The sequence below is a fragment of the Streptomyces sp. 7R007 genome, from assembly GCF_054850255.1.
The window spans coordinates 1-103,999 of sequence record NZ_JBTWMV010000027.1 but is presented as its reverse complement, the minus strand read 5'-3'; the positions used below and the strand labels follow the sequence as shown (position 1 = coordinate 103,999).

94 protein-coding genes and 7 pseudogenes are annotated in these 103,999 nt (G+C 71.3%); 58 read left to right on the top strand and 43 right to left on the bottom strand.

From position 1 onward, the window contains the following. Positions 1–250 precede the first annotated feature (250 nt). Positions 251–1,282 carry a medium chain dehydrogenase/reductase family protein gene (locus ACYF6T_RS29975; protein WP_461700353.1) on the top strand — a complete coding sequence of 344 codons (1,032 nt, stop codon included), beginning with the start codon at positions 251–253 and terminating at the stop codon, positions 1,280–1,282. A gap of 37 nt (positions 1,283–1,319) precedes the next feature. Next, positions 1,320–1,784, top strand: coding sequence for an alpha-L-rhamnosidase C-terminal domain-containing protein (locus ACYF6T_RS29970; protein WP_461700352.1), 465 nt, complete (start codon positions 1,320–1,322; stop codon positions 1,782–1,784). Here ACYF6T_RS29970 and ACYF6T_RS29965 read toward each other — a convergent pair. Further along, entirely contained in the window at positions 1,756–2,682 is a 927-nt protein-coding gene (locus ACYF6T_RS29965) for an NADP-dependent oxidoreductase (RefSeq protein ID WP_461700350.1), read from the bottom strand. The two genes, ACYF6T_RS29970 and ACYF6T_RS29965, sit on opposite strands and share 29 nt — an antisense overlap. A 47-nt stretch (positions 2,683–2,729) precedes the next feature. Then, positions 2,730–3,368 carry an HD domain-containing protein gene (locus tag ACYF6T_RS29960; RefSeq protein ID WP_461700348.1) on the bottom strand — a complete coding sequence of 213 codons (639 nt, stop codon included), beginning with the start codon at positions 3,366–3,368 and terminating at the stop codon, positions 2,730–2,732. Positions 3,369–3,503: 135 nt separating this feature from the next. Here ACYF6T_RS29960 and ACYF6T_RS29955 point away from each other — a divergent pair, with 135 nt between their 5' ends. Continuing rightward, positions 3,504–4,481 carry a GlxA family transcriptional regulator gene (locus tag ACYF6T_RS29955; RefSeq protein ID WP_461700346.1) on the top strand — a complete coding sequence of 326 codons (978 nt, stop codon included), beginning with the start codon at positions 3,504–3,506 and terminating at the stop codon, positions 4,479–4,481. Positions 4,482–4,563: 82 nt separating this feature from the next. Here ACYF6T_RS29955 and ACYF6T_RS29950 read toward each other — a convergent pair whose 3' ends face one another. The 4 genes from ACYF6T_RS29950 to ACYF6T_RS29935 form a co-directional block, all read right to left on the bottom strand. Then, a complete protein-coding gene (locus ACYF6T_RS29950; RefSeq protein ID WP_461700345.1) occupies positions 4,564–4,908 on the bottom strand; it encodes a DUF3140 domain-containing protein in 345 nt (114 codons plus the stop codon). Positions 4,909–4,922: 14 nt separating this feature from the next. Continuing rightward, positions 4,923–5,168 (bottom strand): hypervirulence associated TUDOR domain-containing protein, encoded by a 246-nt coding sequence (locus tag ACYF6T_RS29945; RefSeq protein ID WP_461700344.1) that lies wholly within the window; start codon positions 5,166–5,168, stop codon positions 4,923–4,925. 87 nt (positions 5,169–5,255) lie between these two features. Continuing rightward, positions 5,256–6,548 (bottom strand): MFS transporter, encoded by a 1,293-nt coding sequence (locus tag ACYF6T_RS29940; protein WP_461700343.1) that lies wholly within the window; start codon positions 6,546–6,548, stop codon positions 5,256–5,258. A 112-nt stretch (positions 6,549–6,660) separates the two neighbouring features. Continuing rightward, positions 6,661–7,524 carry a LysR family transcriptional regulator gene (locus ACYF6T_RS29935; RefSeq protein ID WP_461700341.1) on the bottom strand — a complete coding sequence of 288 codons (864 nt, stop codon included), beginning with the start codon at positions 7,522–7,524 and terminating at the stop codon, positions 6,661–6,663. Positions 7,525–7,657: 133 nt separating this feature from the next. Between ACYF6T_RS29935 and ACYF6T_RS29930 the strand changes: the two genes are divergently transcribed. After that, the gene (locus tag ACYF6T_RS29930; RefSeq protein WP_461700339.1) at positions 7,658–8,530 is read left to right on the top strand and encodes an aldo/keto reductase family oxidoreductase; all 873 of its coding nucleotides are present in this window, start codon (positions 7,658–7,660) and stop codon (positions 8,528–8,530) included. On the opposite strand, the gene ACYF6T_RS29925 is transcribed toward ACYF6T_RS29930, so the two are convergent. Further along, the gene (locus tag ACYF6T_RS29925; protein ID WP_461700338.1) at positions 8,527–8,724 is read right to left on the bottom strand and encodes a helix-turn-helix domain-containing protein; all 198 of its coding nucleotides are present in this window, start codon (positions 8,722–8,724) and stop codon (positions 8,527–8,529) included. The genes ACYF6T_RS29930 and ACYF6T_RS29925 overlap by 4 nt on opposite strands. A 169-nt stretch (positions 8,725–8,893) precedes the next feature. Between ACYF6T_RS29925 and ACYF6T_RS29920 the strand changes: the two genes are divergently transcribed. Beyond that, positions 8,894–9,226: a putative quinol monooxygenase gene (locus ACYF6T_RS29920; RefSeq protein ID WP_461700337.1), complete on the top strand. Its 333-nt coding sequence runs from the start codon at positions 8,894–8,896 to the stop codon at positions 9,224–9,226. A gap of 14 nt (positions 9,227–9,240) precedes the next feature. Here the strand turns inward: ACYF6T_RS29920 and ACYF6T_RS29915 are convergent, their stop codons facing one another. Beyond that, positions 9,241–10,428, bottom strand: coding sequence for a spore photoproduct lyase family protein (locus ACYF6T_RS29915; protein ID WP_461700335.1), 1,188 nt, complete (start codon positions 10,426–10,428; stop codon positions 9,241–9,243). A gap of 134 nt (positions 10,429–10,562) precedes the next feature. After that, positions 10,563–11,312, bottom strand: a pseudogene (locus tag ACYF6T_RS29910) (zinc-binding dehydrogenase); the annotation flags it as partial. 93 nt (positions 11,313–11,405) lie between these two features. Here ACYF6T_RS29910 and ACYF6T_RS29905 point away from each other — a divergent pair. Beyond that, the gene (locus ACYF6T_RS29905; RefSeq protein ID WP_461700333.1) at positions 11,406–13,052 is read left to right on the top strand and encodes a serine/threonine-protein kinase; all 1,647 of its coding nucleotides are present in this window, start codon (positions 11,406–11,408) and stop codon (positions 13,050–13,052) included. A gap of 29 nt (positions 13,053–13,081) precedes the next feature. Here ACYF6T_RS29905 and ACYF6T_RS29900 read toward each other — a convergent pair whose 3' ends face one another. Next, positions 13,082–13,486: a winged helix-turn-helix transcriptional regulator gene (locus tag ACYF6T_RS29900; RefSeq protein WP_461700331.1), complete on the bottom strand. Its 405-nt coding sequence runs from the start codon at positions 13,484–13,486 to the stop codon at positions 13,082–13,084. A 182-nt stretch (positions 13,487–13,668) separates the two neighbouring features. Here ACYF6T_RS29900 and ACYF6T_RS29895 point away from each other — a divergent pair, with 182 nt between their 5' ends. Then, positions 13,669–14,421, top strand: a complete 753-nt coding sequence (locus ACYF6T_RS29895) for an alpha/beta fold hydrolase (protein ID WP_461700330.1) — start codon at positions 13,669–13,671, stop codon at positions 14,419–14,421. A 221-nt stretch (positions 14,422–14,642) separates the two neighbouring features. On the opposite strand, the gene ACYF6T_RS29890 is transcribed toward ACYF6T_RS29895, so the two are convergent. Then, positions 14,643–15,059, bottom strand: a complete 417-nt coding sequence (locus ACYF6T_RS29890; RefSeq protein WP_461700360.1) for a hypothetical protein — start codon at positions 15,057–15,059, stop codon at positions 14,643–14,645. On the opposite strand from ACYF6T_RS29890, the gene ACYF6T_RS29885 reads away from it, so the two are divergent. Then, positions 14,946–15,332 (top strand): TetR/AcrR family transcriptional regulator, encoded by a 387-nt coding sequence (locus ACYF6T_RS29885; RefSeq protein ID WP_461700328.1) that lies wholly within the window; start codon positions 14,946–14,948, stop codon positions 15,330–15,332. The two genes, ACYF6T_RS29890 and ACYF6T_RS29885, sit on opposite strands and share 114 nt — an antisense overlap. 48 nt (positions 15,333–15,380) lie before the next feature. Further along, positions 15,381–15,968, top strand: coding sequence for an alpha/beta fold hydrolase (locus tag ACYF6T_RS29880; protein ID WP_461700326.1), 588 nt, complete (start codon positions 15,381–15,383; stop codon positions 15,966–15,968). Here the strand turns inward: ACYF6T_RS29880 and ACYF6T_RS29875 are convergent. After that, entirely contained in the window at positions 15,943–16,806 is an 864-nt protein-coding gene (locus tag ACYF6T_RS29875) for a YwqG family protein (protein WP_461700325.1), read from the bottom strand. The genes ACYF6T_RS29880 and ACYF6T_RS29875 overlap by 26 nt on opposite strands. A gap of 98 nt (positions 16,807–16,904) precedes the next feature. Then, a complete protein-coding gene (locus tag ACYF6T_RS29870; protein ID WP_461700324.1) occupies positions 16,905–17,831 on the bottom strand; it encodes a LysR family transcriptional regulator in 927 nt (308 codons plus the stop codon). Between the two features lie 136 nt (positions 17,832–17,967). Here ACYF6T_RS29870 and ACYF6T_RS29865 point away from each other — a divergent pair, with 136 nt between their 5' ends. From ACYF6T_RS29865 to ACYF6T_RS29845, 5 genes are all read left to right on the top strand, one after another. After that, positions 17,968–18,048 (top strand): putative leader peptide, encoded by an 81-nt coding sequence (locus ACYF6T_RS29865; protein ID WP_461700358.1) that lies wholly within the window; start codon positions 17,968–17,970, stop codon positions 18,046–18,048. Between the two features lie 207 nt (positions 18,049–18,255). Next, complete coding sequence (sfnG, locus tag ACYF6T_RS29860) at positions 18,256–19,392, top strand: dimethylsulfone monooxygenase SfnG (protein WP_461700322.1); 1,137 nt, start codon at positions 18,256–18,258, stop codon at positions 19,390–19,392. A 42-nt stretch (positions 19,393–19,434) separates the two neighbouring features. Beyond that, entirely contained in the window at positions 19,435–19,992 is a 558-nt protein-coding gene (ssuE, locus tag ACYF6T_RS29855; RefSeq protein WP_461700321.1) for an NADPH-dependent FMN reductase, read from the top strand. Next, positions 19,989–21,176: an SfnB family sulfur acquisition oxidoreductase gene (locus tag ACYF6T_RS29850; RefSeq protein WP_461700319.1), complete on the top strand. Its 1,188-nt coding sequence runs from the start codon at positions 19,989–19,991 to the stop codon at positions 21,174–21,176. Before ssuE ends, ACYF6T_RS29850 begins: the two co-directional genes overlap by 4 nt. A gap of 65 nt (positions 21,177–21,241) precedes the next feature. Next, positions 21,242–22,402 carry an LLM class flavin-dependent oxidoreductase gene (locus tag ACYF6T_RS29845; protein WP_461700317.1) on the top strand — a complete coding sequence of 387 codons (1,161 nt, stop codon included), beginning with the start codon at positions 21,242–21,244 and terminating at the stop codon, positions 22,400–22,402. A 112-nt stretch (positions 22,403–22,514) separates the two neighbouring features. On the opposite strand, the gene ACYF6T_RS29840 is transcribed toward ACYF6T_RS29845, so the two are convergent. Then, positions 22,515–24,245 carry a glycoside hydrolase family 6 protein gene (locus ACYF6T_RS29840; RefSeq protein ID WP_461700316.1) on the bottom strand — a complete coding sequence of 577 codons (1,731 nt, stop codon included), beginning with the start codon at positions 24,243–24,245 and terminating at the stop codon, positions 22,515–22,517. A gap of 563 nt (positions 24,246–24,808) precedes the next feature. Between ACYF6T_RS29840 and ACYF6T_RS29835 the strand changes: the two genes are divergently transcribed. The 3 genes from ACYF6T_RS29835 to ACYF6T_RS29825 all read left to right on the top strand — a co-directional run bounded on the left by ACYF6T_RS29835 (position 24,809) and on the right by ACYF6T_RS29825 (position 27,984). After that, the gene (locus tag ACYF6T_RS29835; protein ID WP_461700315.1) at positions 24,809–25,930 is read left to right on the top strand and encodes a GH12 family glycosyl hydrolase domain-containing protein; all 1,122 of its coding nucleotides are present in this window, start codon (positions 24,809–24,811) and stop codon (positions 25,928–25,930) included. Between the two features lie 225 nt (positions 25,931–26,155). Next, complete coding sequence (locus ACYF6T_RS29830; RefSeq protein WP_461700314.1) at positions 26,156–27,178, top strand: LacI family DNA-binding transcriptional regulator; 1,023 nt, start codon at positions 26,156–26,158, stop codon at positions 27,176–27,178. 113 nt (positions 27,179–27,291) lie between these two features. Beyond that, positions 27,292–27,984 (top strand): hypothetical protein, encoded by a 693-nt coding sequence (locus ACYF6T_RS29825; protein WP_461700312.1) that lies wholly within the window; start codon positions 27,292–27,294, stop codon positions 27,982–27,984. Positions 27,985–28,003: 19 nt separating this feature from the next. Here the strand turns inward: ACYF6T_RS29825 and ACYF6T_RS29820 are convergent, their stop codons facing one another. Then, the gene (locus tag ACYF6T_RS29820) at positions 28,004–28,822 is read right to left on the bottom strand and encodes an SAM-dependent methyltransferase (RefSeq protein WP_461700311.1); all 819 of its coding nucleotides are present in this window, start codon (positions 28,820–28,822) and stop codon (positions 28,004–28,006) included. Between the two features lie 512 nt (positions 28,823–29,334). Between ACYF6T_RS29820 and ACYF6T_RS29815 the strand changes: the two genes are divergently transcribed. From ACYF6T_RS29815 to ACYF6T_RS29795, 5 genes are all read left to right on the top strand, one after another. Next, the gene (locus ACYF6T_RS29815; RefSeq protein ID WP_461700310.1) at positions 29,335–31,101 is read left to right on the top strand and encodes an ATP-binding protein; all 1,767 of its coding nucleotides are present in this window, start codon (positions 29,335–29,337) and stop codon (positions 31,099–31,101) included. Positions 31,102–31,219: 118 nt separating this feature from the next. Next, entirely contained in the window at positions 31,220–31,639 is a 420-nt protein-coding gene (locus ACYF6T_RS29810; protein ID WP_461700308.1) for a roadblock/LC7 domain-containing protein, read from the top strand. Continuing rightward, positions 31,636–31,992: a DUF742 domain-containing protein gene (locus tag ACYF6T_RS29805; RefSeq protein WP_461700307.1), complete on the top strand. Its 357-nt coding sequence runs from the start codon at positions 31,636–31,638 to the stop codon at positions 31,990–31,992. The genes ACYF6T_RS29810 and ACYF6T_RS29805 overlap by 4 nt, the downstream gene beginning before the upstream one ends. Continuing rightward, the gene (locus ACYF6T_RS29800; protein ID WP_461700305.1) at positions 31,973–32,590 is read left to right on the top strand and encodes a GTP-binding protein; all 618 of its coding nucleotides are present in this window, start codon (positions 31,973–31,975) and stop codon (positions 32,588–32,590) included. Before ACYF6T_RS29805 ends, ACYF6T_RS29800 begins: the two co-directional genes overlap by 20 nt. Beyond that, entirely contained in the window at positions 32,587–33,849 is a 1,263-nt protein-coding gene (locus ACYF6T_RS29795; protein ID WP_461700304.1) for a cytochrome P450, read from the top strand. Before ACYF6T_RS29800 ends, ACYF6T_RS29795 begins: the two co-directional genes overlap by 4 nt. 70 nt (positions 33,850–33,919) lie before the next feature. On the opposite strand, the gene ACYF6T_RS29790 is transcribed toward ACYF6T_RS29795, so the two are convergent. Then, positions 33,920–35,146: a cytochrome P450 gene (locus ACYF6T_RS29790; protein WP_461700303.1), complete on the bottom strand. Its 1,227-nt coding sequence runs from the start codon at positions 35,144–35,146 to the stop codon at positions 33,920–33,922. A 98-nt stretch (positions 35,147–35,244) separates the two neighbouring features. Between ACYF6T_RS29790 and ACYF6T_RS29785 the strand changes: the two are divergent. Then, a pseudogene (locus tag ACYF6T_RS29785) lies at positions 35,245–36,164 on the top strand (fumarylacetoacetate hydrolase family protein). On the opposite strand, the gene ACYF6T_RS29780 reads toward ACYF6T_RS29785, so the two are convergent. Then, positions 36,101–36,862, bottom strand: a complete 762-nt coding sequence (locus ACYF6T_RS29780; protein WP_461700302.1) for an SDR family oxidoreductase — start codon at positions 36,860–36,862, stop codon at positions 36,101–36,103. The pseudogene ACYF6T_RS29785 and the gene ACYF6T_RS29780 sit on opposite strands and share 64 nt — an antisense overlap. Positions 36,863–37,052: 190 nt before the next feature. On the opposite strand from ACYF6T_RS29780, the gene ACYF6T_RS29775 reads away from it, so the two are divergent. Beyond that, the gene (locus tag ACYF6T_RS29775) at positions 37,053–37,886 is read left to right on the top strand and encodes a helix-turn-helix transcriptional regulator (protein ID WP_461700301.1); all 834 of its coding nucleotides are present in this window, start codon (positions 37,053–37,055) and stop codon (positions 37,884–37,886) included. Here the strand turns inward: ACYF6T_RS29775 and ACYF6T_RS29770 are convergent. Together ACYF6T_RS29770 and ACYF6T_RS29765 are read right to left on the bottom strand one after the other, a co-directional pair. After that, positions 37,880–38,296 carry a VOC family protein gene (locus ACYF6T_RS29770; RefSeq protein WP_461700299.1) on the bottom strand — a complete coding sequence of 139 codons (417 nt, stop codon included), beginning with the start codon at positions 38,294–38,296 and terminating at the stop codon, positions 37,880–37,882. The two genes, ACYF6T_RS29775 and ACYF6T_RS29770, sit on opposite strands and share 7 nt — an antisense overlap. A 74-nt stretch (positions 38,297–38,370) precedes the next feature. Then, complete coding sequence (locus ACYF6T_RS29765; protein WP_461700297.1) at positions 38,371–39,618, bottom strand: lectin; 1,248 nt, start codon at positions 39,616–39,618, stop codon at positions 38,371–38,373. Between the two features lie 171 nt (positions 39,619–39,789). Here ACYF6T_RS29765 and ACYF6T_RS29760 point away from each other — a divergent pair, with 171 nt between their 5' ends. From ACYF6T_RS29760 to ACYF6T_RS29750, 3 genes are all read left to right on the top strand, one after another. Beyond that, on the top strand, positions 39,790–40,338 hold the full coding sequence (locus ACYF6T_RS29760; RefSeq protein ID WP_461700296.1) for a phosphatase PAP2 family protein: 549 nt from the start codon (positions 39,790–39,792) through the stop codon (positions 40,336–40,338). A gap of 168 nt (positions 40,339–40,506) precedes the next feature. Then, the gene (locus tag ACYF6T_RS29755; protein ID WP_461700357.1) at positions 40,507–40,878 is read left to right on the top strand and encodes a phage holin family protein; all 372 of its coding nucleotides are present in this window, start codon (positions 40,507–40,509) and stop codon (positions 40,876–40,878) included. Then, a complete protein-coding gene (locus tag ACYF6T_RS29750; RefSeq protein WP_461700294.1) occupies positions 40,875–41,321 on the top strand; it encodes a DUF3618 domain-containing protein in 447 nt (148 codons plus the stop codon). The genes ACYF6T_RS29755 and ACYF6T_RS29750 overlap by 4 nt, the downstream gene beginning before the upstream one ends. A 167-nt stretch (positions 41,322–41,488) precedes the next feature. Here ACYF6T_RS29750 and ACYF6T_RS29745 read toward each other — a convergent pair whose 3' ends face one another. Next, on the bottom strand, positions 41,489–43,369 hold the full coding sequence (locus ACYF6T_RS29745; RefSeq protein ID WP_461700292.1) for an arabinofuranosidase catalytic domain-containing protein: 1,881 nt from the start codon (positions 43,367–43,369) through the stop codon (positions 41,489–41,491). Positions 43,370–43,581: 212 nt separating this feature from the next. After that, positions 43,582–44,328, bottom strand: a complete 747-nt coding sequence (locus tag ACYF6T_RS29740) for an SDR family oxidoreductase (RefSeq protein WP_461700291.1) — start codon at positions 44,326–44,328, stop codon at positions 43,582–43,584. Positions 44,329–44,663: 335 nt separating this feature from the next. Here ACYF6T_RS29740 and ACYF6T_RS29735 point away from each other — a divergent pair, with 335 nt between their 5' ends. Continuing rightward, positions 44,664–45,530 carry a calcium-binding protein gene (locus ACYF6T_RS29735; RefSeq protein ID WP_461700290.1) on the top strand — a complete coding sequence of 289 codons (867 nt, stop codon included), beginning with the start codon at positions 44,664–44,666 and terminating at the stop codon, positions 45,528–45,530. 73 nt (positions 45,531–45,603) lie between these two features. On the opposite strand, the gene ACYF6T_RS29730 is transcribed toward ACYF6T_RS29735, so the two are convergent. Then, a complete protein-coding gene (locus ACYF6T_RS29730) occupies positions 45,604–48,144 on the bottom strand; it encodes a discoidin domain-containing protein (protein ID WP_461700288.1) in 2,541 nt (846 codons plus the stop codon). Positions 48,145–48,425: 281 nt separating this feature from the next. Between ACYF6T_RS29730 and ACYF6T_RS29725 the strand changes: the two genes are divergently transcribed. From ACYF6T_RS29725 to ACYF6T_RS29705, 5 genes are all read left to right on the top strand, one after another. Next, positions 48,426–49,520, top strand: a complete 1,095-nt coding sequence (locus tag ACYF6T_RS29725) for a DUF1996 domain-containing protein (protein ID WP_461700286.1) — start codon at positions 48,426–48,428, stop codon at positions 49,518–49,520. Positions 49,521–49,532: 12 nt separating this feature from the next. After that, positions 49,533–51,305: a discoidin domain-containing protein gene (locus tag ACYF6T_RS29720; RefSeq protein ID WP_461700284.1), complete on the top strand. Its 1,773-nt coding sequence runs from the start codon at positions 49,533–49,535 to the stop codon at positions 51,303–51,305. A 120-nt stretch (positions 51,306–51,425) separates the two neighbouring features. Beyond that, positions 51,426–52,466, top strand: a complete 1,041-nt coding sequence (locus ACYF6T_RS29715; protein ID WP_461700282.1) for a LacI family DNA-binding transcriptional regulator — start codon at positions 51,426–51,428, stop codon at positions 52,464–52,466. 271 nt (positions 52,467–52,737) lie between these two features. Further along, positions 52,738–54,096 (top strand): beta-1,3-glucanase family protein, encoded by a 1,359-nt coding sequence (locus ACYF6T_RS29710; protein WP_461700281.1) that lies wholly within the window; start codon positions 52,738–52,740, stop codon positions 54,094–54,096. A gap of 126 nt (positions 54,097–54,222) precedes the next feature. Next, positions 54,223–55,212, top strand: coding sequence for a hypothetical protein (locus ACYF6T_RS29705; RefSeq protein ID WP_461700279.1), 990 nt, complete (start codon positions 54,223–54,225; stop codon positions 55,210–55,212). 51 nt (positions 55,213–55,263) lie between these two features. Here the strand turns inward: ACYF6T_RS29705 and ACYF6T_RS29700 are convergent. Next, positions 55,264–55,973 (bottom strand): annotated as a pseudogene (locus tag ACYF6T_RS29700) (LysR substrate-binding domain-containing protein); the annotation flags it as partial. Positions 55,974–55,981: 8 nt separating this feature from the next. Here ACYF6T_RS29700 and ACYF6T_RS29695 point away from each other — a divergent pair. Together ACYF6T_RS29695 and ACYF6T_RS29690 are read left to right on the top strand one after the other, a co-directional pair. Beyond that, positions 55,982–56,290: a hypothetical protein gene (locus ACYF6T_RS29695; protein WP_461700278.1), complete on the top strand. Its 309-nt coding sequence runs from the start codon at positions 55,982–55,984 to the stop codon at positions 56,288–56,290. Further along, positions 56,280–56,641, top strand: a pseudogene (locus ACYF6T_RS29690) (darcynin family protein). The gene ACYF6T_RS29695 and the pseudogene ACYF6T_RS29690 overlap by 11 nt, the downstream one beginning before the upstream one ends. A 26-nt stretch (positions 56,642–56,667) precedes the next feature. Here the strand turns inward: ACYF6T_RS29690 and ACYF6T_RS29685 are convergent. After that, the gene (locus tag ACYF6T_RS29685) at positions 56,668–57,516 is read right to left on the bottom strand and encodes a helix-turn-helix transcriptional regulator (RefSeq protein WP_461700277.1); all 849 of its coding nucleotides are present in this window, start codon (positions 57,514–57,516) and stop codon (positions 56,668–56,670) included. A gap of 139 nt (positions 57,517–57,655) precedes the next feature. Here ACYF6T_RS29685 and ACYF6T_RS29680 point away from each other — a divergent pair, with 139 nt between their 5' ends. The 3 genes from ACYF6T_RS29680 (at position 57,656) to ACYF6T_RS29670 (ending at position 63,381) form a co-directional block, all read left to right on the top strand. After that, positions 57,656–58,435, top strand: a complete 780-nt coding sequence (locus ACYF6T_RS29680) for an NAD(P)H-dependent oxidoreductase (protein ID WP_461700275.1) — start codon at positions 57,656–57,658, stop codon at positions 58,433–58,435. A gap of 421 nt (positions 58,436–58,856) precedes the next feature. After that, the gene (locus ACYF6T_RS29675; RefSeq protein WP_461700274.1) at positions 58,857–62,117 is read left to right on the top strand and encodes a GH92 family glycosyl hydrolase; all 3,261 of its coding nucleotides are present in this window, start codon (positions 58,857–58,859) and stop codon (positions 62,115–62,117) included. A 223-nt stretch (positions 62,118–62,340) separates the two neighbouring features. Continuing rightward, a complete protein-coding gene (locus tag ACYF6T_RS29670) occupies positions 62,341–63,381 on the top strand; it encodes a winged helix-turn-helix domain-containing protein (RefSeq protein WP_461700273.1) in 1,041 nt (346 codons plus the stop codon). On the opposite strand, the gene ACYF6T_RS29665 is transcribed toward ACYF6T_RS29670, so the two are convergent. From ACYF6T_RS29665 to ACYF6T_RS29655, 3 genes are all read right to left on the bottom strand, one after another. Next, positions 63,335–64,078 (bottom strand): hypothetical protein, encoded by a 744-nt coding sequence (locus ACYF6T_RS29665; protein WP_461700272.1) that lies wholly within the window; start codon positions 64,076–64,078, stop codon positions 63,335–63,337. The two genes, ACYF6T_RS29670 and ACYF6T_RS29665, sit on opposite strands and share 47 nt — an antisense overlap. A 501-nt stretch (positions 64,079–64,579) precedes the next feature. Further along, positions 64,580–65,509, bottom strand: coding sequence for an alpha/beta fold hydrolase (locus ACYF6T_RS29660; RefSeq protein WP_461700271.1), 930 nt, complete (start codon positions 65,507–65,509; stop codon positions 64,580–64,582). Next, positions 65,502–66,782, bottom strand: a complete 1,281-nt coding sequence (locus tag ACYF6T_RS29655; protein WP_461700269.1) for an MFS transporter — start codon at positions 66,780–66,782, stop codon at positions 65,502–65,504. Before ACYF6T_RS29655 ends, ACYF6T_RS29660 begins: the two co-directional genes overlap by 8 nt. 87 nt (positions 66,783–66,869) lie before the next feature. Between ACYF6T_RS29655 and ACYF6T_RS29650 the strand changes: the two genes are divergently transcribed. Further along, the gene (locus tag ACYF6T_RS29650; protein ID WP_461700268.1) at positions 66,870–67,460 is read left to right on the top strand and encodes a TetR/AcrR family transcriptional regulator; all 591 of its coding nucleotides are present in this window, start codon (positions 66,870–66,872) and stop codon (positions 67,458–67,460) included. A gap of 237 nt (positions 67,461–67,697) precedes the next feature. On the opposite strand, the gene ACYF6T_RS29645 is transcribed toward ACYF6T_RS29650, so the two are convergent. Then, complete coding sequence (locus ACYF6T_RS29645; RefSeq protein ID WP_461700267.1) at positions 67,698–68,591, bottom strand: alpha/beta fold hydrolase; 894 nt, start codon at positions 68,589–68,591, stop codon at positions 67,698–67,700. Between the two features lie 160 nt (positions 68,592–68,751). Here ACYF6T_RS29645 and ACYF6T_RS29640 point away from each other — a divergent pair, with 160 nt between their 5' ends. Together ACYF6T_RS29640 and ACYF6T_RS29635 are read left to right on the top strand one after the other, a co-directional pair. Continuing rightward, positions 68,752–69,111, top strand: coding sequence for a winged helix-turn-helix transcriptional regulator (locus tag ACYF6T_RS29640; protein ID WP_461700356.1), 360 nt, complete (start codon positions 68,752–68,754; stop codon positions 69,109–69,111). Between the two features lie 161 nt (positions 69,112–69,272). Continuing rightward, positions 69,273–70,109 carry a prephenate dehydratase gene (locus ACYF6T_RS29635; RefSeq protein ID WP_461700266.1) on the top strand — a complete coding sequence of 279 codons (837 nt, stop codon included), beginning with the start codon at positions 69,273–69,275 and terminating at the stop codon, positions 70,107–70,109. A gap of 7 nt (positions 70,110–70,116) precedes the next feature. Here ACYF6T_RS29635 and ACYF6T_RS29630 read toward each other — a convergent pair whose 3' ends face one another. Next, complete coding sequence (locus ACYF6T_RS29630) at positions 70,117–70,605, bottom strand: TetR/AcrR family transcriptional regulator (RefSeq protein WP_461700354.1); 489 nt, start codon at positions 70,603–70,605, stop codon at positions 70,117–70,119. A 197-nt stretch (positions 70,606–70,802) separates the two neighbouring features. Here ACYF6T_RS29630 and ACYF6T_RS29625 point away from each other — a divergent pair, with 197 nt between their 5' ends. Continuing rightward, positions 70,803–72,347, top strand: coding sequence for an MDR family MFS transporter (locus ACYF6T_RS29625; RefSeq protein WP_461700265.1), 1,545 nt, complete (start codon positions 70,803–70,805; stop codon positions 72,345–72,347). 80 nt (positions 72,348–72,427) lie between these two features. Here ACYF6T_RS29625 and ACYF6T_RS29620 read toward each other — a convergent pair whose 3' ends face one another. The 4 genes from ACYF6T_RS29620 to ACYF6T_RS29605 all read right to left on the bottom strand — a co-directional run bounded on the left by ACYF6T_RS29620 (position 72,428) and on the right by ACYF6T_RS29605 (position 76,145). Beyond that, complete coding sequence (locus ACYF6T_RS29620) at positions 72,428–73,255, bottom strand: helix-turn-helix transcriptional regulator (RefSeq protein WP_461700264.1); 828 nt, start codon at positions 73,253–73,255, stop codon at positions 72,428–72,430. Positions 73,256–73,370: 115 nt separating this feature from the next. Further along, entirely contained in the window at positions 73,371–73,796 is a 426-nt protein-coding gene (locus tag ACYF6T_RS29615; RefSeq protein ID WP_461700263.1) for a hypothetical protein, read from the bottom strand. Positions 73,797–73,845: 49 nt separating this feature from the next. After that, positions 73,846–74,910 carry an alpha/beta fold hydrolase gene (locus tag ACYF6T_RS29610; protein WP_461700262.1) on the bottom strand — a complete coding sequence of 355 codons (1,065 nt, stop codon included), beginning with the start codon at positions 74,908–74,910 and terminating at the stop codon, positions 73,846–73,848. A gap of 149 nt (positions 74,911–75,059) precedes the next feature. Beyond that, positions 75,060–76,145, bottom strand: a complete 1,086-nt coding sequence (locus ACYF6T_RS29605; protein WP_461700261.1) for a DUF5937 family protein — start codon at positions 76,143–76,145, stop codon at positions 75,060–75,062. Between the two features lie 101 nt (positions 76,146–76,246). Here ACYF6T_RS29605 and ACYF6T_RS29600 point away from each other — a divergent pair, with 101 nt between their 5' ends. The 5 genes from ACYF6T_RS29600 to ACYF6T_RS29580 all read left to right on the top strand — a co-directional run bounded on the left by ACYF6T_RS29600 (position 76,247) and on the right by ACYF6T_RS29580 (position 80,074). Continuing rightward, positions 76,247–77,494: an MFS transporter gene (locus tag ACYF6T_RS29600; protein WP_461700260.1), complete on the top strand. Its 1,248-nt coding sequence runs from the start codon at positions 76,247–76,249 to the stop codon at positions 77,492–77,494. An 85-nt stretch (positions 77,495–77,579) separates the two neighbouring features. Next, entirely contained in the window at positions 77,580–79,022 is a 1,443-nt protein-coding gene (locus ACYF6T_RS29595; protein WP_461700259.1) for an aldehyde dehydrogenase, read from the top strand. Between the two features lie 110 nt (positions 79,023–79,132). After that, positions 79,133–79,330, top strand: a complete 198-nt coding sequence (locus ACYF6T_RS29590; RefSeq protein WP_461700258.1) for a hypothetical protein — start codon at positions 79,133–79,135, stop codon at positions 79,328–79,330. A gap of 70 nt (positions 79,331–79,400) precedes the next feature. Next, positions 79,401–79,601 (top strand): hypothetical protein, encoded by a 201-nt coding sequence (locus ACYF6T_RS29585; protein WP_461700257.1) that lies wholly within the window; start codon positions 79,401–79,403, stop codon positions 79,599–79,601. A gap of 26 nt (positions 79,602–79,627) precedes the next feature. After that, the gene (locus ACYF6T_RS29580; RefSeq protein WP_461700256.1) at positions 79,628–80,074 is read left to right on the top strand and encodes a VOC family protein; all 447 of its coding nucleotides are present in this window, start codon (positions 79,628–79,630) and stop codon (positions 80,072–80,074) included. 12 nt (positions 80,075–80,086) lie between these two features. Here the strand turns inward: ACYF6T_RS29580 and ACYF6T_RS29575 are convergent, their stop codons facing one another. After that, a complete protein-coding gene (locus tag ACYF6T_RS29575) occupies positions 80,087–80,725 on the bottom strand; it encodes a hypothetical protein (protein WP_461700255.1) in 639 nt (212 codons plus the stop codon). Positions 80,726–80,836: 111 nt separating this feature from the next. Further along, positions 80,837–84,937, bottom strand: a complete 4,101-nt coding sequence (locus ACYF6T_RS29570; protein WP_461700254.1) for a discoidin domain-containing protein — start codon at positions 84,935–84,937, stop codon at positions 80,837–80,839. A gap of 182 nt (positions 84,938–85,119) precedes the next feature. On the opposite strand from ACYF6T_RS29570, the gene ACYF6T_RS29565 reads away from it, so the two are divergent. Next, the gene (locus tag ACYF6T_RS29565) at positions 85,120–85,623 is read left to right on the top strand and encodes an MEKHLA domain-containing protein (RefSeq protein ID WP_461700253.1); all 504 of its coding nucleotides are present in this window, start codon (positions 85,120–85,122) and stop codon (positions 85,621–85,623) included. Between the two features lie 35 nt (positions 85,624–85,658). On the opposite strand, the gene ACYF6T_RS29560 is transcribed toward ACYF6T_RS29565, so the two are convergent. The 3 genes from ACYF6T_RS29560 to abc-f form a co-directional block, all read right to left on the bottom strand. Next, positions 85,659–86,219 (bottom strand): CGNR zinc finger domain-containing protein, encoded by a 561-nt coding sequence (locus ACYF6T_RS29560; RefSeq protein WP_461700252.1) that lies wholly within the window; start codon positions 86,217–86,219, stop codon positions 85,659–85,661. Between the two features lie 113 nt (positions 86,220–86,332). Beyond that, positions 86,333–88,060: an ABC-F family ATP-binding cassette domain-containing protein gene (locus ACYF6T_RS29555; RefSeq protein WP_461700251.1), complete on the bottom strand. Its 1,728-nt coding sequence runs from the start codon at positions 88,058–88,060 to the stop codon at positions 86,333–86,335. 16 nt (positions 88,061–88,076) lie between these two features. After that, entirely contained in the window at positions 88,077–89,711 is a 1,635-nt protein-coding gene (gene abc-f / locus ACYF6T_RS29550; RefSeq protein ID WP_461700249.1) for a ribosomal protection-like ABC-F family protein, read from the bottom strand. Positions 89,712–90,259: 548 nt separating this feature from the next. On the opposite strand from abc-f, the gene ACYF6T_RS29545 reads away from it, so the two are divergent. After that, positions 90,260–91,180: an alpha/beta hydrolase gene (locus ACYF6T_RS29545; RefSeq protein WP_461700248.1), complete on the top strand. Its 921-nt coding sequence runs from the start codon at positions 90,260–90,262 to the stop codon at positions 91,178–91,180. A gap of 78 nt (positions 91,181–91,258) precedes the next feature. Here ACYF6T_RS29545 and ACYF6T_RS29540 read toward each other — a convergent pair whose 3' ends face one another. Together ACYF6T_RS29540 and ACYF6T_RS29535 are read right to left on the bottom strand one after the other, a co-directional pair. Further along, entirely contained in the window at positions 91,259–91,687 is a 429-nt protein-coding gene (locus ACYF6T_RS29540; RefSeq protein WP_461700247.1) for an SRPBCC family protein, read from the bottom strand. Positions 91,688–91,808: 121 nt separating this feature from the next. Next, on the bottom strand, positions 91,809–93,269 hold the full coding sequence (locus ACYF6T_RS29535; RefSeq protein ID WP_461700246.1) for a glycoside hydrolase family 76 protein: 1,461 nt from the start codon (positions 93,267–93,269) through the stop codon (positions 91,809–91,811). A gap of 370 nt (positions 93,270–93,639) precedes the next feature. Here ACYF6T_RS29535 and ACYF6T_RS29530 point away from each other — a divergent pair, with 370 nt between their 5' ends. After that, positions 93,640–94,179 carry an ArsR/SmtB family transcription factor gene (locus ACYF6T_RS29530; RefSeq protein WP_461700244.1) on the top strand — a complete coding sequence of 180 codons (540 nt, stop codon included), beginning with the start codon at positions 93,640–93,642 and terminating at the stop codon, positions 94,177–94,179. Further along, positions 94,176–95,477 carry an MFS transporter gene (locus tag ACYF6T_RS29525; protein WP_461700243.1) on the top strand — a complete coding sequence of 434 codons (1,302 nt, stop codon included), beginning with the start codon at positions 94,176–94,178 and terminating at the stop codon, positions 95,475–95,477. Before ACYF6T_RS29530 ends, ACYF6T_RS29525 begins: the two co-directional genes overlap by 4 nt. A 99-nt stretch (positions 95,478–95,576) precedes the next feature. Here ACYF6T_RS29525 and ACYF6T_RS29520 read toward each other — a convergent pair. Continuing rightward, positions 95,577–95,708 (bottom strand): annotated as a pseudogene (locus ACYF6T_RS29520) (TetR/AcrR family transcriptional regulator); the annotation flags it as partial. A 52-nt stretch (positions 95,709–95,760) separates the two neighbouring features. Continuing rightward, positions 95,761–96,621, bottom strand: a complete 861-nt coding sequence (locus ACYF6T_RS29515; protein WP_461700242.1) for a helix-turn-helix domain-containing protein — start codon at positions 96,619–96,621, stop codon at positions 95,761–95,763. A gap of 171 nt (positions 96,622–96,792) precedes the next feature. Here ACYF6T_RS29515 and ACYF6T_RS29510 point away from each other — a divergent pair, with 171 nt between their 5' ends. The 5 genes from ACYF6T_RS29510 (at position 96,793) to ACYF6T_RS29490 (ending at position 101,831) form a co-directional block, all read left to right on the top strand. Continuing rightward, positions 96,793–97,812, top strand: a complete 1,020-nt coding sequence (locus tag ACYF6T_RS29510; protein WP_461700241.1) for an ArsR/SmtB family transcription factor — start codon at positions 96,793–96,795, stop codon at positions 97,810–97,812. A gap of 106 nt (positions 97,813–97,918) precedes the next feature. Next, positions 97,919–98,362, top strand: coding sequence for a hypothetical protein (locus ACYF6T_RS29505; RefSeq protein WP_461700240.1), 444 nt, complete (start codon positions 97,919–97,921; stop codon positions 98,360–98,362). An 18-nt stretch (positions 98,363–98,380) separates the two neighbouring features. Next, positions 98,381–98,752, top strand: coding sequence for a hypothetical protein (locus tag ACYF6T_RS29500; protein ID WP_461700239.1), 372 nt, complete (start codon positions 98,381–98,383; stop codon positions 98,750–98,752). Between the two features lie 87 nt (positions 98,753–98,839). Then, the gene (locus tag ACYF6T_RS29495) at positions 98,840–100,315 is read left to right on the top strand and encodes a PI-PLC domain-containing protein (protein ID WP_461700238.1); all 1,476 of its coding nucleotides are present in this window, start codon (positions 98,840–98,842) and stop codon (positions 100,313–100,315) included. 250 nt (positions 100,316–100,565) lie between these two features. Then, on the top strand, positions 100,566–101,831 hold the full coding sequence (locus ACYF6T_RS29490; protein WP_461700237.1) for an MFS transporter: 1,266 nt from the start codon (positions 100,566–100,568) through the stop codon (positions 101,829–101,831). Positions 101,832–101,943: 112 nt separating this feature from the next. Here the strand turns inward: ACYF6T_RS29490 and ACYF6T_RS29485 are convergent. Further along, a pseudogene (locus ACYF6T_RS29485) lies at positions 101,944–102,785 on the bottom strand (LysR substrate-binding domain-containing protein). Positions 102,786–102,905: 120 nt separating this feature from the next. On the opposite strand from ACYF6T_RS29485, the gene ACYF6T_RS29480 reads away from it, so the two are divergent. Next, the gene (locus ACYF6T_RS29480; protein ID WP_461700236.1) at positions 102,906–103,892 is read left to right on the top strand and encodes a fumarylacetoacetate hydrolase family protein; all 987 of its coding nucleotides are present in this window, start codon (positions 102,906–102,908) and stop codon (positions 103,890–103,892) included. Continuing rightward, positions 103,892–103,999, top strand: a pseudogene (locus tag ACYF6T_RS29475) (cyclase family protein); the annotation flags it as partial. The gene ACYF6T_RS29480 and the pseudogene ACYF6T_RS29475, both read left to right, overlap by 1 nt.

The following is a 103,999-nucleotide window of genomic DNA, read 5'->3' as shown; positions in this document are numbered from 1 at the left end:
CCCAGGCGCGCTCCTTGATCTCGGCCCGCACCTGGGCTCGGTAGCGCTCGCGCGGTGACTCCTTGCCCGCAACCGTCACGTACTCATCCCTTCTCTCGCGCTCACCGGTTCCGGTGAACCCGCCGGCAGCCGCACCGCACCCGCTCAGTTAGAGCCTATTACGGAAGTTCTTGACTGTCACACATCGGTCTGGTTATAACTTCTAACGAACGCGTCAGTCAGTAACTGACCGCAGATCGAGGAGGTCGTCATGAACGCCGGAGAAATGACGGAGATCGTGCTGCCGGGCAAGGTCGAGCCCGAGGGCCTGCAGGTCCGGCAGAGGACCGTCCCCGCTCCCGGGCCTGGACAGGTCCTCGTCCGCATGGAGGCGACCGGTGTCTCGTTCGCCGAGCAGCAGATGCGCCGCGGCCGCTACTACGACCAGCCGCCCTTCCCCTTCGTCCCTGGTTACGACCTGGTCGGCACCGTCGTCGCGAACGGGGACGGCGTCGGCGCCGACCTCGCCGGCACCCGGGTGGCCGCGCTGCTGAAGGTCGGCGGCTGGGCCAGCCACGTGGTCGTCGACGCCGCCGACGTGGTGCCGGTCCCGGACGGCGTCGGCGCGGCGGAGGCCGAGACCCTGGTGATCAACGGCGTCACCGCCTGGCAGATGCTGCACCGCAAGGCCCGCGTCCGTGCCGGGCAGACCGTCCTGGTCCACGGCGCCAACGGGGGAGTCGGCTCGGTCCTGGTCCAACTCGCCCAGGCCGCGGGCGCGACGGTGATCGGTACGGCGTCCGCACGCCACCACGCCGCTCTGCGGGAGCGCGGGGTGGCGCCGATCGACTACCGCACCGAGAACATTCCCGCCCGCGTCCGTGAACTCGCCCCGGACGGCGTGGACGCCGTCTTCGACCACGTAGGCGGCCGCAGCGTCGTCGACTCCTGGCGCCTTCTCGCGCCCGGCGGCACGCTCGTCTCCTACGGCACCGCCTCCACCCGCGACGACGAGGGCTCCAAGCAGTGGCCCGTGCTCAAGCTGCTCGGCCGGGTGTGGCTGTGGAACGCCCTGCCCAACCGCCGCCGCGCCTACTTCTTCAACGTCTGGGCCGGCCGCTCCCTCAGCCGCGGCCGCTTCCAGGCAAGGCTCGGCGCCGACCTCGGGGAGGTCTTCGCGGCCCTGCGGCGCGGCGAGATCACCGCCCAGATCGCCGCCGAGCTGCCCCTCACCCGGGTCGCCGAGGCGATGCGGCTGGCCGAGTCGGGCACGGTCGCCGGAAAGGTCGTACTGCGCGCATAGCGAGTCGCCTTGGCGCTACGCGTGTTGAACGTTCCATGTGCGTCGCAGGAAGCGCCTTCCCCAGACCGTCCCGCAGACAGACCCTCCTCACCGCCTCGGCCGCCACACCCGGGACCGCCACGGAATCACCCTCCGCCCGCCCCGCCGGACAACCGGTCCCGACCCGTTTCCGCTCTCCGACGTCCGGCTGCTGGAGAGCGCCTGCCGCCCGCGCCGACGCGTTGACGGCCGCTTCGGGCTCGTACCGCACCCCTGCGGTCTCGCCCGCACCGACTGGGAGCGCGGCGCGGACGGCTCCCGGCTGACCGTGGACGTGCCCGCGGGCAGCACCGCCGAGGTCCACGTCCCCTTCTCGGCGGGCGCACCCGCTGCGGACCACGGACACCGAGGCGGTCTACCGGGTCGGCAGCGGGCACTGGACCTTCCGCTCCACCGGCGTCGAGGCGCAGGCACAGGGGTGACGCGCGGCCTGCTCACTCCGGGGCGTCGGCGACCTGGATGATCGTCCTGCCGGCGACGCGCTGGGCGGGGTCGAAAGCGGCGGCCGCCTCGGCGAGCGGCCGCACCGCGCCGACCCGCACCCGCAGCCGCCCGTCCCGGACGCGCTGGGCGAGGTCGGCGAGGCGGGTGCGGTCGGGTTCGACGACGAAGAAGACCGCCCGCCCGTCCTCGGGCCGGACCGTGGGCGGGTGGGCGATGGTCAGGAGGGTGCCGCCGGGGCGTACCAGAGCCGCCGAGCGCCGGAGGACGTCACCGCCGATCACGTCGAACACCACGTCTACCTCGCCGGCGTCCTCCAACTGATCCTGGGCGAGGTCGAGGAACGCGTGCGCGCCCAGGGCCAGGACGGTCTCACGGTCGGCGGACCGGCCGGTGCCGATCACATGTGCTCCCGCCTCGCGGGCGAGCTGCACGGCGATCGAGCCGACGGCCCCCGCGGCGCCGTGGATCACGATGGTCTGGCCGGTGGCGATCCGCGCGTGGTCGAACAGGCCCTGCCACGCCGTGAGCCCCGAAATCGGCAGCGCGGCGGCCACCGTGTGGGCGACGTCGGCGGGCAGCGGGGCCAGGTTGCGGGCCTCCACGGCGACGTACTCGGCCAGCGAGCCGTTGCGGGCCCAGTCGGTCGGCCCGAAGACGCGCTGGCCGACGGTGAGGCCGGTCGTGCCGTAGCCGAGCTCCGCCACGACGCCCGAGACCTCGTGCCCCGGCACGCTCGGGGTGCGGTCGCGGCCGGCGCGATCGGTCCAGGTCGCCGGCCAGTCGAGCTCGCCGCGGGTGAATCCCGCGGCGTGCACACGTACGATCACGTCGTTTTCCGCGGCGTGGGGATGGGGCAGGTCCTCCAGGGACAGACCGGTGAGCCCGGCGGCACGGTCCCGGACGGTGATGGCTCGCATTCCTCTTCCTCTTTCCGACGGCTGGTTTCGTCTTTCCGGTGTTCGGTTCAGCTCGGCCACGCCGCTTCCAACACGCGGTCGACCATGCTCGTGCGGCGGTAGCCGGGAACGAAACGCTCCAGCACGTCCGCGTTGACGGTTCCGTACGCGGTGTCCGGCCGGTCTTTGAGCCCCTCGACGAACAAGTGCAGGAATTCCTTCTTGAACTCGCCGCGGGGATGTGCGGCGACGATCTCGTCCAGTGCCCGGGCGTCGACCGTGTCCAGCCCCCAGCCGACCGCGTCCGTCAGCACGCCGTAGTGGACGGCGGCCGTCTCCGGGCCCATCCGGCCGGGAATGCCGGGCGTCGTGTGCAGCGCGACCGCCGTCCAGACCACGTCGGCGGCGCTTCGCGAGAAGCCGTGGTCGAGCAGGAAGGCGCGCGCGTGGTCGGCCCCGTCCAGTTCGAATCGCTGCGCGGCGGGGGAGTAGGGGGACAGCAGGCCCGCGTCGTGGAACATCGCGGAGAGGTAGAGCAGCTCCGGATCGGGCGAGAGGCCGAGTTCGCTCGCGTGGAGGGAAGCGAACAGGAAAACGCGCCGGGAGTGGTGGAAGATCAGCTCGGGGACCGTCCGGCGGAGCTGGTCCGTGGCCTCGGCCACTGCCGTGGTCCGGGGGATCTCCACCCCTGCGATGATGTCGGCCATGACGTTCACGCTCTCGTTGGTGTAGGTGCCGAATGGGTCGGTGGGTCTGCCCTCTACGCTGCCGATCGCGCGGCGAACGCGCACCCGTGGTCCGGCCATGAACCACCCGAATCGAGACGTCCGAGGAAGGCAACCGTGAGTTCCAAGGCGCACCGGGTCGCGATCCTGGTCTACGACGGGGTGAAGCTGCTGGACGTGGCGGGCCCCGCGGAGGCCTTCGCGGAGGCGAACCGGCTGGGCGGCGACTACCGCATCGCCCTGGTCTCCGCGACGGGCGCCGACGTCACCTCGTCGATCGGCATCCGGATCGCCGTCGACACCGCTTACGCCTCCGAGCCGGGCCCCGACACGTTCGTCGTGCCGGGCGGCGACATCTTCCCCAGGACCGCGGTCGGGCGCGATCTGGTCGAGGCCACGCGGGAGCTGGCGGTCCGCTCCGGCCGGGTCGCGTCCATCTGCTCCGGAGCGTTCGTCCTGGGGGCCACCGGACTGCTGGACGGCAAGCGGGCCACCACCCACTGGAAGATCGCGCGTGAGCTGGCCGACCGGTATCCGAGGGCCCGCGTGGAACCGGACGCCATCTATGTGCGCGACGGCACCACGTACACGTCGGCGGGAGTCACCGCCGGCATCGACCTCGCGCTGGCCCTGATCGAGGAGGACCACGGCCCCGACGTCAGCCGGGACGTCGCCCGCGCCCTGGTGGTCTACCTGCAGCGCGCGGGCGGTCAGTCCCAGTTCTCGGCACCGTTGCAGGGCCCGCCGCCCCGTACGCCCGCCCTGCGCCAGATCGTCGACCTGGTCACGGCCGAGCCCGCGGGGAACCACTCCCTGAGCGAACTCGCCCGGCACCTCAACCTCAGCCCCCGGCATCTCACCCGGCTGTTCCGGGAGGAGCTGTCCACCACACCGGCCCGTTACGTGGAGTCCATCCGGTTCGACATCGCCAAGGCCCTCCTCGACCAGGGGCACACCGCGACCCAGGCCGCGTCCCTGGCCGGCTTCCCCAGCTACGAGAGCCTGCGCCGGGTCTTCGCCCGCGAGCTGTCCATCAGCCCCGCGGCCTACCGGCGCCGCTTCGCCACGGCGCGCCACGCCCGGGCGGAAGGGTGACGTCCGGACCGTGAGGGGCCGACGCCGTTGACGGAGGCGGCCGTTGCCCGATGCGGGGCTGTCCGGCGCCGGGGCGTCGCTCTCAGCCGGCGTGGTCGTCCAGCGGGTCGTGGCCCCAGTTCATCAGCGAGTGACGCCAGCGCGTGTCGCGGATGTCTCCCTTCGGGCGCTGCGCGAGGTGGCGGTGGATGTAGCCGTTGACCTTGCGCATGTGCGCGTAGTCCGCGTCGGTCAGGTCGCTCTTCTTCTTGCGCAGGATGTCCACGATCGCCCGGCCGGAGGCGTGCCCGGTCGACTCGCCGCCGTCCCTGTGCTGCCCCGCCTGCCGGGAGTCGTCGGTCGCGAGCCACTTCTCCAGGGAGGTGGGCGTCATGTTCACCAGATCGCGGAAGGTGTCCCAGGTCTCGCGCTGCTCGTCGTCGGTCATGCCGGCTCCGCCGCCTACTTCTTCTTCTTGAGGGCGGAGGGCTTGTGCACGGCCGTACGGCCGGACTTGTCGCTGCGGACCTCGTACTGCGGCTCCTCGGGTGAGGCGTCCACGGTGCGCCCGGCCGCCTTGGTCCGCTTGGTGATCTTCTTCTCGACGGTGCCGGAGGTCTCGCTGCCGTGACTGCTCCAGGCGACCTTGTCGCCCTTGGCCGGTTCCTTCCTTCGCGCGTTGCCCGAGGTGCCCTTGTCCTTCGCCATGGCGCGGTCTCCTTGTGCGTGGGGCTCGTACACGGTCATCCACCACCTTGACGGCGCCCGCAGGGGCCCGCATCTTCGCGGCCGCCGTCACGGCAGAGCGGCCTCCGAGGCGACGGGGCCGCCGCCCGGGTCGCTCGCGGCGTTCGCAGACGGTCGCCGTGCCGGGAGCCGCCGCACGGACGGGACGCACAGCAGCATCAGGGCAGCCGGGACGGCGATGACCGTCATCGCGTACAGGGTGGGCCGCACACCGAGCGACGCGGAGACCGGGCCGGCGAGCGCAAGGCCGAGCGGCATGAGCCCGGACGAGAGCAGGTAGTCGTAGGAACTCACCCGGGACAGCGCCTCTTGCGGCACGTGGGTCTGCAGCGCCGTCTCCCAGGTCACGAAGAACAGGGAGACGGCGACACCGGTGACCGCTTCGAGGAGCGCGATCCAGGCGACCGGTGCGCCGGAGCCGATGATGACCGCCTGGCAGGAGGCCACGGCGAGTGCCGCGGCGGCGAGCACCAGGGGACGCCTGGCCGTCAGCCGGTAGGCGCAGACGTCCCCGACGACGGAGCCGATCCCGAAGCCCGCGGTGACCACCGACCAGCTCGCGGCACCGTCCCACTCCTTCTCGGCCAGGACGGGCCCCAGCACGAACACCGACGGCAGGACGACGACGTGGTAGACCGCTATGGCCGCCATGCCGGACCACACCCAGCCGCGACTGCGCACCTGAACCCAGCCGGCACGCAGCTCACCGAGGAACGCCGTGCCGGTGTGGGGCCCGGCTGCCGTGGCGACGGTGTCGCGGGGCCGCAACCGGGCCAGGAACGCGGCACTGAGTGCGAACGTCACGGCGTCCAGGGCCAGGGCGCCGCCGGGACCGGCCAGCACCACGAGGCCCCCGGCGAGGGCCGGACCCACGACCAGCCCGGCCGACTGCACGAATCCCCGCAGGGCGTTGGCCTCGCGCAGCCGGTCGGGCCCGACGACCAGAGGCAGCAGCCCCGTGGAGGCCGGCATGAAGAAGGCGTCCGCGGTGCCGAACACGGCCATCAGCAGCACCAGATGCGGTACGGCCGCGACGCCGAGCAGCAGCAGGATCGCCGTCAGTCCCTGCGCGGCGCACCGCACCAGGTCCGAGACGAGCATGATGCGGTGGCGCCGGAAACGGTCCGCCCACACGCCGCCCACCAGCGTGAACAGCAGCGTGGGTACCAGCGCCGCGGCCGTCACGAGGCCGACGTCGGCGGCGGAGCCGCCCACCGAGAGCACCGCGAAGGGCACGGCCACGAACGACACGCGATCCCCCAGGACCGACAGGGACTGCCCGATGAACAGGCGGGCGAACTGCGGCTCTTCGCGCAGCACGGCGGGAAGCAGGGATCTCACGAGCGGCCGATCAAGGGCAGGAGGACGGGACGGGCAGCGCCCGATCCTAGGCAGGCGGTTCGGCGCCGGTCACCTGGATTTCCCGGCCGAGGGGGGCGCCTCGCGGTCGCGGTCAGAGCCGTGTGGCCGTGTGGATCAGCCGGGCGAGGGCGCGGGATCGGCTGTGCGCGGGCCAGGCGATGTGCGTGACGACGGGCGGCGCGTCGGTCAGCGGGACGGCGGTGTGCTCGGCCCACAGCCAGGCGCGGGCGGATTCGGGGAAGACGGCCATGGTGCGGCCCAGGGCGATCAGCTGGGCGAGCTGCGTCTGGTCGTGGATCTCGGGGCCCGGGCCGGGCGGGAAGGCGCCGTCGCGGGACCAGCGGGCGAGCGGCAGACCGGGCACGTCGCGGATGTCGGCCAGGGACAGCGTGCGGTGCGCGGCGAGGGGATGACCGGCGGGCAGGATGGCGATCTGCCCCTCGGTCATCAGCTCCTCACTGTCGAATCCGGTCAGGGAGTTGAACGGCGTGTGCATGAGCGCCACGTCGGCGCGGCCGTCGCGCAGCATCGCCCCCTGCTCGCACGTGCCGCTCGGCAGCACCTCGATCTCGGCGGCGTCGGGCTCGGCCGCGTAGGCGTCGAGGAGTTTGTGCAGCAGCTCGTGCGACGCGCCGGCCTTCACCGCGAGCACCAGGCGGTCACGGGAGCCGCCGGGCCCGTCGGCGCCGCCCGCCCGGCGGGTGCGGCGAGCGGCGGCGATGGTCGCGTCGAGGGCGGCGCGGCCCTCCTGCAGCAGCATGTGACCGGCGCCGGTCAGCGCCACGCCGTGCCGGTCGCGCTCCAACAGGCGGACGCCCAGGCGCCGTTCCAGCTGCTGGATCGCGCGGGACAGCGGTGGCTGGGCCATGTTCAAACGCTCGGCCGCGCGGCCGAAGTGCAGTTCCTCGGCGACGGCGATGAAGTAGCGCAGCTCTCGGGTCTCCAAGGTGTCCACGGCCACAGCCTACTGCGGTGATACCGGCCGGGTATCACGGTGCACCCGGTCGGTATTGGAGGAGCCGGCCGCCGGCGGGCGAGCATCGAACTGCTTTCGGCACCCCATCGGTTTCAGCAGACAAGGCACCGGCATGAACACCCCGTCCACGTCCCTGCCCGGCGGCACCCGGCCCCTGGGCGATCTGACCGTCACCCGCTTCGGCTACGGCGCCATGCAGCTCGCCGGCCCCGGTGTCATGGGCCCGCCCGACGACCACGACGGTGCGCTCGCCGTCCTGCGCGAAGCCGTCGCCCTCGGTATCACCCACCTCGACACCGCCGGCGCGTACGGACCACGCGTCACCAACCGGCTGATCCGTGAAGCCCTGCACCCCTATCCGGCGTCGCTGCACATCGTCACCAAGGTCGGCGCGGTCCGTGACGAACAGGGCGGCTGGCCCGTCGCCCGGCAGCCCGACGACGTGCTCCGCGCCGTGCACGAGAACCTCGAGGACCTCGGCCTGGACGTGCTCGACGTGGTCAACCTCCGGCTCGGCGACGCACAGGGCCCCCGGCCCGGCTCGCTCGCCGAACCCTTCGAGACCCTCGTCGAACTCCAGCAGCAGGGCCTGATCCGGCACCTTGGAGTGAGCAACGCGACGGCGCGACAGGTGGCCGAGGCGCGGACGATCGCGCCGATCGTGTGCGTGCAGAACATGTACAACCTCGCCCACCGCCAGGACGACGCACTGATCGACGAGCTCGCCGAGCAGGGCATCGCCTACGTGCCCTTCTTCCCGCTCGGCGGCTTCACCCCGCTGCAGTCGACGGCGCTCTCCGCGGTCGCCGCCCGGCTGGAGGCGACGCCGATGGCGGTCGCCCTGGCCTGGCTGCTGCGGCGCTCGCCGAACATCCTGCTCATCCCCGGCACCTCGTCGGTGGCGCACCTGCGCGAGAACGTCGCCGGCGCGGGCCTCGCGCTGTCCGACGAGGATCTCGCCGAGCTGGACAAGATCGGCCGTTAGCCGGACGAGGGGCACGGGCCGGGCATCCGGATGCCGTAGCGGGCCAGCGTGCGGTACACGCTGGCGCGGCTCATGCCGAGTCGCTCCGCGGCCTGGGCGCCGGTCGTGCCGGGCCCGGCCAGGCCGCGCACGACCTCGTCGCGTTCGCGTTCCCGCACCCGGCCCAGGCGATGGGCGATGCTGTGAGGAGTCATCGGCTTCGTCGGCAAGGGCGGTGCCCTCCTGAACGGGGTGCGCATGCTGCGCCGCGCGGGGCGAGCTGACGGTGCCGGCCGCGCGGGAGCGGGTCCGCGGACGCCCCGTCCTCGTTCCCTGATCCACTATGGAGACCGGCACACGCATCACGGCCCGAGGAGCCTTCAGATGATCTTCATCACCGCCAAGTTCCGGATCCTGCCCGAGCACGCGGACAAGTGGCCCGAGATCAGCGCGGAGTTCACCCAGGCCACCCGCGCCGAACCGGGCTGCCTGTGGTTCGACTGGTCCCGGAGCATCGCGGACCCGACCGAGTACGTCCTGGTGGAGGCCTTCCGCGACGACGAGGCCGGTGCCGCGCACGTCGGCTCCGAGCACTTCCGCACCGCGCAGCGCAACCTGCCGCCGTACCTTGCCGAGACCCCGCGCATCGTCAACGCGACGATCCCGCAGGACGACTGGTCCGAGCTCGGCGAGATGGCGGTACCGCGACGCGACTGACCGGTCCGCAGGGGTCAGAAGGCGTAGCGGACACGCAGCCAGGGAGTGTGGGTGGCGATGAGGTGGCGCAGGGTGTGCACGGCGTCCGCTTTGACGTGGTCGCGGTAGCGGACGTTGAGCGCGCCGTTCTGTGAGCGTTTGCCTTGTTGCAGGTCGGGCCGCCACAGCAGGTCCTCGGCACGGGGGTGCCAGCCGAGGTTGACCTGGTGCAGTTCCTGGTTGTGGGTGAGCATGATCACTTCCGCGGCGGCCTGTCGCTTCACCCGGTGCGGCAGGACGTCGTCGAGCCGGCGCAGCAGCTCCGTCCAGTCGTCCTGCCAGCCCGGCCGCAGGACGACGGGGGAGAGGTTGAAGTGCACCTCGTAACCGGCGTCCAGGAAGTCGGCCGCGGCGGCGATGCGGTCGGGCACCGGCGAGGTCCGCAGGTCCAGCAGCCGGGAGTCGGCCGCGGGCATGAGCGAGAAGCGGACGCGGGTGCGGCCGCGCGGATCGAGTGCGAGCAGATCGGGGTTGACGAACTTGGTCGCGAAGGATGCCTTCGCAGTGGGCCACTGGCGGAAGACGGTGATCAGATCGGCGGTGTTGTCGCAGATCAGCGCGTCCACCGAGCAGTCGCCGTTCTCCCCGATGTCGTAGACCCAGGCCGTCTCGTCGCACTGGCTGGGTTCCGTCTTGCGGCCCTGGCGCGCGATGTGCCGTCCCAGGTGGGCGATGATCCGGTCGATGTTGGTGAAGACGGTGATCGGGTTGGCGTATCCCTTGCGGCGCGGCACGTAGCAGTAGGCGCAGGCCATCGCGCACCCGTTGGAGGGGCCGGGGGCGATGAAGTCGGCCGAGCGTCCGTTGGGCCGCGTGGTGAGGGTCTTTCGCTCGCCCAGGACCAGCGTCTCGCCCTTGACGCGGATCCAGCGCTCGACGTTGTCCTCGTTTCCGTGCAGCCCCGGGATGCGCCAGTGGGAGTCCACCTCGATCACCTGCGCCTCGGGGAAACGGGTGAGGATCTCGCGGCCGCGGGGTGACGCGGCGGCCGCGGGCTCGGCGTAGACGGTGCGGACCGGGAGCAGGCGCGTGGCGGTCGGAGAGTCGTGGAAACGGGAGGCGGGCGAGTCGTCAGCACCCGCGTCGGGCCCTTCCGTCCCGTTGAGGGCGTCCAGACCGAACAGGGCGTCGGCGTCGGAGGGCTCGGCGAAGGGGGAGGTCATGGGTGCTTGCCCTCGTCTGCAAAGTGGCATTCCGTACCTATCGTACGTATGCGTACCGCCTGATTCGACGGGAGAGGTGCCGGCCGCCGCCCCGCTGCACACGGCGGGGCGGCGGGTCGGACATGCGATGACGCTCAGCCGTTGGGCAGGATGACCGCCCGGCCGTTGACCCTGCCGGCGTGCAGGCGCTCGTAGGCGAGCGGGGCCTCGTCCAGGGAGTACGTCTCGGTGTGCACCGACACCGCGCCCGAGCGGGCCAGGCCCAGCACCTCGATCAGCTCGCTCCGGCTGCCCCAGTAGGGCGCGGACACCGACACCTCGAACGGCAGGAAGCCGAAGCCGACGGGCAGGGCGGCGCCGCCGATGCCGACGATCGTGACATCGGCCTCCACCGCGGCGACGGCACCCGCGGTCCGCACGGTGGGCTCGGCCCCGACGAAGTCGAAGACGGCCTCGGCACCCGCACCGCCGGTCAGGGCGCGCACCGCGGCGGCCGCGCCGGCGTCGGAGAGCACCGCCTCATGGGCGCCGACCTCCTTCGCCAGCCGCAGCTTGTCCTCGCTGACGTCGAGGGCGATCACCCGGGCCGGTGTGAGGGCGCGCAGCACCTGGATGGCGACGTGTCCGAGGCCGCCGGTGCCGATGACCACGGCCGTCGAACCGGGCACCAGCTTCGGCAGCGACCGCTTGATCGCGTGGTACGGGGTCAGGCCCGCGTCGGTCAGCGGGACCGCGGCGACCGGGTCCAGACCGTCCAGCGGTACGAGGTGACGCGGGTCGTCGACGAGCAGGTACTCGGCGATGGCGCCGGGCGAGCCGAGCCCCGGCGGCCGGAGCGTACGCCTTGATGTCCCATTGGGACACATGTCGCACTGAGACATATGTCGCCATGGGGCATCGCGAGGCGCCGTGGTGGGCGTCGGCTGCTGTCCGTTCCGGCCGCAGGTCACCGCCGGACGGGCGATAGGCTCCCGCGCATGAGTGAGGCTGACAGACGCGCCGAACAGCGGGTCGTCGACGGGCGGTTCGCGTTGGAGGCGCGCCTCGGCGGGGGCGGGATGGGCACGGTCTGGCGGGCCCGGGACCTGATGCTGCACCGGCAGGTGGCGGTCAAGGAGGTGCGTCCGCCCGACCCGGACCTGGCGGAATACGATCCCGAGGGTGCGCGGATGCTGCGGGAACGCGTGCTGCGCGAGGCCCGGGCCCTGGCCCGGATCGATCACCCCAACGTCGTCACCATCCACCACATCGTCGACGGCGGCGAGGGCACCTACCCGTGGATCGTGATGGAACTGGTCGTCGGCGGCTCCCTCGCCGACCGCCTGGCACAAGGGCCGCTGCCGCCCGCGGAGGCCGCCCGGATCGGCCGGGGCGTGCTCGCCGCACTGACCGCCGCACACCACGCCGGCGTCGAGCACCGCGACGTCAAACCCGCCAACGTCCTGCTGCGCCCCGACGGCCGCCCCGTACTGACCGACTTCGGCATCGCCGCGATCCGCGAGCTGACGAACCTCACGGCCACCGGGGCCATCATCGGCACTCCGGACTTCATGGCGCCGGAACGCGTCGCCGGGCAGGAGGGCGGGGCCGCCTCCGACCTGTGGTCGCTGGCGATGATGCTGTACGCCGCGGTGGAGGGACACCATCCGCTGCGCCGCGGAACCACCCTGGCCACGCTCGCCGCGATCCTCCAGGAGGACGTGCCACCGCCGGTGAGGGCGGGTGCGCTGAGCGAGGCACTGGTGAGGGTGCTCGTACGGGACCCGTCGGCGCGGCCGACCGCGGCCGAGTTGGACCGGATGCTGGGCGAGGCGGCGGAGGAGGCCGAGGCGGAGGCGGGCGGTCACCTGAGTGACGTCGCCCGGTCATCGCCGCGCGACACGCCCACCTCCTATCCGCTGGCCCCGCCCTCCGGGGCACCCCGGCCGGGCCCGCCGACGGTCTCCTCCCCGTCCGCGGCCACCCGGCGAACTCCCGCTCGCGCCGCCCTGGTGACCGCCACGACGGTCTGTCTCCTGGGCGCCGCGGTCCTGGCCTGGTGGCTGATCCCCCTCGGCGGCGACGCGGCGGGCGCGAAGGGCGGCGCCTCGGCCGGCACGTCCGCCCATGCGTCCGTCACGGCCTCGACCCGGCGGACGACCGACTCGTCCACACCGCCCGCCGACCAGAGCGGCGGTCTGCTCACACCCGACGGTGTCCGCGCGGCCGTCGCCGCGTTCAAGAAGGCGACCGGCCGGGACAGGTTCGGCGATTTCACCGTCTTCGCGGACTACGCCTCCGCCCGCATGATGGTCAAGGGCAGCGACAGCGCCTACGACTCCTACACCTACCGCCCCGGAGAGGGCGTGAAGAAGGGCCTCATCTCCGGCACGTTGTCCGGGGGAGTACAGCCCGTCAGCCTGGACGGCTTCGACTGGGACCGGGTTCCGGCGCTGTTCGCGGAGGCGGACAAGAAGCTGAACGTGAAGAATCCGGAGTCCCGCTACCTGACGGTGCGACAGCCCAACACCGCCTTCCACACCCCGGCCGGCATGGCCGTCTATCTGGCAGGCAAGTACGGCGCCGGATACGTGGAGGCCGACACCAAGGGCAAGGTGACGGAGGTGTCGCCCGCGGACGGCTGATCGCCGGGCGGGAAGCGGTCCGCAGGGGCTCAGCTCGTGCTCGTGCCCTCCGCGCGGGCGTCGTAGGCGGCCCGCGCCGCGTCGATCCGCGCGAGATGGGCGACGCTCCACTCGTGCAGCGGTGCGGTGGCCTCGCGCAGGGTGAGGCCCATCTCGGTGAGCTCGTAACTGACGTGCGGCGGCATCACGTTGTGGACGGTACGGGTCAGGATCCCGTCCCGCTCCAGGCTGCGCAGGGTCACGGTGAGCATGCGCTGGCTGATGCCGTCGATGGCCTTCTTGAGCTCGGTGAAACGGCGCGGTCCGTGTCTGAGGTGGCGCACCACGAGCAGCGACCACTTGTCCCCGACGATGTCGAGCACCACCCGGGTGCGGCACGCGTCGCTGGGCGGCGTCGCCGGCTGCGGATCGCCCTTGCCCTGTGTCGCGTCCATGGTTACCTCCAGAGAACCCGGTCACCGAAAAGTGCCGTATTGCCCGCGGCGCGTCACCTGCACCAGCATGATCCCGGTACCCGAACGGTACCGAGGCACGAATAGTAACCGCGAGGCCGGCGAACCGGCGGCCAACGCGTGTCCGTGCCCTTCCTCCTCCGCGAAAGAAGATCGACTTGCTCATGTCCACATTTCTGCTGGTACACGGCGCTTGGCACAGCGGGCAGTGCTGGGAGCGGGTGGTGCCGCTGCTGGAGTCGGCCGGGCACCGCGTGTTCGCGCCGTCCCTGACGGGCTTCGGCGACAAGGCGCACCTGCTCGGTCCCGAAGTGGGCCTCGACACGCACGTAGACGACGTGGTCGGGCTGATCGCCGAGGAGGACCTGCGTGACGTGGTGCTCGTCGGCCACAGCTACGCGGGCCTGGTGATCTCCGCCGCGGCCCACCGGGTTCCGGAGCGTGTCGGGCACCTGGTCTATCTCGACGCGATGGTGCCGCGGGACGGCGAGTCCGCGGTCGACGTCCACCCCATGACCCGGCAACTGATCGAGCTCGCCGAGCAGTCCGAGAGCGGCTGGCGTGTGCCACCGATGCCCGAACGGCCCGCGCCCCTCGGCCTGTTCGGGGTCACCGACCCCGCGGACGTCGCCTGGCTGCGGGGCATGCTCTCCGACCAGCCGGTGCGGTGCCTCACGCAGCCGGTGCGGCTGGACAATCCGGCCGCCGACGCGATCCCCCGCACGCACATCCACAACGTCGGCGCCATGCCGGCGGGCATCACCCGCCGCCCCGTCCCCCCGATCCAGCCCAACGGCACCCCCGCGCAGGTGTGGGAACTCCCGACCGGCCACGACTGCATGATCACCATGCCCGCGGAACTCACCGACCTGCTCCTGAAGGTCGATGCGGGGCCGACGGGGAGTTCACGTCGGTGACGCCTGAACCACGGCCGGAGACAGCCACTTTCGGTCCTGGGCGTATTCACAGGTTGCCCGGATTGTTTTCGGGGCCATCCGCGTCCTGACCGTGGACATCGCCGTCCGCCCGGCCATGCTGGCGAGCTGGAGATCGATCCGGTGGCGTTTCCTGAACGCTCGCTCGTCGGTGACGGCCTGAACGGCGCGCAGGTCGCCGCGGCGATCCGGGCATCCCGGGATCAGGGCCGTGCCGAGGCCGGGTGCCGGCAGATCAGCCGGTGGCCAAGCTGCGCCGCCTCGATCAGGTCCTCGCGCGGCGTGCCGAGGTTGGAGCGGACGGACAGGCCGTGCCAGTCGGACTGGACGAGGCCGGTCACGGCCGCCGCGTTGGTCTGGGCGGTCAGTTCCCCGTCCCGGACCGCTCGCTCGACGCGGGCGAGGAGCGTCTGCTCGTTCCAGCCGTGCAGTTCGGCGAAGCAGGCGGTGGTGCCGAGGGTGTCGGTGCTGTCGGTCATCGCGGCGCTGCTGATGAGGCATCCGGGATGTGTGTCGCCGGGCTGGGTGAACTCCTCGACCGAGTCGGTGAGGACGCGTTCGACGACCGTACCGATGTCCTTGTCCTGGACGCCGCTCGCCTCTTGTGGCGACGGGGCCACTCCGGCACCTCGACCCGCGCCCTGACCGCGGCCCTCGGCCTGTCCACCTCCAGCCTCTACGCCGCCTTCGGCAGCAAGGCGGGCCTGTTCGAGGAGTCGGTGCGCACCTACGCCGAGCGGTACCGCGACATCTACCGACGGGCAGTGGCGGAGACGTGTACGGGGAGCCGGGCGCTCCGGGCCTCGTCGTCGTCCCGGGCGCGATCAGCGACGCGCACACCTGGCGCCATGTCGCGGGCGCCCTCGGCGCCTGGCCGTCGGTGGCGGTCGTGAACCGCCGGGGGCGCGCCCCCTCGGGACCGCAGACCGACTCGTACTCGCTTGCGCGCAGAGGTCGAGGACCTCGGCGCGATCCTCGACGTGTTCGACGGTACGCGGGCGCTCTTCGGCTGGAGCTACGGCGGGCTGATCGCCCTGCTGTCCGCCCAAGAGCGCCCGATGGACCACGTCGCCTACGAGCCGGTGCTTCGGCCCTTCGGCCGGCACGCACTGCAGGACCTCAGGTCCGCGCACGAGAGCGCGGACTGGGACCGCGGCGTCGAGATCGTCAACCGGCGGATCTCCGGCCCCTCCGCGGCGCACGTCGAGGCACTCCGCGCCGACCACCACGGTTGGGCGGCGCTGCGCCGCCTGAGCCGGCCGCTGTACGCCGAGCTCGACGCGCTGAACACGGTGCCGCCACCGCGGGCGATGGCGGGGCGGGCCGACCGCGTCGGCCTGATCATCGGCCAGCACAATCGCGGTACCGCCCCCTACGGAACCTCCTTCGACGACATCCGGCAGCGCGTCGCCCACGCCGAAGTCCACGAACTGGCCGGTCAGGGCCACCTGGCCCATGTCCAGGCACCGGCCGAGCCCGCCCGACTCCTCGACCAGCCGGCCGTCAGGGATTCCAGTACACGTCGGTGAACGTCCGCTCGAACCGCCCGGCCTCCAGGTCCTTGCGCTGGAGCGCCCAGTGGACGCTGGAGCCGGCCTCCACGTCACCGAGGGCGGGGCTCCAACTCGCCAGCAGCACCCAGTCCCCAACGTTCGCAGACACCGGTTCGCCGCCGCCCCACTCGCCGCGCGACGCCTGGTCGACCGCGCAGCGCACCAGGTTCTCCAGCGGGTCGAGGTGGACCATCTCCTCGTCGGCGTACCCGCCTATGTGCAACGGGCCCCGGAGGTCGAGGTAGCGGCACGCCATCTCCCACTCCTCGGCCAGTTCCTCCGCGTGAGGGAAGCCGGGCAGCGGCACCATGTCGCCGTCGGGCAGTTCCACCTCGTAGTGGTACGGCAGCGACGGCTCCGTCCGCACCCGCAGCTCGCCCTGCGGGAAGGCGTCGGCTGTCTCCCGCGCCTCCGGGATGCCGTACGGGTCCCACGCGTACCGGTCGTGTTCCTGCGTGGGCGACCCGGCGGGGACGTGCACGACCGCCCCGTGGTTGGAGAGGTCACCCGTGTCGCGCGGCCAGGCGAAGAGGAGCAGGTGGCCGTCGGACGGCAGGGGCAGGTCGGTCGAGGACGGCGGCAGCGCCGCGAGGTCGACGGAGGCGACGTACGGAAACGGCGGATGCGGCACGCCGGGCGGCAGCAGCGCCGGGCCGCCGAACCTGGCGGCCACCGGGCCGTCCTCGCGCGTCGACAGCACGGCGCAGGGCCGCACCAGGTCCATCCACCGGTCGACCTCGTCGGCCGGAATCCCCTGCTCGAGCGCAGCTTCTCGGAAACGGGCCAGTCGCCCGCGTAGCGTTTCGGAAGTCACGCGACCACCGTAGGCCCCGGCACTGACATCGACGGCACCCGCACCCCGCGCGGTCGTGCCGGCGCCCGGCAGCCGAACCCGTCGCGAGGAGCGCGCGGTCATCCTGCCGGCAGGTGCCGCGAAGTGGCCCGGTACGCACGGGCGTTGCGCACGAACAGTGCGTGCAGGTCGCGGACCGCGCGGGGGACGGAGCCGGAAGGGCGGCGCTGCAGGACGAGCAGGACGTCCGTGGCATCCCCCGCGAGAGGCCGCACCGTGATCGCGCCCCGTCGCTCCAGCGGGTCGCCGACGACGCTGAAGTCCGGCAGCACCGTGGCCCCCAGGCCCTCGGCGACCATCAGCTTGCCCATCTCCGCGCCGTCGGTGGAGTACGAGAAGGACGGTGTCCGGCCGCGCAGCAGCCGGTGCAGGAACCGGTGCATGACGTAGCCGGAGCGCATCACCACCAGCGGCTCGGTCAGCAGGCTGTCCGCGTCGACCGCGTCGAGGGCCGCCAGCGGACTGTCCGGGCGCACGCACACCACGGGCCGGCCGCGCAGCAGTTCGGTCGTCTCGAAACCGGGCGGCATGTCGTCGCCGTGGAGGTAGTTGACCAGCCCCAGGTCGAAGGCGCCCTCCAGCAGCCCGCGGTGGATGTCGGCCTGCTGCGCGCCGACCAGCTCCACCTGGGTCAGCGGATGGGTGGCCCGGAACTCGCGCACGGTCGGGATGACCAGCGGCACCGTGGCCGTGTTCACCGTGCCGAGCCGGACCATGCGGCTGATGCGGTGCTGGTCCCCGGCCGCGCCGCGCAGCCGGTCGACCGCGTCCAGCACGCTCATGATGTGCGGCAGCAGCTCCCGCCCCTCGTCGCTGATCTTGGCCCCGGACCGCTTGCGCTCCAGCAGGTCCACGCCCAGCTCGCGCTCCAGATTGCGCACGGTCTCGCTGAGCGCCGGCTGGGACAGGTGCAGTTCCTCGGCGGCGCGGCGCAGCGAACCGAGCCGGGTGACGGCGGCGATGTATTCGAGCTGTTCGATACGCACGGACCGAGACTGCGTGCGCCCGGGAAGGGGTTCAAGGGAATCCCTGTCACAACCTCGTGAATACCGACTCTCAGCATGTGGAATCACCTCCGGCCGTTCTTGACCGGCCGGAGGTCCTCCTGGTTCGATCAATGGCATGAAGCGACAGGACCTCACGCGACGACGCCACGTCGACCTCGCGCGTGTCTCCAGCGCCGCCTGTCGCTGTCGGGTCTGAGCGCACCCGAGGGAAACCCTCCCACCCGCTCCCTCGGTTGTCCGCCGGCTTCCGTGACTTCCCCCCGCGGATTCACTTCCCGCTTCCCTTCCGTCGTGACGACGGCTTCTTGACGACGGATCTCGCGTAAACCCCGCTCCAGCGCGCCCGAAGTGCGCGGAGCCCATTCGTCCTGCCCGCGCAGCACCCTCCTGCCAGGAGCTCCCCATGCCCGCATCCCCCCTGTCCGGCGGATCCGACCCCGTCCGCTTCGCCTACTGGGTCCCCAACGTCAGCGGCGGACTGGTCACCAGCACCATCGAGCAGCGCACCGACTGGGGCTACGACTACAACCGCGAACTCGCCGTCCTCGCCGAGAACAACGGCTTCGACTACGCCCTCAGCCAGGTCCGGTACATGGCCAGCTACGGCGCCGAGTACCAGCACGAGTCCACGAGTTTCAGCCTCGCGCTGCTGCTCGCCACGCAGCGGCTGAAGGTCATCGCCGCCGTGCATCCCGGCCTGTGGCACCCGGGTGTGCTCGCCAAACTCGGCGCCACCGCCGACCACTTGTCACACGGCCGCTTCGCCGTCAACGTCGTCAGCGGCTGGTTCAAGGGCGAGTTCACCGCCCTGGGCGAGCCCTGGCTGGAGCACGACGAACGCTACCGGCGCTCCGAGGAGTTCATCCGCGCCCTGCGCGCGATCTGGACCGAGGACCACGCCGAACTGGCCGGCGACTTCTACCGGTTGCGCGACTTCTCCCTCAAGCCCAAGCCGCTGAACACTCCCGAGCGTCCGCACCCGGAGATCTTCCAGGGCGGCAACTCCACCGCCGCCCGCGCCATGGCGGGCCGTGTCTCCGACTGGTACTTCAGCAACGGCAAGGACTTCGACGGCGTCCGCGAGCAGATCGCCGACGTCCGCGCCTCCGCCGCCCAAGTGGGCCGCACACCGCCGAAGTTCGGCCTCAACGGCTTCCTCATCGCCCGCGACACCGAGGCCGAGGCCCGCGAGACCCTCCGCGAGATCGTCGCCAAGGCCGACACCCCGGCCGTGCACGGCTTCCGCGACGCCGTGCAGCAGGCCGGTCCCTCCACCGCCGACGGCAAGGGCATGTGGCAGGACTCCACCTTCGAGGACCTCGTCCAGTACAACGACGGCTTCCGTACGGGGCTGATCGGCACCCCCGAGCAGATCGCCGAGCGGATCGTCGCCTACAAGCGGCTCGGCGTCGACCTCTTCCTCCTCGGCTTCCTGCACTACCTGGAGGAGGTCGAGTACTTCGGCAGGCGGGTGCTGCCCCTGGTGCGCGAACTGGAGGCACAGCACGCCGAGTCCGATCCCGTCGCCGCCCACGCCTGACCCCCGACCGCACCACCTCACGACGAACCGAAAGGTCCTCGCATGGCCACCGTCCTGTCCGTCTCCGCAAGCCCCTCCGTCACCTCCCGCACCGCTCGGCTGGTGCGCCACCTCGACGAGCGGCTCGTCTCGCAGGGGCACGAGGTGATCCCGCTGGACGTCCGCACCCTGCCCGCCGAGGCGCTGCTGGGAGCCGACTTCGCGCACCCGGCGATCGTCCGGGCCACCGCCCTGTTCGAGCAGGCGGACGGGGTGGTGATCGCAACCCCCGTCTACAAGGCCGCCTACTCGGGGCTGCTGAAGTCCCTGCTCGACCTGCTGCCGCAGTACGCCCTGGCGGGCAAGACGGTCCTCCCGCTGGCCACCGGCGGCACCACCGCCCACGTCCTGGCCATCGACTACGCCCTGCGCCCCGTCCTGTCCTCCATGGGCCCCGCGCACATCACGCCGGGCTGGTTCACCCTCGACAAGGACATCACGCTGGCGGAGGACGGCACGCTGACCGTCGCGCCGACCGCGGCCGAGGCGCTGGCGCAGGTCACGGACCAGTTCTCGGCCGCGCTGGGCGGCCGTACGACGCTGCTGGCGGCCGCCGGATGAGCGTCGCGCACGTCATCGCGGACGACACCGAAGCCCTCGCCGTGGCCGCGGAACTGGCCGCCGACTTCCGCAAGGGCGCCGCCGAGCGGGACGCGCGGCGCCGGCTCCCGCACGCGGAGGTGGAGCGGCTGTCCGCCTCCGGGCTGCTCGCCGTGACCGTGCCGGCCGCGTTCGGCGGCGCGGACGTCCGTGCGGACACGCTCGCCGAGATCTTCCGGCTGCTCGCCGCCGCCGACGCCAGCCTCGCCCAGATCCCGCAGAGCCACTTCGTGTACGTCAACGTGCTGCGCGGGCAAGGCAGCGGCGAACAGCAGGAGTTCTTCTTCGGCGAGGTCCTGGCGGGCAGGCGGTTCGGCAACGCCCAGTCGGAGGCGGGCACCCGGCACGTGCAGGACATCCGCACCCGGCTCACCCGGCTCCCGGACGGCTCCCACGTCCTCGACGGCGTCAAGCACTACTCCACCGGCGCGCTGTTCGCCCACTGGATCCCCGTCCTCGCCCGCGCCGCCGACGACACCCTGCACGTGGCGTACGTCCCCCGCGACGCGCCCGGCCTCACGGTGGTGGACGACTGGGACGGCATGGGGCAGCGCACCACCGCCAGCGGAACCGTGCGCCTGGAGTCGGTGCCGGTGCCCGCCGGCCGGGTCGTGCCGCACCACCTCACCTTCCAGGGGCCCCAACTCCATGGCGCGGTGGCGCAGTTGCTGCACGCCGCCATCGACGCCGGGATCGCCTCCGGGGCGCTGGCCGAGGCGGTGGAGTTCGTCCGCACCAAGAGCCGGCCCTGGTTCGAGAGCGGGCTGGAGAGCGCGGCCGAGGACCCGCTGCTGATCCAGCGGTTCGGCGAACTGGCGATCCGGGTACGGGCCGCCGACGCGCTGCTCGCCGCCGCGGCCCGCTCCGTGGAGGCCGCCCGCGCCGACCTCACCGACGACTCCGCCGCCGAGGCGTCGATCGCGGTGGCCACGGCCAAGGTGACGGCCGGCGAGGCCGCCGTGGAGGTCGCCAGTGCCCTCTTCGAGGTCGCCGGCACGCGCTCCGCGCTCGACTCCCTGGGCCTGCACCGCCACTGGCGCGACGCGCGCACCCACACCCTGCACGATCCGGCCCGCTGGAAGGTCCAGCACATCGGCCGCCACGTCCTCAACGGCACCAGACCGCCCCGCCACGGCCTGCTCTGACCGACACCACCCGCCATCGACGCACGCCGCCGAACGTTCACGCCCCCACCTGATCGGAGTTCCGCGTGTCCCTCACCTTCCACTGGTTCCTGCCGACCAACGGCGACAGCCGCCACGTCGTCGGCGGCGGCCACGGCACCCCCGCCACCGCGTCGGGGCGTGACCGGCCGCCGACGGTCGCCTACCTGAGCCAGATCGCCCGCGCCGCCGAGGACCTGGGCTTCGTCGGCGCGCTCACGCCGACGGGCGCCTGGTGCGAGGACGCGTGGCTGACCACCGCGATGGTCAGCCGGCACACCGAGCGCCTGAAGTTCCTCGTCGCCTTCCGCCCGGGCTTCGTCTCGCCCACGCTCGCCGCGCAGATGGCGTCCACCTTCCAGCGGCAGAGCGGTGGCCGGCTGCTGCTGAACGTGGTCACCGGCGGCGAGAGCCACGAGCAGCGCGCCTACGGCGACTTCCTCGACAAGGACGCCCGCTACCGCCGTACCGGCGAATTCCTGGAAGTCGTACGGGCGTTGTGGGAGGGCAAGACCGTCGACCTGCGCGGCGAGCACCTCCGGGTCGAGGATGCCAGGCTCGCCCGGGTGCCCGATCCGATCCCGGAGGTGTACTTCGGCGGCTCCTCGCCGGTCGCCGGAGAGGTCGCCGCCAAGCACGTCGACGTCTATCTGACCTGGGGTGAGCCGCCGGCCGCCGTCGCGCGGAAGATCGCCTGGATCCGGTCGCTGGCCGCGCGGGAGGGGCGCAGCGTCCGCTTCGGCATCCGGCTGCACGTCATCACCCGCGACACTTCCGAGCAGGCCTGGGCCGAGGCGAACCGGCTCCTCGACGGCTTCGACCCGGAGACCGTGAAGACCATCCAGGCCGGGCTCGCCCGCAGTGAGTCCGAGGGGCAGCAGCGCATGCTCGCCCTGCACGGCGGCGGCAGCCGCGACCGGTTGGAGATCCACCCCAACCTGTGGGCCGGCATCGGCCTGGTGCGCGGCGGCGCGGGCACCGCGCTGGTCGGCAGCCACGCGGAGGTCGCCGAGCGCATCAAGGAGTACGCCGGCCTGGGCATAGAGGAGTTCGTCCTCTCCGGCTACCCGCATCTGGAGGAGGCGTACTGGTTCGGCGAGGGCGTCCTGCCCCGGCTCCAGACGCAGGGCCTGTGGCAGCACCCCGACGGACAGCGGGCCGCACCCTCGGCCCAGGTGCCCTTCGCCGGCGCGGGGAGTGCGCGGTGACACTCGGGCACCCCGTGCGATCAGGGCGGCCACCGGGCTGGTGCCGGACGTCTCCGCCGGGGCCGGTCCTGAAAGCAGGGCGGCCCCGGCGGGTGTTCACCGTCTCAGCGGGCTACGGCAGTGGCGGGTAGGCGTTCTGCATGAGCTGCTGGAACTGGGCGGAGAACCAGTGCCCGGCCAGCGGCGCGTTCGGCAGGGCGCCGGTGGGGTTGTTGCCGTTGAGGACGTTGCCCCCGTAGGTGGGGTCGCACATGCGGTCGAAGCCCTTGCCCTCGTCGTTGGAGACGGCGGAGCTGGAGCCGTCGGACTCGCCCGGGGGCTTGACCCACACGTAGGCGTCGATCCCGGCGGCCGGGGCCGCGGTCGGCCGCTCGCCGAGTCCGGCGCCGCTCTGGTTGCACCAGTTGCCGGCGTGGATACGGCGGTCGATGCGGCTGCCGTTGACGTAGTCGTCGACGGAGGTCAGCGGACCGGGCCCGGTGGGCCGGGCAGAGCCGCCCCAGCCGTTGCGGGAGGTGTCGATCAGCATGCCGAGACCGGAGTCGAAGCCCGCGGCGACCAGCTTGTCCCGCAGCGCGAGCGCGTACGTCTGCTCGTCCACGTACTGGTTCCAGTCCACCCACTTCGACTGGCGAACGGTCTGGCCGTTGACCGTGTCGGTGATCTTGAAGTTCGGTTCCTTGACGGGGCTGTAGTTGGCGGTGTTGACGATGAAACCGGCCACGTCGCTGACGCTGGCGCCGTTGGTGGTGGCGACCTTGGCGAACTCCTGCACGGCCGGGCCGAGGTTGCTGTCCCAGCCGAGCCAGCCGTGGTGGCCGGCGTCGATGTAGTTGTAGACGTTGGGGATGGCGCCGAGCTTGTCCAGGGCGTAGGAGACGCCCTTTTCGTAGTTGCCGTTGGACTTCATGGTCACGCAGGCGGCGGTGGTGCTGTTGGTGCCGCCGGCGTTGGTGACCAGGTTGGGCAGCGAGTCGGGTTCGATGACGGTGGCGATCCGCAGGCCCGCGTACTTGGGGTCGGAGAGGATCGAGGCGATGGGGTCGATGTACTGGGACTTGTACTTGTCGATGTCGTTCGGGCCGAGTTCGCCGTTGGAGGCGAGGGCGGCGCAGTCACGGCCGGGCAGGTCGTAGATGACCAGCTGGACGACCAGTTCGCCGGAGCCCTTCTGCTTCAGCGCCTCGTCGAGGTGGGCACGCAGACCCATGCCGCCGTTGACGCCGTTGATGGTGGCGATCCGGTCCAGCCACACGGCGGTGGGCTGGTTGGCGATGCGGCTGCCGCCCGGTTCGGCGGCGGCCTTGGCCGACCACTCGGGGTTCACGTACCCCTTGGCCCCGACGTAGGGGTTGTCGATACGGCTGCCGGTGCCGCCGCCTCCGCCCCCTCCACCGCCCGTGCCGCCACCGGAGCCGCCGCCGTCGTCGACGTTGCAGGCGACACCGTCCAGGCTGAAGGCGGTGGGCAGGGCGTTGGTGCCGCTGTAGGAGGCGTTGAAGCCGAAGCTGACCGAACCGCCGCTCGCCAGCGAGCCGTTGTAGCTCTCGTTGGTCGCCGTGACAACGGCTCCGCTCTGGACGACCTTCGCGCTCCAGCCGTTGGTGATGCGCTGGTTGCCGGCGTACGACCAGGTCAGTGACCAGGCGGACTTGGCGGCGGCGTTGTTGGTGATCGTGACGGCGGCGGTGAATCCGGTGTCCCACTGGTTTTGCACCTTGTAGTCCACCGTGCAGGGGACGGAGGCGGTGGCGGCACCGGCCGGTGACGTCAGGAGTGCCGTCCCCGAGGTTCCGGCGACCAGCGCCAGGGCGGCCACAAGTGACATTCTGGTACGACTCATGAGTGCGGGTTCCTTCTCCTTCGGAGGGTGATCACCGGCCGAAAGCGCGGACCGCAAGGGTGTCGCTTGAGCGACTCCCTGCGGCTGGGCGCACTGTGACGGCCGCGTCGATTGATGGAACCGCTCCCACTGGTGTCAGCGAAGCTAGCGTCAACGGGGTTGGTTGCCCAGGGGTGTTGCTGAACTTTTCTCGGCAGGTTCAGGTCAAAACGATTCAACTTCTCAACGTCTTGACGGGACTTGTCCTCGTCCTCAAGATGGGAGCGCTCCCACTGGTTCAGGCCTTGACCCCCACCGAGCCGCACTTCGCAAGGAGGACCAGAAACAATGGATCCCGGACGTCAGCGCAGAGCCGCCGAGAAGCCCCTCGCGCGGGCTCGCTAGCTCCACGGCGAAGCTCCACCCCGAGCATCTCGTCGCAGTCGGGCGAGGTCACCCGGCATTTGTCAGGAGCATGACCGCACGTGAACGAGGTCTCCCTCCCCGTCGAATACCGGTTTGGGAGCGCTCCCAAGTGGTGGGCGCTCCCGCTGTTCCCCACACATCCCCCGCGGAGGATCCGCATGCAACAGTTGAACCTGAGGGGCCGGGCGCACGCTCTGCTCGGCGCGCTGCTCACGACGCTCGTCGCGCTGGCCGCCCTGCTCACCGCCGCTCCGGCCTCACACGCCGACACGACCATCTGCGAGCAGTTCGGCTCGACGACGATCCAGGGACGTTACGTCGTCCAGAACAACCGCTGGGGCACCAACGACACCCAGTGCATCACGGTCAACGACTCCGGCTTCAGAATCGCCCAGGCCGACGGCTCGGTCCCGACCAACGGCGCCCCCAAGTCCTACCCGTCGGTGTTCAACGGCTGCCACTACACCAACTGCTCACCCGGAACGAACCTCCCGGCCCGGCTGAGTTCCATCGCGAGCGCGCCCACGAGCATCTCCTACAGCTACGTGAGCGGTGCGGTCTACGACGCCGCGTACGACATCTGGCTGGACCCGACGCCCCGCACCGACGGCGTCAACCGCACCGAGATCATGGTCTGGTTCAACCATGTGGGGTCCGTGCAGCCGGTCGGCTCGCAGGTCGGCACCGCCACCGTGGCCGGGCGTTCCTGGCAGGTGTGGTCCGGCAACAACGGCTCCAACGACGTCCTGTCCTTCGTCGCGCCGTCGGCGATCGCCGGCTGGAACTTCGACGTGATGGACTTCGTCCGCCAGGCCGTCTCCCGGGGACTGGCGCAGGACACCTGGTACCTGACGAGTGTTCAGGCAGGCTTCGAGCCCTGGCAGAACGGTGCGGGACTGGCGGTGACGTCGTTCTCCTCCGCCGTCAACATCGGCGGCAGCTCCGGGGGTTCGGGTGGCTCGGCGGCGTGCAAGGTCACCTACGGCACGAATGTGTGGCAGGGCGGCTTCACGGCCGACGTCACCGTGGCCAACGCCGGTTCGTCCCCCGTCGACGGCTGGAAACTCGCGTTCACACTGCCCGCCGGGCAGAAGGTCACGAGCGCCTGGAGCGCCGAGCTGACTCCCTCCTCGGGAGCGGTGACGGCGAGCGGTCTGGCGTACAACGCGTCCATCGCTCCGGGCGGCCAGGTCTCCTTCGGGTTCCAGGGCACCTATGACGGCACCTTCACCAAACCGGGCGGCTTCAGCCTGAACGGCACGTCCTGCAGCGTCGCGTGACGGCCTCGGCGCGAAGGGCCTGACCCCAAGCGCTCCCACCGGCCGGCCCGGCGGAGGGGCGCCTCGACCCGGCGCGCCCCTGCGTCCCCGCCGGGCCCATCCGGCTGACGGTCGAACTCGGCCGGGTGGGCCCGGCTGCCTGTGAAGGTCGATCACGTGCGGAAGGCGTGTGCCCGCTTGCTCGGGCCCGTAAGATCGGTGATCTCGCGGGTGGGGGAGGTGGTCATGGCCAGGCGACGCCCTGGAGCGCCGACGCTGGAGGAGGTGGCCGTCCACGCCGGGGTGGGGCGGGGCACGGTCTCCCGGGTCATCAACAACGCTGCCGGTGTCAAGGAGTCGACGCGCCGGGCCGTGCAGCGAGCCATCGACGAACTCGGGTACGTGCCCAATCTCGCGGCCCGGACCCTGGCCGGGCGGCGGGCCGATGCCGTGGCCCTGGTCCTGACGGAGCCGGACTGGAGGCAGTTCGCGGAACCGTTCTTCTCGGAGATCGTCCGCTCGCTGGGCGACGCCCTGGCGGACACCGGGATGCAGCTGCTGCTGACCCTGGTCCGCTCGCAGGACGAGCGGCAGCGTTTCCTGGAGTACGCACGGGGCGGGCGGGTCGACGGGGTGCTGCTGATGTCCGTCCACGCGGGCGATCCGCTGCCGGACATGCTGGCCGAGGCGCGTCTGCCGACCGTGCTGCTGGGGCGCCGCTCAAGCGACGAGAACGTGAGCTACGTGGACGCGGACAACGTGGGCGGTGCCCGTACCGCCGTCTCCCACCTGGTGAAAGGGGGCCGCAGGGCGATCGCCACGATCACGGGGCCGCTGGACATGTACGTCGCACAGTGCCGACTGCGCGGATTCCAGGACGCTTTGGCGCTGGCCGGGCTCGAACGGACGCGGTCGTGGGTCGCCGAAAGCGACTTCACGGAGGAGAGCGGACGCCGCGCCATGGCGCAGCTCCTGCGCCGACACCCTGAGATCGACGCCGTCCTCGCCGCGTCGGACACCACGGCGGCGGGAGCCCTGCACACGCTGCGCGACGCGGGACGGCGGGTGCCGGAGGACGTCGCGGTGATCGGTTTCGACGACTTTCCGCTGGCCCAGCGCACCGAACCGCGCCTGACCACGGTGCGTCAGCCGCTGGAGGAGATGGGGCGGGCCATGATCAGACTGCTGCTGGAGGAGATGGAGGAACCGTCCGTGGCCTGGCGGCACGTCATCCTGCGCACCGAACTGATCGTCCGCGAGTCCTCCTGACAGCCGTCTTCCGCGTGCGTGCGGTGGCCCGCACCGAGCGAAAGGGGCAGCCCGGCTGCTGCCCTGTGGGAGCATCGGGACGCAGCACCGCGTGCGCGCGTTGGGGGGCCGGCATGGCAGCGAGCGGACTCACCGGATGGGACGTGACGGGACGGCGGCTGCTCGTGGCTGTGGACGTGGGCCTGGTCGGCGTGTTCGCCGTCACCGCCGCCCTCGATCCGGAGCACGTCCTGCGCATGCACGGCATCGACATCGAGAGCGTCCAGGGGCTGTTGCCCTCGGTCGTCGTGCTCGTGCTGCGGACGGCCGTCTGGATGACCGAACGCCGTCTGCTCGCCGTGCGCCGCACCCGCACCGTTCTGTTCGCGGGCCGTCTGGCGTCACTGATCGGCTTCTACTACATGGGTCGTTGGCTGTACGAGGACGCCTACCGGCGCTGGCAGGACGCGTTCCTGGGCGGCACTCTCGGCTACGCCCTCGTGGGCGTCGCCGCCGCCGGGCTGGCGGCGGCGGTCCACGGCCTGGCCGGTCTTCGCGCCATCGGGCGGACGGTTCCACCTCCGTCCGGAGGCACCGCCGGGTCGGCGACCACGTCGGCGGACGGCCCGGCACCTTCGCCCGTGCCGGCCGCGACGCGGCGGCGGGAACTCACCCGAGAGTCGCTGTTCGGTCTCGTCGGGGTGTTCCTGGGCGTCGCCGGTCTGGTCATGAGCGTCAACAGCGTCGCCCAGGTCGGCGCGTCCGTGGCCGTCGCCGCGGCCGCCGTCGCCGTTATCGCCTATCTCCTGCGCAGCCGCTCCGACTGAGGCGGGAACCGGCCGACGGCTAGGGTTTGCGGGCCAGGCCGGCGGCGATGAGGTGCTCCCAGACCGTCAGTTCGCGTGATGCGCCGGAGTTCCACGGGCCGTCGGTCTCGTCGGGACGCCACAGGGGCGCGGGGACGATGCCGGGGTCGAGGATCTCCAGGCCGTCCAGCAGGGCGGCGATCTCCGCGTCGGTGCGCCAGCGGCCACGGCCGAACGTCTCCTGCAGCACCTTCTCGGCCTCCTCCGTCTCCGGGTTGTTGCCGGAGCGGAAGTGGCTGATGAAGAAGTGGCTGCCGGAGGGCACGTGGTCGCGCCAGTAGCGGACGATGCCGGCCGGGTCCTCCTCGTCGTTGACGTGGTGGAGGATGGCGCTGAACATGACGGCCACGGGACGGCTGAAGTCGATGATGCTCTGGGTGTCGGGGTGGGTGCGGATGGCCTCGGGGTCGCGTACGTCGACCGCGACGACCCGGGTCCGCTCGTCCTTCTCCAGCAGCGCCCGCCCGTGGACCAGCACCTGGGGGTCGATGTCGACGTAGACGACCCGGGAGTCGGGATCGTGCCGTTGCGCGACCTGGTGGACGTTGTCGGCGGTCGGCAGACCACTGCCGAGGTCGACGAACTGCCGGATGCCGGTGGTCTTGACGATCTCCGCGACCGCCCGGGTCAGGGCCGCGCGGTTGGCGAAGGCGATGGCCACCGAGCCGGGCAGATCCCGTTTGAACACATCGCCGATCTCACGGTCCACGGCGTAGTTGTCCTTGCCGCCGAGGAGGTAGTCGTAGACGCGGGCGATACTCGGCTTGTTCGGGTCGATGGAGGAGCCTTCGTAGGTCATGACGACCATTCTTGCTGCAAAGTCCCCTGTTGACACGGGTTTTGTACCGGGCGACACCCTCGTGATCCATACTGCGCTCCGACACCTGTGGGGGAGTCGCCATGCGGTGTCCTACTGCGACAGCTCGGGCTTCGAGATCCTGGTCGACTCGAGATGATGACGTCGAGGAACCGTTTTCCGTGCAGAGTTGGCCGGAAATCGTCGCCCCTGTCGTGAACGGAGCGTTCAACTGCTCGAACGAAAGCGCTTGTTGACGGCGTGGGTGCGCCGCGTCGACCGGGCATCGCGGTCATCTCAGACCACGGCGGCACAAGGTCGCCTTTAGCACGGGGTGTTCCTCGGGCGGTGTGTTCGCGACGAAGTCGCCTCTTGGGCGGCGTATGCAGCCTGGCTGATCATCAGATCCGGTGGAGTGACTAGCATGAGCCGACATCCGGTCTCCACGGCCGGAACCGCCGCGTGTCGGTCAGCCCCTTCTTCCGACTGCCGCTCCCAGGACCGAGGACCGCTGAATGTCAGTCCCCCCACCGCCCGCTCAGCACGGGTCGGGCAAGACGCCCCGTGCCCTACCGGTCGCACCTCTGGCCGTTCTGGTGGTGAGCGCCGCGGCCGCCGGCGCCGCTGCGGCGACGGCGCCTGCAACCGCCCGCACCTGGACGGTGGCCACCGCGGTGGTGGCCTGGCTGTGCATGGCGGTCGTCGTGCTCACCAGCGTCCTCGTGGTCCGGCGCTCCGGCCGGTCCACCGCGGCGCTGACAACGGAGGTCGGCAACCTCAGAGCGCAGTTGTCGCAGCAGGTCGCGGAGGCCGCGCAACTGGGGAACGTGACCCTGCCCGCGGTCGCCAAGCGGCTGCGCGACGGGGTGAGCGCCGGCGACGCGCTGGCGAGCATGCCGATGCCCTCGGAGCCGCAACTGCGCCTCATCGTCAACACGTTCGCCACCCTGCTGGAGATCGACGTACGCCAGGCCGCGGCCCTGGACGCCGAACGTCAGCAGACCCGGCGTGAACTGGCCGAAGGCGCCGCCGAACTGGAGCGGTTGACGAAGGAGATCCTGCCCGCCGCGGTCGCCAGGCTGCGGGAGGGCGGCTCGGCCGAGACGGTGCTCGCCGAGTTGGAGTGGCCGCGGCTTCCCCTGCTGCGCGTGCCGGCCGAGACGTTCATACGGGAACTGGCGCGGAGCGAACGGCGAGCCGCAGCCGCGCAGGCGGCGTCGGCGAAGGCGCTCAGCCGGGTACAGGCCAAGGCCGTCAGCATGCTCGCCGACCTGCGGCAGATGCAGGAGCGGCACGGCGAGGAGGTCTTCGGCGACCTGCTGAAGCTGGACCACAGCACTTCGCAGCTGGGTCTGATGACCGACCGGCTGGCCCTGCTCATGGGCGGCCGCGCCAGCCGCGCGTGGAACAAGCCGATCGTGATGGAGAGCATCCTGCGGGGCGCCGTCGGCCGTATCGCCGCCTACCAGCGCGTCCGGCTGCACTGCCCGACCAAGGCCGCGATCTCCGGCTTCGCCGCCGAAGGCGTCATGCATCTGCTCGCCGAACTGATGGACAACGCCGCCAACTTCTCGCCGCCGATCGACGAGGTCCACGTCTACGTCGAGGAGCGCAGTGCCGGCATCGTCGTCACCATCGAGGACAGCGGCCTGAAGATGGCCGACGCGGCCATGCGGCGCGCCGAGGAGGCGGTGGCGGGGCGGATGACGGACCTCGCCGCACTGCAGGGCACGCGACTCGGCCTGGCCGTGGTCGGACGACTCGCCGTCAAGTACGGCATCAGCGTCAACTACCGTCCCTCCTCGCGCGGCGGCACCGGCGTCGTCGTCCTGCTGCCCGTGCAACTGCTCGCCCAGCAGCGCGAGCCCGCGCCGCAGGAGACCACACGCCCGGCCGTGGCGCCCGGACCGGCCGCGCCCGTGACGCCCGGACCGGCGACCCCTGAGCCGTCCGCGACCGTGCCGCGGCCCGCCGCCCCCGAGCGGACCCCTGTGCGGGCGGAGCTTCCTGAGCCGGACGTACACCAGCGTGCCGCGGGCTCCACCCCCAACGGCCTGCCCGTGCGCGCCCCCGGCCGCACCATGGCCGAAGCGGAACAGGAGCGGCAGCAGCGCAGGGCCCGGGCCGACGCCCCCGCGGGGGACGAGGACCGGCCGGCCGGACGCCCGGTGACGCGTGACGCGGGCGCGAGCTTCGGCGCCTTCCACCGTGGCCGCCAGGCTGGCAGCGAGGCCGCCGGCGCCGGGGCACGCTCCGAGGACGAGCCGCCGCCCACCGCGTAGCCCCGCTGCTTCCCTTACGGCGCCGGGGAATCCGGCGCCATCCCCCCGCTCGACTCCGTGAGATTGGAGGAACGGGTCGGTGACCGCTCTGCCGGGCCCTACCGCCCCATCACCCACCATGCAGACCACCGATAACAGCCTCGTCTGGCTCCTGCAGAACCTTCTGCAGCGCACGCCCGGCACGCGGCACGCCCTCGTCCTGTCCCGGGACGGCCTCAAGCTCTGCTGGACCGAACACCTGACGCTCGACCAAGCGGACCAGCTGGCGGCGATCTGCTCCGGCATCCAGGCACTGGCCCAGGGCGCCTCCGTCGAGTTCGGCGACGGAACCGGAGGTGTGCGCCATTCCATGACCGAGTTCCACGGCGGCCTGCTGTTCATCGTGGAGGCCGGCGAAGGCGCCCACCTCGCGGTGCTGGCCGAGGAGAACGCCGATCCGGGAGTGGTCGGGCACCAGATGTCCGAGCTCGTGGAGCAGATCGGCGAGCATCTGCGGGCCGAGCCACGCCAGCGTCTTCAGGGGAGCGCCTCGTCGTGATGCGCAAGCCCGTGGACACCGGGGATCCCGACCGGCTCTACACGGTCACGGGCGGACGCAGCCGTGCCGACGACACGTTCGACCTGGTCACCCTGGTGGTGAGCGAATGCCAGCCGACCAGCGGCATGCAGTCGGAGCACGCCCGCATCCTCGAACTGTGCCGGCACCCCACGGCCGTGGTCGAGATCGCCGCGGAGCTCGCACTGCCGGTCACCGTGGTGCGCATCCTGCTCGGCGACCTGCTCGCCATGGGCCGCATCAGCGCCCGTCACCCCCGCGCGGCGCAGTCCGTCGCCTCGCTCCCGGAATCCGCTCTCCTCAAGGAGGTGCTCCATGGGCTCCGCAACCTCTGAGCTGCCTTCCCGGCGAACGCCCCTGGCCGACGCTGCCGAGACCGGCCTGAAGATCGTCGTCGTGGGCGGATTCGGCGTCGGCAAGACGACCCTGGTCCGCTCCGTCAGCGAGATCCGGCCGCTGAACACCGAAGAGGTGATGACCCAGGCCGGCGTCGGCGTCGACGAGACGCACGGCGTGGCGGCGAAGACCACCACCACGGTGGCCTTCGACTTCGGGCGGATCAGCCTCAACGAGCACATGGTGCTCTACCTGTTCGGTGCCCCGGGCCAGGAACGCTTCTGGTTCCTGTGGGACCGCCTCTTCTCCGGCACGCTCGGCGCGGTCGTCCTGGTCGACACGCGCCGGATGGACGACTCCTGGTACGCCATCGACCGGCTGGAGCACCACAAGACGCCGTTCGTCGTGGCCGTCAACCGGTTCGACGACGACCCCTTCAGGTACTCCCTGGACGAGGTCCGCCAGGCACTCGCCCTGCCGGAGCGCGTGCCGCTGATCGACTGTGACGCGCGCGTGCGGACGTCCGGCAAGGACGTCCTGATCACCCTCGTACAGCACCTCTACGACCTGGCCATGACCCGGGAGACGACACCGTGACCGACGCCGGATCCCCCTCCCCGTCCGGGCCTCCCGCGGGCTGCCCCGCTCACGCCGGAGCAGTGCGGCTGTCCGGTCTGGAGTACCAGCAGACGCCGTCGCAGCTCTACCGCGAGCTGCGCAGGAAGCACGGCGCGGTGGCGCCCGTGCTGCTGGACGCCGACATTCCCGCCTGGCTGGTCCTCGGCTACTCCGAGGTCAGCTATGTGACCAGCCACGACGAGTTGTTCGCCCGGGACTCGCGCCGCTGGAACCAGTGGGAGCACATTCCGGCCGACTGGCCGCTGCTGCCGTTCGTCGGCTACCAGCCCTCGGTGCTGTTCACCGAGGGCGAGGAGCACCGGCGGCGGGCGGGAGTGATCACGGAGGCGCTGGAGGGCGTCGACCAGTTCGAACTCGCCCGGGACTGCCAGCAGATCGCCGACCGGCTGATCTCCGCCTTCGCCGGCAGCGGCCAGGCGGAGCTGATGAGCGCGTACGCACACGCCCTGGCGATGCGTGCCGCGGTGCAGATGTGCGGGATGCCGCACACCGGCAGGGACACCATGGAACTGGTGGAGGACCTGCGGATCTCCCTCGACGCGGCGGAGGGCGACGACCCGGTGGCCGCCTACGGGCGGGTGGGCGCGCGGATCCAGCAGCTGGTGAAGGACAAGCGGGAGCGGCCGGGAGCGGACGTCACCTCGCGCATGCTGCTGCATCCGGCGGGGCTGACCGACGAGGAGATCGTCCAGGACCTGATCTCCGTCATCGCCGCCGCCCAGCAGCCGACGGCCAACTGGATCTGCAACACCCTCAGGCTGCTGCTGACCGACGAGCGCTTCGCCCTGAACGTCTCGGGCGGCCGGCTCAGCGTGGGCGAGGCGCTGAACGAGGTGCTGTGGCTGGACACGCCGACGCAGAACTTCATCGGCCGCTGGGCGGTGCGTGACACCCAGCTCGGCGGCCGGCAGATCCGGGCCGGTGACTGCCTCGTGCTGGGCCTCGCCGCGGCCAACACCGACCCGCAGATCTGGCCCGACTCCCACGTGGGCGCCGAGAACGCGGCGCACCTCTCCTTCAGCAACGGCGAGCACCGCTGTCCCTACCCGGCACCGCTGCTGGCCGACGTCATCGCCCGTACGGCGGTCGAGACGCTGCTGGAGCGGCTGCCGGACCTGGTGCTGGCGGTCGAGCCGGAGGAGCTGGCCTGGCGGCCCTCCATCTGGATGCGCGGGCTGACCTCGCTGCCGGTGCGCTTCACCCCGGTGGTGCAGTAGCGCACGGGCCGGCGCCGGGCCTGGGTGGGCTTCGTGGGGAGAGCCCACCCGCTGCCGGTGCCGACGCGGCTCAGTCCGCCACGGGCGTGAAGCGTACCGGCAGGGACTGCGGACCCCGGGTGAACACGCCCTGCTCCACGGGTGTGAAGCCGTCGGCGAGTCGTACGTCGGGCATGGCGTCCAGGAGCTGGCCGACGCCGATCTCCACCTCGGCCTTGGCGAGCAGCGCGCCCACGCAGAAGTGCCGGCCGAGCGCGAAGGCGAGGTGGTCGGCGGCGGCCGAGAAGGCGGTCGCGGACGTGAGGTCCTCGCGGAAGATGTCGAAGCGGTCCGGGTCGCGGTAGCGGTTGTCGTCCCGGTTGGCCGCGCCGATCAGGCAGGTGACGGTGGCGCCGGGCGGGATCGTGCCGCCGCTGAGCCGGACCTCGGTCGCCGACTGCCGCATGATCATGTGCACGGGGGGTGTGTAGCGCAGCGTCTCGGCGAACGCGCGGGCGATCAGACCGCGGTCCTCGCGCACGGCCGCCAACTGGTCGGGATGGAGCAGCAGGTTGGCGAAGATGCTGGCGATGGCCTTGTCGGTGGTCTCGCCGCCGGCGGCGAGCAGCAGGCTGCAGAAGGCCTTGATGTCCTCGTCGCTCATCTTCACGCCGTCCACCTCGGCGGCGCACAGCGCGGACAGCAGGTCGTCGCCGGGGTGCTCGCGGCGCTCGCGGATGATGGGGAACAGGTACTCGGCGAACTCGACCCGGGTGCGCTCGCCGGCGGCGGTCACCTCGGGGTCGCCCGAGAGGTTGCCGAGGAAGGCGATGACCGAGGTGTACCAGCGGTGGAAGCGGGGGTGGTCGGCCTTGTCCAGACCGAGCATGTCGGCGATGACGTTGACGGGGAAGCGGGTGGCGTAGTCCGCGACCAGGTCGGCGGAGCCGGTGTGGCGGAAGGCGTCTATCAGGGCACGGGAGTTGTGCTCGATGACGGGCAGGAACTTCTCCTGCAGGTCGCTGCCGCGGAAGGCCGGGGCGACGAGTGCGCGCCGGACCGCGTGCTCGCGTCCGCTGAGCTGGAGGATGGTCTTGCCGTGGACGGGTTCGAGCTGCCAGTCGTAGTTGTCGGTGGTGAACTCGCCGTTCTTGTCCTTGAAGACGCGCTCCACGTCGTCGTAGCGCGAGATGATGTAGCTCTGGGTGGCCTCGTGCCAGATGAGGGGTGCCGTCTCGCGCATCGTGCGATAGGCCTCGTAGGGATGGGCGGCGAACTCCGGCGAGAGGATGTCGGGGACCTGCTGCGCGGTGGACATGAAGCTCCCTGAGGTCGGTGACGAACCTGTCGCCGAAGACTAATGATCATTCTTCGGCCGGGACAGCCCTGTCCTGGCCGACAGTTGAGCGATGGACGATGCTGGCCGGAAATCGCCCTGGCCGTGCGGGGAGGACAGGAAGCGGGCCAGACCCGACTGCATGCCGGGATGGTCGGCGCTCGGGCCGCTGCCGGCGGCGGCGACGTGGTCGCGCGCCGGTTGCAGCAGTGAGGTGGTCCGGGCCGACGCATATCACCCGCGCGTCCGGCAGCCGGCACGTGGCGGAGGGCTCCTTCCGGGACCGGGAGCTGCCCGGGTACCCGACCCTCATCGCCCGCTGGACCCGCTCGCTCACCGTGGACGGTGCCGAGGTGCCCGTTCCGGCCGGCGAGGACGGGCTGGACTGGGAGGGCGAGGCCGTCGCATGGGTCGGCGCGACCCTGGTGGACCCACCCCGGAACCGGCCCTGGCCGCGGTCGTCGGGTACTCCGCCTTCAGCGACCTCACCGCGCGGCGGGCCCAGAAGCTCACCTCCCAGTGCAACCTGGGCAGGAACGGTGACGACTGCGGCCCGCTCGGCCCGCTGGTCCCGGCCGCCGACGTGGGCGACCTGCGCGGCGGGCTGCGCGTGCTGACGCGGGTCAACGGCGAGATCGTGCGGGACGGCAGCACCGACGAGATGGTCTCCCTCGTCGGCGACACGCCCGCCCGCCTCTCCCGTACGTTCACACCGCGTCCGGGCGACCTGCTCGCCCCCGGCACCCCGTCCGGCGTCGAGTACGCCCGGACGCCGCCGTGGCTGCTGCGGCCCGGCGACGTCGTGGAGGTGGTGGTGGAGCGGCTCGGCCGGCCGCGCAACACCGTGGTCTCGAACGCGGCGCGTTCGTGGTCACCGCTCTGGCACCGCCGGGTTCGGGCGCCGGAAACGGGCGGTCCCGGCGGGCCGCCACGGCGTCAGCCCGCGCGGCCGGGGAGCATGGCCAGGGCTCGGGAACGCTGCGCGACCAGGTCGTCGTAGGTGCCGTCGCGTTCGGCCCAGCGGTGCATGAGGACGCCCTTGACGAGGATCTCGCGCGGAGTGGGGTCCTGCGCGAGCAGGTCCATGACCTCGGTGGCGAAGTCGTCGAGCGGCAGCCCGTGCGGGTTCACCTGCTCCCGGCCGGGCATGGCCACCGCCGGCGGAACGAGCTCGACGACGTCGACGCCGGTGCCGTCGAGCTGGGCGCGCAGTGCCTCGGAGTAGGCGTGCACGGCGGCCTTGGAGGCGGCGTAGCTCGGCATGGGCGGGAACGGCAGGAAGGCGATGCCGGAGGTGACGGTGACGAAGGCGCCGGCGCCGCGCCGCACGAGGTGGGAGGCGAAGGCGTCGACGACGCGGACGGTGCCGAGCAGGTTGGTGTCGATCGTCGTCCGCGTCGCCTCGAAGTGTGCGGGATCGCGCAGGTCCTCCATGAGCATGACACCGGCCATCGTCACCACGGTGTCGAGGCCGGGGTACCGGGCGAGTACGGCGTCACGGGCGGACGCGACGGAGGAGTCGTCCGTGACGTCGACGCCGAACGTGCCGAAACCCTCCCCGGCGAGCTGCGCGAGCGCCTCCTTGTCACGGCCGCCGACGGCCACGGTGCTGCCCGCCGCGGCGAACCGGCGGGCCAGCTCCCGCCCGATGCCCGAGGTCCCGCCGACGATGAGAACCGTGCGGTTGGAGAGATCCATGAGATCGTCCCTTCATGTCAGGCCGCCGGCGGCGCCACGGTCTCGCTGCGCCGCCCGTGGTTCGGCCCTGTCTCGTCCGAGCCAGTGCTCAGCAGTCTCGACGGCGCCCGCGGCCTGCGGCAGAGCCCTCCTCTTCCCTGGTCCTGCCAGGGCCCCCGCTCCGCTCCACCGGCCGCATTACGGTGTCCGTATGAAGGACGAGGAATCCGGCAACCGGCTCGGCAGCTACCTGCGCGCCCGGCGTGAGCTGGTCACCCCGGCACAGGCGGGCCTGCCGCCCGGGGGCAACCGTCGCGTGCCCGGCCTGCGCCGCGAGGAAGTCGCCCTGCTCGCCGGAATCAGCCCCGACTACTACCTGCGCCTGGAACGGGGACGGGACAAGAACCCCTCCGTTCAGGTGCTCGACTCCCTCGCGCGGGTGCTGCGGCTCGACGACGTCGAGCGGACGTACCTGCTCGGCCTGGCGGCGGCGCGGCCCAGAGCCCCGCGCCGCAAGCGACCCGAACACGTCCCGGCGCGGGTGCACGAACTGCTCGCCCACCTTCAGATCCCGGCGTTCGTCGAGGGACGCGCCTTCGACGTGCTGGCCTCCAACCCGATGGCCGTGGCGTTCTCCCCGCGCCTGCGGCCCGGTGAGAACCGTCTGCGCTCCCTGCTGCTCGATCCCGAGGAACGGGCCTTCCAGCAGGACTGGGACAAGGCCAGCGCCGATTTCGTCGCCGCCCTGCGGAGCACCATCGGCGACGACACCGACAACCCGCGGTTCGTGGAGCTCGTCGGCGAACTCGCCCTGTCCAGTCAGCGGTTTCGCACCCTGTGGGCCCGGCACGACGTCCGCAGCCTGGACGGGGGCACGACCACGGTCCACCACCCCGTGGTCGGCGAACTGCGCCTGCACCGCGACAAGCTCCCCGTCGACGACGTCCTGCTCGTCGTCTACTACCCCGACAAGGACAGCGACAGCGACGAGAAGCTACGGTTGCTCGCCGCCCTCGCGCACGCCGAGCCCGGCTCGGGTCAGTGAGCCGGGCGCGCGAAGCGGGCGAACTTCTCCCTGGCGGCCGGCGTGACCGGGGTGAAGAAGTTGACCAGGTTGCCGTCGGGGTCACGGAACAGCAGTGAACGGTTGCCCCACGGCATCGTGGTGGGCGCGGCGACGAGGTCGGTGACGAACCCGGTGAGGTTCTCGTACACGCGGTCCACGTCGTCGACGAGGAACTCGGTGATCACGTTGTGGTTGTCCGCGGCTCGGGCCGAGTCCGGGGCGAACAGCGGGACCGTGCGGGTACTGGCGATCGCGAGGGTGGCGGTGGGGGTGCCGATCTCGGCGAAGTCCTCGGTGGCCGAGACGGCCTCGAGGCCGGTGGCCCGCTCGTAGAAGGCGACGAGACGGGCCACGTCACTGGTGATGATGCGCATCGAGACGAAGTTCATCGGATCTCCTGGTCGTGCGTGAGGTGTGCGCTGCGCACGCTAGGAGGCATGTAGGACGGATTTCGTCCTCTACGTCAGCCGATCGTCCACTTCTGGTTGGCGCCGCCCGTGCAGGTCCAGATCTGCAGCCGGGTGCCGTTGGCGGAGTTGTTGCCGGTCACGTCCAGGCACTTGTCGGCCTGCGGGTTGACGATGTCGTTCGCCGAGCTGACGGCCCACTTCTGGTTGGGGCCGCCGGTGCAGTCCCACAGCTGGACGGTCGAGCCGTCGGCGGTGCCGTTGTCCGTGACGTCCAGGCACTTGCCGAGCGCGCGGATCGTGCCGTCGGAGCCCACCGTCCACTGCTGGGCGGCGGTGCCGTTGCAGTCGTAGAGCTGTACGGGGGTGCCGTTGGCGGAGTTCGCCCCGGCGACGTCCACGCACTTGCCGGCCAGGCCCCTGATCGGCGCGCCGGTGGAGGTGCTGCCGGTGGTGACCGACACGGAGTCCACCACCAGTTGCTGCGGGAAGGAGGTGGAGGCGTCCGGGTCACCGGGCCAGTAGCCGCCCACGGCCAGGTTCAGGATCAGGAAGAACGGCTTGTTGAACACCCAGGTCTTGCCGCCGAGGTCGGCCGGGGTGCGCCGCTGGTAGACGGTGCCGTCGACGGACCAGGTGATCGAGTCGGGCGCCCAGTCGACGGCGAAGGTGTGGAAGGCGTCCGCGAACGCCTGGCCGTTGGGCAGCGAGTAGGCCGCGCCTATGCCGCCCGAGCCCGAGTAGCCGGGGCCGTGGATGGTGCCGTGCACGGTGGAGGGCTCGAAGCCGACGTTCTCCATGACGTCGATCTCGCCGGAGTCGGGCCAGTTGACGGGTGTGCCCAGCATCCAGAACGCCGGCCACATGCCCTGGCCGCGCGGGATCTTCATCCGGGCCTCGACGTGCCCGTACTGCGCGGTGAACTTGCCGGAGGTGTTCAGCCGCGCCGAGGTGTACTGGCATGTGCCGTACCAGCACTGGTAGTTGGCGGGGTTCTCCTTCCGCGCGGTGATGACCAGGTGCCCCTGGCCGTCCAGGGCGGCGTTCTTGGTGCCGGACGTGTAGTACTGCCGCTCGTGGTTGTTGACGTTGTCGCCGGTCTCGATCTGCCACTTCGAGGAGTCGACCGCGGCGCCGGCGGGCCCGTCGAAGGTGTCGGAGAACGCCACCGCCGCGGCAGCGGGCGCGGTGACCGGGGAGGCGTGCGGCCGGTCCGCGTGGGCGGCGCCGATCGCGACGGGCGCGACCAGCACGGCGGACAGGGCGGCGAACAGGCATCTGCGGATCAGGCGGGGGGAGGTCACGGCTCGTCCTTCCCGGAGTGGGGGGTGAAGGCGTCGCCTCTTGATTTAAGGAGTGAAGTAAGTGGCCGTCAATACCTTGGTACGGACCACTGCGCCGTCGGGAGCCGCTCCGAGTCGATCAGTGTCCACGCATGACCGTTACTTTGGGGCGCGTGGGGATAACCGCAGTTCATGAGGTTGTTGACGGGGTTGCACGACATTGACCGGCTTCTGACGCAGCGGGCGGCTTCCCGTATCCCTCCGGGTGCCGGCCGGATGCTCTCCTGTGTGGAGGAGTCGGCGGAAAGCACCAAGTTGTGGTGTGCTGCCGCCGCCGCGATGACGTGGTGGGGCGGGTGGCGGGGCCGCAGGGCGGCGGCCGCGGGGCTGGGGGCCCTGGTGGTGGCGCAGCTGGTGTCGAACGGCCTGTGCAAGCAGCTCGCCGATCGTCCCAGGCCCCCCGCCGAGTGGATCCCCCACGACGAGGTCGCCGACCGCCCCGATTCCTCGTCCTTCCCTTCCGGGCACACCTCCGCCGCGGTCGCCTTCACCGCGGCCGTCGCCCCCACCTGGCCGGTCGCCGGCGCCCTGTGCGCGGTTCCGGCCGCCATGGTCGCCGTCGAGCGGATGCAGTCGGGCGCCCACTATCCCAGCGACGTCGCCGCCGGTGCCGTCATCGGTCTGGCCAGTGCCTGGGCCATCCGTCGTGCCCCGGCGCTGTTCGTGCGCCACTGGAGGTAGGAAGAGCACTCGCTGCTGTCGAGGGCTGTGAGCCGGGTCGGGCGGGGTACTCGCGCCCGCGTGGAAGGGTCGGACCGCCCGGCCCGCAGGAACGAGAGCGGGAGGTGACCGATCGTGTCGAGCACGCAGCCGTCCACGTCCGGGCCACGCCCTGCCGGCCAGGAACCGGTGGGCGAACTGGTGCAGCGGGCCTCGCAGCAGCTGACGGAGCTGGTGCGCGGCGAGATGCGCCTGGCGCAGGCGGAGATGAAGGAGAAGGGCAAACGGTACGGCAAGGGCGGCGGGCTGTTCGGCGGCGCCGGAGTGGTCGGCTTCCTGATGCTGGAGGCGCTGGTGGCCACCGTCATCGCGGCGCTCGCCGTGCCGCTGCCCGTGTGGGCCGCGGCACTGATCGTGACCGCCGCCTTGGGAGTGGTCGCCGCGGTGCTGGCCCTCGGCGGAAAGAAGCAGGTCAGCGAGGCATCACCGGCCACTCCCGAGCAGACCATCGAGAACGTCAAGGCCGACGTGGCCGAGATCAAGGAGAGCGCACACCGATGACCCAGCCACCCCACGACGAGCCCACCGCGGCCGGCCCCGAGGAGCTGCGCGAGCAGGTCGCTCAGACCCGCGCCGAACTCGGCGAGACCGTCGAGGCGCTCGCCGCCAAGACCGACGTCAAGACACGTGCCCAGGAAAAGGCCGCGGTGGTCCGGGAGCAGGCCACCGCCAAGGCCGGTGAACTGAAGACCAAGGCCGCCGACCTCGCCCACCAGGCGCAGGACAAGCTGCCGGACCCGCTCAAGGACAAGGCCGCCCACACCGCCGAGCAGGCCCGGGAGAAGGCCGCGCAGGCCGGTCGGCTGTGGCACGACAAGGCACCCGAACCCGTCCAGCACACGACGGCCCAGGGCGCGCGGATGGCGCGCGACAACCGCACCCTGCTGCTGGCCGGCGCGGGCGTGGCCGTGCTGGTGTGGATGGCCTTCCGGCACAAGGCCTGACCTTGCGGAAGGCGCCGTGGACCGCCTGCGAGCGGGGCACCCGCGAATGGGCCGGGTATGAACCGCAGCGGGCGGGGTAGACGGGTGCGGTCGGCCGGGAGAGAGCCCTGACCTGGGGAGGTCGAAGGGGCTCTCCCCCGGCCCGTTCGCGTTCCGGCCCGTGTCGGTCAGCTCAGGCTGAACTTCTGGGCGGTGGCGCCGTTGCAGTCCCAGATCTGCAGGCGGGTGCCGTTGGCGGTGGCGCCGCTGGGGGAGTCCAGGCAGCGGCCGGACTGGGGATTGAGGAGGGAGCCGTCGGCCTGCTGGACCCACTTCTGGCCGCCGACGCCGTTGCAGTCCCACAGTTCCACTGTGGTGCCGTTGGCCGTGCCGTTGCCCACGATGTCCAGGCACCGGCCCAGGGTGGACAGGGAGTTGTCCGCCCCGTGGTACCAGTGCTGGTCCACGGCGTAGGTCTGGCAGTCCCACAACTGCACCGCGGCGCCGTTGGTGCCGGTGTCGTCGGCGGCGACGTCGACGCACTTGCCGCCCGGTCCGGTGATGGTGCCTCCGCCGTGGACCGAGAACTTCTGGGCGGTGGCGCCGTTGCAGTCCCAGATCTGCAGGCGGGTGCCGTTGGCGGTGGCGCCGCTGGGGGAGTCCAGGCAGCGGCCGGACTGGGGATTGAGGAGGGAGCCGTCGGCCTGCTGGACCCACTTCTGGCCCCCGACGCCGTTGCAGTCCCACAGTTCGAGCTTGGCTCCGCCGGCCGTGCCGTTGTTCTCGATGTCCAGGCACCGCCCGAGCGTGGAGAGTGAGCCGTCGGGGTTGTGGGTCCAGTGCTGGTCCTCGGCGTAGGTCTGGCAGTCCCACAGCTGGACGGCGGCGCCGTTGGTGCCGGTGTCGTCGGCGGCGACGTCGACGCACTTGCCGCCCGGTCCGGTGATGGTTCCCTGGGGCCCGTTGGGTACGTCGGTCTCGCCGCTGTAGCCGACGGAGGTGATGTTGGCCTGTACGGCGTTCTCGGCGGCGTCGGTGGGATAGCCGGAGACCATGACGCCCTCGAAGAAGGTGCCCCGGTTCCAGTTGCTGTTGTCGCCGCCGATGCCCAGGATGATCCCGCCCTCCTGGTGCATGGGCTGGTAGCCGCCGCGCGTGGGCAGCGCCCCGTCCCACCAGGTGCTCAGGCCGCCGGACTGGGAGTTGCCGCCCTTGAGCGCGTATCTGGTCTGGCCGTTGTTCTTCAGCACGGCGGTGACGAAGGCCGACTTGTTGCCCAGGTTGGCGGTGTTGGAGCCGTTGTCGCCCTGGAACATGCCGTTCTCCAGGTCCGCCTCGACCCAGGGGCCGGTCCCGGTGCACGGGGCGAAATAGCAGGTGGTGGCGATCGACACGGCGTCCATGTGCCCGTTGCCGGTGTCGGCCGGGGTGCTCTCGGCGTTGCCGTAGTCGAAGCAGCAGGCGGAGCCCACGTGGGTGCCGCTGGCCACCATGTAGGCGCCCTCCGGCTGGCCGTTCACGGCCACGCCCGAGGCGACGCCGGTGTAGCGGTAGCCGACGCCGGGCGAGATCCACAGGCCGTAGACCTTGTGGCCGCCGGCCGTGACGGCGATCTCCGAGGCGTCGGCACCCCGGTCGGCGCCCGTGCCGGCGGTGCCGGCGGGGGCGGGGGTGAGGTCGTTGTGACGGCCGCTCTGGTCGTAGATCTTCGTGATGCGGCAGCCGCCGCTGCGGGCGCAGAAGGCGTCCTGCGCCGCCGCGTTGGCGTAACCGCCCTGGGCCAGCAGGCCGATGTCGGTGGTGGCCCCGTCCGCGACGCGGGTGACCTGGTAGAGCGGTCCGTTGTACGAGGACAGCAGGGCGCGGGTGACGCTGTGCGCGGCCACGCACGGGGTGCCGGCCGCCGCGTAGATGTCGCACGGCAGTGAACCGGCCGCCTGGGAGGCGGTGGGGAACCCGAGCAGGACGCCGAGGGCGAGGACGAACGCGCTCAGCACGGACGCGGCGTACCGCCACGGTGTGAGCGCCCGGTTCGGCAGGAGTCGCAGGACTGGTCTTGGCGAGCGCATGACATCCCGGTCCGTGGGACGGGAACCGTGCATGGCAAGTCCCTTCGATGCTCGACGAGTGGGGGAGGGCGCGCCGGCGTCATGCCGGCGCGGCTCTCGATCGGCTCGCCCGGAACCTACGCATCCTGTTCGAACGCGTCAATATTTGTTGCCTTTTTTGGTGCAGACCAAGGGGAAGGCGAAGTGGACGACGCCCACTCGGCCACGGTGTGTCATGCGGCTGTTGCCGCGGTCTGCTCCTTGAGCCAGTCGGTGAAGGTCTGGGTGCCGCGGGGGCCGGTGGTGGTCGGCAGCAGGCCGCCGCTGCTCATGCCGCCGGGGAAGTACACGGGCAGGACGGGGCGCCGGCGGGCGCCGCCGGCGGCGATCAGGCGCCGGGCCATGTCGACGAGCGATTCGACCTGCGGCCCGGCGAGTTCGGGGGCCATCTCCTGGGGCGTCGCGACGGCGAGGTCGGCGAGGGCCTCGGCCACCTCGCGCACGGCGACGGGCTGGATGCGCGCCTTCGGCACCAGCGCGACCGGGCCGGGCATGCCGCCGAGCAACTGGCCCGCGAACTCGTGGAACTGGGTCGCCCGCAGAATGGTCCACGGCACCGACCCGCCCCGGACGATCTCCTCCTGCCGCAGCTTGCCCGCGTAGTACGGGTTCTTCACCCGGTCGACGCCCACGATCGACAACGTCACCAGGTGCCGTACGCCTGCCCGTTCGGCCGCCGCGACGAGGTGCCGTCCCGCCGTGCCGAAGAAGTCCACCGCCACCTTCTTGCGCGTCGTGATCACATTGCTGACGTCGACCACCGCGTCGGCTCCGGCCAGCGCCGCGTCGAGGCCGGCGCCGCTCGTCAGGTCGACGCCCTGGCCGCGGGAGAGCGCAACGGGCGTGTGCCCGCGAGCCTCCAGTGCCTGCACCACGAGCCGCCCGGTCAGTCCGGTACCGCCGGCCACCGCGATCTTCATGACTACTCCCGTCCTGTCGGTGTCGTACGAAGCACAGACCACGCGGCCATGGGCAACGTGACAGGACGGTGTGTGATGTGCGTCACATCGGCGGCCGGCGGGGGTCACAGGCCCGGTTCACGGCCGACGGTGATCCAGTAGCGCCTGGCATCCCGAACCCTCCTCGCCGTGCCGGCTGTCTGAACGCGAGGAATCCTGACGGTGTCGCCGAGGGCAACGGTCGGGTCGGTTCGGTGGTCGTAAGGGGTGAACACGCATTCGTCTGCTGCTCCCCCTGCCAGATGCCTGTCGGCGCGGGGCGGTGGAGGACCGAGCTCGTCGCGCCGGGAGGAATCATGAGCCGCATCGCCGTACCACGGGACGACAGACAGGGAGGCGGGCCCGAGAACACCCCGCCGGCCGCCGCGGAAACCCCGCGGCGCCGACCGGGCGGTGGCGCGCGGCGGCGCGCCGTCGTCGTGGGCGTCGCCGCCGGTGTGATGGTGGGCGTCGGTGCCTCGGCCGACGCCACGCCCGCCGCCGCGACCGGCGACCCGGTCGTCAGCGGAGCCACCGTCAACAACGGGCACGACGTCATCGTGGGAACCACACGCGACGTGTCGTTCCCGGTCACCGTGAAAGGATCGGACGACTCCGGCCTGCAGTTCGCGGACGTGGACCTGAAGGGTCCGCACGGCGGCTTCTACACCACCGACGCGTTCTGCGAGACCGACACGGCCTGCACGATGGTCTTCACCGTCAACGCCCACCCCGCCCCGGGAAGCGACGACCCGGTGGACCTGGCCAACGCCAACGCCGGCACCTGGTCCGTGGACGCCCTCGTCGACGCCAACGACGGCGGCTCCGTCTTCGCCCCCGGCATAGCGGCCTTCCACCTCAAGCGCGCGGCACGGCTCACCGTCAACGCCGCCCCCGAGCCGGTGGCCAAGGGCGCGAAGATCACCGTCACCGGCAAGCTCGTACGGGCCAACTGGGACACCTACCGGTACGCGGGATACGCGGGCAGGGCCGTGCAGTTGCAGTTCCGCCCGAAGGGAAGCGACACCTACACCACCGTGGCCACGGTGACGACCAGCAGCACCGGGACCCTGCGCACCAAGGTCAAGGCGGTCAAGGACGGCTACTGGCGCTGGAACTTCGCCGGGTCCGCCACCACCGGGCCGGCCAAGGCCACGGGCGACTACGTGGACGTACGTCCCTGACCCCACCCCAGGATGCCGGTCCACCGGCGCGGCCCCACCCGAGCAGGCCACGCCGCTGGACCGGCGACCGACGTCACGGGAACGACGTCAGTTTCGACGGCACGGTGTCCGTCCCCGAGGTCGGCGCCCCGGTGTTGTTGACGACATGGGCGTACTGGCCCTTGCCGCCCAGGGAGATCACCAGCACGTCGTGCAGCTTCACCCCGGCGGTGACCGGGACCTGGAAGCCGTGTGCCTGGACGATCGTCGGATCGGCGGTGTAGTTGCAGTAGCTGCCGAGCCCCCACGCCTCGTGCTGGGTCACGGTGTCGGCGACCTTGTAGGCCGCGTAGCCGACGATGCCGTCATGGGTGATGGCGGCGGCGTTCGGGGCGTCGTAGGCCTTCTCGTTCTGGAAGAAGATCGTGCGGCCGCGTTCGCCGCTCCACAGGACGTCGTACTTGTTGAAGTGCTCCACGAACAACCCCGTGGCCAGGACGTCGTCGCCGTTGACGCGCAGGCCGTAGTCGGCGCGGTTGGTGTCCCAGCCGACGCCGCTGCCGTGGTCGGCGCGCCACAGCCAGGTGTGGTCGATGACGACGTCGTCGCTGTTGACGACGACGGAGTTGGTGGCGAGGCCGGGTCCGGCGCCGCCGATGCGCACGAACACGTCCTGCATGGTGGTCGGGTCGGCCGAGTGGTCGGCGCTCGCGCCGGGCTGCCCGATCTGCAGCAGGGTGTCGGAGTTGACGGGGCCCGCGTCGATGAGGAAGCCGGCGAGGCGGACGCCGTCGACGTCGGCCACGTGCAGGGCGTCGACGCCGTTGTCCGGCACGAGCGTGGCCAGGCCCAGCCCGAGCACGACGGTGTCGGCGCGGGTGACGTTGATGGTCTGGTCGAGGTGGTAGATGCCGGGCGTGAACAGGAGGTTGAGGCCCTGGGCGAGCGCCTGGTTGATTGTGGCGGCGGTGGCGCCGGGCTTGACGACGTAGAACTGGTCCAGCGGGAGGGAGGTGCCGGCGTTCGCCGGCCAGGACACTCCGCGCGCATTCGTGCGCTTGGCGGGCACGAACACCTTGTAGGTGCTGCCGTCGAGGTAGAGGAAGGGCTTTTCGCGGGAGACGGGTGTCGTGTCGAGGGTGGTGTACGGGCCGGAGTCGAAGTTGGTCGCGGGCGCGCCCTGGACCCCGGTGAAGGTCATGTTCCACACGCCGTTGGTCCAGCCGCCGACGGAGCTGTCACGGGTGTACCACTGCTGCTGGGAGTACGGCCCGACGGTGCCGTCGATCTTGGAGTCGGCGATGTAGCCGCCGGAGGCCCAACCGTAGCCGTTGGGGGCGAGGTTGAGGCCGCCCTTGACATGGATGCGGCGGAAGGGCGCGGCCTGGGCGACGGCCCAGCGGTCGGTCCCGTTGGACGGCGTGAGGGCGAGGTTCTCGGCCGAGCGCCAGAAGTTCTGCGTGGCGTTGCCGTTGAACCAGCCCGCGTCGACGGTGATGTCACCGTTGATCTGGGTGTCGTCGGGGTTGAGGCCGAGCCCCGAGATCGAGGTGTAGAAGCCGATCTGGGCGTTGATGCCGTTGTAGGTGCCGGGCTTGAGCAGGAACTGGTAGCGGCCGGTGCCGAACTGGGCCGACTCCTGCTTGGCGAAGACGTCGTCGAACTTCTGCTGGAGATTGGGGGTGTTGGGGTCGACGACGATGACGTTGGGGCCGAGGTCGCCGCCGCCCTGGACCGGGGGAGTGGTGCCGCCGGTTCCGGTGTGGACGGCCACCTCCCACAGGGAGTAGCCGTAGCCGGTGGCGCGGACGGTTCCGTAGACACGGAGGTAGCGGCCGGAGCCGGTGACGTCGTAGGACGCCGTGCCGCCGCTCGCGCCGGTGACGCTCTTGAGCGTGGTCCAGCTCTGGCCGTCGGCGGAGGCCTGGATCTGGAACTCCTTGGCGTAGGCGGCCTCCCAGGTCAGGTCGACCTTGCAGAGGTTCCTGACCGAGCCGAGGTCGACCCGTACCCACTGCGGGTCGGATGCCTGGCTGGACCAGCGGGTGCCGGGGTCGCCGTCGAAGGCCGCGGAGGCGGGGGTGCCGGCGTTCTCCGTGGAGGAGGCCGAGGCGGGCTGCCCCTTCGCGGCGTTCGCCGTGTCGCAGGAGGACGTGCCGGTGCCGGAGGTGCCGAAGACCTGGAACTCCCAGAGGGAGTAGCCCCATTGGGTGGCCCGGTGGATGCCGTACATCCTGACGTAGCGGCCCTGGCCGGAGACGTCGAGGCTGTCGGTGCCGCCGTCGCCGCCCGTGACGGAGGTCAGGTCGGACCAGGTGCTGCCGTCGGCGGAGGTCTGGATCTTGTAGTCCTTGCCGTAGGCGGTCTCCCAGGTGAGGACGACCTTCGAGATCGAGGCGGTGGCGCCCAGGTCGACCTGGAGCCACTGCGCGTCGGTCGCGGCCGACGACCAGCGGGTGCCGGTGTCGCCGTCGACGGCCGCGGCGGCGGGTGTGCCGGCGCTCTCGTCGGAGGAGGACGTCGCCGTTCTGCCCTGGGACAGGGGGAGTTCGGCCGCGGTGGCCGGGTGGGAAACGGGGAGGGCGAGCAGCGCCGCCATGGCGGCGAGTGCGACGCCCAGGGATCTGAGTCTCATGAGGGTTCCTGCGGGTGTGATGGGAGGAAAGGAACACGAGGCCGCCGACGGCAGGCGGGCCGACACGCCAAGGTCACTGCCCGGACGCTTAGTTCACGTCTTGATTTAACTGATGAGGTCCAAGTCTCGGCAAGCCTTCGGAAGTTGAAATATTTCCGGCTCCACTTCCGTCGCATCCCTTGACACCTTGATGACACGCCCTCAACACTCCTCGGCGGGAGAGCGCTCTCCCATCCACGACCCAGCGCTCCCTGACCCCCACAGCACAGGAGGAGGTCTCCATGTCACGGAGATCGAAAGGCCTGTCAGCCACGCTGATCACCGGCGCGCTCCTGCTGACCTCGCTCGGGCTGGGCGGCGTCGCCGTCAGCGCCGGCCCGCCCGCACCGCACAGCCCGGCCGCGCAGGCGTTCGCGGCCACCCACTCCGGGCACGCGATGGCGGCATCCGTCGCCACCTCACCGGAGGACCCCGACGGCGACGGCTACATCCTCGCGAACCCGCCGGTCACGGGCGTGACACCGTCCACCCAGGACCCGCCCCACCGCTACTTCCACGAGTTCCAGGCCAACTGCTCGGTCACCCACACCCGGCCGGACGACCCCATCGTCTACCCCCAGCAGCCCGGCGCGTCCCACGACCACACGTTCATGGGCAACACCACAACCGACGCCTACAGCACCACCGCCTCGCTGGAGGCCGGCGGCACCACCTGCAAGGCCCCCGGCGACCTGTCCGGCTACTGGATGCCCACGCTCTACAACGGCGACCAGCCGGTCCTCCCCGTGGGCCCGCAGGTCATCTACTACAAGGCGGGCGTCACCGACTACACCAGCGTGCGGCCCTTCCCCAAGGGCCTGCGGTTCGTCGTCGGCAGCCCGATGCAGAGCGCCGACGACTTCCGCCACCACCCCGGCTTCGTCGAGGGCTGGGAGTGCGGCGACAGCTACTTCAACACCGAGTTCCCCGCGACCTGCCCCAGCCGCGCCGAGGTCCAGCTCAACATCCGCTTCCAGGCGCCCAGTTGCTGGGACGGCAGGTACCTCGACACCCCCGACCACAAGAGCCACATGGCCTACCCCGTGGTCAAACCCGGCACGAACGACAACATCTGCCCGGCCGACCACCCGGTCGCCCTGCCGATGATCGAGTTCAAGATGGCCTTCCCCGTCAACGGCGACATGTCCAGGGTCCGCCTGGCCAGCGGAGCGGGCCACACCTTCCACTACGACTTCTTCAACGCCTGGGACGCCCCCACGCTCAAGGCCCTGGTCGACCACTGCATTGTCGGCGGGCTCCAGTGCGATGCCCGCGGCTACGACGAGACCCACCCGGAGGCGGGCGCGGCACTGAACGAGCACTACGAACTGCCCTGAGGAGCACCAGCGATGACCCCACCACCCCGCACCCGCTCCCGCACCCGCTCCCGCGCCCGCCGCGCCGCGGCACCCCTCACCGCCGGCGTCCTGGCCGCCGGCGCCCTCGTCGCCCTGCCCGCCGCCCAGGCCCACGCCGCCGGCAGCGTCGTCAAGGTCACCGGCAGCCAGGGCGCCTGGCAGCTGACGGTCGACGGACGGCCGTACCAGATCAAGGGCCTGACCTGGGGCCCGAGCGTCGCCGACGCCGAGAAGTACCTGCCCGACCTGCAGTCCATGGGCGTCAACACGATCCGCACCTGGGGCACCGACGCCACCAGCAAGCCGCTGTTCGACTCCGCCGCCGCGCACGGCATCAAGGTCGTCGCCGGATTCTGGCTCCAGCCCGGCGGTGGTCCCGGCAGCGGCGGCTGCGTCGACTACGTGACCGACACCGCGTACAAGAACCAGGTGCTCGACGAGTTCCCCCGGTGGGTCCAGACCTACAAGGACAATCCCGGCGTGCTCATGTGGGACGTCGGCAACGAGTCCGTCCTCGGTCTGCAGAACTGCTACAGCGGCGCCGAGTTGGAGAGACAGCGCGACGCCTACACCACCCTCGTCAACGACATCGCCAGGAAGATCCACGCCGTCGACCCCGACCACCCGGTCACCTCCACCGACGCCTGGGTGGGGGCGTGGCCGTACTACAAGAAGAACGCGCCGGATCTCGACCTGTACGCCGTCAACTCCTACAACGCGGTCTGCGACATCAAGTCCGCCTGGGAGCAAGGGGGTTACACCAAGCCCTACATCGTCACCGAGACCGGACCGGCCGGCGAGTGGGAGGTCCCCGACGACGCCAACGGCGTCCCCCTCGAACCCTCCGACCGGGCCAAGGCCGACGGCTACACCCGCGCCTGGGGCTGCGTCACCGGGCACAGGGGGGTCGCGCTCGGCGCCACGATGTTCCACTACGGCACCGAGTACGACTTCGGCGGCATCTGGTTCAACCTGCTGCCCGCGGGCCAGAAGCGCCTGTCGTACTACGCCGTGAAGCGGGCCTACGGCGGTGACACCACGCACGACAACACCCCGCCCGTCATCTCCGACCTGACCGTGGAGGGCGACGCGGGCCAGGTGCAGGCCGGGCGCGACCTCGTCCTGGACGTCAAGGCCACCGACCCCGACGGCGACCCGGTCGCCTACGAGGTCCTCGACAACAGCATGTACGTCGACCAGAGCAAGAACCTCACCTCGCTGCCCTTCACCGACCTCGGCGGCGGCCGGCTGAAGGTCACCGCGCCCGACCGCCCCGGCGTGTGGAAGATGTACGTCAAGGCGACCGACGGCCGGGGCAACGTCGGCGTCGAGACCCGCTCGGTCCGCGTCGTCCCACCCGTGCCCTCCGGCAGCAACCTGGCGCAGGGGAAACCCGCCACCGCCTCGTCCTACCAGGCGAGTTACGGCGACTGCCCGTGCACCGCCGCCAACGCGGTCGACGGAAACCCGGCCACCCGGTGGGCCAGCGACTGGAGCGACCCCCAGTGGCTCCAGGTCGACCTGGGCACCCGCACCACGTTCCGGCACGTCCAGCTGTACTGGGAGACGTCGTACGCGAAGGCGTACACCATCCAGACCTCCGACGACGGCCAGAACTGGCAGACGGTGCGCACCGTGTCCGACGGCAACGGCGGCATCGACGACTTCGACGTCACCGGGACGGGCCGGTACGTGCGGGTCAACGGCACGGTGCGCGGCACCGGTTGGGGATACTCGCTCTACGAGTTCGGCGTGTACTCCTGACGGCCGGGCAGGCCGGGCGGGGCTGAGCAGGCCGAACGAATCGAGCAGAGCGGTCCGGCCGATCACCCGCCTTCGGAGAGCGCTCTACTGCGTGATCCGCACCTCCGTTAGGGTGCCTGCATGCGCAGACAGGCCCCGACGCTGGAGGACGTCGCCCGGGAGGCCGGTGTCTCCCGGGCGACCGTGTCCCGGGTCGTCAACGGTGTTCGCAACGTCGATCCCGAGATACAGGACCTGGTGCGCCGGGCCATCGAGCGGACGGGGTACGCGCCCAACCGGGCCGCCCGTTCCCTGGTGACGCGGCGGGCCGAGACCGTCGCCCTGGTGGTGTCCGGCGCGGGGGACACCTCGGACGCCGCCCAGAACGCCTTCGCCGCGCGGGTGTTCGCCGACCCCTTCTTCGGGCGGGTGGTCGGGGGTGTCGTCGGCTATCTGCGCCCCCGTTCCCTGCACCCGGTGCTGATGTTCGCCGAGTCCGCCGAGGCCCGTCAGGAGGTGCTGACCTACCTGCGGCAGGGGCGGGCCGACGGCGCCCTCGTGGTCTCCAGCCACGCCGACGATCCGCTGCCCGCCCTCCTGGCCGACGCCCGGCTGCCCGCGGTGCTCTTCGCCCGGCCCTCGCGTCCGGTCCCGCTCAGTTACGTCGACCTGGCGCACCGGGACGGAGCGCGCCTCGCCGCCGAGCACCTGCTCGCGCGCGGCTGCCGCCGACTCGCCACGATCAGCGGCCCGTTGGGCGTCGCGGCGAGCCAGGAGCGGCTGGCCGGGTTCCGCGACGCCCTCGCCCGGCACGGCCACCCCTACGTCCCGGTCGCCGAGGGCGGCTTCACCCTCGACAGCGGCATCGCGGCCATGTCCGACCTGCTGGAGCGCCACCCCGACACCGACGGGGTGTTCGCTGCCAACGACCTCATGGCCCAGGGCGCGTGCCAGGTGCTGCGCGAGCGCGGCCGGCGGATTCCGCAGGACGTGGCGGTCGTCGGCTTCGACGACTCCGGCATCGCCGTCACCTGCCGCCCGCGACTGACCACCGTGCGCCAGCCCGTGGAGGAGATGGCCGCGGAGATGGCCCGTCTGCTCGACGAACACGTCCGCGGCACGCGTACCGAGGCGACCTCGGTCGTCTTCGAACCCGCACTCGTGGTGCGCGAATCGGCCTGACGGCGGGAATAGGTCCGTACCGGACGCGTCACGGCATGGAGGGAGGGACCTGCCTGGGCGGCTCGTGCGATCGGAAGGCGAAGACACCCGGCGTGCCGGACGCCGTCCGAGGGCCCGGAGCTGCGCCGTCTCGCCGGTGATCGTCGACCCGGGTTATTTCGGCTTCAGTTGTTGACGACGAGCACGAGCGGGACTACAACGCCAGAGAGCGCTCTCACGTCTGCTGTTGCTCCACCCCCACGCACGCCGAACCGGCTTGAGGAGACCCCGCATGCAGAGATCCGTCAGCGCACCCGCGCACAGACCACCGACCGGCGTCGCACGCTCCCGCGTCGCCCTCGGCCTGGTCGTCGCCCTGATCGCCGCCTTCTTCGCGGTCCTGGCACCCTCACCCGCCCACGCCGCCGAGCAGTTGCTGTCCCAGGGCAGGCCCGCCACCGCGTCCTCGACCGAGAACGCCACCTTCCCCGCCAGCGCCGCCGTCGACGGCAACACCGGCACCCGCTGGTCCTCCGCCTTCTCCGATCCGCAGTGGATACAGGTCGACCTCGGCTCCGTCCAGCAGCTCAGCCGCGTCGGCCTCAACTGGGAGGCCGCCTACGCGACCGCCTTCCAGATCCAGACCTCCACCGACGCGGCCAGCTGGACCACCGTCTACTCCACCACCACCTCCACCGGCGGTACCCAGGACATCACCGTCTCCGGCAGCGGCCGCTACGTCCGCCTCTACGGCACCGCGCGGGGCACCCCGTACGGCTACTCGCTGTGGGAGTTCCAGGTCTACGGCCCCGGCGGCACCACCACACCGCCGGACGACTTCTGGGGCAGCACCGGCGACATCCCCCCGGCGAGCAACGCCGTCGAGGTGAAGATCCTCAACCGCACCAACGGCAAGTACCCCGACAGCCAGGTGTACTGGAGCTTCAACGGCCAGACGCACTCCATCGCCGAACAGCCCTACCTCGACATGCCGGCCAACTCCGCGGGCCGCATGTACTTCTACCTCGGCTCGCCCAACAGCCCGTACTACGACTTCATCGAGTTCACGGTCGGCAACAACGTCTTCAACGGCAACACCACCCGCGTCGACGCCTTCGGCCTGAAACTGGCCATGCGCCTGCACACCAAGGACGGTTACGACGTCGAGGTCGGCGAGAACCGGCAGACCTTCGCCGAGGACCGCGCCACCACCTTCCAGCGCTTCACCGACGCGGTGCCGAACGAGTTCAAGGTGCTGGCCCAGACCCAGGCCCCGTACCGGATCATCGCGCCCGGCAGCGACCCGAGCTTCCGCGCGGGCGGCGCCAACGCCAACTACTTCACCTCCTACGCCCAGTCCGTGGGCGTGAACGCGGCCACCTCCGACATCTTCGGCTGCGCCGCCTCCCTGGCGGGCAACCCCGACATGTGCGCCGCCCTCAACCGCCACGTCGCCACGCTGCCGTCCTCCCAGCAGTCGGACCCGGCGCAGTTCTACAAGGCGGCACCGGCGAACTACTACGCCAAGTTCTGGCACGACAACGCCATCAACCACCTCGCCTACGGCTTCCCCTACGACGACGTGGCGGGCCAGTCCTCCTTCGTCTCCCACGCAAACCCGCAGTGGCTCCTGGTCGCGGTCGGCTGGTAGCGGCTGCGGCAGCTCCGGCCGGGTCCCACCGACCCGGCCGGACGCGCGGCGACTGCCCTGCCCTCGGCGCCGTAGATTGTGCGCGAGAGCCTGCCGAGGCTTGTTCCGGGGGAGAGGGTGTCATCGGTGGCCGTGGAGTCGATAGCGGTGCGGGTGGCGCCGAAGTCGCTGGTGTGGCAGGGCGATGACCTGGTCTGTGCGGTGGGCGGCGGGCGGCGCTGGGGCCGCGACGGGGTGGAGCGTGCGGCGCGCTTCGCGTGGGGCTTCCCCTTCGACGCGGGAACCACGTCGCTCACGGGACCGTACTCCGCGGTCTACCAGGAGCGCGGCACCAAGGGCGTGTTGCTGGCGGGCGAACGGGTCGTGCGAGAGCTGAACCGCAGCTACCACCACGCGCAGGACTACGACTACCCCCTCGCCCTCGGCGCGTTGGGCGACGGGCGCGAGGTCGTCGTGCACTGCCCCGAGGCATGCAACGTCCTCCAGATCGAGGACGCGGCGAGCGGCGAGCGGCTGACCGGCGGCGGACGGCGCCCGGAGGACGTCTTCCACTCCAGGCTGAGCCTGAGCCCGGACGGCCGTCACCTGCTGTCGGTCGGTTGGTTCTGGCAGCCCTTCGGGATCGCCATGGTCTACGACACCGCGCTCGCGCTCGCCGACGCGAGCACCCTCGACGGCGACGGCCTGTTGCCGACCACGGCGGTCATGGGCGGAGAGGTGACGGCCGGGTGCTGGCTCGACGGCGACCGGCTGGTCCTGGCGACGGGGGCGGAGGAGTGGTACGACGACGAGGAACTCGCGCTCCCGCCCCGCCACCTCGGCGTGTGGTCGATGGCCGCGGGCCACTGGCTGCACCGCAGCCCCGTTCCCGACGCCGACCCCGGAGTGCTCCTGCTGGCCCGCGGCGATCAGGTCGTGTCCCTGCACGGCCACCCGCGCCTGCTCGACACGGCGACCGGACGCGTCGTCGCGCAGTGGCCTGAGATCCGCCTGCCGGCCAAGCCCACCTGCTTCGGCCGTCGCCGCGTCCCCACGCCGGTCGCCGCCCTGCATCCCGACGGCACGCGCCTGGCCGTCGCGCAGGAAGCCGGCATCGCTGTCATCAGCCTGCCGTGAACCGGCCGGCCGCACGCGTGCCGGCCGCGGCCCGGGGAGTGTGGACGTCGGTCATCCCTCTCCGTCCGGACGCAGCACCCGGCGCACCGCGCTGCGCAGCCACTGGTGGGCTCCGTCGGCGCTGTGGCGCGGGTGCCAGGCCATGCCGATCTTCAGGGGTGGCAACGGCAGGGGGATGTCCAGCAGCCGCAGTCCCAGCGCGTGCGCGGTGTCGCTGAGGGGGGGAAGGGGGCCGGCCCGGCAGCGCGGCCTGCACCAGGCAGACCACGTCACCGGCCGCGGCCAGCCCCATCGCCGCGAGATGCCCGGGCAGCACGGCGCCGACCCGGCGGCTGAGTCCCTGTTCGGCCAGGGCCGCATCCAGCGGGTCGGTGAGGCGGCCGTGGCGGCTGACGGCCACGTGCTCGGCCGCGGCGAGCCTCGCGGGGGTCAGGGTGCCCTCGGCGAGCGGGTGCCCGCCTCGCACGCCGGCCGTGATGCGCAGCGTGAGCAGTTCCTCCACCCGGGTCTCTGGGTCGACGTGGTCGATGGCGCCGATCTCCAGGTCGGTCCGGCCCTCGCGCAGCGCCGGTCCCGCCTCCCACTCCTCGGCCAGCACCCGCAGCGAGACGCCCGGTGCCCGGCGCCGGGCCAGTTCGAGCAGCCCCCGGCGCCAGCGCCGCGCCGACCAGGTCCGAGGTCTGGACGGTGAAGGTGCGCCGCAGTGCGGCCGGGTCGATCTCGCCGCTCGGGGTGAGCAGTGCCCCCAGCCGGCGCACCACCGCCCAGTGTGCCGGTCCTCGGCCCGCAGGAACTGTCGCCCAACGACCTGGCCCGCACCATGACCGAGGAACTGGGCCGCCCGGTGCGCTACGAGCGTCAGCCGCTGGGCGAACTGCGCTCGACACCGCTCGGCTACGGCCTCGACGAGGCGTTCGTCGAGGGCGTCGTCGACATGAAGCGCGCCAAGGACCAGGGCCTGGACGACGGCGTCGCCCCCGCACCGCAGGCACCCGCGGGCACCGAGTTCCGCCAGTGGTGCGCGCGGACGCTCAAGCCCGCCGTCCTCGCCGTACCGGAGGCGGCCGGTGCCCGCTGACCGGACCGAGTCGCAGGTCACCGCGTTCACGCTGGTCAAGGCCACGCCCGAGTGGCTGGCGATGACGGTGCCCGAACGCGTCCGGGCCTTCACCACCGAGGTCGTCGTGATCGAGGCCTGCACCCGCGGCGTCCGTTCCCGCTTCTACGACACGAGTTCTACTCGGCCCGGGTCACGGACGTCTGGGTCTGGGAGGCGGACGACCACGACGCCTACCGGCTGCTGATCGACGCACTGCGCGAAACGCCTTTCTGGGACCGCTGCTTCGAGGTCGTGGACCTCCTGGTGGGCACCGAGAACGGCTACGCCCGCAGCTACGGCCTGGAACCGCTGGCCACCCTCGCCACCTGACGCGCCCAGCCGACCGGCCGGCAGTCCTACCGGCGGGCCCGGACGTCGCGTGCGGGGGACGCGCCGGCGTCGTCCGCGCCCAGGCCCGCCAGCAGGCGCAGTCCGTCTTCGGCCGGGCTGCCGGGGGGCGCGGACAACACCAGCAGTTCCCTGCCCGACGCGTCGGGCAGGGCGAAGTTCTCCTGGTGCAGCTCCAGCAGCCCGACCAGCGGGTGCCGGTAGGCCTTGCGCCCGTGGGTGCGGGCGCGCACGTCGGCGCGGGCCCACAGGCGGCGGAAGCGTTCGCTGCCCATCGACAGTTCGCCGATGAGAGAGGCCAGGCGGGGGTCGTCGGGGTACTGGCCGGCGGCCAGGCGCAGGTGCCCGACGACGTCGAGGGTGCAGCTCTCCCAGTCCGCGTACAGGCCGCGCTCGGCCTCTTCGAGGAAGACGTGCCGGGCGGTGTTCAGCCCGGGCAGCGGCCGGCCGAACAGCAGCCGGGCGAGACGGTTGCCGGCGAGCACATCCAGCCGGTGGTTCATGATCAGCGCCGGGGCGCCGGCGACCAGGTCCAGGACCCGCAGCAGCTCCGGCCGGACCCGCTCGCCCGGGACCTTCGCGCGGCGCCGCCGCTGCCGGGCGAGCCGGTAGAGGTGGCCGCGCTCGGTCTCGTCCAGGCCGAGAACGCCGGCGAGCGCGTCCAGGACCTGCTCGGAGGGCTGCGTCGCGCGGCCCTGCTCCAGGCGTACGTAGTAGTCGACGCTGACTCCGGACAGGTGCGCGACCTCTTCGCGGCGCAGCCCCGCCACCCTGCGCCGGCTGTCGACGGGGATGCCGACGGCCGCCGGATCGACCCGGGAACGCCGGGTCCGCAGAAAGCCCGCGAGATCGTCCATGCCTCCAGTATGGCCTCGGCGGCGGGCGCGAAGGTGGTCCTGCCGTTACCAGGAAGTCCTGTCCGACGGAAGCGGCGCCCCTGAACGAGGGCCCTGGCGGTGCCCCAGGATCGACGGCATCCGATCCGAAGGAGTTGCCGTGAAAACGCTGATCGTCTACGCCCACCCCGAGCCGAAGTCCCTCAACGGCTCGCTGAAGGACCTCGCGGTGTCCACCCTGGAGAACGCCGGCCACGAGGTACGGGTGAGCGATCTGTACGCGATGAACTGGAAGGCGGTCGTGGACGCCGCGGACTACGGCCCGCACGCCTCAAGCCCGTTGCAGGTCGCCCTGGACTCGGGGCGCGCGTTCGACGCCCGGGCGCTCACCCCGGACGTCCTGGCCGAGCAGGAGAAACTGCTGTGGGCCGACACGGTCGTCTTCCAGTTCCCGCTGTGGTGGTACACGATGCCCGCGATCCTCAAGGGCTGGGTGGACCGGGTGTTCACCTACCACTTCGCCTACGGAGTCGGCGAGCACAGCGACACCCGGTACGGCGAGCGCTTCGGTGAAGGCACCCTCGCGGGCAGGAGGGCCCTGCTGTCGGTGACCACCGGCGGCCCCCGGTCGCACTACGCCGCTCGCGGGATCAACGGCCCCATCGACGACCTGCTGTTCCCCATCCAGCACGGCATCCTCTTCTACCCGGGCATCGAGGTGCTGCCGCCGTTCGTCGTCCACGGCGCCGACCGGATGACCGACGCGGACTACCCGGAGGTGGCCAAGGCGTGGAGGCAGCGCCTGCTCACCCTGGAGTCGACCGAGCCGATCCCGTACCGGCGGCAGAACTTCGGTGACTACGAGATCCCCTCGCTGCACCTGAAGGAGGGTCTGGAGCCTGCGGGCCGCACGGGTTTCGGGCTGCACGTGCGCGGTTGAGGCCGAGGAGGAGAGTCTCCGCGGGGGCGCGAGCGCCGGGCGATCGCCCCGCCGGTGCGTCGGGCCCCCGCGTCGCCTCCCTGTGAACTTCTTACCCGGAAAGTCGTGTTGGCCTCGTTGACACGCCATCAGCGCACGCGTTTCACTCGACACGCGTGGATGGCAACGTTGTCAGCCCTGAACTCTGACAACGTTGCCCACCGCCGGCCCGCCGTGGTGCGCGGCGCGTCGGCACCCGATGTGCGAAGCGAAGCACGAACTGCTGCGGAGGCAACCGATGGTCAGACCCCGACGTCCAGCCGCGCGTGACCGCAAGAGACTTCGCCAACGCCTGGCTGTCGCCTGCGTCTTGGGCATGGCCGCCCTCCCGCTCACGTCAGTGGGAAGCGCCCATGCCGCGAGCGCCGCGACGCCGGCCCTGGTGAAGGACCCCGCATCCCTCGTCAACCCCCTCATCGGCACGTCCGGTGCCGTCGACACCTTCCCCGGCCCCGACATGCCCGCCGGCATGGTGCAGTGGGGCCCCGACACGACACCCCACCGTCCCGACGGCGGCGGCTACGAGTACCAGGACAGCAAGATCTCCGGCTTCAGCCTCACCCACGTCTCGGGACCGGGCTGCCCCGTCGCCGGTGACCTGCCCATCCTGCCGGTGACCGGCGCGCTGTCCGGCAACCTCGGCGACACGTCCGTCGGCTTCGGCCACGACGACGAGCAGGCGGGCATCGGCTACTACGGGGTCACCGACGCCAACGGCGTGAAAACGGAGCTGACCGACACCACCCGCGCCGGCCTGGGCCGCTTCACCTTCCCGGCCGGCCGGCAGGCGAACCTCCTGTTCAAGCTGAGCGGTGGCGCCACCCAGGTGGACGGAACCCGCGTGCAGGTGGTGAACGACCACGAGATCAGTGGTGCGATCGACAGCGGCCACTTCTGCGGCGCGGGCAACCGGTACACGCTGCACTTCGACGTCAAGTTCGACCAGCCCTTCACCGCGAGCGGCACCTGGGTCGGCAGCACCATCACCCCTGACGCGACGTCCTTGAAAGCCGGCAAGGTCGGACAGCCCGCCCGGACCTCCAAGTCGGCACCGCTGAAGGAGAAGCACTTCACCGTCCCCGCGCGGCCGTCCCCGACGATCCACGGCAGCGCCGCCACCTCCTCGGGCACCCCCTCCGCGGCCCCGCGCGCCGACAGCACGGCCCGCTCCTCCACCGCGGCCGCCCAGCCGCCCACCACGGGCGCGAACGGCATGTACCTGACCTTCGACACCTCCTCCCACCGCACGGTGAGCGCGAAGGTCGGCATCTCCTACACGAGCGACGCGAACGCGGCGGACAACCTCGCCACCGAGATCAAGAAGTGGGACTTCGACGCCGTCGAGCAGGCCAACCACCAAGCCTGGAACGACGTGCTGAACAAGGTCCGGATCGGCGGCGGAACCTCCGACCAGCAGGTGCAGTTCTACACCGCCCTCTACCACGCGCTGCTGCACCCGAACGTCTTCTCCGACGCCAACGGCCAGTACATGGGCATGGACAACCAGGTCCACCACCTGGCCAAGGGACAGAGCGCCCAGTACGCCAACTACTCGGGCTGGGACACCTACCGCTCCCAGACCCAGCTGATGGCGATGGTCGAACCCAAGGTCGCCAGTGACGTCGTCACCTCCATGCTCAACGGCTACGACCAGACCGGCCTGCTGCCCAAGTGGGCCTCCAACAACGGCGAGAGCTACGTGATGGTCGGCGACCCGGCCGCCGGCATCATCGCCGGCGCGTACGCCTTCGGCGCGACGGGCTTCGACACGGCCAAGGCGCTCGCCGCCCTGCAGCACGAGGCCACCGTCCCCAACAACGACCGCCCCGGCGAGTCGGTGCGGGACGCCAAGGGCTATCTGCCGCTGGACGAGGACGACTACGGCTGCTGCAACTTCTACGGCCCGGTCTCCACACAGCTGGAGTACGACTCCGCCGACTACGCCCTCGCCGCCTTCGCCAAGTCCCTGGGCAAGACGGACGTCTACCGGAAGTTCGCCACCCGCGCCCAGGACTGGATGAACGTCTTCAACCCCCAGACCGGCTACCTGCAGGCCAAGAACAAGGACGGCCAGTTCGCGGGCGGCTTCACCCCCGGCACCTCCAACGGCTTCGTCGAGGGCACCTCCGCCCAGTACACGCCCATGGTCCCGTTCAACCTCCGGCAGCTGATCCAGGCACGCGGCGGAAACCAGGCGTACTCCTCCTACCTGGACAGCCTCCTCGACAACATCACCCACCCCGGCAACACCGACGCCGACCTCAGCAACGAGCCCAGCGTGGAGATCCCCTGGGAGTACGACTACACGGGCCAGCCCTGGAAGACGCAGGCGGCCGTCCGCGAGGCCCAGCAGGACCTGTACTTCAACGCCCCGGTCGGCTCGTTCGGCAACGACGACCTCGGCGCGATGAGCTCCTGGTACGTCTGGTCGGAGCTGGGCATGTATCCCGAGACCCCGGGCACGGACACCCTGGTGCTGGGCAGCCCGGTGTTCCCGGTCGCGCAGCTCACCCTCGCCGGCGGCAAGACGGTGCGGATCAACGCGCCGCAGGCCGCACCCGACGCGCCGTACGTGCAGTCGCTGAACGTCAAGGGCAAGGCGTGGAACACCTCCTGGCTGACCTACCGGCAGTTCGCGGGCGCGGGCACGCTGGACTTCACCCTCGGCACCCAGCCCGACACCTCCTGGGCGTCCGGTGCGTCGGCGGTGCCGCCGTCGGACACCACGGGCGGCGGCCGGGTCCTGGCGGCGACCGGTCCCTCCAGCGACGGCCTGGTCCTGCAGCCCGGCGCGTCCGGTGACGCCACCCTCCGGCTGACCAACCTCGCCGACAAGGCCGTCACCGTCGACTGGAAGGCGACGGCACCCGACGGCGTCACGCTGGACACCTCCTCCGGTTCGCTGACGGTGCCCGCCTCGGGCAGCGCCGAAGCGAAGCTCCATGTGACGGCGGGCACGAGCGAGGGAACCTACCTGGTCACCTTCGCGCTGACCGACCACGACACCGGCGCGGCGCTGAACGGGGCGGCCCTGCGGGTGGCCGTGGCCAAGGCCGGCGCGCTGTGGCCGTACGCCACCAACGAGGGGATCTATCCCGACGGCGCCACCTTCTCGGGCGGCTTCGACGACGGTGGCTGGGCGTACTCGCAGAACGCGCTGTCGGCCGCGGGCGTCACGAGCGGCTCGACCCTGACCGTCGACGGCGTCAGCTACACCTGGCCGACGGTGTCGTCCGGCCGGCTGGACAACCTGGAGATGGCCGGCCAGACCATCCCGATGCCGGCCGGCACGTCCGGCAGCTCGCTGGGCCTGCTCGGCGCGGCGGCCAACGCGCCGACCGACGGCAGCGGGGTCTCGGGCACGCTGACCGTCACTTACACCGACGGCACCACCTCGAAGGCGACGGTCGCCTTCTCGGACTGGACGCTCAACGGCGGCTCCAGCAAGCCGCTCGCGGGAGACACCACGGCCGTCACGACCAACTACCGCAACACCGGAAGCGGAGGCAAGGACGGCGTCAAGACCTACGTCTTCGCCACGAAGGTCCCGCTGGACGCGTCCAAGCAGGTCGCGTCGATCACCCTGCCGGTGACGGGCCAGACGGGCACCGACCACCTCTTCGCCTACGGCTTCGCGCAGTAGAAGCATCACCGGCATGACGACGCCGGGCCGGTTCCCGGGCACCCGCCCGCGAACCGGCCCGGCGTGGTGCGGAGGTGAGAACTCACGCCGGTTTTGCGCCCCTTTTCGTGAAGACCCGCACGCCGCCCTGCGCGATGCCCCGCCACGCTCGACCATGAAGCAAGGCACTGGCACGGTTTCGCGGAGCATGAGGATGCCGCCGTGCCGAACGGGGATGGTTCACATGGCGATACGCATTCACTTCACCGACGCCGACCTGGCCCACACGAGGCTGGCCCAGGCACCCGATCCGTTATGGGAGGCGATGTTGAGCATGCACATGGTGCAGACGACCGACGGTGCCCCCCAGTTCGGCCACTGGCGCCGTACGGTTCGCCGGCGCCTGTCCGACCCGGTCCGGGAGCTTCTCCGGCTCGCCCCGCCATCCGGTTACTCGGCCGACTTCCTCACCCCGGCGGGCGGCGAGGGCGGCCTGGAGGCGGGGATCGGGGCCGTGCTGTCCACACCGCGCCGCCGGTTCCGGCACGACCTCGCCGAACTGGCGGCCCAGGGAGGGCCGTTGCCCCGGTGGGCGGGAGCGCTCGCGGACGGCGAGAAGGAGGCCGTCACCCATCTCGCGGGCGTCCTGCGCAGCTATGTCCGGGTCGCCGTCAGCCCCTGGTGGGACCGCATCCAGGCACGGGTGCACGCCGAGCGCGCCCTGCTCAACCGGTCACTGGCCGGCGGAGACCTCCAGGGCCTGCTGAACAGACTGCATCCCCAACTGGCGTGGCGGCCGCCCGTCCTGGAGGTCGCCGGCCCGACCGCCGACCGCGACCTCCACCTCGACGGGCGCGGACTGCTCGTCCTGCCCTCCTACTTCTGCTGGCGCCGGCCCACGCTGCTGAGGAACCCCGCCCTGCCCTGCGTCGTGGTCTACCCCATGACGCACGACGTCGCTCTGGACGCGCCCTTCGCGCACGGCGAGGGCGGCCGGGACCGCCTGCGCTCCCTGGCGGCGCTGCTGGGCCACACGCGCGGCGAGATCCTCACGTCGGTCGCGGCGCGCAGCAGGACGACGACGGAACTGGCGAGCGGCGTGGGCATCTCACCCGCCACCGCCAGCCATCACGCCGGCGTCCTGCGGCAGGCGGGGCTCCTGGACAGCCGCCGAGCGGGCAAGGCGGTGCTGCACTCCCTCACCCCGCTCGGTCTGGCGGTGCTCAACGGAAACGGTGCTACGGCTCCACCGGCTGGCCGTTGGGGTACTTGCACGGGACCGTGACGTAGCACTGGAAGTAGGGCCCGGGGATGTCCTGGCCGATCTCGAACGTGTCGTTGCGGCCGAGGTCCTTCACGACCATGTTGGTGAGGTTGTAGTAGAAGATCTGCTGGTCGGAGTGCACGGTGTACAGCAGGTTGTTGCTGTGGTAGCTCGTCGAGTAGACCGACGACGTGTAGGGCACGCTGTCGACCACCTCGTCCGTGCCGGGCCAGCGGATGTAGCGCTTCATCTCCGCCTTGATCGACAGGGTGACGAGGCGGTTGTCGTTCTGGCTCCAGAAGATGTCGAGCCACTGGTACTGGAAGTGTCCGAGACCGATGATGGCGCGGACGAAGATGCTGCTCTCGAAGACGACCTCGCCGTTCTCGGTGGTGCCGTACTCCAAGGTGTCCTCGGTGCGGCCGCGGTACTCGCCGTCGACGTAGCCGACCGTGGGGTGGACGTCGTCGGGGACGTAGTGCCGGGTCACGCTCTGCTTCGACTGCTTGCCGGGCCCCTTGGGCGTGATGGTGGCGATTCCCTTGAAGCAGGTGAAGTTCGCCCGGCCGTGCGGAGCGGCCGTCTTCACCGCGTCGGCGCAGGCGTTGCCGGAGGCGGATGCGGCACTCGCGGGGGAGAGGCCGACGAGTGGCGTCATGAAGGCGGTGGCGAGGGTGGTCGCGATCAGGGTGCGTAAACGAACCTTCGAGGTGGGCAAGGCAGCCTCCCGAAACGGGCGATGACGGTGGTCACTTCCGCGTTCAAGACTTCGGTGTCGCCGCGTTCACCTCAACTCCTTTCGAGGAGGCTCGAACAGACACGGCAGATCGGTGCCGAGGATCATGCGGCCGCCGTAGCCGGCATGGTGCGCGCTGGTGCGCAGGAGGCGACGCCAGGTCGGGTCCGGGACGACCGCGGGATCGCCGGGACCCGGGTGCCGGCCAGACCGTCGGGTGGACGGCCTCGTGCACCAGGACGTCGTCGTTGTCCAAGACGGTGAACGGCCGCATGGCGGGCGCGGTGTCGGCCGCGGGGCGCCGACCGCGTCCGGCGGGAGCACGTCGTGGACGTCGGCAGGGCCGTACAGGACACCGTGTCCGGAGCCCCTGATTCCCGGCCGCACCCCCGGCAGCGACAGACCCGCGCGCAGGTCCTGCGTCACCGCTCCACGGCCGCAGTCGACGACGTACCTCCTGCGGCGCCGTCACCGGCGTCACCGCTACGTGCGGAGGATGAAGTCGGTCAGCGCGGCAGCGACGGCGTCGGGCTGTTCGTCGGGGATGAAGTGTCCTGCCTCCGGCACGACGATCCCGGTGACGTGGTCGGCCCACGGTTGGATGGAGGCCGCCATGTCGGGGATGGAGCCGTGGCTGCTGGAGACCCCGAGAACCGGGACGGTCAGGCGCTGTCGTTCCAGCGCTTCGTGGTTCTTCCGTGCCGACTCGGCGGCGTCCCGGTAGTAGGCCAGGGAGGCGCGGAGACCGCCGTCGGCGGCCACGGATGCGGCGTACTGCTCGATTTCGCCGTCGTCGAAGGTGTCGGAGGAGAGGGTCTTGGCCTTGAGGAACCAGCCGATGTACTCGCGTTCGCGACCGGTGAGCAGTGTCTCGGGCAGCTCGGGCACGAGGTGGAAGGCGAAGTGCCAGGTCTTCCAGGCCTTTTCGGGGTCGGTGGGAATGGCGTCGGGGAGTGTGATACCCGGGATGCCGGCGTCGAGCAGTGCCAGGCCGTGCAGCCGGCTCGGGTACGTCAGGGCGAGGGAGAAGGCGACCCACGCACCGATGTCGTGGGCGACCAGCCAGTATGCCGAGACCCCCAGTGCCTCGACCGCGGCGTGGACGTGCGCGGCGGCCGTGTGCGTGTCGTAGCTGATGTCCGGGCGCTCGGAGTGGCCCTGGCCGGGCAGGTCGATCGCGATGACGTGGCATCGGTCGGCCAGGTTCGGCATCACCTTGCGCCACGCCCACCAGGTCTGCGGGAACCCCGCGAGCAGCACGACGGCCGGACCGTCCTGCCGGCCGCCTTCGACCGCGTGAAGCAGGACGCCGTCCGCGTCGACCCAGCGGTGGGTGAAACCGGGGAGCTCGGGCAGCGGCAGGTCGCGGACCGGGTTGGCGTAGGCGAGGGGGGTGTTTGCGGGGTCATTCATGGTTCTCCTCCATGGGGGTGAGGTGCGGTGACGGGCTGCTGAGGATGTCCTGTGCGCCGGTTGGTCCGGTGTGTCGGCCGAGGGCCAGGCCCACGAGTGCGGTGGACACGACGAGAGTGGCGAGCATGGTGCTGGAGGCCCGCGTCCCGACGGCCTGATCGGCGACACCGAGCAGGAGGGCCGGCAGGACGAGCCCGGAGTAGAGGAACAGGAAGTAGGTCGCGTTGAGTTCGGCACGGTTGCCGGGCTCGCACAGTGCGTCGGTGACGCCCAGACCGTGGCGGAACAGCGTTCCCACCGCCGCGCCGGCGACGACGGTACCGACGATGAAGAGCGGCGCGGAGCGGGTCCACAGCGCGGCCTCGATGACGATCATTCCCACGGCCAGGAGGGCGGTCCCGACGCCGCGGCGCAGCAGGGTCGCCGGCATGACGGTCTGCGCCAGCAGTGCGCTGAGGAACAGCGCGCCGACGCCCACGCCGATGACGGCGAGGTTCGACACGCCCAGATCGTCGCGCAGGAACGCGGGAGCCAGCGAGGAGAAGAACCCGTTGACGCCCGAGGAGGCCGCGACGAGGACGCCGCTGGCGACGAACGACCGTGTCCGGCCTGCGCCGTTGGGAAGGACCGGCCGTCGGATACGAGGCCGCCGCCACGCCGTTCGGTCTGCGCTCTCGGCCGCGGTCTCGGGTATGACCGGCCAGGAGGCGCCGGCGACGGCGCATGCCGCCAGGTAGCACCAGAACACGGTGCGAGTCGGTGCGGGGACGCTTTGTGCCAGGACGCCGGCGGCGATGACGCCGAGACTCAGGCCGCCGACGTTGGCCGCGGTGCTCAGCACGGCGGCAGTCCTGCGCCCACGCACGAGTTCCGCGATCGCGGACGTCGCCGTCGCGGTGACGAGCCCGGTCGCGATGCCGCTCAGCACGCGCGAGATCAGCAGGACCGTAAGACCGTCCGCCAGCGCGAAGCCCACAGTGCTCAGTGCCGTGAGGGCGAGCGACAGCGCGAGAACGGGACGGCGGCCGACCGCGTCGGACAGGGAACCGGCCACCAGCAGGGTGCCGACGACTCCGACGACGTAGGCGATGAACACGACGACGGTGGTGAGCGGTCCGAAGCCGAATCGCGCCGCCCACAGCACGTACAGCGGGATCGTCAGTGTTCCGCCCGCCATGACGACGGTGTAGACGAACGCGACGGCGCCGACCGCGAGCATGCCGTGCGTGTGTCGCCGTGCTGTGAGGTGTGCGGGGTGTCCGGCCGTGATCATGCCTCCACCCTAACTCATCTTGAACTGATTAGTTCAAGATGAGAGGATGGTCTCCGTCGGGAAGGCGCAGCAAGAGGGAGGTGCGGCATGGCAGGCAAGAAGCAGTTCGACATGGACACGGCGCTCGATGCCGCGATGATCCAGTTCTGGCGGGCCGGCTACGCGGACACGTCGGTGGACGACCTGTCCCGCGCGACCGGACTCAACCGCAGCTCCATCTACTCCTCCCTCGGAGACAAGGACACGCTCTTCCTGCGCTGCCTGGAGCGCTACAGCACGCGCTACGGAGACAAGTACGACGCCGCGTTGTCCTGTGCCGCCGAACGGCCCCTGGCCGCCGCGCGGGCGTTCTTCGACATCACCCTGGAACGCATCGCGGACCCGGGTCTGCCCGACGGGTGCCTGGTGGCGCAAACGGTCATGGCGTCGCCAGTGCTGAGCGCGAGCGTCGCGGCGTGTGCACGGGAGGCGATCGGCCTCCAGCACAAGCGGCTTCACGCCGCGCTGAAGGCAGGCCGGGTGCACGACGAGGCGGCCGAGTCCTTGGCGACCCACCTCGCGGCCGTGAACCAGTCCCTCGCCGTCATGAGCAGAGCCGGAACGAGCATGGAGCAGCTGCGCGCCGTCGTCGACGTGACCCTCGGCGCGCTGGAGCGGACTCTCGCCACGAGCGACTGAGCTCTGTCCGGCACAGCGGACCGCGCCCCTGCCCCGCCGCCGGGGCCGGCACGGACCGGGCTGAGCCGTCGAACGTCGCAAGCACCCATGAGCGGGAGGAGCCTTCGGTCCCGCGGCGGCAGCCCAGGACGCCGGCCACCCCGGGTTCGCACAGACTCCGCTGCCCCTGGAAACACCAACTGGGGGGAGGGGAGTCCGGACGCCGAGGCCGAGGACGTGTACAGCGCCGCGTTCTTGTCACGCCTTCTGGGATGACGTTCGCCGGTCAGGGCTGCCGGCCGCGGGTGTCTGTTCAGGACGGCGGCCGGTCAGGAAGGGGCGCAGCAGGGTGAGCAGCGCCTGGGGGCGGTGCAGGGGGATGATGTGGCCGCAGCCTTCGATGACGTGCCCGGTGAGATCGTCGGCGATCGGCTGCAACTGTCGCTCCAGTGCCCTGCCGACCGGGTGCGCGCCGATGGCGAGCGTCGGCACGGTCAGCCGCGCCGAGGCGACCGCCTGCTCGATCTGGGCCGCACTCTGGGGCAGGGCCCGGTAATAGGAGAACGCGCAGCGCAGTGACTCCCTCCCGGTGTAGGCGTCGACGAAGGCCTGACGTATGGGCGCGGGCACGCCGTCTCCAAGCGTGCCGGCGGTGAGGAACCAGTCGACGTACTCCGCCTCGTTGCCCTCCAACACCCGTTCCGCCAGGCCCTCCACCGCGTGGAAGCCGAACCACCAGGGGGGACCGCCGGCCAGGAACTCCTCGGCACCGGGCAGACGGCCGATCAGCGACTCCATGACCACGAGCCGTTCCACCAGGCCGGGACGGCGCATCGCCAGCAGGAACGCCGACGGAGTGCCCGCGTCGATGCCCACCACCGCTGCCGATGACACGCCCAGTGCCTCCAGCAGCGCCTCGGCGTCCCGGGCCAGGCCGACCACGTCGTACCCGCTCTCGGCACGGGTGCTCGCACCGAACCCGCGCAGATCCGGCGCGATGACCCGATGGCGCTTTGACAGGTCCGCCATCACCTCGCTCCACACCTGCCAGGTGTGGGGGAACCCGTGCAGGAGCAGGACGGCGGGCCCGGACCCGGCCGAAGCGACGTTCATCTCGATGCCGTTGACGCGGACACGGCTCAGTTCGGGCATTGCGGGGCTCCCGGGCGTTGGCGGTAACGAATGGTGACCAGGAAACGGTAGGGAACTAGCCTGGGGGTTCCAAGACGGCACTTTCCCCACAGGTGGTGAGCTTCAGGTGACCAGGTCCCGGAAGGGCGACCTCTTCGATCCGCTGTGCCCGACCCGGGAGATGCTCGACCGGATCGGCAGCAAGTGGACCACCATGACCGTCAAGGTCCTCGCCGAGGCCGCTCCGGAGGAGGTCCGCTTCGGCGAGCTGCGCCGCCGCATACCGGGCATCTCGCAGAAGATGCTCTCCGCCACGCTGCAGAGCCTCGTCCGCGACGGACTGGTGGCCCGGCGCGTGGAACCCACGGTGCCGCCCCGCGTCCACTACCGGCTCACCGAGCTGGGCCTCTCCCTGGAGGAACCCTTGGCGGCCCTGCGGGAGTGGGCCGAGACGCACATGCCCGCCATCGCACGCAACAACCGTCTCGCCGACCAGCTGGCTCAGCAGTCGCAGGGAGAGGAGAGCCCGGTCCGGCACTGAGGCGGGCGTAACCCGTGCTGCCCGGTGCCCACACGGGGGTGTGAGGCACCCCTGGTGCACAGGGCCGGGACCTCTTCGTCGATACTTCAGCAGGTGCGGTATGCGAGGGAGTCTCTGCTGCCTCACGCCGGAACCACCTGCCGCAGGAAGGCTGAACCACGGTGACGACCGCCGCATACCAGGGAGAACCCGGATCCAACTCGGCGACCGCCGCGCGCGCCCTCTATCCCGGGGCCGCTGAGGTGCCCTGCACGAGCTTCGAGCAGGCCCTGGACGCGGTGACGCTGGGCACGGCCGACGTCGCGGTGATCCCGGTCGACAACTCCGCGGCCGGCCGCGTGGCCGACGTACACCATCTGCTGCCGGAATCGGGCCTGTTCATCGTCGCCGAGTACTTCCTCGCCATCCGCTTCGACCTGATGGCCGTGCCCGGCACGACGCTCGACCAGGTGGAGTGCGTACGCAGTCACGTGCACGCGCTGGGGCAGTGCCGCAAGATCCTGCGGGAGGGCGGCTGGCGCACCCTCGTCAGCGACGACACGGCCGGGGCGGCTCGGGAGGTCGCCGAGCTCGGCGACCCGCGGCACGCGGCGCTCGCCCCGCCCGCCGCGGCCGAGCTGTACGGGCTGGAGGTGCTGCGGGCCGAGGTCGAGGACGACCCGGAGAACACCACGCGGTTCGTCGTCCTGTCCCGGGACGCCGTCTTCGCCCCGTACACCGGCGAGCCGACGATGACGAGCCTGTTCTTCAGCGTCCGCAACATCCCCAGTGCCTTGTACAAGGCGCTCGGCGGGTTCTCCAGCAGCGGCGTCAACCTCACGAAGATCGAGAGCTACCAGATGGGCGCCGGCCTCAACGCCAGCCGCTTCTACGTCGAGATCGAGGGGCACCCCGACGACGAGCGGGTCGCCCTCGCCCTGCACGAGCTGCGCTTCTTCTCCACCGAGGTGCGCGTCCTCGGTGTGTACCCGGCACACCCGCACCGGCTGAGGGACTGAGCCCGTGTCAGGGCGCGCCGAGGCCGTTGAGGAAGGTGTCGACGACGACGTCCGCCGCCTGCCCCGCGCTCAGTTCGGGCAGTTGCCGGGTGACCAGGTGCATCAGCTGGGGCAGTAGCGCGCTCGCCCAGCCGGTCGGGAGACCGCGACGCAGGAGACCTTCGTCGGCGGCACGCTCCAAAAAGGCGTCGACCTCCTGGATGGCCGCGTCGCGGCGGGCGTGGACGCTGTCGTCGGCGAGCATGCGGGTGAGGTCGACGGGCCAGGTGCGGTTGACGGTGATGATGTTCTCGACGTACCGGTGCAGGGCGACGGCGACGGGTGCCTCGCGCAGCCGGGCGTCGGTGATGGCGTGCTCGATGGCGGTGAGGCGGGCTTCGTAGATGGCCGCGAGGAGGTCCTCGCGGGAGGCGAAGCGGCGGTAGACGGTGCGCCGGTCGACGCCTGCTTCGGCGGCGATGCTCGCGATGCTGGCGCCGGGGTCGGCGGCGAGCATGCGTGCGCCGGTGGTCAGGACGGCTTCCAGATTACGCGCTGCGTCGGCTCTCACCGCACCGAGTGTAGTGGCGGAGTGTGATGCCTGAGACATCTAACGCACCTCGGGAGTAGAAGACTGCCTTAGAAGCGCTACAGTCAAGTGACAGATAAGGCTGGTAGCGCCAGTCTTGTGAGCACTTTTGAAAGGTGTGTCCCATGCCGAAGGCGGACAAGGCCCGCTCACCCCGCGGAGGTGGTGTCGCCGCCGCGATGAGCGCGCTGGTTCTGGCGGTGCTCCTCGCGGCTCTGGACCAGACGATCGTCTCGACGGCGTTGCCCCGCATCGCCGAGGACCTGAACGGCTTCGACGACATCGCGTGGGTCAGCGCCGCCTACCTCCTCGCGTCGACCGCGGTCACCCCGCTGTGGGGCAAGCTCGGCGACATGTTCGGCCGCAAGCGCCTCTACCTGGCGTCGACCTCGATCTTCCTGATCGCCTCGGTGGCCTGCGGCCTGGCGCGGAACCTGCCCGAACTGATCGGCGCCCGCGTGCTTCAGGGTGTGGGCGGCGGCGGCATGATCGTGCTGACCTTCGCGCTCGTCGGTGACATCGTCGCCCCCACCGAACGCGGCCGCTACCAGGGCATGTTCGGCTCGGTCTACGGTGTCGCCAGCATCGTCGGCCCCCTGCTCGGCGGCGTCTTCACCGACCAGCTGTCCTGGCGCTGGGCGTTCCTGATCAACCTGCCGGTCGGCGTCGTCGCCCTGGCCATCGCCGCCCGTGCGCTGCCCGCCGCCGCCCGCGGCGCCAACGCCCGCATCGACTACCCGGGCGCGACCATCCTGGCCGCCCTCGCCACGGGTCTGGTTTTGATCACCTCATTCGGTGAGCGCTGGGGCTGGGGCTCCCCGGCCATCGTCGGACTGATCGTCGTGACCGTGCTGCTCGCGGTGCTGCTCGTACCCGTCGAGCGCCGTGCCGCCGCCCCGGTCCTGCCGCCGGCCATGCTGGGGTCCCGGACCGTGGTGTTCTCCTCGCTCATCGGGTTCTTCGCCAACGCCGCGATGTTCGCCGTGCTGGTGTACCTGCCGACCTACCTCCAGATCGTCCACGGCGTCTCGGCCACCCTGTCGGGCGTCCACATGCTGCCGTTGGTCGTCGGGCTGGTCGTCAGCCAGTCCCTGGCCGGACGCTGGGCCGCACACGTCGGCCGGCTGCGGGCGATCCTCCTGGCGGGGCTGCTCGCCAACCTGGCCGGGCTGCTCCTGCTGGGCACCATCGGCGCGGCCACCGACACCCTCGTGCTGAGCCTGTACTTCCTGATCACCGGTGTCGGCATCGGCATGGTTCCCATGGTCGTGCTGACCACCGTCCAGAACAGCGTGCCCGCCGCCGACCTCGGTGCCGCCAGCGCCGTCGTCACCTTCGCCCGCTCCATCGGCGCCGCCTTCGGAGTCGCCGTCTTCGGCACTCTGCTCAACACCGGCTTCGCCGACCGCACCCGCGGTCTGCCGACCGCCGGCGGCTTCGACGCCGCCCGCCCCGACACCATCGCCCGGTTGCCGGTGTCGTTGCGTGACACCGCGCTGGAGGCCTTCGCTCACGCCACGGCCATGGGCTACCTGTGGATCGCGCCCACCCTCGCCGCCGGCGTCCTTCTCGCCCTGTGTCTGAAGCCGGCGCGCCAGACCACGGAGACGGCAGCCGCCCTTGGTCCCACCGACCCCGCGACCGCCGAGGAACACCTCCCGGCCGCCTGACCCATCGAACTGCACGCCTGAGAACGGCCGACGCCCCCACGGGTGCCGGCCTGCGGCGTTCGATGCGGAGCCTGCTGCCGCTACTTGAGCAGGCGCAGGGCTTCGTGGGAGGGGCTGCCGGGCTGGGCGGTGAGGATCATCAGGCGTTGTCCGGAGTGGTCGGGGCTGGTCCAGGTGTCGCAGTCCAGGGTGAGGTCGCCGACCAGGGGGTGGTGGTAGTGCTTGGTGCCGTACGCGGCGCTGTTGACGTGGTGTTGAGCCCACCAGGTGCGGAAGTCGGCGTCGCGGTGGGACAGGTCGTCGACCAGACGGGCGAGTTCGGGGTCGGCGGGATTGGCGGCGGCTTCCAGGCGTAGGGCGGCCACCGCGTCGCGGGCGTCGTGGGCCCACCGTCGGTGCAGGTTGCGGATCGCGGGATGGGTGAAGAGGAGACGCAGGTAGTTGCGGTCGTGGACGGGGAGCGCGGCGAAGTCGGTGTAGAGGGCTGCCGCGGCGGGGTTCCAGGCGAGGATGTCGAGGCGTCTGCCGAGGGCGAGGGCGGGTGTGTGGGGGAGTTGGTCCAGGAGGCGGTGTATGGCGGGGCGGAGGGGTTGCGGGGTGCGGTGGTGTCGTGGGAGGTGGTCGGCGTGGCCGGCCAGTTGGTAGAGGTATCGCCGCTGGTCGTCGTCGAGGCGCAGGGCCTGTGACAGGGTGGCCAGGACGGGGGCGGAGGCGCGGACGCGACCCTGTTCGAGGCGGGTGTAGTAGTCGACGCTGATGGCGGCGAGGGCGGCTGCTTCCTCGCGACGCAGTCCCGCGACCCGTCGTGGTGAGTTCGTCGGGGGCAGACCGCACTCCCGCGGATCCAGCTGCGCCCGCCGGGCTCGCAGAAAGGCTCCGAGGGCGTGCGGGTCGGAGTGTGAGCTCATGACGTCGATTCTCCCGCGGAGCGCGTCCGCGGGTGGTGTGCCTGCCGGTGGTGGAGCGCATGCTGTCGCCCGAGGGGCGGCCGGGATGTGATCCCGGCCGCCCCTCGAAGAGACGTCAGCGGACGGTGGCGCGGGCCGCGCGCTCGATCACATCGGCCGTCAGGTGTGAGTGCGAGACGGCGACCGAGTGTGAGGCGGCGACCTCGGTGGTGTGCGGATGCTGCCGAGCGGGGACGCCGGCGGTGGCCTCGCCGATGACGTTGTCGCCGTGGGAGTGGCCGACGAGGATCTTCGGCCCGTTGACGTGGTCGAGGACCGCGCGCAGGGCAGCGGCGTCGGAAGCTGGGCCCGGCAGGGGGTTGGCGGCGGCGATGACCGGATGGCCGTCGGCGCGCGGGCAGGAGATGACGCCGTGCCGGCTGGAGGTGCCCGCGAAGGCGCCGTGTTCCGGGATGACGGTGGGCTGGGCGGCGCCGGTCGCCTCGGCCGTCGCGACCGCGCCCGCCACCAACCGCGTGCGCCCAGTCCTGATGCCGGCCACGACAAACCCCTCTCAGGAACGCTTCTCCGTACGGACGGTGATCCGGCGCTCAGAGGCGGTCGGCGTCGATCACGGCCTGGGCGAAGGAGGTTGGCGCCTCCTGGGGCAGGTTGTGGCCGATGTCCGGGATGGTCCGGTGCAGGTAGGGGCCGGTGAAGTGGCTGCGGTAGGCGGAGCCGTCGCCGGGTGCGGTGAAGGGGTCCAGGGCCGGGTCGAGGGTGATGGTGGGGACGCCGATCGAGGGCTGGGCTGCCAGCGCGCGCTCGTAGCGGTCGTAGCGCCGGTCGCCCTCGATCAGACTGATGCGCCAGCGGTAGTTGTAGAGGACGATCGCGGCGTAGTCGGGGTTCTTGAAGGCCTCGGCGGTGCGCGCGAAGGTGGCGTCGGAGAAGGTCCAGTCGGGGGAGACGAGCGTCCACGTGTAGCGGCACAGCGCGATGCGGTCGTCGAGGTTCTCCAGGTTCTTCGCGCCGCGGTCGGTGGCGAAGTACCACTGGTACCACCAGTTGTGCTCGACGGCCGGCGGGGCGGGCTCCAGCTGTGCCTTGCGGTCGGTGATGAGGTAACCGCCGGTCGACACCAGCGCCTTGACGCGCTCGGGCCACAGGGCGGCGATGATGTCGGCGGTCCGCGAACCCCAGTCGAAACCGGCCAGGACGGCCTTCTCGATCTTCAGGGCGTCCATGAACGCGATGATGTCCAGCGCGATGGCGGACTGTTCGGCGGTCCGGGGGGTGTGCCGGGACAGGAAGCGGGTGCTGCCGTGGCCGCGCAGATACGGGACCAGGACGCGGTAGCCCAGGTCGGCGAGGAGCGGGGCGACGTCGACGAAGCTGTGGATGTCGTACGGCCAGCCGTGCAGGAGGACGACGACCGGGCCGTGCGCGGGACCGGCCTCGGCGTAACCGATGTCCAGGACGCCTGCCTTGACGTGCTTGAGCGTGTCGAACTCGGTGTGCGTGCCGGGGGCGAGGGTTGGCACCGTGGGAGAGGCGCCACTCGGCTGCTGTGCGGCGGTCGCGGCGGATGCGTGGGTCTGGAGGCCGGACAGCGAGACCGCGGCCGCGCCGGTGCCCAGGCCCACGGCCTTGCTGAAGGTGCGCCTGTTGATCATGTGAACCCCTCCGTCGTGCGATTCCGATGACAGGCCCGGGCTCGGGAGCTCGTGGCGCGATGACCCTCGCACAGGGCGCGTCACCTGTCAAACCGGTGACGGACGGAAGGCGGCTTGACCCGTGCAGTGCCCTCCGTGTCGCACCCGTCTCAGCGCAGTACGGCCGACAGCAGATCGGTGCCCAGTGCCGCCAGGTCGGGCAGATTGAGGGTGTAGCGCACGTAGCGACCGCGCCGCCGAGCCGTCAGCAGGCCGGCGCGGCGCAGGACGGCGAGGTGGCGCGAGACCTCGGGGGGCGACAGTTCCCAGAAGTGGGCCAGTTCGCCGGTGGTGTGCGGGCCGCGGGCCAGGGTGCGCAGCAGCCGTAGCCGTACCGGATGCGCGAGCGCTTCCAGCCGGAGGGTGATCGTCTCCAGGGAGACCGACTCGGCCGGACTCGGTTCGGCCACGGGGTACTGCACCACCGGATGCCACCCGGGCGCGTGCACAGCCACCAGGTGCGGGCGGCCGAAGACGCTGGGGATGAAGGTGACCCCGGTGCCACGGGCGGCGGTCGCCTTGTCCTGCACCTTGTCCACGATGATGCAGTCGCCGTCTGGTGCCAGGGTGACCGCGCCGGAGACGGAGGCGAGCGCCGCCGCGACGCCGTGGCGCCTGAGCAGTTCGTTCTTCAGCCGCACATCGGTGGCGAGTTGGACGGCGACGCCCGCCCAGGCGTCGTCGAAGAAGGCTTCGGCGCACTCTTCGAGGGTGTGGCGCACCCGTGCCCGCACCGCGGCCGGGTCCGCGAGCAGCCGCTCGGCGAAGGCCTCCTGCAACGCGCCGCGGGCCTGGGCCACGTCCAGGGCCCGCTCGCGCGCCGCCGGGTCGGTGAGCGGCGACGCCCCGCGGAAATGCACCCGGTTGCTGCCGCACGTGGTGACGAGCGCGGCGGTCACATACGTCTCGTCGTCGATCCGGTCCACGTCGTCCAGCTCCTCGGCGAGGGTCGGCCGGGGGCGCGCGGGGATCAGGAAGTCGGCCTGCGAGGAACGCCAGAGGAACTCCGCCTCCCGCAGTCGCTCGGCCGGCTCCGGCCGCAGCCCGGCCCAGACATCCGCGGCCCAGCCGGCGAACTGCGGATGGTGACCGGGTTCGGCCAGCACGTGCAGCATCGCGGTCAGCTCGGCGAGCGGGGAGGCGGCGAACCGCACCGGCTCGGTCGGCAGACCGCTGATGGCGATCCTCAGCGTCATCCGCCCATCATCACCGCCCAACCGACCTGGTGAGGGCGCCGATTGACGATGTGCGTCAACCCACGTGCCCGGCCCAGCGCCCGAACGCACCGTCTGACGCCATGGCAACCAACACCGGAACCCACCCCCGCGCCCTCGTCCGCGCGTCGGGCGGCCCCCGCTATGTGATCGCCCTGACCGTGGACGCGCTCGGCACCGGCCTGCTGCGGCCCTTTCTCCTGCTCTACGGCGTGACGGTCCTGAGACTGTCCGCTCCGGTCACCGGCACCGCCATGACGGCCGGCATCGTCGCCGGCCTGGCGTGCATGCCCGCCGTGGGCCGATGGCTGGATCACGGCGCGCGCAGCACGGTCGTGGCGGCGTCGATGCTGGTACGGGTGCTGGGCGTGGCGCTGCTGCCGGCCGCCCCGGCCGGGCACGTCGGGCTCTTCGCCGCGGCGGCGCTCTTCCTCGGCATCGGCAACCAGGCATGGCCGGCCGCGCACGCCGCGCTCGTGGCCACGGTCGCCCATGGCCGGGAACGCGACACCGCCCTCGCGGGGGCCCGAGCCCTGCGCAACGCCGCCCTGGGCGTCGGCGCACTGCTGGCCACCGTATGCCTGACGGGCGGCACCACCGCGCTTCGGGCGCTGGCAACCGTCACCGCGCTCGCCTACCTCGCCGCAGCCGCTTTGGCGTGGTCGGTCCACGTACACGCGCAGCCGGCGAAGGCGGCCCCGGCCAAGAAGCGGGACGACGAGCCCGCACCCCGCATGCGCGCGCTGCTCGCCGCCAACGTGATCTACGTCTTCTGCCTCAACGTCCCCGAGATCGCGCTCCCGTTGGTCCTGGTGGCACGGCTCCACGCGTCTCCGGTGTGGCCGGCAGCCGTGTTCGTGACCAACACGGCGCTGGTCGTCACCCTTCAGGTCCCGGTCACGGCGCTGATGTCCCGTTTCTCCCGGCGGACCGTGCTGGCGCTGTCCGGCGTGGTGCTGGCCGCGTCCTACCTCGGCTTCCTCGCAGCCACCTCCCTGGGACACGCCTGGGGTGTCCCGGCGATCGCGGCGGTGTCCGCGCTCTGCACGATCGGCGAGATCGTCTACGCCGGCAGCTCCACCGCGCTCGTCACCGCTCTCGCCCCGGCCCATGTCCTGGGACGCGCCCTCGCACGCTTCCAGCTCTCCACGGGCTTCGGCCTCGCCGTGTCCCCGGCCGTGATGACCGCGCTCGCCCCTCACGGACCGGCCGCCCTCTGGGGCAGCCTCGCCGCCGCGACGCTCGTTTCCGCCACCGCCGTCGCCACCGAGAAGGACCGACGGTGCGGCGGCTCGGCGGCGAGCGCTCGCGCATCTCGCATGTGTCGCTAATCGAAGTAAGTGCTACAGTGAAGTGTCATTTATAGAGCAGGCGGCCAGCGAACCGCACTGCACGCGCGCCTGAAGGAGCGAACGCATGATCACCTACGACCGGCTTTTCATCGGAGGCACCTGGGTCGAGCCGAGCAGCGCGGAGCTGCTTGAGATCCTCTCGCCGCACGACCAGTCGGTGGTCGGGCGCGTCGCGCAGGCGCAGCCGGCGGACATCGACCGCGCGGTCGCCGGGGCGCGGGCCTCGTTCGAGGCGGGCGCGTGGCGGCTGACCCCGCCGGCGGAGCGGATCGCCGTGCTGCGCAGGTTCAACGCGCTGCGCGAGGAGAACGCCGAGGAGATCGCCCGTCTGATCTCGTTGGAGAACGGTTCGGCGGGATGGTTCACCCGTGCCGGACAGCCCGGTCTGACCCGGCAGGCGAACGCCTATTTGAAGGCGGCCGAGGAGTTCGCCTGGGAGGAGACGCTCACTCCCTCCGACCCGGCCTCCCCGGTGCGCAGCGTGGTGCGCCGCGAGGCGGTCGGTGTCGTGGCCGCCGTCATCCCGTGGAACTCGCCGTTCTCCTCGGCCACGTCGAAGATCATTCCGGCGCTGGTGGCCGGCAACTCCGTGGTCTTGAAGGTCTCCCCGGAAAACTCCCTCAGCATGGGCTTCCTGGCCGAGTTGCTGGAGCGGGTGGGCCTGCCCGAGGGCGTGATCAGCGTGCTGCCCGCGGACCGGGAGACCAGCGAACACCTGATCTCGCACCCGGAGGTCGACAAGATCGCCTTCACCGGCTCCACCCGGGCCGGCCGCCGCATCGCCGCGATCGCCGGCGAGCAGCTCAAGCGGGTCAGCCTGGAGCTGGGCGGCAAGTCCGCCGCGATCATCCTGCCCGACGCCGACATCGACAAGGCCGTCGCGGGACTGAAGTTCGCCTCGCTGCTCAACAACGGCGAGTCCTGCATCGCACAGACCCGCATCCTCGCCCCGCGGGAGCGGTACGAGGAGGTCGTGGCGGCGCTGAAGGAGCTGGTGGAGTCGCTGAAGGTCGGCGACCCCCACGACCCCGACACCTTCATCGGCCCGATGATCCGCCCCGACCAGCAGGAGCGGGTGCGCCACTACATCCGGCTCGGCATCGAGGAGGGCGCGCGCCTGGTCACCGGCGGCCCGCAGATCCCCGAGGGCCTGGAGAAGGGCAACTACGTCACCCCCACCGTCTTCGCCGACGTCGACAACTCCATGCGCATCGCGCAGGAGGAGATCTTCGGCCCGGTCCTGGTGGTCATCGCCTACGACGACGAGGACGACGCCGTGCGCATCGCCAACGACTCCGAATACGGCCTGTCCGGCGGCGTCTGGTCCGCCGACGAGGCCCACGCCCTGGAGGTGGCCCGCCGGGTCCGCACCGGCACCATCACGATCAACGGGGCCTCCGTCGCCTTCGACGGCCCCTTCGGCGGCTTCAAGGCCAGCGGCATCGGCCGCGAGTACGGCGCGGTCGGCCTCGGCACCTACACCGAGTACAAGACCATCACCGTCTGATCCGGACGTCTGCGTCACCGCCTTGACAGGTGACGCGCGGCGGCGCATGCTGAAGGCCGTTCCGGCAGCGAGCCGGACGCCATCCACGATCGACGAAGTGGAGCACGGTCATGAACGAGGGGCTCACCACGGAAGCCGCCGAGGCGGCGGTACGGCACGCACGGTTCGGCAAGCTCCCCGAGCGCATCCGCTTCGAGGACATGACCGAACAGGTTGAGGCCACGCCGTCCGGTGCCATGAACACGTCGTACGACCCTGAGGGCTCGTGGAAGTTCTTCTCGTGCCTCGCCCTCGACCTGGGGCTGTAGAGCCGTACACACACGTGTGACTCCGCGCGCCGACGCACCCGCACAGCCGACCGAAGAGTGAGGACAGGACATGGCCTTCATGGCGCACACCCACGCAGGGATCGCCGCGCGGCCGCGCTCGGCGCGCGAGCGCGTCGCCGGCGCGCGGCCGTCACGAAAGGTGGCGAGCCCGGAGGAGCAAGACCGGCCCACCGACACACAGATGTGGAACTGGGCGGAGAGCGCGGCTCTTTCGGGTTACGGCCCGTCCGCCTTCAGCTTCCTCCGCTGACGAACCGCCGAAAGTGAGATCACACCATGGACATGAAGCTCGAAGTCGTCATTCTGCCCGTCTCCGACGTGGACCGCGCCAAGGGCTTCTACGCCGACCAGCTCGGCTGGCGCCTCGACGCCGACTTCCCGATCGACGACGGTTACCGGATCGTGCAGGTGACCCCGCCCGGCTCCGAATGCTCCGTCATCTTCGGGCAGGGCGTGACCCATCAGCAGCCGGGCACGCTCCACGGTCTCCAGCTGACCGTCACGGACATCCTCAAGGCCCAGGAGGAACTGACGTCGCGGGGGATCGATGTCTCCGGTCCCTTCCGCGACGCGACGGGTGCCTTCCACCACGCCGGCAGCACCCACCGCGTGCCCGGCACACACCCTGAGCGGGCCAGCTACGGCACCTTCGCCGCCTTCAAGGACCCCGACGGCAACGAGTGGTTCCTGCAGGAGGTCACCGAGCGCGCTCCCGGCCGCTGAGACCGGACGCCTTCAGTCGGTTCCCTCCTCCTTCTCGCTCTTCTCGCCCTTCTCGGCCTCGTCCTGCTCGACCAGGGTGTACATGACGGAACGCTGCTGCTTGTGGCGTCGGATGCGGCCCTTGGCGACCAGGGACTCAAGGGTGTTGCGCACCACCTGCGGGGTGGGGTTGCGGTCCGGGTGCTTCTGAAGGAGTTCGTCCCGCAGCTCCTTCGCCAGACGCGGCTCCTCGTACCGACCAAGCAACTCCGCCAACAGGTCACCGAGCAGCGGCTGGCTCGCCTTCTCCTTCTCACGGGCCTTGGCGGTCCTGGCCGTCTTGGCGGTCTTGGCTGTCTTGGCCGTCTTCGCGGTCTTCGTGGGCTTCGCGGGCTTGGCCGGCCCGGAGCGTCGTGCGGCGGCTTCCGCCGGAGCCGGCTCGGCCTTCGCGACGTCAGGCTCGTCCTGCGCCTGCTCAGGCAGACGGGACTCGTCCTCGACACCCTCGTGCCGCTGGGCGAGGTGCAGGATGTCCGAGAGGAGGGCCTCCTCCTGCTTCAACGCGTTGATTGTCTCCGCCAGCTCCTGCTGTCGCCGGCGGTTCTCTTCCAGGTCCGACGCGGCTTGTGCAACGTACCGCGATCGGAGCGACTCGGCTGATTGGCTTGGCACAACCGTTCACTCCCTCGATATGAATGATGTTGCGCATGGTACCCACGGCCGAGGGTGCCGTGTGAATAAGTGTCAACATCATGGGTTCGCCGAGTATGGGTCGGCCGTCACTCACGGGGCGCTTCGCGCGGTGACCGGAGGAGTGTTGTACCCCTCGGCCCGCAGCCTCGGCCGGTCCGAGGGGAGGGCGGACGCCGGCCAGGACAGGGTGACCGTACGTGTTTCGCCGGGCAGCAGCCACAGGTAGTTGTCGTCGTACAGGGTCGGCAGGACCCGGTCGCCGTCCTCGTCCAGCACAGAGAGCCGGACCATGGCGACGATGACGGACCCGCGGTTGCGGATCGTGGCGGTGGCCGTACGCCGGTCCTCGTCGCGTGACACGTGTGTGAGCGAGGCCGACAGCCGCGCCTGCGGGAGCTCGTTGAGGGCGCGCAGTGACTCCGGGGTGCGGCAGCGCCAGTAGGTGTTGCGCGACCGGACCTCGCCGTCTGCGTCCGTCAGGGTCAACCGCAGCAGGTGCAGGTCGGGCAGGTCCTCCGTGGGCGCCGCGCTGAACGCCGTGGCCGAGGCGGCGGCGTCGACGTCCACCCGTGCGGTCCGCGTGTCGGCGATCCGGCGGCCGGACAGGTCGTACGTCTCCGCCCTGACCGTCGCCCGCTTCAGCGCCGTCCGGGTGTGGTTGACCGCGATGACCTGCCACTGCACCGGATCGGCCTGGACATGCAGGGGTTCGCAGGCGCTGCGGCAGCCGAAGTAGGCGCCGTTGACGTCGAAGTCGTAGTCGTAGGTCTGCCAGACCGTGCTGTGCCAGGCAGGGTGGGACATCCACAGCATCAACCCGCTGGCGTTGTCCCACAGATGGGCGTTCCACGCCTCGAACATGGCGCGGAAGTTCTCGTAGTTGACGAACTGCGCCTTGCGCGCGAAGTCGTCCAGGTCGCGGGCGGCGCCGAGGCGGGCCTCGATGGCCGCCTTGTAGGTGTGCGGGGCCTGGTTGCCGTGCTCGCTCCAGTCGTGGAGGTACCAGGCGCCCCCGATCGGCCACTCCGGCCCGTCCTCACCCACCATGGCACGGGTGCTCGCGGCGGTGGACACGACGGGCATGCCGATCTCGGTGTGGAAGCCGAAGTCCTTGCTCCCGTACGTCGAGGGATCGAAGTAGCGCTCCGGCTCGACCCAGCCGTAGGGGCCGCCACCGGTCACGATGCCGCCGGCGGAGTTGTTCTGGTACAGCACGCCCGGCGCCTGGCTCTCGACGGCCTTGCGCATGCCTTCGTCGACCGCGGCCGGCGGGTTGCCCTCGTTGGCGCCGCACCACACCGCCACGCTGGGGTGGATGCGGTAGCGCAGTACGGTGTCGCGGGCCACGGACAGGAACGCCGCGTGGTCCGGCGGGTCCATGCCCCAGGCGTTGGGGAAGTCGTTCCACACCAGGATGCCGTGCGCGTCGCAGGCGGCGTAGAACTCCTCGCGGTTGCTGCTGCCGACCCAGTTGCGGATCATCGTGAAGTTCATCGCCCGGTGCATCCGCACCGCCGCGTCCATCCGCTCGGCGGGCATCCGGCGCAGCAGCTCGTCCCAGCCCCAGTTGCCGCCGCGCACCAGCACGCGGACGCCGTTGACGCTGATCTTCAACGGGTCGGGGGTGTTGGAGACGGTCGTGACGTCGCTCCACGTCTCGCCGTCGTCGGAGACCTGGATCGTGTACGTCTTCGGGTACGCCTGCTCCCAGACGACCGCGATCCGGTCGAAGCGGCGGGCGGTGCCGAGGTCGACCTGGATCCACTGGTGGTCCTCGTAGGCCGAGGACCAGCGGGTGGTGGGGTCGCCGTCGGTGGCGTGGGCGGCCGGGTGGCCGTCCTCCGTGCTGGAGGCGGTCGCCTCGCGGTGCAGGGCGAGGTCGGTGCCCGGTTCGGCGCTGTCGATGACGGCGAGGGACCACAGGGAGTTGCCCCAGCTGGTGTTGCGCAGACCGCAGGACAACCGGACGTAACGGGCCGTACGGGCCTCGAAGTCCGTGATCCGCAGGGCGGCGTCACCGCTGTTGAAGGGCAGTGGCATGGCCGTGTTGTCCACCGACGCGGCATCCGTCCACTGCTCGCCGTCCGTCGAGACCTGCACGACGAAGGTGCGCGCGTAGGCCTGTTCCCAGACCAGGTCGACCCGGTCGAAGGACTGCACCGAGCCCAGGTCGACGCGGATCCACTGGTCGTCGGCGTAGGCGGAGGACCAGCGGGTGGCCGGGTCGCCGTCGGTGGCGTTGGCGGCCCCGTGGTCGTCCTCGTCGGTGCTGGAGGCCTGCGCGGGGGCGTGCAGGGCGAGGTCGGTGCCGGGGCGGGCGCTGTCGAACACCGACAGGGTCCACAGCGAACAGCCCCAGCCGGTGGCCCGGGTGAGGCAGCGCACGCGGACGTGCCGGGCGCGCTGGTCACCGAGCTGGACGCTCTGCGTGTACGCGTCGGAGGACGGGGTGAACTTCAGCGGGGTGTCGAACTCGTAGCCGAACTGCCGTATGCCGAAGCGGGTGGTGCGCCGGTCGCTCTCGGTGCCGCCGGTGCGGGCGGTCAGGGTGAGGTCGTGCAGGGCGGGCGCGCCCAGGCCGTTGGGCCACCACAGCTCGGGGTTCTTCACCCGCAGGGCGCCGAACGCGTCGGGAGAGAAGACGACATCGATGTCCTCGCCCGCCGGGACGGTGACCGTGCGCGAGACGCGGACGCCGCCGAACTCCGCGGTGACGGTGGTCTCGTGGTCGGCCGAGTCGGCGTTGCGGACCGGGACGGTCAGGGTGAGCTCGGCCACCGACAGATCCGGCAGCGAGGGCAGCACGGTGTCCACGCGCGGGTCGCCGAGGACGATGTGACCGGTCGATCTCAGCCGTACGTGGTTCCAGATGCCGGCCGCGCGGTCGCGCACCGCCGGCATCCAGTCCCAGCCCGAAGAGGCCAGGTACGTCGGCGAGTTGAGGTTCATCGTGTTGGCTCCGGCGTCCACCCAGGCCTCGCCCGCCGGGCCCTTGTCGCCGGGACTGCCCGGCACCGGCATGGGGGAGATGCGTACGGCGAGCGCGTTGCCGCCCTCGGTGGCCAGGAGGCCGGTGATGTCGTGGGCGGAGCGGGCGAAGGGGAAGGTCACCTCGCCCGCCGCGTGCCCGTTGAGCCAGATCTCGGCCTTGTGGTTGACCCCGTCGAACTCCAGCCAGACGCGGCGCCCTTGACCGGTGCGCAGGCCGCGCGGCAGGTCGAAGGCGCGCCGGTACCACCAGGAATGGCGGGACAGGGCCTCGGGGATGCGCAGGTTGTTCAGTCCCGCGACCGGGTCGGGCAGCTTGCCCTGGTCGACGAGGGAGGTGAGGACGGTGCCGGGGACCGTCGCGGGCAGCCAGCGGCTGGTGTCCACGCCGGTCCGCGACAGGGCCGTACCGTCGCCGTGCGCCCAGTCGTCCAGGGTGAGCGTCCAGCCCGACTCCAGGGGCACGGTGCCGTCGGCGGCGACCGTGAGCCGGGGTGCCTCGCCGTGGTGGGTGCCCCAGTCGGTCCAGCCGGTGACCGCGGGGCGGTGGCCGGGGGCGGTGCCGTACACCTCGAAGCCGTTCAGCCCAAGGGGGTTGGAGCTGGAGCGCCGGCGGGCGGTCATCCGGACCCAGCGGGCCGTGACGGGGACGGGCACCGGGATGTCCACCACACCTCCGGTGCCGGCCGTGGTGCGGTACACGCTGGTCCACGAGCGCTGGTCGCGGGAGGTCTCGACGACGAACTCCCTGGCGTAGCTGGAGAGGATCTCCTTGCCGGTGGTGCCCTGGCGGGGGTTGCCGCTGCTCGGCGGGGTGAACACCGGGTCGGCGGCGTCGGCTTCGAAGGTCAGCCGGACACGGTCGACGCGGCAGTCCGCCTGGAGGTCGACCTCGATCCACTGCGGGTCGCCCGCCTCGGCCCGCCACCCCGTGCCGCGCACCCCCGGTGTGGGCAGCGCGTCCACCGCGAATGCGGCGGGTGTGGGCGCGTAGTCCTGCGAGGAGACCCGGACCGGACGGTAGACCGCGAGCTCGCCCGGCGCGGCGGAGGCGCCGGTGCCGGTCGCGTCCGCGGTCTGCACGGCGGCCTCGGCAGTCGGCGCGAGGACCGTGCCGAGGCCGAACCCGGCCAACAGCGTCGAGCCGGTCGCGACGACGGTGCGTCGGGAAGGGTGTCGCGAGGGACACGACTGGTCGGCCATGTGCAATCGTCCAATCACGCAGGCGGGTTGGTGGTGGCGCAGGTTGTGGGGGCGGGGTGGGGTCTCACGATCTGACAACGTTGCCATAGGCTGTTGCGAGAGACACTTCCCTGTCAAGACCTGTGACGTGTGTGCGGCTTTCCGGCCCCGGCCGCACCGGACGAAGAGACAAGTGAATGGTGATGACAACCTCTGCTGCCGGCGCCACGCCGACGATCCCGCCCGGGCGGCCCACCGACCCCGTCTTCGCCGGCCTGCTGCTCTCCAGCCATCTGCGGCTGGTGGGCGAACCGTTGTGTCCGGCGCACTGGGAGGGGGAGGAAGAGGCCGCGCGGTGGCTGTACGAGCAGGCCCCGTTCGGGCTCTTGGCACACGACACGTCCGCCGACCCGCGGTTCGTCTACGCCAACAGCGCGGCGCAGAAGTGCTTCGGCTACGCGTGGGACGAGTTCCTCGGCCTGCCCTCCCGGTTGTCGGCCCGCCCGGACGACCGGCGGGACCGCGAGGCGTTCGTGCGCGCCGTGACGGACCACCACTACGCCACCGGTTACCGAGGGATACGCGTCGGCAAGGACGGCAACGCCTTCTGGATCGAGGACGAGACCATGTGGGATCTGATGGACGCCCGCGGAAGGATTCACGGCCAGGCGGCGGTGTTCCGGTCCTGGTCGCCTGCCGACGTGTGAGAGCCGGCGGGCCCGCCACCGCGGGCCCGCCTCTGTCAGTGGGCGGCGGCGGGCGCGGACTTCTTGCGGGCGCGATAGGCGGCGGCCTTGATCTTGTTGCCGCAGGACTCCATGCCGCACCACTGGCGCCGCATGCCCCGGGAACGGTCGATGTAGACCCGCGTGCACTCGGGGTTGCCGCACTCCTTCATCAAGGGCACGTCCGGGCCGCTGAGCAGCTCGACGGCCAGCCGGGCGACGGTCGCGAGCGCCTGCTCGGGCGTCGCGTCGGTGTGCCGGCCGGTCAGGGTGAGCTGGGGTGTCACCGGGGTCTTGCGCGCGGCGGCGTTCAGCACGGCGAGCGCCTCGGGGTCGAACTTCTCGCCGAGGCGGCGGTCGGTGACGAGCCGGTAGACGGCTTCGCGTACGGTCGTGGCCTCCCGGACGTCGTCCTCCTTGGCGGGAACGATCGTGTCCACCAGCCCGGACTCCATGTACCAGGCGTTCAGTCGCTCCGGGGTCACGAACATCTCGAACCGGGTCGAGCGCCGGGCCCGGAGCGTGGCCGCGAAGTCGAGTGCCGGGTGCCCGCAGACGAAGACATGGTCAAGGTTCACATCACCATCTTGACAGGTGACGGGTGCTGAGTGCAAGAACCGTCACCGCTTCAGACGGTTCGTCGTGACGGCGGTGCTTCACGACCGTACGGTGTCGGCCGCGGCCTGGCTGGTCAGGGCCGTTGGCGGAGGCGGCCGGCCGGCGCAGGGCCTGCTTGCTCCGGCTGCCCGGCTCCTGGCCCCAGACGGAGCTCGCGGCCCTGCCAGCGTCGGCGCAGCCAGCGGTCGTGGCTGGCCACGACGATCGCGCCGGGCCCTGAACCGAGCGCCTCCTCCAGTTCGTCGCACAGCGCGGGGGAGAGGTGGTTGGTGGGCTCGTCGAGCAGGAGGAGCTGGGGCGGGCGGGCCACCAGGAGGGCCAGGGCCAGCCGCCGGCGCTGTCCCACCGACAACTGCCCGACCGGCTTGTCCAGGTCCGCCTCGTGCAGCAGGCCGAGCGAGGCCAGCGGCACCTTCTCGGCCCGTTCGGCGCCCAGCGACTGCTCGTAGGTGTCGCGGACCGTGCGGTCGGGGCGCTCGAACACCGTGTCCTGGGCCAGCAGCCCCACCGTCAGCCGGCGCCGCCTGCGCACCATGCCCTCGGCCGCGAGACGTCCGGCGAGCACGGCGAGCAGCGTCGACTTGCCCGCCCCGTTGCCGCCCGTGACCAGCAGCCGCTCGGTGGGGGAGATCTCCAGGCCGTCCAGTGCGAGCCGGCCCGGGACCCGTACGTCGTGCAGAGAAACCAGGGGCCGGAAGTCCTCCTCGCTGCGGGCGGCCAGGTCCGCGGCCGTGAACCGCAGCGGGCGCGGTGGCTCGGCGACCTGGCCGCGCTCCAGCTCCTCCAGGCGCCGGGTGGCGTTGCGGACCCGGCGGGAGATCTGGCTCTGCACCCGGCCGGCCCGGTGGCCGTAGCCCATCTTCTCGTTGTCGGTACGGCCCCGGTCCGGCGCGACCCGGTGCGCGGTCACGCCCGCGGACTCCCGCAGCGCCGCGAGCTCCGCCTGCTCCTCGGCGTACCGCCGCTCCCAGCGCTCCCGTTCGGCGCGCTTTTCCGCGAGGTAGGCGCTGTAGCCGCCGCCGTAGCGGACCGGGCCGTCCACCGCCGGGTCGAGGTCGACCAGGTCGGTGCAGACGGCGTCGAGGAACGCCCGGTCGTGGCTGGCGACGACGACCGTGCCGGGCAGGGAGCGGATCTGTTCCTCCAGGAACGCGGCGGCGCCGTCGTCGAGGTGGTTGGTCGGCTCGTCCAGCAGCAGCGCGGACGGGCGGCGTACGAGGAGGGCGGCCAGGGCCAGCCGGCCGCGCTGCCCGCCGGAGAGCGAGCCCAAGGTGCGGTCGTGGCCGAACGCGGCCAGGCCCAGACCGTCCAGGACCAGGGCCGCCCGGCGGTCGGCGTCCCAGGACTCACGGTCCTGTGCCAGCTCCAGGCGCCTGCCGTACGCCTCGAGAAGCTCGGGGTCCTCCGGGGTCCGGGCCAGCTCTTCGCCGAGCCGGTCCAGTTCGGCGAGGTCCTCGCGGGCCTCGCGCAGCGCCTCGTCCAGCACCGCGGCGATGGTGGCGTCGGCGTCGTAGGGCATCTCCTGGTGGAGGAAGCCCAGGTCGGCCGGGCGGGTGACGCTTCCCGCGTCGGGTTCGTCGACGCCGGCGAGGACACGCAGGAGGGTGGACTTGCCGACGCCGTTCTCCCCGATGAGGCCGATGCGGTGGCCGGGGGAGGCGGTCAGGGAGATGCCGTCGAGGACGCGACGGGCCCCGAGGCTGCGGACGAGGTCGTGGGCGATCAGTGCGGACACAGGGGTCCCCTCAAGAGTGAGCGGTGGGTGGCCCGCCGGGCGCAGGGCGCCTCGGACGCGGGCCATGGCACACGTCACCGGCTCACACCTCGGGCGCCCCCGTCTCCTTGAGGGTGCCGTCGGCCAGTCGCAGCCAGCGGTTGACGCCGATCCGGGCGAGGAACCATTCGTCGTGGCTGACGACCAGGAAGGCGCCCTGGTAGGAGTTGAGTGCGCTCTCCAGCTGGCCCGTGCTGACCAGGTCGAGGTTGTTGGTGGGCTCGTCGAGCAGCAGCAGGTGGGGGGCCGGTTCGGCGCACAGCACGCAGGCCAGGGTGGCGCGCAGGCGTTCGCCGCCGGACAGGACGCCGACCGGGAGGTGGGCGCGGGTGCCGCGGAAGAGGAAGCGGGCGAGCAGGTTCATGCGCTCCGCCTCGGGCCGCTCGGGGGCGAACTTCGCGAAGTTCTCGGCCACGGTGCGGTCCAGGTCGAGCAGGTCCAGGCGCTGGGAGAGGTAGGCGATCCGGCCGTCGTTGCGCTTGATCTCCCCGCGGTCTGGGGTGAGTTCGCCGGTGATCAGGCGCATGAGGGTGGTCTTGCCGGCGCCGTTGGGGCCGAGGAGGGCGATGCGCTCGGGGCCGCGGACGGTCAGGTCGACGCCGCCCGCGGCGAACACCTCCCGCTCGCCGAGGCGGACTTGCATGCCCTCGCCGAGGAAGAGGGTGCGGCCGGCGGGCACCTGGGTGTCGGGCAGCTCCAGGGTCAGGCGCTGTTCGTCGCGCAGGGCGCGTCCGGCCTCGTCCAGGCGGGCCTTGGCGTCGCTGACCCGGGCGGCGTGCAGGGTGCCGGACTTGCCGGCGGCCTCCTGCGCGCCGCGTTTCATGGTGCCGGCGAAGATCTTGGGCAGGCCGGCGTTCTTGAGGTTCTTGGAGGCGTTGCTCATCCGGCGCTCGGCGCGTTCGCGGGCCTGCTGCATCTCGCGCTTCTCGCGCTTGAGTTCCTGCTCGGCGTTGCGGACGTTCTTCTCCGCGGCCTCCTGCTCGGCGCGCACGGCTTCCTCGTAGGCGGTGAAGTTGCCGCCGTACAGGCGCAGTTCGCTGCTGCCGAGTTCGGCGATGCGGTCCATGCGGTCCAGCAGGGCGCGGTCGTGGCTGACCAGCAGCAGGGTGCCGTTGAAGTCCCCGAGGGCGTCGTGGAGCTTGTGCCGGGCCTGGAGGTCGAGGTTGTTGGTGGGCTCGTCGAGGAGGAGGACGTCGGGGCGTTTGAGGAGCTGGGCGGCGAGGCCGAGGGAGACGACCTGGCCGCCGCTGAGCGTGCCCAGGCTGCGGTCCAGGGTGAGGTCGGCCAGGCCCAGGCGGTCGAGCTGGGCGCGGGTGCGCTCCTCGATGTCCCAGTCGTCGCCGATGGTGGTGAAGTGCTCCTCGGCGACGTCGCCGGACTCCACGGCGTCGATGGCGCGGATCACCGCGGCGATGCCGAGGACCTCGGCGACCGTGAGGTTGCCGGTCAGGGGCAGGCTCTGCGGGAGGTAGCCGAGGGTGCCGCCGACGGACACCGAGCCGGTGGCGGGCTTGAGCTCACCGGCGATCAGTTTGAGCAGGGTGGACTTGCCGGAGCCGTTGGGCGCGACCAGGCCGGTGCGGCCGGCGGTCACGGAGAAGGACAGGTCCTGGAAGACCGGGGTGTCATCGGGCCAGGCGAAGGAGAGGTTGGAGCAGACGATGGCGGCGTCGGACATGAGAGGCGACCTTCGAGGTGACTGGGGCAGAGCGCAGACCTCTGCCCTGGGCAGACGTGGGAAAGGGGGGTACGACGAAACGGACCACCTCGGCAGCGCTCCTGAGCGCCGGCCGGTGGCCGTCAGATCCGGATCTCACCCGGAGATGTCGTCTTCACCCACCACGTCTGTGACTCCTCGATCAACCATCAATGCCGCATCGACTTTAACAGCCCTCGTCGCGCCCCGTCGACGGTGTGTCCCTGGGACGGCTCATACGTGTGCACAGGCGGAAGTTGGCTGACAGGCCCTGGGACATATCGGTTCGGGGCGGCTGGTGCGAGCCCGGCGTGTCGGCGGAGTGAGTAACTCCCGGCCTGCATCGACACCGGTCGCCACGACGACCCGTGGCCGGTCTGGGGGAGACAGGTGTGAGGGGGGAAGGTTCCTTCCCAGGCAGAAACCCGCCTCTCCCGCGCGCGGCACGGACGGCGGATGGTGGACGAGTACCCGGCGCAGGCCGGGCGCTTCCGACCTCGTTCGTCACCGACTTCCCGGAGTGTTCTTCCATGGCTCGCACCCGCGTCAGCTTCCACAGCGCCGGTATCGAGATCGCCGCGCACCTCTACACCCCCGACGGCATGGCCGTCGGCCCCCGTTCGGCGCTGGTGGTGGGGCACCCCGGGACCGGGGTCAAGGAGCAGACCTCCGGCACCTACGCGCGGCTGCTGGCCGAGCGCGGATTCGTCACCCTCGCCTTCGACGCAGCGCACCAGGGCGAGTCCGGCGGTCTGCCCCGCGGGCTGGAGGACCCCGCCCAGCGCATCGAGGACTTCAAGTCCGCCGTCTCCTTCCTCTCCACCCGTCAGGAGGTCGACCCCGACCGCATCGGTCTGCTCGGCATCTGTGCTTCCGGCGGGTACTCCCTGGCCGCCACCGGAGGTGACCATCGCGTCAGGGCCGTCGCCACGGTCTGCACCGCCGAACCCGCCCGCCAGTTCCGCTTCGGCGCCGACGGCACGCAGGACCCGGCCGTCTTCCAGGCTCTCCTGGACGCCGCCGCCCAGGCACGCAGCCGTGCCGCCCGCGGCGAGGAGGCCGGTGTGCTGACGGTGTTCCCCGACACCGCCGAGGAGGCGGGCGCCCTGGGCGGCGAGCACGGCATCGAGGGGTGGGAGTACTACTGCGGCGCCCGTGGATACCACGAGCGCTCCGCGAAGTTCCTCACCTGGGACAGCGTGGACAAGATGGCTTCCAGCGATGTCTTCCGCGCCGTGCCCCTCATCGGCCCCCGCCCGATCCTCCAGATCATCGGCGAGCGGGCGGTGACCGCCTGGATGGCGATCGAGGCCCACCAGGCCGCCACCGGCCCCAAGGAGCTCCACCGCATCCCCGGCGCGAGCCACGTCGACCTCTACGACAAGCGTGAGTACGTCGACCAGGCCGTCGACAAGCTGACCGACTACTTCACCACCCACCTCGACAAGTGACGTGTCGCGGCCACGCGGGGCACCCATGCGGGAGGGCCGACGGCGCACTCCGTCGGCCCTCCCGCATGGGTGGGTGTGTCACTTGGCCCGGAGCGGCCCGGAGAAGGACTTGCGCAGCGAGCCGGGAGCGGCCAGGGGGAGGAGTGCGGCGAGCATCTTGCCCTTGACCGTGCTCGGTTCCCGGGTCAGCTCGACGTCGACCCGGGTGCCGTCGCCCTCGGGCGTCATCGTGAAGACCCAGCCTCCGCCGGCCCCGAAGAGCTTGGAGTCCAGCGTGGTGACGGTGACCGTGTCGCCGGCGGGCTCCCACTCGTAGCGCGCCCGCTCCCAGGCGGCCGCGGTCCCCTCGGTGACCTCGGCCCACGTGTCGCCGAGGTCGTGAACCTCGAAGTGGTCGGCGTCGATCGTGGGCCACGACTGGGCGCGGGCGGGCCCGAAGTCGGTCAGCACCTCCAGCACGTCCTCGGGGCCGAGCTGGGAGACGAGGTGGAAGCGTACGACTGCCATGGGATGTCCTCACCGAGAAGTAACCGTTCTGAGCGGTGACGAGACACTCCCACGCGGCCTCGTCACCTGTCAAGGCGGTTACGTTGGGAGGGGGGTATTCAGTTGTCCCGGGAGAACGGCGTTACTGGCCTGCCGCGTTGAGCAGATCCAGCACGCTCTGCTGGCAGCCGTAGTCGCTCGTACCGGTACCGCCGTTCCAGTGCGGGCCGTACTGGTCGAGGGAGTTGCGGTCCTTGGCGTAGGCCGCCTCCGCCCACCGGTCCAGCGTGGCCGCGTAGGGATGGTCGGACAGCTGGGCGTCGAGTGCGCCGAGACCGCGGACGTAGGCGCCCTTGAAGGAGGGGCCGTCGCCCGTGCAGCCGTCGGACTCGCCGGGTTCGCGCAGCACGCCGTCGGTCTGGAGGCGGACGGTCGAGGCGTCGGCCAGTTGCCGGGCCGTGGCCGGCAGGGTGCTGTCGCCCGTGGCCCGGTACAACTCGGTGAGACCGCCGAGGATGACGCCCTGGTTGTAGGTCCAGGTGGTCTGGCCGTTGTTGGCGCAGGCGTCGGTGAGCCCGTCGTTGATCATGTGATCGCCGTTGATCATGCCGCTCTGCTGGAACCAGGCCCACTCGTTCCGCGCCCGGGCCAGATAGACGGTGTCCCCGCTGATCCGGTTGTGCAACGCGGCGTTGAGCTGGAGGAACAGCTCGTTGGTGATGGCGTTCTTGTAGGTCTTCGTCTCGTTCCACAGCACCCCGCCGCCGCACACCCCGGTCCAGTAGGCGTTCATGTGATCGGCGTCGGCGCGGGCGGTGTTGAGATAGCGGCTGTCCCCGGTCGCGTCGTAGGCGGCCACCCAGGCCAGGCCCCACCAACCCGTGTCGTCCAGATAGTCGTTGGTGAAGTTGCCGCCCTGGGCTCCGATGTTCTTGTCGTACGTGGAGGCGATGGCGTACCGGTAGCTCGGCATGCCGCTGACGCGGGCGTTGTCGAGGACGGCGGTCAGCGCGTTGGCGGAGGTCCACCAGCCGTTGCCGCCGAACAGACCCGTGCCGCGGTCGTAGGACATCATCAGGGCGGTCGCCGCGGCGGTGCCCCGGCTCCAGGCGTTCCAGTTCACCCGGGCCCAGGCGGTGCACGTGATCTCCGGTCGGTCGCCGGCCTTGCCGCACGCGCGCAGCGCCCCGACGCCGTTGGTGTTCCAGTCGTCGACGTTGTACATGAGGGTGCGCCAGCCGCGGTAGCCGGTGGGCGTCGTGGTGTCGCCCAGTTTGCTGCCGTCGGTCCAGGTGCGACCGCCGTCGAAGCTCCGGTCCAGCCAGACCTCGTCGCCCGGGTTGCCGTTGTCGATGGAAGCCCAGCCCATGACATCGTTGTCCGAGAGGTGCAGTCGGACGGTGCGGCCGTAAAGGGTGCTGCTGACGGGGGTGCGGTCGGAGGTGGCCGCCGCGGGGTCGCGTGTGTCGCAGTACTTGTTGCAGATGGCGGCTGCCGCCGCCGCGTCGGCGCTCGACGGGGCGGTGAAGGTGAGGAGCGCGGCGAGGGCGGCGGTCGCCGATGCGAACGCTGCCGTGCGGCGGGGTCTGTGTGTCCTGGGCACTGTCCACCTCCGGTGGGGGGAGCGCGCGAACGCCTGGTATGGACCTGTGTGTGAGCGCACTCAGCGTGCCGTTTGGTAGAGGACATGTCAATGAGTGCGTCACGGCATGGCACGCACGTCGACGGCCGTGAGGGGGACGGACGTGGCGCCGAGGACGTCCAGACCGCGCGCGATGGAAGACCGTGCCGGGCGAGAAGTCGAGCAGCCCAGCGGTGAAGGGAATCGAGCGGCCCGGTGGTGTGTCGGGGTGTCCACCAACTCGCTCTCGCTCACGGGGAGTCCGGTGGCAGGTCGCGGGTGCGGGACGCGGGTGCACGGGAGCTCGCCAAACCTCTTGCGCAATGGTCAAGAATCGTTGACCATTGCCGGCATGCCTTCGGACGAGCCTCCCGAGACGTTTCACGTCACCACTGACGAACAACTACGTGCGGTCTCCAACCTCACGCGTCACCGGATCATGGCCGTGCTCCGCTTCGAGCCCGCGACGATCACACAGATCGCCGAGCGCGTGGGCCTGGCGAAGGGGAGTTCCAGCTATCACGTGCGGCTGCTGGAACGGGCCGGCCTGGTGAAGGTCGTACGGACGCGGAAGGTGCGCGGGGTCACCGAGCGGTACTACGCGATGGCCGCGCGGAACATCGTGCTGCCCGATGCGGGCGAGGGAGGGCCGGACGTGCTGATGCGGCACGCGGTGGCGGACCTGGAGGCCGCGCCCGCGGATGGGGAGCGGCACGTGAGGATGGCGCATCTGAGGCTCACCGACGAGCAGTTCGCAGAACTGGGGGCGCGGCTGGAGGCACTGGCGGACGAGTACCGGGAGCTGTCCGATCCCTCGCTGCCGGACGCGTCACTCGTCTTCGCACTGTTCCACCCGACACCGCGCGAGCAGGCCGAGAGGGGCGCCAAGTGACCTCGGACCTGGGGAAGTTGCCGACCGGGTTCGGACGGCTGTGGAGCGCGCAGACGATCTCCTCGCTCGGTGACGGGGTGACACACGCGGCGCTGCCCCTGCTCGCGTTGACGCTGACGCGCGAACCGACCGCGCTCGCCGTCGTCACAGCCGCGGGGACCCTGCCCTGGCTGCTCTTCGGAATCCTGGGCGGCGCGCTGGTGGACCGCTGGGACCGTCGGCGCACGATGTGGGTCGCGGACGCGGCGCGTGCGGTGCTGCTGGCGATACCGGCGGCGGCCACCGTGCTCGACGTGCTGAGCATTCCGCTGCTCGCGGCCGTCGCCTTCCTGCTCGGTCTCGGCGGACTCTTCTTCGACACGGCCGCCACGGCCTATCTGCCGGATCTGCTCCACCGCGACCCCGTACTCCTGGAGCGCGCCAACTCCCGCCTGCGCGGGGCCCAGACGGCCATGTCCGGCTTCGCGGGGCCGCCCGCGGGCAGTGCGCTGCTTTCGCTCGGGCGGGGAGTTCCGCTGCTCGCCGACGCGGTGTCGTTCCTGCTCTCCGCGCTGTTCGTCCGTACGCTGCCCGCCGTGCCGCGGCCCGTGCCGGAGACCCGCGAGTCGCTGTTGCGGCAGGCGCGGGCCGGGGCCGCCCACGTCTTCCGGGACCGGGTGCTGCTCGGACTGGCGCTCCGCCCGGCGGTCGGGAACGTCGCCTTCCTCGCCGTGGAGACCGTCCTGGCCCTCTTCGCACACGACCGCCTCGGCATCGACACCTACGGCTTCGGCCTGCTCCTCACGGCGGAGGCCACAGGCGGACTGCTTGGTGCGGGCATCGCCTCCCACCTTGGCCGGCGACTCGGCACCGGCACCGCCCTGACCTGCACGGCCGCCGTCGAAGGGCTCGCCATCCTGGGCCTGGCCGCTGCCCGGAACCCGTACGTGGCCGCGCTGGCGCTCGCTGTGTGCGGGGGCGGCATGGGCGCCACGATGGTGCTCGGGCCCTCCCTCCGGCAGACGATCGTCCCGGCCCACCTCATGGGCCGGATCGCTTCCACGTCCCGCATGCTGGCCATGTGCGCCGCGCCCGTCGGGGCCTTCCTCGGCGGCTGGCTGGCCACGGCCTACGACATCCGCACCCCGCTCTACGCCGCCGCCGTCCTCCTCCTGGCGATGACGGCCGTGACGGCATCCATGACCAGCAACCGCCGCATCGAAGCGGCGCTGCGCGCCGCCGCCCCGGCCGGCGGTCCACACCTCCCGGCAGCCAGGATTCCCGCCCGGGAGCCTGCATCCGAGGGACGCACCACATAGCCGGTTCGGTCGGGGCGGGTCGGCCGTCAGTCTTCCTGTCTGTGCCGGACAGGCCGGGGCGGACGCCGGGCACGAGGGCGCTCCTCCGCGTGCCGCCGCTCACCCCGGGTCCGGCAGCCGGCGGCGGGCGATCTCGTGAGCGTCGTCCGGTGGGACACCCGGCATGCGCGGCACCGTCCCGGCCAGACGCTCCGCGGCCTCGTCGCCGTCCAGGTCCGGACGCGGACCACGGCTCCACGCCCGCCGGTCCAGCCGCCCTGTGTCCGGCCTTCTGCCCTGCGCATCACCCGAAAACGGTGCACTGATCGCGCGCATACCTGGGAGCCGGGCGCGGGGTGTCGCCGCAGGCGCGGAACTGCCATCCCTCACGCAGGGGGTGGGCAGGGGTGGTGCGGGAGGATGCCGTGGCGGTGAAGGGGCCGCACTGCGTCCAGGTCCTGCCGTCGTCCCTGGTCCAGTCGATCCACACGCGGTCACCGAAGCGCGCGCCGGTGATCTCGGCCCAGGCCATCCGGCGGCCGTTCACCGTGCCGTTCTCCAGGCGAACGACGGGCGTGTGATCGTCTCCGTGGACCTCGGCGGGAGCGGTGTCGACCTGGCCCTCGACGCCGGCCGGCGGCCACGTCCAGTCGTTGCAGGCGCCGTCCTGCGGCGAGGTGAGGGTGGTGTGCGCCCGGTGGTCGGGGGCCAGTTCGAGGCCGGCCCACACACCGGTTCCCCCGCACACGAGCGCCGTGGCGAGCATCAGTGCTGCGACGGTCATGGCCGGTCGCCGTCGGTACAGGGGGAGTTGGTCGGCGCCCGCACGCTGCGGAGGCGGGGTGGGGGAGACGGGCGGTGGGGGATAGGCCCGCAACGGCGTGCAGCGTCCATCCCGGTGCTCTTCCCGCTGCAGGTGCTCCCACAACGGCCGTAAGGGCGCCCAGTCCTCATCCGCCGCCTCACCCAACCCCTGCACCACACTCCACGGCGGCACGATGCGGCCGGAGAGATAGCGGGAGAGGGACGAGTCGCTGGCGTGGACGACGTCCTGGAGCTCCTTGAGGGATCTGCCGGTCCGCTGCCGCATCCCGCGCAGCCGCTCGGCGAGAAGATCGCCGGCCAGACACTCCGGCTCCGCACGCGCGGCACTGTCACGTCCCATCCGTCCCATCCTGGATGCGCGCCCGATGCTCGTCCCTCAGCGTAGGCCCAGATCGGCAGCGGACTGGCGGGGCAGGCGCATCCCAGTCCCGTCCCAGCGGGCACTACCGGCCAGTCCACGTCGCCATAGTGGGGCTGCCGGGCACACACCAACGCCGCAACGGGGGACAGAGTGCTGCGTGTTCACTTCACCGACGAGGACCTCGCGCGTGTCGAGGTCGCCGCCACCTTCGATCCCCTGTGGGAGACCGTCCTCGCCCTGCAGCAGATGACGGAGGCCACGCGCGTCCCGGCCGTCTACCTGACATGGTGGCGGCGGGCCCGCCGGGTTCTGGCGGAGCGACATTTGACCGGATCGCTCCAGCGATTACGCATGCTCGCGCCGGCGGACTGTTACTTCCCGGACTTCCTCACCCCGCTCGCCGCCGCCGATGGGCTGCGGTCCGGGCTACAGGCGGTACGAGCGACCCCGCCCCGCCAACTCGTCCGCGAAGTGAGGCTGTTGGCGCGACTGCGCCATCCGCGCGGTGCGCCGCTGTGGCTGCGCAACCTCGCCGCGGGCGACCGGGAAGGAGTGCAGGACGTCGCAGACGCGCTCCATGCGCTGCACGACGCGGTGATCGCGCCCGACTGGAGTGATGTCGATGCCACCCTGGAAGCCGACCGGGCGGTACGGGCACGGGTTCTGCGGGACGGCGGCGTGCACGGGCTCCTGAGCGCCCTCGGTCCCGGCACGCGCTGGGAACCACCCGTCCTCCACACCGGCTACCCCGTCGACCGCGACCTGCGCCTGGAGGGCCGGGGCCTGCGTCTGATCCCCTCCTTCTTCTGCTGGCGCACGCCGGTCACGCTGGCCGACGGAAGCCTGCCCCCTGTGCTGGTCTGCCCCGCGCAGCACGAGAGACCGGAAGCCGCCGCGCTGCGCCGCGAGCGTCACGCCCAGGCCCTGGCCGTCCTGCTCGGCCGCAATCGCGCCCGCGTCCTGGCCGCCCTCGACGTCGCCGCCACCACGGGCGAACTCGCGAGTCGCCTCGGTGTCTCCGCGGCCGGCACGAGCCAGCACGCCCACGCCCTGGCGGACGCCGGACTGGTCCGCAGCCGGCGGATGGGCAATCACGTCCTGCACACGCTGACCCCCCTGGGCCGGGCGTTGCTGCGGCACGGGCATCCCGCTTCCGCTGCCGTGAACTGACTCTTTCAGGCACGGCTGAAACACCTCGCGCGGTCCCGTTCACGCCCCGCAGGCTGAGCAGGCGCAGACAGGCGCCGAACGGACCGACTTCTCCAGGAGGCCACCCATGAAACGACCGAGGACCGCGCTCAGCGGCGTGGCGGCTACCGCCGCGCTGACCGCCGCCCTGCTGGCCGGCGCCCCCGGCTCCGCTTCCGCGGCAGCCCACGGCGCCCGTACGGAAGCGGCCGGTGCCGCACTCGCGCAGGTGAAGGCCGCCGCGTACACGAAGCACTGGATCACCCTCTTCGAGGACGAGGACGGCTACCGCACCGCGCACCCGTTCTCCCAGCCGATCACGCCCTCCGGCGGGATCTACGCGGGCAGCAACTACGTGTACTGCCGCGTCTGGGGCGACGAGGTGACGGGCGCCTACGGATACAACCACTGGTGGCTGCTGACCGATCTGGACTGGACGTACTCGGGCAAGCCCTGGCAGAACCAGTACATCTCCGCCTACGGCCTGTCGGGCCAGGGCAACGACCAGGCCAACGGCATCCCCGACTGCTGAGGACGAGGAAGCCGGCCGATGAGGAGCTTCCTGAGGAACGCGTGCCTGGGCCTGCCGGCGGCCGCGGCCCTGGCCGGTCTGCTGCTCACCGCGGCTCCCGCGCGGGCCACCGGGTCAACCCCGGTCATGCCGTGCCCGCCCAGCCCCGGGACGACCTTCTGCGTCACGCGGACGACCCCGGTGTACGCCGGGCTGCCCCCGCTCACCCAGATCGGTCAACTGCTGCCGGGGCGGGCGTACTTCGCCCACTGCCAAGTGCCGGCCGACGCGGTGACGCAGGGCGAGCGCCACAGCCATTGGTGGGTCAGGACCGACGCGGGCTGGGCCAGCGAGATCGACATCGCCGGCCTGGCCGACGACCAGCCGGTTCCCGGGCTCGCGCACTGCTGACACGTCCACGGTCGCGGCGGGTCCGGATGCGGGCGCCGCCGCGGCAACCTGCCCAATCCACAAGGCCGTTCAGGCTGGAGGAGCCCCATGAGATCGTTCAGACCGCGCATCCCGCTGACGGTGTTCAGCGCCGTGACGGCCGTGCTCGCCGTCCTGGCCGGCGCCCGGCCGGCAGCGGCGGACAGGCCGTCCGCCGAACCGGCCGCTGCCGCACCGACCCCCCTGCTGCACGGGCACTCGCACAACGACTACCTCAACTCCCCGCCCCTCACCGCCGCCCTGGACGACGGCTATACGAGCATCGAGGCCGACGTGTGGCTGAAGTCGGGCACCCTCTGGGTCTGCCACGACTTCGCCACGGGTTCGTGCAAGAGCGACTCCGGCGACACCCGGCAGCCCCTCGCCTTCGACTCCGTCTACCTCCAAGGACTGCAGACCTGGATCCACGATCACGGCGGCACCGTGTACGCCGGCTACACCCCACCGGTCCGTCTCCTCGTGGAGATCAAGTGTGCCGCCCCCAGCACCGGGGGACCCTGTGACGACAACGGCAGCACACCGAGCGCGAGCAGCGACAACAACCCGCTCAACGTGCTCTCCGCCATCGACGGCGCCCTCCTGCCCTACCAGGACCTGCTCTCTACGCCGACCGACACCAGCGCCCCGGTCCAGGTGGTCATCACCGGCGGCCACAACGGCGAGAACTATCCCAACCCGGCCGCGGGCGCCGGATCCAGTGCCCCCGCACAGACCAGCGTGAGCGCCGTCCTGCACGCCCAGTACCCTTACAACGAGGCCTATCTCGACGGCACGCTCGACTCGGGATACGCGAGCGCGGACCCGGTCGTGCCCCTGCTCAGCTTCGCCGCCATGCAACTGTCCCCGGACGCGGACTGCGACTTCGCGGACTACGCCCCGCTGACCACTCCCGGATCACCGACGACGAAGCAGCTGAACGAGATCGTCGACGCCCACGCCAACGGCCACCAGGTGCGCGTCTACGGGCTGCCGGACTGCCCGGCCGGCCACGCGGGCGCCTCGGGTGGCGAAGATCTGGTCAGCGCCACGAGGGCGTGGAGCGACGCGGCGCGCGGCAGCGTGGACTACATCGGCAGCAACCACATCGACAGCCTCCACAACTGGCTGTCGGCCAACGACAGCGCACCCGTCGGAGGCGGCGGCGACTGCGGGCCCCGCCAGACGGTCAAGTCCGGTCTGCTCGCCCAGTACTGCACGCTGTGGGCCGACGACGTGCCGGTGCACGCTTTCGCCGACGCCGGCAGCGCGACGGTCGGCACGCTGGACAGCGGCGGCCGGGCCAACTGGTTCGTCGGCCAGACCCAGGGCACGACCCCGCAGACCGACAGCACCTCGTGGTGTTACCCGGGCAACCCGGCCTGGTGCAACGACTGGTGGGCGTACACACAGGCCGACAACGGCGCGTGGGGCTGGGTGTCGGTGGTGTACTTCACCGGCGGTTCGAACGACCAGCCGGCGGATGACCTGTACGGCTGCGACGTCGCCGACGCGACCCCTGCCGGACCCGTCTGCCATCCCTACTGAAGGAGGCTCGTCAGACAGCGGCTTCATGCCGTCACTGACTTTCGTCCGGCTCATTCATGGCATGGATGAGCCGGATACGGGATTCGGATCGCTCCAGGGATGGCAGCGGGGCTCCGCGCCGCCCATAGTCGTCCCTACCGCACGCCGCTGTCCGGTCCGGCGGTCGACCTGCGGCCCTCCTCGGCATGCCCCGCGCCGTCGGCGCGTGACAGGCATGTCCGCCCCGGTACGCCGTTTCCCTGGAGTCGCCATGCCTGGTTCCGTCCCTTCGTCCGCCGCCGCGGTGGATGACGCCGCCGCGTCGCCCGTCGCCGTCTCGGGTCCGGGCCACCGGTTGCGTGTGACGCTGCTGATGGCGGGCAGTTGTCTGCCGATCCTGGGGGCGGTGCTCATCGCCCCGGTGCTGCCGAAGATGCAGGACCACTTCGCCTCCACGCCGGGGGCCAAGGCGCTGGTCCCGCTCGCACTGACCGTTCCGGCGCTGGCGCTGGCGCTGCTGGCGCCGTTCGCCGGCGTGATCGTGGACCGGCTGGGGCGCAAACGGCTGCTGATCGTGACGACTCTCCTGTACGCCGTGTTCGGAACGGCCCCGCTGTATCTGGACTCGCTGGGTGCCATCATCGCCAGCCGTGCCCTCGTCGGGGTCGCCGAGGCCGCGATCATGACGTGCTGCACCACGCTGATCGGCGACTACTACTCCGGGCAGCGACGGGTGAAGTACCTGGCCCTGCAGACCATGTGCGCGTCCGCCTCGGCCACCGTCTTCTTCGTGCTCGGCGGCGCCGCGGGGTCGGCCGGCTGGCGGGTTCCGTTCTGGGTCTACGCCGCGAGCCTGGTGCTCGCCCCGCTGATGGCCACCGCTCTGCCCAGCCCGGCGGTCCGCACCACCGCGGAGCGGGAGCCCGCGGCGGGGCAGAGCCGCCCTGCCTTCCCGTGGCGGCAGTTGGCGGGCATCTGCGCCCTCACCTTCTTCGGGGCGATGGTCTTCTACACCGTCCCGGTCGAGATGTCGTACCTCCTGGACGACCTCGGGGTGAAGAACTCCGGCGTCATCGGTCTGGCCACCGCGATCGCCAGCGCCGCCACCGTCGCCGGAGCCATCACGTTCGCCCGGCTGGGACGCACCCCGGACCCCGTGCTGCCCGCGGTTCTCGCGCTCTGCGCGGTCGGCTTCGGCGTGATGTTCCTCGCGGGCAACGCCGCGCTGCTGGTCGTCGGAGCGGTGATCAACTGTGTCGGCACGGGCATGCTGCTGCCCGCCCTGCTGACCAGTGCCATGTCCCGCCTGGCGTTCGAGGACCGAGGCCGTGGCACCGGTCTGTGGATGACGGCCTTCTTCGGCGGCGAGTTCGTCTGCCCGCTGGTGCTGCTGGCCGTGGAGTCTGCGGTCGGCAGCCTCGCGGCTGCCGTGGGCGTGCTGGGGCTGGCCGCCGGCCTCGTCGCAGCCGGTCTGCTCGCGGTCCGCCGGCGCGTCGCCGCCGTCGATCCCCGGCCGCTGCCGGAGCAGGTGGCCTGATCGGGGCAGTCCACTGGCGGACCGTCACGATGCGCCGTCGCGAGACCGCGGCGCATCGTGACCACTCGTTTCCCTGCGAGACGACCGCACCCGGTGCGGCCGGGCGCTCCGTCTACACGTCGCCGTCGCCGTCGACCTGCGAGGACGCCCCGACCTCGGCGGCCTTCTGACGCAACCAGATGTGTGCCGCGTCCTGGGCGTGGACCGGGTGCCACCACATCGCCTCCTGCACGGGTACGGCCTCGAAGGGGCAGGGCAGGACCCGTACCGCGGTGGACCGCACCACTCTGCGGGCCAGACGTTCCTGGATCATCGCGATCCGGTGGGTGCCCTCGATCATGTGAGGGAGCAACTGGAACGTCTGCACGGAGACCTCGACCCTCGGGCTGACGCCGATCATGCTGAGCTGGCGGGCGGCCGGGGCATCGTAGGGACGCTGGTAGACCGCCCAGGGCAGCCGGGCCAGATGGTCGAGGGTGAGTTCGTCGCACAGCCAGCGGTCCCGGAAGAGGCCGACGGCGGGCATGCCGTCGATCACGCCGTGCGGCATCAGCAGCCCGTCGACGGTGCTCAGCACGGTCGCCGTGTTCTCCACCGCGGTGGGGGCCGGGTGCTGGAAGGCGAGCCGGATCCCGGGCGCTTCCCGGTGCAGGGCGCGGGCGAGGGCGGCGCCGAACACGGCCGCGCCGTAGTCCGATGCGAGCAGGGTGACCTCGCGTGTCTCGGCCGTCGGATCGACGTCGGCCTGGCTGGCGAAGACCCGCTCCAGCAGCTCGCACGCGGTGGCGCTGCGGTCGCGCAGGGCGACGCCGAGCGGTGTCAGCTCGTAGCTGTTTCCGGTGCGGGCGAGCCATTCGTCGTCGAAATGGCGGCACCGGCCCGGATGACGTTGCGTTCCTCCAGCAGGGCGCGCAGGGCGACGACCAGAGAGAGGTCGAGTCGGGACAGGTCCACCGGGCGCCACCTGGCAAGGGAGAACAATCCACGACGTGGATTGGCCTCATCCACAGGATTCATTTCCGCGATCGACCGATCGAGTCCAGAGTAGACCGCAACCCCACTGGAGGACATCTCATGGCAACGCTCGCGCAACCTGACGGCCCGTTCGCGCTCGGCACGTGCTCCGCTGCGGACGGGGCCCCGTTCCCCGCCCTGGTGGTCCGGGACCGCGTGCTGGACCTGAGCCAGACTCTGGTCTGGGAGCCGGCCGACCTGCGCGCCGTACTGGAGCGGTGGGAGGAGGCCCTGCCCGTCCTGCGCACCCTCGCCGACGAGGACGCCCTCGAGTGGCGGCCCCTCGACGGCCTGCGGGTGCACGCGCCGATCGAGCCGAAGCAGATCTTCCAGTCCGGCGCCAACTACCGGCAGCACGTGATCGACCTGGAGGTCGCCCACCGTGCTCCCGACGACCCGCGCACGGTCGAGGAGGCCCGGGCGGAGATCGCCGCCGTCATGGACCGGCGCGCGGCGGAGGACCTGCCGTACGTGTTCATCGGCCTGCCGAGTACGGTCGCCGGCCCGTACGACGACGTCGTCCTGCCCGCCTGGGCCGAACAGCCCGACTGGGAACTGGAGTTGGCCGCCGTCATCGGCAAGCCCGCGCACCGGGTGTCCGTCGAGGAGGCGATGGAGTACGTCGCCGGCTACACGATCGCCAACGACCTCACCGACCGGGCGACCGTCTTCCGCCGGGACATGAAGGCCATCGGCACCGACTGGCTGCGCAGCAAGAACGCGCCCGGCTTCACTCCGCTCGGGCCGTGGATCGTGCCCGCCGAGTCGGTGGGCAACCCCGGCGACCTGCAGGTCACGCTCAAGCTCAACGGCGAGACCATGCAGGACGAGTCCACCAAGGACATGCTCTTCGGCGTCGCCCGCCTCGTCTCCTACATCTCCCAGACGGCCCGCCTCCTGCCCGGGGACCTGGTGCTGACGGGTTCCCCGGCCGGCAACGGCATGCACTGGGGGCGGCTGCTGCGCGACGGTGACGTCATGGAGGGCTCCATCACCGGGCTGGGCGTGCAGCGCACCCGCTGTGTCGCGGAGGGAGACGCGAAGTGATCGACCGCACGGACCCCGAAGGGGCGATCGCCGAAGCCGCCAAGTCGTACTCGAACTGGGGCCGTTGGGGGGAGGAGGACGTGCTGGGCACGCTGAACTTCCTCGAC

What these genes read in the sequence shown, in the direction of transcription:
- ACYF6T_RS29710 (WP_461700281.1), top strand. Translation starts at nt 52,738, where the DNA reads ATGCAGAGATCCGTCAGCGCACCCGCGCACAGACCACCGACCGGCGTC.
- ACYF6T_RS29800 (WP_461700305.1), top strand. Translation starts at nt 31,973, where the DNA reads ATGGGCTCCGCAACCTCTGAGCTGCCTTCCCGGCGAACGCCCCTGGCC.
- ACYF6T_RS29595 (WP_461700259.1), top strand. Translation starts at nt 77,580, where the DNA reads ATGATCACCTACGACCGGCTTTTCATCGGAGGCACCTGGGTCGAGCCG.
- ACYF6T_RS29780 (WP_461700302.1), bottom strand. Translation starts at nt 36,862, where the DNA reads ATGGATCTCTCCAACCGCACGGTTCTCATCGTCGGCGGGACCTCGGGC.
- ACYF6T_RS29960 (WP_461700348.1), bottom strand. Translation starts at nt 3,368, where the DNA reads ATGGCCGACATCATCGCAGGGGTGGAGATCCCCCGGACCACGGCAGTG.
- ACYF6T_RS29720 (WP_461700284.1), top strand. Translation starts at nt 49,533, where the DNA reads ATGACCCCACCACCCCGCACCCGCTCCCGCACCCGCTCCCGCGCCCGC.
- ACYF6T_RS29850 (WP_461700319.1), top strand. Translation starts at nt 19,989, where the DNA reads ATGAGCGTCGCGCACGTCATCGCGGACGACACCGAAGCCCTCGCCGTG.
- ACYF6T_RS29735 (WP_461700290.1), top strand. Translation starts at nt 44,664, where the DNA reads ATGAGCCGCATCGCCGTACCACGGGACGACAGACAGGGAGGCGGGCCC.
- ACYF6T_RS29640 (WP_461700356.1), top strand. Translation starts at nt 68,752, where the DNA reads ATGCTCGACCGGATCGGCAGCAAGTGGACCACCATGACCGTCAAGGTC.
- ACYF6T_RS29950 (WP_461700345.1), bottom strand. Translation starts at nt 4,908, where the DNA reads ATGACCGACGACGAGCAGCGCGAGACCTGGGACACCTTCCGCGATCTG.
- abc-f (WP_461700249.1), bottom strand. Translation starts at nt 89,711, where the DNA reads ATGTCCGACGCCGCCATCGTCTGCTCCAACCTCTCCTTCGCCTGGCCC.
- ACYF6T_RS29655 (WP_461700269.1), bottom strand. Translation starts at nt 66,782, where the DNA reads ATGATCACGGCCGGACACCCCGCACACCTCACAGCACGGCGACACACG.
- ACYF6T_RS29815 (WP_461700310.1), top strand. Translation starts at nt 29,335, where the DNA reads ATGTCAGTCCCCCCACCGCCCGCTCAGCACGGGTCGGGCAAGACGCCC.
- ACYF6T_RS29725 (WP_461700286.1), top strand. Translation starts at nt 48,426, where the DNA reads ATGTCACGGAGATCGAAAGGCCTGTCAGCCACGCTGATCACCGGCGCG.
- ACYF6T_RS29545 (WP_461700248.1), top strand. Translation starts at nt 90,260, where the DNA reads ATGGCTCGCACCCGCGTCAGCTTCCACAGCGCCGGTATCGAGATCGCC.
- ACYF6T_RS29825 (WP_461700312.1), top strand. Translation starts at nt 27,292, where the DNA reads ATGGCAGCGAGCGGACTCACCGGATGGGACGTGACGGGACGGCGGCTG.
- ACYF6T_RS29925 (WP_461700338.1), bottom strand. Translation starts at nt 8,724, where the DNA reads ATGACTCCTCACAGCATCGCCCATCGCCTGGGCCGGGTGCGGGAACGC.
- ACYF6T_RS29715 (WP_461700282.1), top strand. Translation starts at nt 51,426, where the DNA reads ATGCGCAGACAGGCCCCGACGCTGGAGGACGTCGCCCGGGAGGCCGGT.
- ACYF6T_RS29885 (WP_461700328.1), top strand. Translation starts at nt 14,946, where the DNA reads ATGTGTGTCGCCGGGCTGGGTGAACTCCTCGACCGAGTCGGTGAGGAC.
- ACYF6T_RS29740 (WP_461700291.1), bottom strand. Translation starts at nt 44,328, where the DNA reads ATGAAGATCGCGGTGGCCGGCGGTACCGGACTGACCGGGCGGCTCGTG.
- ACYF6T_RS29920 (WP_461700337.1), top strand. Translation starts at nt 8,894, where the DNA reads ATGATCTTCATCACCGCCAAGTTCCGGATCCTGCCCGAGCACGCGGAC.
- ACYF6T_RS29500 (WP_461700239.1), top strand. Translation starts at nt 98,381, where the DNA reads ATGAGGAGCTTCCTGAGGAACGCGTGCCTGGGCCTGCCGGCGGCCGCG.
- ACYF6T_RS29835 (WP_461700315.1), top strand. Translation starts at nt 24,809, where the DNA reads ATGCAACAGTTGAACCTGAGGGGCCGGGCGCACGCTCTGCTCGGCGCG.
- ACYF6T_RS29530 (WP_461700244.1), top strand. Translation starts at nt 93,640, where the DNA reads ATGCCTTCGGACGAGCCTCCCGAGACGTTTCACGTCACCACTGACGAA.
- ACYF6T_RS29585 (WP_461700257.1), top strand. Translation starts at nt 79,401, where the DNA reads ATGGCCTTCATGGCGCACACCCACGCAGGGATCGCCGCGCGGCCGCGC.
- ACYF6T_RS29685 (WP_461700277.1), bottom strand. Translation starts at nt 57,516, where the DNA reads ATGGACGATCTCGCGGGCTTTCTGCGGACCCGGCGTTCCCGGGTCGAT.
- ssuE (WP_461700321.1), top strand. Translation starts at nt 19,435, where the DNA reads ATGGCCACCGTCCTGTCCGTCTCCGCAAGCCCCTCCGTCACCTCCCGC.
- ACYF6T_RS29645 (WP_461700267.1), bottom strand. Translation starts at nt 68,591, where the DNA reads ATGCCCGAACTGAGCCGTGTCCGCGTCAACGGCATCGAGATGAACGTC.
- ACYF6T_RS29745 (WP_461700292.1), bottom strand. Translation starts at nt 43,369, where the DNA reads ATGCGCTCGCCAAGACCAGTCCTGCGACTCCTGCCGAACCGGGCGCTC.
- ACYF6T_RS29930 (WP_461700339.1), top strand. Translation starts at nt 7,658, where the DNA reads ATGAACACCCCGTCCACGTCCCTGCCCGGCGGCACCCGGCCCCTGGGC.
- ACYF6T_RS29820 (WP_461700311.1), bottom strand. Translation starts at nt 28,822, where the DNA reads ATGACCTACGAAGGCTCCTCCATCGACCCGAACAAGCCGAGTATCGCC.
- ACYF6T_RS29505 (WP_461700240.1), top strand. Translation starts at nt 97,919, where the DNA reads ATGAAACGACCGAGGACCGCGCTCAGCGGCGTGGCGGCTACCGCCGCG.
- ACYF6T_RS29750 (WP_461700294.1), top strand. Translation starts at nt 40,875, where the DNA reads ATGACCCAGCCACCCCACGACGAGCCCACCGCGGCCGGCCCCGAGGAG.
- ACYF6T_RS29540 (WP_461700247.1), bottom strand. Translation starts at nt 91,687, where the DNA reads ATGGCAGTCGTACGCTTCCACCTCGTCTCCCAGCTCGGCCCCGAGGAC.
- ACYF6T_RS29905 (WP_461700333.1), top strand. Translation starts at nt 11,406, where the DNA reads ATGAGTGAGGCTGACAGACGCGCCGAACAGCGGGTCGTCGACGGGCGG.
- ACYF6T_RS29810 (WP_461700308.1), top strand. Translation starts at nt 31,220, where the DNA reads ATGCAGACCACCGATAACAGCCTCGTCTGGCTCCTGCAGAACCTTCTG.
- ACYF6T_RS29490 (WP_461700237.1), top strand. Translation starts at nt 100,566, where the DNA reads ATGCCTGGTTCCGTCCCTTCGTCCGCCGCCGCGGTGGATGACGCCGCC.
- ACYF6T_RS29515 (WP_461700242.1), bottom strand. Translation starts at nt 96,621, where the DNA reads ATGGGACGTGACAGTGCCGCGCGTGCGGAGCCGGAGTGTCTGGCCGGC.
- ACYF6T_RS29555 (WP_461700251.1), bottom strand. Translation starts at nt 88,060, where the DNA reads ATGGCCCGCGTCCGAGGCGCCCTGCGCCCGGCGGGCCACCCACCGCTC.
- ACYF6T_RS29730 (WP_461700288.1), bottom strand. Translation starts at nt 48,144, where the DNA reads ATGAGACTCAGATCCCTGGGCGTCGCACTCGCCGCCATGGCGGCGCTG.
- ACYF6T_RS29770 (WP_461700299.1), bottom strand. Translation starts at nt 38,296, where the DNA reads ATGAACTTCGTCTCGATGCGCATCATCACCAGTGACGTGGCCCGTCTC.
- sfnG (WP_461700322.1), top strand. Translation starts at nt 18,256, where the DNA reads ATGCCCGCATCCCCCCTGTCCGGCGGATCCGACCCCGTCCGCTTCGCC.
- ACYF6T_RS29610 (WP_461700262.1), bottom strand. Translation starts at nt 74,910, where the DNA reads ATGATCAACAGGCGCACCTTCAGCAAGGCCGTGGGCCTGGGCACCGGC.
- ACYF6T_RS29580 (WP_461700256.1), top strand. Translation starts at nt 79,628, where the DNA reads ATGGACATGAAGCTCGAAGTCGTCATTCTGCCCGTCTCCGACGTGGAC.
- ACYF6T_RS29570 (WP_461700254.1), bottom strand. Translation starts at nt 84,937, where the DNA reads ATGGCCGACCAGTCGTGTCCCTCGCGACACCCTTCCCGACGCACCGTC.
- ACYF6T_RS29775 (WP_461700301.1), top strand. Translation starts at nt 37,053, where the DNA reads ATGAAGGACGAGGAATCCGGCAACCGGCTCGGCAGCTACCTGCGCGCC.
- ACYF6T_RS29660 (WP_461700271.1), bottom strand. Translation starts at nt 65,509, where the DNA reads ATGAATGACCCCGCAAACACCCCCCTCGCCTACGCCAACCCGGTCCGC.
- ACYF6T_RS29975 (WP_461700353.1), top strand. Translation starts at nt 251, where the DNA reads ATGAACGCCGGAGAAATGACGGAGATCGTGCTGCCGGGCAAGGTCGAG.
- ACYF6T_RS29790 (WP_461700303.1), bottom strand. Translation starts at nt 35,146, where the DNA reads ATGTCCACCGCGCAGCAGGTCCCCGACATCCTCTCGCCGGAGTTCGCC.
- ACYF6T_RS29945 (WP_461700344.1), bottom strand. Translation starts at nt 5,168, where the DNA reads ATGGCGAAGGACAAGGGCACCTCGGGCAACGCGCGAAGGAAGGAACCG.
- ACYF6T_RS29900 (WP_461700331.1), bottom strand. Translation starts at nt 13,486, where the DNA reads ATGGACGCGACACAGGGCAAGGGCGATCCGCAGCCGGCGACGCCGCCC.
- ACYF6T_RS29830 (WP_461700314.1), top strand. Translation starts at nt 26,156, where the DNA reads ATGGCCAGGCGACGCCCTGGAGCGCCGACGCTGGAGGAGGTGGCCGTC.
- ACYF6T_RS29965 (WP_461700350.1), bottom strand. Translation starts at nt 2,682, where the DNA reads ATGCGAGCCATCACCGTCCGGGACCGTGCCGCCGGGCTCACCGGTCTG.
- ACYF6T_RS29670 (WP_461700273.1), top strand. Translation starts at nt 62,341, where the DNA reads ATGGCGATACGCATTCACTTCACCGACGCCGACCTGGCCCACACGAGG.
- ACYF6T_RS29840 (WP_461700316.1), bottom strand. Translation starts at nt 24,245, where the DNA reads ATGAGTCGTACCAGAATGTCACTTGTGGCCGCCCTGGCGCTGGTCGCC.
- ACYF6T_RS29895 (WP_461700330.1), top strand. Translation starts at nt 13,669, where the DNA reads ATGTCCACATTTCTGCTGGTACACGGCGCTTGGCACAGCGGGCAGTGC.
- ACYF6T_RS29625 (WP_461700265.1), top strand. Translation starts at nt 70,803, where the DNA reads ATGCCGAAGGCGGACAAGGCCCGCTCACCCCGCGGAGGTGGTGTCGCC.
- ACYF6T_RS29630 (WP_461700354.1), bottom strand. Translation starts at nt 70,605, where the DNA reads ATGCTCGCCGCCGACCCCGGCGCCAGCATCGCGAGCATCGCCGCCGAA.
- ACYF6T_RS29565 (WP_461700253.1), top strand. Translation starts at nt 85,120, where the DNA reads ATGACAACCTCTGCTGCCGGCGCCACGCCGACGATCCCGCCCGGGCGG.
- ACYF6T_RS29600 (WP_461700260.1), top strand. Translation starts at nt 76,247, where the DNA reads ATGGCAACCAACACCGGAACCCACCCCCGCGCCCTCGTCCGCGCGTCG.
- ACYF6T_RS29605 (WP_461700261.1), bottom strand. Translation starts at nt 76,145, where the DNA reads ATGACGCTGAGGATCGCCATCAGCGGTCTGCCGACCGAGCCGGTGCGG.
- ACYF6T_RS29865 (WP_461700358.1), top strand. Translation starts at nt 17,968, where the DNA reads ATGAAGCGACAGGACCTCACGCGACGACGCCACGTCGACCTCGCGCGT.
- ACYF6T_RS29495 (WP_461700238.1), top strand. Translation starts at nt 98,840, where the DNA reads ATGAGATCGTTCAGACCGCGCATCCCGCTGACGGTGTTCAGCGCCGTG.
- ACYF6T_RS29760 (WP_461700296.1), top strand. Translation starts at nt 39,790, where the DNA reads ATGAGGTTGTTGACGGGGTTGCACGACATTGACCGGCTTCTGACGCAG.
- ACYF6T_RS29620 (WP_461700264.1), bottom strand. Translation starts at nt 73,255, where the DNA reads ATGAGCTCACACTCCGACCCGCACGCCCTCGGAGCCTTTCTGCGAGCC.
- ACYF6T_RS29590 (WP_461700258.1), top strand. Translation starts at nt 79,133, where the DNA reads ATGAACGAGGGGCTCACCACGGAAGCCGCCGAGGCGGCGGTACGGCAC.
- ACYF6T_RS29650 (WP_461700268.1), top strand. Translation starts at nt 66,870, where the DNA reads ATGGCAGGCAAGAAGCAGTTCGACATGGACACGGCGCTCGATGCCGCG.
- ACYF6T_RS29480 (WP_461700236.1), top strand. Translation starts at nt 102,906, where the DNA reads ATGGCAACGCTCGCGCAACCTGACGGCCCGTTCGCGCTCGGCACGTGC.
- ACYF6T_RS29915 (WP_461700335.1), bottom strand. Translation starts at nt 10,428, where the DNA reads ATGACCTCCCCCTTCGCCGAGCCCTCCGACGCCGACGCCCTGTTCGGT.